At 67.1% G+C, this 108,335-nt stretch carries 115 protein-coding genes, 1 tRNA gene and 1 pseudogene (2 of these 117 running past the window's edge); 70 read left to right on the forward strand and 47 right to left on the reverse strand.

From position 1 onward, the window contains the following. From E5CHR_RS02630 to E5CHR_RS02640, 3 genes are all read right to left on the reverse strand, one after another. Positions 1-684, reverse strand: the 5' portion of a protein-coding gene (locus E5CHR_RS02630; protein ID WP_162578248.1) for an NAD(P)-dependent oxidoreductase. The gene continues 237 nt to the left of window position 1, outside the view; 684 of the gene's 921 nt are visible here — the first part of the coding sequence; the start codon lies at positions 682-684; its stop codon lies beyond the left edge, outside the window. A 36-nt stretch (positions 685-720) separates the two neighbouring features. After that, positions 721-1,857 (reverse strand): PilT/PilU family type 4a pilus ATPase, encoded by a 1,137-nt coding sequence (locus E5CHR_RS02635; protein WP_162578249.1) that lies wholly within the window; start codon positions 1,855-1,857, stop codon positions 721-723. A gap of 263 nt (positions 1,858-2,120) precedes the next feature. Beyond that, positions 2,121-3,164, reverse strand: a complete 1,044-nt coding sequence (locus tag E5CHR_RS02640; protein ID WP_162578250.1) for a type IV pilus twitching motility protein PilT — start codon at positions 3,162-3,164, stop codon at positions 2,121-2,123. Between the two features lie 38 nt (positions 3,165-3,202). Here E5CHR_RS02640 and E5CHR_RS02645 point away from each other — a divergent pair, with 38 nt between their 5' ends. Then, on the forward strand, positions 3,203-3,889 hold the full coding sequence (locus E5CHR_RS02645) for a YggS family pyridoxal phosphate-dependent enzyme (RefSeq protein WP_162578251.1): 687 nt from the start codon (positions 3,203-3,205) through the stop codon (positions 3,887-3,889). Between the two features lie 5 nt (positions 3,890-3,894). On the opposite strand, the gene E5CHR_RS02650 is transcribed toward E5CHR_RS02645, so the two are convergent. Continuing rightward, a complete protein-coding gene (locus tag E5CHR_RS02650) occupies positions 3,895-4,374 on the reverse strand; it encodes an Lrp/AsnC ligand binding domain-containing protein (protein ID WP_162578252.1) in 480 nt (159 codons plus the stop codon). Positions 4,375-4,598: 224 nt separating this feature from the next. Between E5CHR_RS02650 and E5CHR_RS02655 the strand changes: the two genes are divergently transcribed. Next, positions 4,599-5,873, forward strand: a complete 1,275-nt coding sequence (locus tag E5CHR_RS02655; RefSeq protein ID WP_162578253.1) for a Glu/Leu/Phe/Val family dehydrogenase — start codon at positions 4,599-4,601, stop codon at positions 5,871-5,873. A 110-nt stretch (positions 5,874-5,983) separates the two neighbouring features. After that, complete coding sequence (locus E5CHR_RS02660) at positions 5,984-6,607, forward strand: DUF2242 domain-containing protein (RefSeq protein ID WP_162578254.1); 624 nt, start codon at positions 5,984-5,986, stop codon at positions 6,605-6,607. 6 nt (positions 6,608-6,613) lie between these two features. On the opposite strand, the gene E5CHR_RS02665 is transcribed toward E5CHR_RS02660, so the two are convergent. Next, positions 6,614-6,841 carry a hypothetical protein gene (locus E5CHR_RS02665; protein ID WP_162578255.1) on the reverse strand — a complete coding sequence of 76 codons (228 nt, stop codon included), beginning with the start codon at positions 6,839-6,841 and terminating at the stop codon, positions 6,614-6,616. A 205-nt stretch (positions 6,842-7,046) separates the two neighbouring features. Here E5CHR_RS02665 and E5CHR_RS02670 point away from each other — a divergent pair, with 205 nt between their 5' ends. Beyond that, entirely contained in the window at positions 7,047-7,424 is a 378-nt protein-coding gene (locus tag E5CHR_RS02670; protein ID WP_162578256.1) for a VOC family protein, read from the forward strand. Between the two features lie 142 nt (positions 7,425-7,566). Then, complete coding sequence (locus E5CHR_RS02675; protein ID WP_162578257.1) at positions 7,567-7,764, forward strand: hypothetical protein; 198 nt, start codon at positions 7,567-7,569, stop codon at positions 7,762-7,764. A gap of 12 nt (positions 7,765-7,776) precedes the next feature. On the opposite strand, the gene rocF is transcribed toward E5CHR_RS02675, so the two are convergent. The 6 genes from rocF to senA form a co-directional block, all read right to left on the reverse strand. After that, positions 7,777-8,694 carry an arginase gene (rocF, locus tag E5CHR_RS02680; RefSeq protein WP_162578258.1) on the reverse strand — a complete coding sequence of 306 codons (918 nt, stop codon included), beginning with the start codon at positions 8,692-8,694 and terminating at the stop codon, positions 7,777-7,779. Positions 8,695-8,722: 28 nt separating this feature from the next. Continuing rightward, on the reverse strand, positions 8,723-9,532 hold the full coding sequence (gene phnE, locus E5CHR_RS02685; RefSeq protein WP_162583528.1) for a phosphonate ABC transporter, permease protein PhnE: 810 nt from the start codon (positions 9,530-9,532) through the stop codon (positions 8,723-8,725). A 65-nt stretch (positions 9,533-9,597) separates the two neighbouring features. Then, complete coding sequence (locus tag E5CHR_RS02690) at positions 9,598-10,434, reverse strand: PhnE/PtxC family ABC transporter permease (protein ID WP_162578259.1); 837 nt, start codon at positions 10,432-10,434, stop codon at positions 9,598-9,600. Further along, positions 10,431-11,261 carry a phosphonate ABC transporter ATP-binding protein gene (locus tag E5CHR_RS02695; RefSeq protein WP_443083056.1) on the reverse strand — a complete coding sequence of 277 codons (831 nt, stop codon included), beginning with the start codon at positions 11,259-11,261 and terminating at the stop codon, positions 10,431-10,433. The genes E5CHR_RS02690 and E5CHR_RS02695 overlap by 4 nt, the downstream gene beginning before the upstream one ends. A gap of 14 nt (positions 11,262-11,275) precedes the next feature. Next, the gene (locus tag E5CHR_RS02700; RefSeq protein WP_197893834.1) at positions 11,276-12,151 is read right to left on the reverse strand and encodes a putative selenate ABC transporter substrate-binding protein; all 876 of its coding nucleotides are present in this window, start codon (positions 12,149-12,151) and stop codon (positions 11,276-11,278) included. 24 nt (positions 12,152-12,175) lie between these two features. Further along, a complete protein-coding gene (senA, locus tag E5CHR_RS02705; protein WP_162578261.1) occupies positions 12,176-13,357 on the reverse strand; it encodes a selenoneine synthase SenA in 1,182 nt (393 codons plus the stop codon). Positions 13,358-13,386: 29 nt separating this feature from the next. Between senA and senB the strand changes: the two genes are divergently transcribed. The 8 genes from senB (at position 13,387) to E5CHR_RS02745 (ending at position 18,916) form a co-directional block, all read left to right on the forward strand. Then, complete coding sequence (senB, locus tag E5CHR_RS02710; RefSeq protein ID WP_162578262.1) at positions 13,387-14,349, forward strand: selenoneine biosynthesis selenosugar synthase SenB; 963 nt, start codon at positions 13,387-13,389, stop codon at positions 14,347-14,349. Positions 14,350-14,376: 27 nt separating this feature from the next. Continuing rightward, entirely contained in the window at positions 14,377-15,438 is a 1,062-nt protein-coding gene (selD, locus tag E5CHR_RS02715) for a selenide, water dikinase SelD (protein ID WP_162578263.1), read from the forward strand. Positions 15,439-15,600: 162 nt separating this feature from the next. Further along, positions 15,601-16,152, forward strand: a complete 552-nt coding sequence (locus E5CHR_RS02720; protein WP_174255684.1) for a hypothetical protein — start codon at positions 15,601-15,603, stop codon at positions 16,150-16,152. A 52-nt stretch (positions 16,153-16,204) separates the two neighbouring features. Further along, positions 16,205-16,684 carry a phasin family protein gene (locus tag E5CHR_RS02725; protein ID WP_162578264.1) on the forward strand — a complete coding sequence of 160 codons (480 nt, stop codon included), beginning with the start codon at positions 16,205-16,207 and terminating at the stop codon, positions 16,682-16,684. Positions 16,685-16,699: 15 nt separating this feature from the next. Next, positions 16,700-17,332: a TetR/AcrR family transcriptional regulator gene (locus E5CHR_RS02730; protein WP_162578265.1), complete on the forward strand. Its 633-nt coding sequence runs from the start codon at positions 16,700-16,702 to the stop codon at positions 17,330-17,332. A gap of 67 nt (positions 17,333-17,399) precedes the next feature. After that, on the forward strand, positions 17,400-18,173 hold the full coding sequence (locus E5CHR_RS02735) for an esterase/lipase family protein (RefSeq protein ID WP_197893835.1): 774 nt from the start codon (positions 17,400-17,402) through the stop codon (positions 18,171-18,173). 48 nt (positions 18,174-18,221) lie between these two features. Continuing rightward, the gene (locus tag E5CHR_RS02740; protein WP_162578266.1) at positions 18,222-18,497 is read left to right on the forward strand and encodes a DUF2164 domain-containing protein; all 276 of its coding nucleotides are present in this window, start codon (positions 18,222-18,224) and stop codon (positions 18,495-18,497) included. A gap of 35 nt (positions 18,498-18,532) precedes the next feature. After that, a complete protein-coding gene (locus E5CHR_RS02745) occupies positions 18,533-18,916 on the forward strand; it encodes a RidA family protein (RefSeq protein WP_162578267.1) in 384 nt (127 codons plus the stop codon). 15 nt (positions 18,917-18,931) lie between these two features. Here the strand turns inward: E5CHR_RS02745 and E5CHR_RS02750 are convergent, their stop codons facing one another. From E5CHR_RS02750 to E5CHR_RS02760, 3 genes are all read right to left on the reverse strand, one after another. Further along, entirely contained in the window at positions 18,932-22,153 is a 3,222-nt protein-coding gene (locus E5CHR_RS02750) for a bifunctional cytochrome P450/NADPH--P450 reductase (RefSeq protein ID WP_162578268.1), read from the reverse strand. 98 nt (positions 22,154-22,251) lie between these two features. Further along, positions 22,252-23,505 carry a branched-chain amino acid ABC transporter substrate-binding protein gene (locus E5CHR_RS02755; RefSeq protein WP_162578269.1) on the reverse strand — a complete coding sequence of 418 codons (1,254 nt, stop codon included), beginning with the start codon at positions 23,503-23,505 and terminating at the stop codon, positions 22,252-22,254. Positions 23,506-23,554: 49 nt separating this feature from the next. Further along, entirely contained in the window at positions 23,555-24,226 is a 672-nt protein-coding gene (locus E5CHR_RS02760) for a TetR/AcrR family transcriptional regulator (RefSeq protein ID WP_162578270.1), read from the reverse strand. Positions 24,227-24,309: 83 nt separating this feature from the next. Here E5CHR_RS02760 and E5CHR_RS02765 point away from each other — a divergent pair, with 83 nt between their 5' ends. From E5CHR_RS02765 to E5CHR_RS02780, 4 genes are all read left to right on the forward strand, one after another. Next, the gene (locus tag E5CHR_RS02765) at positions 24,310-25,923 is read left to right on the forward strand and encodes an AMP-binding protein (RefSeq protein ID WP_162578271.1); all 1,614 of its coding nucleotides are present in this window, start codon (positions 24,310-24,312) and stop codon (positions 25,921-25,923) included. Positions 25,924-25,934: 11 nt separating this feature from the next. Next, positions 25,935-29,234, forward strand: coding sequence for a carboxyl transferase domain-containing protein (locus E5CHR_RS02770; RefSeq protein ID WP_162578272.1), 3,300 nt, complete (start codon positions 25,935-25,937; stop codon positions 29,232-29,234). Positions 29,235-29,275: 41 nt separating this feature from the next. Further along, entirely contained in the window at positions 29,276-30,598 is a 1,323-nt protein-coding gene (locus E5CHR_RS02775; RefSeq protein ID WP_162578273.1) for an SGNH/GDSL hydrolase family protein, read from the forward strand. 120 nt (positions 30,599-30,718) lie between these two features. Further along, positions 30,719-31,135, forward strand: coding sequence for a YXWGXW repeat-containing protein (locus E5CHR_RS02780; protein WP_162578274.1), 417 nt, complete (start codon positions 30,719-30,721; stop codon positions 31,133-31,135). 46 nt (positions 31,136-31,181) lie between these two features. Here E5CHR_RS02780 and E5CHR_RS02785 read toward each other — a convergent pair whose 3' ends face one another. The 4 genes from E5CHR_RS02785 to purU all read right to left on the reverse strand — a co-directional run bounded on the left by E5CHR_RS02785 (position 31,182) and on the right by purU (position 34,927). After that, a complete protein-coding gene (locus E5CHR_RS02785) occupies positions 31,182-31,910 on the reverse strand; it encodes an LrgB family protein (protein ID WP_162578275.1) in 729 nt (242 codons plus the stop codon). Positions 31,911-32,179: 269 nt separating this feature from the next. Continuing rightward, positions 32,180-32,539 carry a CidA/LrgA family protein gene (locus E5CHR_RS02790; protein ID WP_162578276.1) on the reverse strand — a complete coding sequence of 120 codons (360 nt, stop codon included), beginning with the start codon at positions 32,537-32,539 and terminating at the stop codon, positions 32,180-32,182. 2 nt (positions 32,540-32,541) lie between these two features. Beyond that, the gene (locus E5CHR_RS02795; RefSeq protein WP_162578277.1) at positions 32,542-34,044 is read right to left on the reverse strand and encodes an FAD-linked oxidase C-terminal domain-containing protein; all 1,503 of its coding nucleotides are present in this window, start codon (positions 34,042-34,044) and stop codon (positions 32,542-32,544) included. A 34-nt stretch (positions 34,045-34,078) separates the two neighbouring features. Further along, positions 34,079-34,927 carry a formyltetrahydrofolate deformylase gene (gene purU / locus E5CHR_RS02800; protein WP_162578278.1) on the reverse strand — a complete coding sequence of 283 codons (849 nt, stop codon included), beginning with the start codon at positions 34,925-34,927 and terminating at the stop codon, positions 34,079-34,081. Between the two features lie 91 nt (positions 34,928-35,018). On the opposite strand from purU, the gene E5CHR_RS02805 reads away from it, so the two are divergent. Beyond that, positions 35,019-36,353: an aminotransferase class III-fold pyridoxal phosphate-dependent enzyme gene (locus E5CHR_RS02805; RefSeq protein ID WP_162578279.1), complete on the forward strand. Its 1,335-nt coding sequence runs from the start codon at positions 35,019-35,021 to the stop codon at positions 36,351-36,353. 27 nt (positions 36,354-36,380) lie between these two features. Here E5CHR_RS02805 and E5CHR_RS02810 read toward each other — a convergent pair whose 3' ends face one another. Further along, positions 36,381-37,217 (reverse strand): ChaN family lipoprotein, encoded by an 837-nt coding sequence (locus tag E5CHR_RS02810; protein ID WP_162578280.1) that lies wholly within the window; start codon positions 37,215-37,217, stop codon positions 36,381-36,383. A gap of 77 nt (positions 37,218-37,294) precedes the next feature. Between E5CHR_RS02810 and E5CHR_RS02815 the strand changes: the two genes are divergently transcribed. Then, the gene (locus E5CHR_RS02815; RefSeq protein WP_443083057.1) at positions 37,295-38,359 is read left to right on the forward strand and encodes an AbrB family transcriptional regulator; all 1,065 of its coding nucleotides are present in this window, start codon (positions 37,295-37,297) and stop codon (positions 38,357-38,359) included. Here E5CHR_RS02815 and E5CHR_RS02820 read toward each other — a convergent pair. Together E5CHR_RS02820 and E5CHR_RS02825 are read right to left on the reverse strand one after the other, a co-directional pair. Continuing rightward, positions 38,356-38,634 (reverse strand): BTH_I0359 family protein, encoded by a 279-nt coding sequence (locus E5CHR_RS02820; RefSeq protein WP_174255685.1) that lies wholly within the window; start codon positions 38,632-38,634, stop codon positions 38,356-38,358. The genes E5CHR_RS02815 and E5CHR_RS02820 overlap by 4 nt on opposite strands. A 121-nt stretch (positions 38,635-38,755) precedes the next feature. Then, positions 38,756-39,931, reverse strand: coding sequence for a DUF3108 domain-containing protein (locus E5CHR_RS02825; protein WP_232061931.1), 1,176 nt, complete (start codon positions 39,929-39,931; stop codon positions 38,756-38,758). A gap of 79 nt (positions 39,932-40,010) precedes the next feature. Between E5CHR_RS02825 and E5CHR_RS02830 the strand changes: the two genes are divergently transcribed. From E5CHR_RS02830 to E5CHR_RS32035, 3 genes are all read left to right on the forward strand, one after another. Next, complete coding sequence (locus E5CHR_RS02830; protein WP_162578282.1) at positions 40,011-41,027, forward strand: fumarylacetoacetate hydrolase family protein; 1,017 nt, start codon at positions 40,011-40,013, stop codon at positions 41,025-41,027. 124 nt (positions 41,028-41,151) lie between these two features. Next, complete coding sequence (locus E5CHR_RS02835) at positions 41,152-41,469, forward strand: hypothetical protein (RefSeq protein ID WP_162578283.1); 318 nt, start codon at positions 41,152-41,154, stop codon at positions 41,467-41,469. Between the two features lie 155 nt (positions 41,470-41,624). After that, on the forward strand, positions 41,625-41,897 hold the full coding sequence (locus tag E5CHR_RS32035; RefSeq protein ID WP_332061176.1) for a hypothetical protein: 273 nt from the start codon (positions 41,625-41,627) through the stop codon (positions 41,895-41,897). Here the strand turns inward: E5CHR_RS32035 and E5CHR_RS02845 are convergent. The 3 genes from E5CHR_RS02845 to E5CHR_RS02855 all read right to left on the reverse strand — a co-directional run bounded on the left by E5CHR_RS02845 (position 41,871) and on the right by E5CHR_RS02855 (position 44,128). Next, positions 41,871-42,650: a hypothetical protein gene (locus tag E5CHR_RS02845; protein WP_162578285.1), complete on the reverse strand. Its 780-nt coding sequence runs from the start codon at positions 42,648-42,650 to the stop codon at positions 41,871-41,873. The genes E5CHR_RS32035 and E5CHR_RS02845 overlap by 27 nt on opposite strands. A gap of 78 nt (positions 42,651-42,728) precedes the next feature. Next, the gene (locus E5CHR_RS02850) at positions 42,729-43,241 is read right to left on the reverse strand and encodes a hypothetical protein (protein WP_162578286.1); all 513 of its coding nucleotides are present in this window, start codon (positions 43,239-43,241) and stop codon (positions 42,729-42,731) included. Positions 43,242-43,348: 107 nt separating this feature from the next. Continuing rightward, positions 43,349-44,128 carry a LuxR C-terminal-related transcriptional regulator gene (locus tag E5CHR_RS02855; protein WP_162578287.1) on the reverse strand — a complete coding sequence of 260 codons (780 nt, stop codon included), beginning with the start codon at positions 44,126-44,128 and terminating at the stop codon, positions 43,349-43,351. Between the two features lie 74 nt (positions 44,129-44,202). On the opposite strand from E5CHR_RS02855, the gene E5CHR_RS02860 reads away from it, so the two are divergent. The 3 genes from E5CHR_RS02860 to E5CHR_RS02870 are packed head-to-tail and all read left to right on the forward strand — an operon-like array spanning position 44,203 to position 47,235. Then, entirely contained in the window at positions 44,203-45,948 is a 1,746-nt protein-coding gene (locus tag E5CHR_RS02860; protein WP_162578288.1) for an FAD-dependent monooxygenase, read from the forward strand. Beyond that, positions 45,945-46,232, forward strand: a complete 288-nt coding sequence (locus E5CHR_RS02865) for a hypothetical protein (RefSeq protein ID WP_232061932.1) — start codon at positions 45,945-45,947, stop codon at positions 46,230-46,232. The genes E5CHR_RS02860 and E5CHR_RS02865 overlap by 4 nt, the downstream gene beginning before the upstream one ends. Positions 46,233-46,260: 28 nt before the next feature. Then, entirely contained in the window at positions 46,261-47,235 is a 975-nt protein-coding gene (locus E5CHR_RS02870; protein WP_162578289.1) for a Bug family tripartite tricarboxylate transporter substrate binding protein, read from the forward strand. Positions 47,236-47,254: 19 nt separating this feature from the next. Here E5CHR_RS02870 and E5CHR_RS02875 read toward each other — a convergent pair whose 3' ends face one another. After that, a complete protein-coding gene (locus E5CHR_RS02875; protein WP_162578290.1) occupies positions 47,255-48,421 on the reverse strand; it encodes a toxin-antitoxin system YwqK family antitoxin in 1,167 nt (388 codons plus the stop codon). 6 nt (positions 48,422-48,427) lie between these two features. Continuing rightward, positions 48,428-48,841, reverse strand: coding sequence for a VOC family protein (locus E5CHR_RS02880; RefSeq protein ID WP_162583535.1), 414 nt, complete (start codon positions 48,839-48,841; stop codon positions 48,428-48,430). Positions 48,842-48,953: 112 nt separating this feature from the next. Here E5CHR_RS02880 and E5CHR_RS02885 point away from each other — a divergent pair, with 112 nt between their 5' ends. From E5CHR_RS02885 to E5CHR_RS02905, 5 genes are all read left to right on the forward strand, one after another. Then, positions 48,954-49,310 (forward strand): DUF2946 family protein, encoded by a 357-nt coding sequence (locus E5CHR_RS02885; protein WP_162578291.1) that lies wholly within the window; start codon positions 48,954-48,956, stop codon positions 49,308-49,310. 103 nt (positions 49,311-49,413) lie between these two features. Further along, positions 49,414-51,741, forward strand: coding sequence for a TonB-dependent receptor (locus tag E5CHR_RS02890; protein WP_162578292.1), 2,328 nt, complete (start codon positions 49,414-49,416; stop codon positions 51,739-51,741). Between the two features lie 26 nt (positions 51,742-51,767). Then, a complete protein-coding gene (locus E5CHR_RS02895) occupies positions 51,768-52,262 on the forward strand; it encodes a copper chaperone PCu(A)C (RefSeq protein ID WP_162578293.1) in 495 nt (164 codons plus the stop codon). Positions 52,263-52,330: 68 nt separating this feature from the next. After that, positions 52,331-53,083, forward strand: a complete 753-nt coding sequence (locus E5CHR_RS02900; protein ID WP_162578294.1) for a PhaM family polyhydroxyalkanoate granule multifunctional regulatory protein — start codon at positions 52,331-52,333, stop codon at positions 53,081-53,083. A 30-nt stretch (positions 53,084-53,113) separates the two neighbouring features. Further along, a complete protein-coding gene (locus E5CHR_RS02905; protein ID WP_162578295.1) occupies positions 53,114-54,382 on the forward strand; it encodes an FIST signal transduction protein in 1,269 nt (422 codons plus the stop codon). Here the strand turns inward: E5CHR_RS02905 and E5CHR_RS02910 are convergent. Both E5CHR_RS02910 and E5CHR_RS02915 read right to left on the reverse strand, forming a co-directional pair. Then, complete coding sequence (locus E5CHR_RS02910) at positions 54,379-55,551, reverse strand: M20 aminoacylase family protein (RefSeq protein ID WP_162578296.1); 1,173 nt, start codon at positions 55,549-55,551, stop codon at positions 54,379-54,381. The genes E5CHR_RS02905 and E5CHR_RS02910 overlap by 4 nt on opposite strands. Before the next feature lie 9 nt (positions 55,552-55,560). Then, positions 55,561-56,544: a tripartite tricarboxylate transporter substrate binding protein gene (locus E5CHR_RS02915; RefSeq protein ID WP_162578297.1), complete on the reverse strand. Its 984-nt coding sequence runs from the start codon at positions 56,542-56,544 to the stop codon at positions 55,561-55,563. A 128-nt stretch (positions 56,545-56,672) separates the two neighbouring features. On the opposite strand from E5CHR_RS02915, the gene E5CHR_RS02920 reads away from it, so the two are divergent. Continuing rightward, positions 56,673-57,557, forward strand: a complete 885-nt coding sequence (locus E5CHR_RS02920) for a LysR family transcriptional regulator (protein WP_162578298.1) — start codon at positions 56,673-56,675, stop codon at positions 57,555-57,557. A gap of 70 nt (positions 57,558-57,627) precedes the next feature. Here E5CHR_RS02920 and E5CHR_RS02925 read toward each other — a convergent pair whose 3' ends face one another. After that, positions 57,628-58,362, reverse strand: coding sequence for a helix-turn-helix domain-containing protein (locus tag E5CHR_RS02925; protein WP_162578299.1), 735 nt, complete (start codon positions 58,360-58,362; stop codon positions 57,628-57,630). A gap of 123 nt (positions 58,363-58,485) precedes the next feature. On the opposite strand from E5CHR_RS02925, the gene E5CHR_RS02930 reads away from it, so the two are divergent. From E5CHR_RS02930 to E5CHR_RS02960, 7 genes are all read left to right on the forward strand, one after another. Next, positions 58,486-59,328, forward strand: a complete 843-nt coding sequence (locus E5CHR_RS02930) for a hypothetical protein (RefSeq protein WP_162578300.1) — start codon at positions 58,486-58,488, stop codon at positions 59,326-59,328. A gap of 23 nt (positions 59,329-59,351) precedes the next feature. After that, positions 59,352-61,316: an MFS transporter gene (locus tag E5CHR_RS02935; RefSeq protein ID WP_162578301.1), complete on the forward strand. Its 1,965-nt coding sequence runs from the start codon at positions 59,352-59,354 to the stop codon at positions 61,314-61,316. Beyond that, a complete protein-coding gene (locus E5CHR_RS02940) occupies positions 61,316-61,969 on the forward strand; it encodes a phosphatase PAP2 family protein (RefSeq protein ID WP_162578302.1) in 654 nt (217 codons plus the stop codon). Before E5CHR_RS02935 ends, E5CHR_RS02940 begins: the two co-directional genes overlap by 1 nt. 103 nt (positions 61,970-62,072) lie before the next feature. Next, the gene (locus E5CHR_RS02945) at positions 62,073-62,558 is read left to right on the forward strand and encodes a YiaA/YiaB family inner membrane protein (RefSeq protein ID WP_162578303.1); all 486 of its coding nucleotides are present in this window, start codon (positions 62,073-62,075) and stop codon (positions 62,556-62,558) included. Positions 62,559-62,599: 41 nt separating this feature from the next. Further along, entirely contained in the window at positions 62,600-63,058 is a 459-nt protein-coding gene (locus tag E5CHR_RS02950; protein WP_162578304.1) for a hypothetical protein, read from the forward strand. 80 nt (positions 63,059-63,138) lie between these two features. Further along, the gene (locus tag E5CHR_RS02955) at positions 63,139-63,936 is read left to right on the forward strand and encodes a DUF2145 domain-containing protein (protein ID WP_162583536.1); all 798 of its coding nucleotides are present in this window, start codon (positions 63,139-63,141) and stop codon (positions 63,934-63,936) included. A 28-nt stretch (positions 63,937-63,964) separates the two neighbouring features. Next, the gene (locus E5CHR_RS02960; RefSeq protein ID WP_162578305.1) at positions 63,965-65,056 is read left to right on the forward strand and encodes a zinc ribbon domain-containing protein; all 1,092 of its coding nucleotides are present in this window, start codon (positions 63,965-63,967) and stop codon (positions 65,054-65,056) included. Here E5CHR_RS02960 and E5CHR_RS02965 read toward each other — a convergent pair. Further along, positions 65,029-65,805, reverse strand: coding sequence for an SDR family NAD(P)-dependent oxidoreductase (locus E5CHR_RS02965; RefSeq protein ID WP_162578306.1), 777 nt, complete (start codon positions 65,803-65,805; stop codon positions 65,029-65,031). The two genes, E5CHR_RS02960 and E5CHR_RS02965, sit on opposite strands and share 28 nt — an antisense overlap. Before the next feature lie 182 nt (positions 65,806-65,987). Here E5CHR_RS02965 and E5CHR_RS02970 point away from each other — a divergent pair, with 182 nt between their 5' ends. After that, the gene (locus E5CHR_RS02970; RefSeq protein ID WP_162578307.1) at positions 65,988-66,164 is read left to right on the forward strand and encodes a hypothetical protein; all 177 of its coding nucleotides are present in this window, start codon (positions 65,988-65,990) and stop codon (positions 66,162-66,164) included. 1 nt (position 66,165) lies between these two features. Here E5CHR_RS02970 and tgt read toward each other — a convergent pair whose 3' ends face one another. Beyond that, entirely contained in the window at positions 66,166-67,338 is a 1,173-nt protein-coding gene (tgt, locus tag E5CHR_RS02975; RefSeq protein WP_162578308.1) for a tRNA guanosine(34) transglycosylase Tgt, read from the reverse strand. Further along, entirely contained in the window at positions 67,332-68,393 is a 1,062-nt protein-coding gene (gene queA / locus E5CHR_RS02980) for a tRNA preQ1(34) S-adenosylmethionine ribosyltransferase-isomerase QueA (protein WP_162578309.1), read from the reverse strand. The genes tgt and queA overlap by 7 nt, the downstream gene beginning before the upstream one ends. Before the next feature lie 76 nt (positions 68,394-68,469). On the opposite strand from queA, the gene recG reads away from it, so the two are divergent. The 4 genes from recG to ubiA all read left to right on the forward strand — a co-directional run bounded on the left by recG (position 68,470) and on the right by ubiA (position 73,321). After that, a complete protein-coding gene (gene recG, locus E5CHR_RS02985) occupies positions 68,470-70,578 on the forward strand; it encodes an ATP-dependent DNA helicase RecG (RefSeq protein ID WP_162578310.1) in 2,109 nt (702 codons plus the stop codon). Positions 70,579-70,642: 64 nt separating this feature from the next. After that, positions 70,643-71,614, forward strand: a complete 972-nt coding sequence (locus E5CHR_RS02990) for a LysR substrate-binding domain-containing protein (protein ID WP_162578311.1) — start codon at positions 70,643-70,645, stop codon at positions 71,612-71,614. Positions 71,615-71,764: 150 nt separating this feature from the next. Beyond that, the gene (locus E5CHR_RS02995) at positions 71,765-72,358 is read left to right on the forward strand and encodes a Dps family protein (RefSeq protein ID WP_162578312.1); all 594 of its coding nucleotides are present in this window, start codon (positions 71,765-71,767) and stop codon (positions 72,356-72,358) included. A gap of 81 nt (positions 72,359-72,439) precedes the next feature. Then, positions 72,440-73,321: a 4-hydroxybenzoate octaprenyltransferase gene (gene ubiA / locus E5CHR_RS03000; protein ID WP_162583537.1), complete on the forward strand. Its 882-nt coding sequence runs from the start codon at positions 72,440-72,442 to the stop codon at positions 73,319-73,321. Positions 73,322-73,333: 12 nt separating this feature from the next. On the opposite strand, the gene proC is transcribed toward ubiA, so the two are convergent. Further along, the gene (gene proC / locus E5CHR_RS03005) at positions 73,334-74,191 is read right to left on the reverse strand and encodes a pyrroline-5-carboxylate reductase (protein WP_162578313.1); all 858 of its coding nucleotides are present in this window, start codon (positions 74,189-74,191) and stop codon (positions 73,334-73,336) included. Positions 74,192-74,624: 433 nt separating this feature from the next. Between proC and rplN the strand changes: the two genes are divergently transcribed. The 19 genes and pseudogenes from rplN (at position 74,625) to E5CHR_RS03100 (ending at position 83,609) form a co-directional block, all read left to right on the forward strand. After that, the gene (rplN, locus tag E5CHR_RS03010) at positions 74,625-74,993 is read left to right on the forward strand and encodes a 50S ribosomal protein L14 (RefSeq protein WP_068674584.1); all 369 of its coding nucleotides are present in this window, start codon (positions 74,625-74,627) and stop codon (positions 74,991-74,993) included. A gap of 10 nt (positions 74,994-75,003) precedes the next feature. Beyond that, positions 75,004-75,321 (forward strand): 50S ribosomal protein L24, encoded by a 318-nt coding sequence (gene rplX / locus E5CHR_RS03015; RefSeq protein WP_162578314.1) that lies wholly within the window; start codon positions 75,004-75,006, stop codon positions 75,319-75,321. An 11-nt stretch (positions 75,322-75,332) separates the two neighbouring features. Beyond that, complete coding sequence (gene rplE / locus E5CHR_RS03020) at positions 75,333-75,872, forward strand: 50S ribosomal protein L5 (RefSeq protein ID WP_162578315.1); 540 nt, start codon at positions 75,333-75,335, stop codon at positions 75,870-75,872. Between the two features lie 8 nt (positions 75,873-75,880). Beyond that, the gene (gene rpsN, locus E5CHR_RS03025; RefSeq protein WP_106556362.1) at positions 75,881-76,186 is read left to right on the forward strand and encodes a 30S ribosomal protein S14; all 306 of its coding nucleotides are present in this window, start codon (positions 75,881-75,883) and stop codon (positions 76,184-76,186) included. A 20-nt stretch (positions 76,187-76,206) separates the two neighbouring features. After that, positions 76,207-76,602 (forward strand): 30S ribosomal protein S8, encoded by a 396-nt coding sequence (gene rpsH / locus E5CHR_RS03030; RefSeq protein ID WP_068674576.1) that lies wholly within the window; start codon positions 76,207-76,209, stop codon positions 76,600-76,602. Positions 76,603-76,627: 25 nt separating this feature from the next. Beyond that, on the forward strand, positions 76,628-77,161 hold the full coding sequence (gene rplF, locus E5CHR_RS03035) for a 50S ribosomal protein L6 (protein WP_162578316.1): 534 nt from the start codon (positions 76,628-76,630) through the stop codon (positions 77,159-77,161). A 17-nt stretch (positions 77,162-77,178) separates the two neighbouring features. After that, positions 77,179-77,544, forward strand: a complete 366-nt coding sequence (gene rplR, locus E5CHR_RS03040; protein WP_162578317.1) for a 50S ribosomal protein L18 — start codon at positions 77,179-77,181, stop codon at positions 77,542-77,544. An 18-nt stretch (positions 77,545-77,562) separates the two neighbouring features. Next, on the forward strand, positions 77,563-78,081 hold the full coding sequence (gene rpsE, locus E5CHR_RS03045; protein ID WP_068674573.1) for a 30S ribosomal protein S5: 519 nt from the start codon (positions 77,563-77,565) through the stop codon (positions 78,079-78,081). 13 nt (positions 78,082-78,094) lie between these two features. Beyond that, entirely contained in the window at positions 78,095-78,277 is a 183-nt protein-coding gene (gene rpmD, locus E5CHR_RS03050) for a 50S ribosomal protein L30 (RefSeq protein WP_162578318.1), read from the forward strand. A gap of 24 nt (positions 78,278-78,301) precedes the next feature. Further along, positions 78,302-78,733, forward strand: coding sequence for a 50S ribosomal protein L15 (rplO, locus tag E5CHR_RS03055; protein ID WP_162578319.1), 432 nt, complete (start codon positions 78,302-78,304; stop codon positions 78,731-78,733). A gap of 22 nt (positions 78,734-78,755) precedes the next feature. After that, positions 78,756-80,066 (forward strand): preprotein translocase subunit SecY, encoded by a 1,311-nt coding sequence (gene secY / locus E5CHR_RS03060; RefSeq protein WP_162578320.1) that lies wholly within the window; start codon positions 78,756-78,758, stop codon positions 80,064-80,066. Between the two features lie 8 nt (positions 80,067-80,074). Then, positions 80,075-80,200: pseudogene (locus E5CHR_RS03065) on the forward strand (hypothetical protein); the annotation flags it as partial. Between the two features lie 9 nt (positions 80,201-80,209). Further along, entirely contained in the window at positions 80,210-80,323 is a 114-nt protein-coding gene (gene rpmJ / locus E5CHR_RS03070; protein WP_038201958.1) for a 50S ribosomal protein L36, read from the forward strand. Positions 80,324-80,348: 25 nt separating this feature from the next. Next, a complete protein-coding gene (gene rpsM / locus E5CHR_RS03075) occupies positions 80,349-80,714 on the forward strand; it encodes a 30S ribosomal protein S13 (RefSeq protein ID WP_019653977.1) in 366 nt (121 codons plus the stop codon). Between the two features lie 12 nt (positions 80,715-80,726). Beyond that, the gene (gene rpsK, locus E5CHR_RS03080) at positions 80,727-81,131 is read left to right on the forward strand and encodes a 30S ribosomal protein S11 (RefSeq protein ID WP_009124825.1); all 405 of its coding nucleotides are present in this window, start codon (positions 80,727-80,729) and stop codon (positions 81,129-81,131) included. Between the two features lie 134 nt (positions 81,132-81,265). Beyond that, a complete protein-coding gene (gene rpsD / locus E5CHR_RS03085; RefSeq protein WP_162578322.1) occupies positions 81,266-81,889 on the forward strand; it encodes a 30S ribosomal protein S4 in 624 nt (207 codons plus the stop codon). Between the two features lie 128 nt (positions 81,890-82,017). Beyond that, positions 82,018-83,007 (forward strand): DNA-directed RNA polymerase subunit alpha, encoded by a 990-nt coding sequence (locus tag E5CHR_RS03090; RefSeq protein WP_162572715.1) that lies wholly within the window; start codon positions 82,018-82,020, stop codon positions 83,005-83,007. 105 nt (positions 83,008-83,112) lie between these two features. Beyond that, complete coding sequence (rplQ, locus tag E5CHR_RS03095) at positions 83,113-83,514, forward strand: 50S ribosomal protein L17 (protein WP_162578323.1); 402 nt, start codon at positions 83,113-83,115, stop codon at positions 83,512-83,514. A gap of 18 nt (positions 83,515-83,532) precedes the next feature. After that, a tRNA-Met gene (locus tag E5CHR_RS03100) sits at positions 83,533-83,609 on the forward strand. A gap of 220 nt (positions 83,610-83,829) precedes the next feature. On the opposite strand, the gene E5CHR_RS03105 is transcribed toward E5CHR_RS03100, so the two are convergent. Genes E5CHR_RS03105 through E5CHR_RS03130 form a run of 6 tightly spaced genes read right to left on the reverse strand, consistent with a single transcriptional unit; the run spans position 83,830 to position 90,708 of the window. Further along, positions 83,830-84,225: a RidA family protein gene (locus tag E5CHR_RS03105; RefSeq protein ID WP_162578324.1), complete on the reverse strand. Its 396-nt coding sequence runs from the start codon at positions 84,223-84,225 to the stop codon at positions 83,830-83,832. Continuing rightward, positions 84,222-85,838: an AMP-binding protein gene (locus E5CHR_RS03110; RefSeq protein ID WP_162578325.1), complete on the reverse strand. Its 1,617-nt coding sequence runs from the start codon at positions 85,836-85,838 to the stop codon at positions 84,222-84,224. Before E5CHR_RS03110 ends, E5CHR_RS03105 begins: the two co-directional genes overlap by 4 nt. Continuing rightward, positions 85,835-87,031, reverse strand: a complete 1,197-nt coding sequence (locus E5CHR_RS03115; RefSeq protein WP_162578326.1) for an acyl-CoA dehydrogenase family protein — start codon at positions 87,029-87,031, stop codon at positions 85,835-85,837. Before E5CHR_RS03115 ends, E5CHR_RS03110 begins: the two co-directional genes overlap by 4 nt. Before the next feature lie 4 nt (positions 87,032-87,035). Then, entirely contained in the window at positions 87,036-87,890 is an 855-nt protein-coding gene (locus tag E5CHR_RS03120; protein ID WP_162578327.1) for an enoyl-CoA hydratase family protein, read from the reverse strand. Further along, positions 87,887-88,363: a MarR family winged helix-turn-helix transcriptional regulator gene (locus E5CHR_RS03125; protein ID WP_162578328.1), complete on the reverse strand. Its 477-nt coding sequence runs from the start codon at positions 88,361-88,363 to the stop codon at positions 87,887-87,889. Before E5CHR_RS03125 ends, E5CHR_RS03120 begins: the two co-directional genes overlap by 4 nt. Positions 88,364-88,365: 2 nt before the next feature. After that, positions 88,366-90,708, reverse strand: coding sequence for a bifunctional salicylyl-CoA 5-hydroxylase/oxidoreductase (locus tag E5CHR_RS03130; protein WP_232061933.1), 2,343 nt, complete (start codon positions 90,706-90,708; stop codon positions 88,366-88,368). A 145-nt stretch (positions 90,709-90,853) separates the two neighbouring features. Here E5CHR_RS03130 and E5CHR_RS03135 point away from each other — a divergent pair, with 145 nt between their 5' ends. Both E5CHR_RS03135 and E5CHR_RS03140 read left to right on the forward strand, forming a co-directional pair. After that, positions 90,854-92,116, forward strand: coding sequence for an SAM-dependent methyltransferase (locus E5CHR_RS03135; protein ID WP_162578330.1), 1,263 nt, complete (start codon positions 90,854-90,856; stop codon positions 92,114-92,116). A 12-nt stretch (positions 92,117-92,128) separates the two neighbouring features. Beyond that, positions 92,129-92,452 (forward strand): DUF1840 domain-containing protein, encoded by a 324-nt coding sequence (locus E5CHR_RS03140; protein WP_162578331.1) that lies wholly within the window; start codon positions 92,129-92,131, stop codon positions 92,450-92,452. A gap of 179 nt (positions 92,453-92,631) precedes the next feature. Here the strand turns inward: E5CHR_RS03140 and E5CHR_RS03145 are convergent, their stop codons facing one another. Continuing rightward, a complete protein-coding gene (locus tag E5CHR_RS03145) occupies positions 92,632-93,660 on the reverse strand; it encodes a Bug family tripartite tricarboxylate transporter substrate binding protein (protein ID WP_443083058.1) in 1,029 nt (342 codons plus the stop codon). 55 nt (positions 93,661-93,715) lie between these two features. Then, on the reverse strand, positions 93,716-94,651 hold the full coding sequence (locus E5CHR_RS03150) for a LysR family transcriptional regulator (RefSeq protein WP_162578333.1): 936 nt from the start codon (positions 94,649-94,651) through the stop codon (positions 93,716-93,718). A 115-nt stretch (positions 94,652-94,766) separates the two neighbouring features. Here E5CHR_RS03150 and E5CHR_RS03155 point away from each other — a divergent pair, with 115 nt between their 5' ends. After that, positions 94,767-95,528, forward strand: a complete 762-nt coding sequence (locus E5CHR_RS03155) for an SDR family oxidoreductase (RefSeq protein WP_162578334.1) — start codon at positions 94,767-94,769, stop codon at positions 95,526-95,528. Positions 95,529-95,623: 95 nt separating this feature from the next. Here the strand turns inward: E5CHR_RS03155 and E5CHR_RS03160 are convergent, their stop codons facing one another. From E5CHR_RS03160 to E5CHR_RS03175, 4 genes are all read right to left on the reverse strand, one after another. Then, positions 95,624-96,628, reverse strand: a complete 1,005-nt coding sequence (locus tag E5CHR_RS03160) for an alpha-ketoacid dehydrogenase subunit beta (protein WP_232061934.1) — start codon at positions 96,626-96,628, stop codon at positions 95,624-95,626. Next, the gene (locus E5CHR_RS03165; protein WP_162578335.1) at positions 96,619-97,638 is read right to left on the reverse strand and encodes a thiamine pyrophosphate-dependent dehydrogenase E1 component subunit alpha; all 1,020 of its coding nucleotides are present in this window, start codon (positions 97,636-97,638) and stop codon (positions 96,619-96,621) included. Before E5CHR_RS03165 ends, E5CHR_RS03160 begins: the two co-directional genes overlap by 10 nt. Before the next feature lie 165 nt (positions 97,639-97,803). Further along, positions 97,804-98,130, reverse strand: coding sequence for a hypothetical protein (locus E5CHR_RS03170; protein WP_162578336.1), 327 nt, complete (start codon positions 98,128-98,130; stop codon positions 97,804-97,806). Between the two features lie 25 nt (positions 98,131-98,155). Then, entirely contained in the window at positions 98,156-98,314 is a 159-nt protein-coding gene (locus E5CHR_RS03175) for a hypothetical protein (protein ID WP_162578337.1), read from the reverse strand. 298 nt (positions 98,315-98,612) lie between these two features. On the opposite strand from E5CHR_RS03175, the gene E5CHR_RS03180 reads away from it, so the two are divergent. From E5CHR_RS03180 to E5CHR_RS03200, 5 genes are all read left to right on the forward strand, one after another. Then, positions 98,613-98,816: a hypothetical protein gene (locus tag E5CHR_RS03180; protein ID WP_162578338.1), complete on the forward strand. Its 204-nt coding sequence runs from the start codon at positions 98,613-98,615 to the stop codon at positions 98,814-98,816. Positions 98,817-98,868: 52 nt separating this feature from the next. Beyond that, complete coding sequence (locus tag E5CHR_RS03185) at positions 98,869-99,711, forward strand: DUF6502 family protein (RefSeq protein ID WP_162583539.1); 843 nt, start codon at positions 98,869-98,871, stop codon at positions 99,709-99,711. Next, complete coding sequence (locus tag E5CHR_RS03190) at positions 99,708-101,102, forward strand: DUF5666 domain-containing protein (protein ID WP_162578339.1); 1,395 nt, start codon at positions 99,708-99,710, stop codon at positions 101,100-101,102. The genes E5CHR_RS03185 and E5CHR_RS03190 overlap by 4 nt, the downstream gene beginning before the upstream one ends. Before the next feature lie 92 nt (positions 101,103-101,194). Continuing rightward, positions 101,195-102,142, forward strand: a complete 948-nt coding sequence (locus E5CHR_RS03195; RefSeq protein ID WP_197893836.1) for a hypothetical protein — start codon at positions 101,195-101,197, stop codon at positions 102,140-102,142. Between the two features lie 190 nt (positions 102,143-102,332). Next, complete coding sequence (locus E5CHR_RS03200) at positions 102,333-106,427, forward strand: chemotaxis protein CheB (protein ID WP_232061935.1); 4,095 nt, start codon at positions 102,333-102,335, stop codon at positions 106,425-106,427. 13 nt (positions 106,428-106,440) lie between these two features. Here the strand turns inward: E5CHR_RS03200 and E5CHR_RS03205 are convergent, their stop codons facing one another. Beyond that, complete coding sequence (locus tag E5CHR_RS03205; RefSeq protein WP_162578341.1) at positions 106,441-107,418, reverse strand: tripartite tricarboxylate transporter substrate-binding protein; 978 nt, start codon at positions 107,416-107,418, stop codon at positions 106,441-106,443. 97 nt (positions 107,419-107,515) lie between these two features. Beyond that, on the reverse strand, positions 107,516-108,335 hold the 3' portion of the coding sequence (locus E5CHR_RS03210; protein ID WP_162578342.1) for a zinc ribbon domain-containing protein. The gene runs 227 nt beyond the window's last position; only the last 820 of its 1,047 coding nucleotides appear in the window; the start codon falls outside the window, past its right edge; it ends in the stop codon at positions 107,516-107,518.

Consider the following 108,335-nt stretch of genomic DNA (forward strand, 5'->3'; position numbering starts at 1 on the left):
CTTGCCGATCACGGCCAGCACCTCGTTCATGTCGAGCCCGGCGCGCTGCCCGAAGGCGATGGCCTCCGACAGGCCCTGCACCAGCCCCGCGATCGCGATCTGGTTGACCATCTTGGCGAGCTGGCCCGCGCCGCTGTCGCCGAGCCGAGTGACGGCACGCGCGAAAGCGGCGATCACCGGCGTCACGCGCGCGAAGGCCGCCGCGTCGCCACCGCACATCACCGTGAGCGCGCCGTTCTGCGCGCCGGCTTGCCCGCCCGATACGGGGGCGTCGATGAAGTGCACGCCGAGCGCCAGAGCCGCCTTCGACAGCTCGCGAGCCACGTCCGCCGAGGCGGTGGTGTGGTCGACGAAGACCGTGCCCTTGGCCATGCCGGGGAGGGCACCGTTCTCGCCCAGCACCACCGAGCGCAGGTCGTCGTCGTTGCCGACGCAGCAGAACACGATGTCGGCGCCGGCTGCGGCTTCACGCGGGGTGGGCGCCTGGCGCAGGCTGCCCTTGGCCTGGGCGCTGAATTCCTGCTGCCAGGCGGCCGACTTCGCGGCGGTGCGGTTGTAGACCGCGACATCATGGCCGGCCAGGGCGAGGTGGCCGGCCATGGGGTAGCCCATCACGCCGAGGCCGAGGAAGGCGACCTTGTGCGCCGGGATGGGATCGTAGGTTTTGGGGTTGAGGCTGCTCATGGGGGCGAGCTTATCGCCCTTGCCCGCCTCGCGCGCTCAGACGATCGCGAAGTGCTCGGTGCCGGCGGACAGGTCGGTGGTGCGCGCGCGCTGGCTGTTGAGCTTGATCTGCAGCCGAAGGTCGTTGGCGGAGTCCGCGTTGCGCAGCGCATCCTCGAAGGAAATCATGTGGGTCTCGAACAGGTCGAACAACGCCTGGTCGAAGGTCTGCATGCCCAGATTGCGGCTCTTCTTCATGACCTCCTTGATCTCGCCGACCTCGCCCTTGTAGATCAGGTCGGTGATGAGCGGCGTATTCAGCAGGATCTCCACCGCGGCGATCCGGCCGCGGCCATCCTCGGTGGGGATGAGGCGCTGCGAGATCAACGAGCGCAAGTTGAGCGACAGGTCCATCAACAGCTGCGCGCGGCGCTCCTCGGGGAAGAAGTTGATGATCCGGTCGAGCGCCTGGTTGGCGCTGTTGGCGTGCAGCGTGGCCATGCACAGGTGCCCGGTCTCGGCAAAGGCCACCGCATGCTCCATGGTCTCGCGGTCGCGGATCTCGCCCATCAGAATGACGTCGGGCGCCTGGCGCAGCGTGTTCTTGAGCGCGGCCTCCCAGCTGTCGGTATCGATCCCGACCTCGCGCTGGGTCACGACGCAATTCTTGTGCGGGTGCACGAACTCCACCGGGTCTTCAACCGTCACGATGTGGCCGTAGGAATTCTCGTTGCGCCAGTCGATCATCGCGGCCAGCGTGGTCGACTTGCCTGAGCCGGTGGCGCCCACCAGGATGCACAGGCCGCGCTTGGTCATCGTCACGTCCTTCAGCACCTGCGGCATGTTCAGCCCGTCGATCGTGGGAAGCTTGGCCGGGATGGTCCGCAGCACCATGCCGACCTTGCCCTGCTGCACGAAGGCGTTGACGCGGAAGCGGCCGATGCCGGTGGGCGAGATCGCGAAGTTGCACTCCTTGGTGCGCTCGAACTCGGCCGTCTGGCGGTCGTTCATGATCGACCGCGTGAGTGCCAGCGTGTGCTGCGCGCCCAAGGCTTGCTGCGACACCTTGGTGACCTTCCCGTCGACCTTGATGGCCGGCGGGAAGTCCGCCGTGATGAACAGGTCGCTGCCGTTGCGGCTCACCATGAGCTTGAGCAGTTCGTTGATGAACTGACTGGCTTGATCGCGTTCCATCTGACGACTCCTAGGTCAATTTGGCCGGCGTCCCTGGACGAGCGCGGCATTCAAGCTTATCCCCATGCGAGGAACACCGCGGAACCGGCTTCGCCGGGCCGCTGGTGTTGCCCCCGGTAGGGGGTGGGCGGCTACACGAAGTGAGCCAACCTGGGGGCGAGCAACATTCTCACCGCGGAACCGGCTTCGCCGGGCCGCTGGTGTTGCCCCCGGTAGGGGGTGGGCGGCTACACGAAGTGAGCCAACCTGGGGGCGAGCCATATTCAGCCGGGGAAGTTTTCAGGGATCTTGGCCTTGCCGCGTGCCTCGGCGGCGGAAATGACATTGCGCCGCACCAGGTCCGTCAGGCACTGGTCCAGCGTCTGCATGCCCTGGCCGCTGCCGGTCTGGATCGAGGAATACATCTGCGCCACCTTGCCCTCGCGGATCAGGTTGCGGATGGCCGAGGTGCCCAGCATGATCTCGTGCGCCGCCACCCGGCCCTGGCCGTCCTTGGTCTTGCACAAAGTCTGCGAGACCACGGCCTGCAGCGACTCCGAGAGCATGGCGCGGATCATTTCCTTTTCCTCGCCCGGGAACACGTCGATGATCCGGTCGATCGTCTTGGCGGCCGAGGAGGTGTGCAGAGTGCCGAACACCAGGTGGCCCGTCTCGGCGGCGGTCATCGCGAGGCGGATGGTTTCGAGGTCGCGCATTTCGCCGACCAGGATCGCGTCGGGGTCCTCGCGCAGCGCCGAGCGCAGGGCGTTGGCGAAGGACAGCGTCATCGGCCCGACCTCGCGCTGGTTGATCAGGCACTTCTTCGACTCGTGGACGAACTCGATCGGGTCTTCCACCGTCAGGATGTGGCCGTACTCGGTCTCGTTGAGGTAGTTGATCATCGCCGCCAGCGTGGTGGACTTGCCCGAGCCGGTCGGGCCGGTCACGAGCACCAGGCCCCGGGGCTTGAGCGCGAGGTCGCCGAAAATCTTGGGCGCGTTGAGCTGCTCCAGCGTGAGGATCTTCGAGGGGATGGTCCGGAACACCGCCGCCGCGCCGCGGGCCTGGTTGAAGGCGTTCACGCGGAAGCGCGCGAGGCCGTCGATCTCGAAGGAAAAGTCGACCTCGAGGAATTCTTCGTAGTGCTTGCGGTGCGTGTCGCTCATGATGTCGTACACCATGGCGTGCACGGCCTTGTGGTCGAGCGCGTCGACGTTGATGCGCCGCACGTCGCCGTGCACGCGGATCATGGGCGGCAGGCCGGATGACAGATGCAAGTCCGAGGCCTTGTTCTTTACGCTGAAGGCCAGCAGTTGGGTGATGTCCACGAAGCTCCTCGGTGACGTTTTGATACGTTTTGACGATTATGACGATGATTGGTGACAAGCTCCAGCAAGTTCGGGCTCGAATCGTGACCGCATGCACGGCAGCCGGCCGCGATCCGGCGAGCGTGCGCTTGCTTGCGGTGTCGAAGACCTTCTCCGCCGAGGCGGTCCGCGAGGCCCGCGCCGCCGGCCAGCTTGCCTTTGGCGAGAACTACGTGCAAGAGGGCGCCGCGAAGATCGAGGCCCTGTCCGAGCTGCGCGCCGAGCTCGAGTGGCACTGCATCGGCCCTCTGCAGAGCAACAAGACGCGGCAGGTGGCGGCGCATTTCGATTGGGTGCACAGCATCGACCGGCTGAAGATCGCCGAGCGCCTTGCCGAGCAGCGCCCGGCGGAGCTCCCGCCGCTTCAGGTCTGCCTGCAGGTCAATGTGGATGCCGGTCCCAACAAGTCCGGTGTGGTGCCGCAAGACGCGCTGGCCCTGGCGCGAGCTGTTGCTGCCTTGCCACGTCTGCGCCTGCGCGGGCTGATGGCGATTCCCGAGCCGGCGCCGGATTTCGAGGCGCAACGTGCGCTGTTCCTGCGTGCCGCAGCGGTCTTCGAGGAGATGCGCCGTGCGGGGCTCGAGGTCGACACGCTCTCGCTGGGCATGTCGGCGGATCTCGAAGCGGCGATTGCGGCGGGCAGCACGCTGGTACGTGTCGGCACCGCGATCTTCGGCGCGCGGTAGGGCTCTCAGGTGCCCAGCGGAATCCGCGCGCTGCTCTTGACCTCCTCCATCACCGCGTACGTCCGGGTCTCGCGCACGCCCGGCAACTGCCACAGCACCGTGCCCGCGAACTCGCGATAGGCCGCCATGTCGGCCATGCGGGTCTTGAGGAGGTAGTCGAAGCCGCCGGCCACCATATGGCATTCCATGATCTCGTCGCGAACCTGCACCGCGGCCTTGAACTGGTCGAAGACATTGGCCGCTGTGCGGTCCAGCAGCACCTCGACAAACACCGTGAAGCCGCGGCCCAGCTTGTGCGGATCGAGCCGCGCCTCGTAGCCCTGGATGAAGCCTTCGCGCGTGAGCCGCTGCACGCGCGCCAGCACCGCGGTAGGAGACAGCGACACCGCCTCGGCCAGCTTGAGGTTGGAAATCCGGCCGTCCTCCTGAAGAATCTTCAGCAGCTTGCGGTCGATCCGATCAAGGTTGATGCTTTCGGCGGTCATGCTTGGCGAATTATCCATGTCGACGTTCGACTTGTAGCGATTAACTCGGCAGGCAGAAGCGCTCCTGCGCGGAGCAGACGCTCACCATCAGCATGACCGGGGCCGGCGGCAACGCTGCCCTGCTTGCCGCAAGCGCATAAGGCGCAACGCATTGCGCATAGGACATGGCGCGGCCGCGCGGGCAGGGCTATCGTGCAACGCTTCGCAACAACGCCTGGAGCGCCATGTCCGCCGCCGATCTGTCCTACGTCCAACCGACCCCCAACAGCCCCTGGGGCACCTACCTCTCGCAGGTCGATCGCGTGGTGCCCTACCTCGGCGAACTGTCGCGCTGGGTCGAAACGCTCAAGCGCCCCAAGCGCGCTCTGATCGTCGACGTGCCGATCGAAATGGATGACGGCACCATCGCCCACTTCGAGGGCTACCGCGTGCAGCACAACATGTCGCGCGGTCCGGGCAAGGGCGGCGTGCGCTTCCACCCCGACGTGACCCTGGAAGAAGTGATGGCCCTGTCGGCCTGGATGACGGTCAAGACCGCCGCGGTGAACCTGCCCTACGGCGGCGCGAAGGGCGGCATCCGAGTCGATCCGAAGAAGCTCACGCACAAGGAACTCGAGCGGGTGACGCGCCGCTACACCAGCGAAATCGGCATCATCATCGGCCCGCAGCAGGACATTCCTGCACCCGACGTCAACACCAACGCCCAGATCATGGCCTGGATGATGGACACCTATTCGATGAACGTCGGCGGCACCGCCACCGGCGTGGTCACCGGCAAGCCGCTGCACCTCGGCGGCTCGCTGGGGCGGGTGAAGGCGACCGGCCGCGGCGTGTTCGTGACCGGCCGCGAGGCGGCGCGCCGGCTGGGCCTGGACCTGCGCGGCGCCCGGATCGCGGTGCAGGGCTTCGGCAACGTCGGCTCCGTGGCGGCGGAACTGTTCGCCGAGGCCGGCGCAAAAATCGTGGCGGTGCAGGACCACACCGGCACCATCGTCAACGCAGGCGGGCTCGACCTCAAGACGCTGCTGCCCCTGGCGCGCACCGAAGGCGTGGCCGGGTTCAAGGGGGGTGACGTGATTGCCAACGAGTCCTTCTGGGACGTGGCCTGCGACATCCTCATCCCTGCGGCCCTCGAGGGCCAGGTGACCGCCGAACGCGCGCAGAAGACCCAAGCCAGGCTCGTGCTCGAAGGCGCCAACGGCCCGACCGTGCCGGCGGCCGACGACATCCTGGCGGAGCGCGGCGTGCTGGTGGTGCCCGACGTGATCTGCAACGCTGGCGGTGTGACGGTGAGCTACTTCGAGTGGGTGCAGGATTTCTCGTCCTTCTTCTGGGACGAGGACGAGATCAACCAGCGGCTGGACCGCATCATGATGAACGCGCTCAACCAGATCTGGGACACCGCCGACAGGCACCGGATCACCCTGCGTACCGCGACCTTCGCGGTGGCCTGCGAGCGCATCCTGATGGCGCGCCAGGAGCGCGGGCTCTATCCCTGATCGCTGCGCCGGGGGACCCGGCACTCGAAGTCGCAGGACTCGGGGAACGCGACACGGACGCCCGCATGCCGCTAGCATTCCGCATGCCCCGACATCGGCTTCCGTTCTCCATGCGTCTCCCTTTTCTGCGCTCGGCCTTCCCGCTCCTGTTCACGCTTCTTCTCGCTGCCTGTGGCGTCACTCCGCCCAGGCAGGTCTCCTACGACCCCGAGGAATTCGATTCGACCACCACCCACACGCGCAGCTTTCGCGCCTCGCAGGCCGAGACCTGCGAGGCCGCGCGGCGCGCGCTCCTGAGCCAGGGCTACCTGGTCACGGCGGCCAATGGCGACCTGGTGGCCGGCCGCAAGAGTTTCCAGCCGGCCAACGAGGTCCATGTGGAGGTTGAACTGCGCGTGGTCTGCGCGCGCGACAGCGGCGGCGCGAGCACCATCGCCTTCGCCAGTGCGTTGCAGGACCGCTACAGCCTCAAGAAGGTCAACAACTCCGCCAGCGTGGGCGTCGGCGCCCTCGGATCACTGTCCTTGCCGTTTTCGTCGAGCGACGACGCGCTGGTCAAGGTCGCCAGCGAGACGCTGACCGAAGAGCGCTTCTACGATCGCTTCTTCGCGCTGATCGACCGCTTTCTGGTCCCCGAGGCAGTGCAGAGCACGCCGGTCGCGCCCCCCGCGCTGCCGGCACCCAGCACCGATACGCCGCTGCGTTCCGTGCCGCTGTCGCCTTCGCGGGGCTGAGCCGGCTCACATCGCGACCGCGCGTGCCGCGTACGCCGGCAGGCCGGTCAGGCCGCAGAGGCGCTGCAGCACGCCATAGCCCTGCGCGAGTGCGGCAGCATAGGTGGCGAAGGGACGCTCGGCGCGCTGCAGCGCCTCGAAGCGGCCGTCGTGGCGCACGTCCTCGTGGATCACCCAGTAGTAGGAACCGTCGAACGGTTGTTCCACCAGCAGCCCGATCTTTCGTACATCCATGTTTTGTTCCTCGCTCAGAATCTCAAAATGAGTACTTATGAATGTAAGACTATGTGACTAATATCCAGCGGTGAAAAGTTCACGGTTCGCTGCATTTTGGTTTGACGGTCCCGCTCGTCGCGTCCGCCGATTGATTTCACGCCGCTGCCGTGCGACGGTGCTCCTGCGGGGTTGGATCGTCAGCCCTCTCTGAAGGAGCAAGGCCATGCTGGGAAACAAGGAAGCCGTTGCGAACCTCGCGGTGAAGGATCTCGACCGGGCGAGGCGGTTCTACGAGGAGACATTGGGACTGACGCCGATCGAGGCCGACGGTGATGACCTGATCGTCTTTCAGAGCGGCATCTCGACGCTCAACGTCTATTGCTCGAAGTACGCCGGCACCAACCAGGCGACCTCGGTCACCTGGGCCGTCGGCGACGAGATCGAGGCGCTCGTCGGCGCGCTCAAGGCCAAGGGCGTGCGCTTCGAGCACTACGACATGCCCGACACGCGGCTCAAAGGCGACATTCACGTCACGGGCGAGATGAAGGTCGCATGGTTCAAGGACCCCGACGGCAACATCCTCAACCTCATCAATCAGTAAAGATAAACCAAAGGTTCTAAGCGCATTCAAGGTCGCGTTGTTGCGTTTGGCTTTTCGTTTTCTTCGGTGAACTATTCACTGCCTTTTGGCAAAGGTGGCCGGTACGCTTCGCCCATCCTGTTCGCCGATGGAGTTTCTCTTGATGTCCTCCTGCCATCAAAAACGCACTTTTGAAGAGTGGGCCCGTTCCCTGGAAGAAAGCAACGCCGGCACGCTGCCGGAGACTGGCCAGCCGCTGGTCTCGTCCACCGAGTGGGCGAGGCTGGAGGACGTGGCGGTGCGCCGCAGCCTGGGCCTGTCGGTGCGCGTGTTCCCCAGCGTGTTCGCGCGCCTGGTCTGACGGCGACGCGATTCAGCGCACCAGCGTCGACTTGCCGAACAGGCTCTCGATCAGTTCCACCGCCACTTCCGCCGTGCGGTTGCGCACGTCCAGCGCGGGATTGAGCTCGACGACATCGAGCGAGGCGAGCCGGCCGGTGTCGGCAATCATCTCCACGCACAGCTGCATCTCGCGCCAGGTCGGGCCGCCGCGCACGCCGGTGCCCACGCCCGGCGCGTAGTCGGGGTCCAGGCAGTCGAGGTCGAAGCTCACGTGCAGGTGGGTGTCCTCGTCGATGTCCTGCAGCGCCTCGGTCATGGTGGTGCGCATGCCGTGCTCGTCGATATGGCGCATGTCGAAGACGTTGAGCCCGAGCGCGCGGATCGCGGCCTTCTCCTCCGCGTCGACGCTGCGAATGCCGATGAATCGGATGGCATCGTGCTCCAGCGCCGCGGCCTCGCCGCTCCAGCCGCTCAGGGCCTGCGGGCCGTGGCCTAGCAGGCAGGCGACCGGCATGCCGTGGATGTTGCCGCTGGGACTGGTGCGTTCGGTGTTGACGTCGGAATGCGCGTCCAGCCACAGCACGCGCAGCTTCTTGCCGCGCTTTCGGGCGTGCCACGCGATGGCGCTGATGGAGCCGATGGCCAGGCAGTGGTCGCCGCCCATCAGGAGCGGCAGGTGGCCGGCGCCGAGCGCACGGTCCACGGCGTCGTAGACCGCGCGGTTCCAGCTCACCACTTCGTCCAGGTGCCTCAGCCCATTGGCCGGGGCGGCCCAGGGGGTCGCGGGCCCGGCCAGGTTGCCGCGGTCCACGATCTCGAAGCCCAGGCGCGAAAGGGTGCCGGCGATGTCCGCCACCCGCAGCGCGTCCGGCCCCATGCCGGCACCGCGCACACTGGCGCCGATGTCGGTAGGAGCGCCGATCAGTTCGACGGTGGTGAAGGTGTTCATGAGCGATCTCCGGAGGGGGTCATGTTCTTCAGGCGTGGACCGGCGCCAGGCTGCGCCTGGACAGCGCGCTCGCCGTGTCCACGATGAAGACCAGCACGAACATGGCGCCGATCACCGTCGCCGACTGCGGCTGCTGGAACAGCGAGAGATGAAAGTACAGCATCTGCCCCAATCCGCCGGCGCCGACGAAGCCGAGCACGGCCGCCATGCGGATGTTCATCTCCCAACGGTACAGCGCATAGGCGAGCCATTGAGGCCACGCGAGCGGCAAGCTGCCGTAGGCGAAGGCCGCGACCGCGCCGCTGCCGGCTTCGCGCAGCGCCCGCTCGGGCGTGGGCGGCACGTTCTCCAGCGTCTCGCCGAAGAGACGGCCGAACACGCCGCTGGTGTGCAGTGCCAGGGCCAGCACGCCGGCGAACGGGCCGAGCCCGGCCGCCAGCACCATCAGCGCCGCCCACACCAGCTCGGGCACGCTGCGCAGCAGGTTCAGCACGAAGCGGGAGGCCTGGCGCAACGCCGGACCGAAGCGGCCCGAGGCGGGCAGCGCCAGCGCTGCACCCGCCAGCATCGCGAGCAGCGTGCCCAGCGCCGAGACCGCCAGCGTCTGCAGCGCGCCCCAGGCGGTCTTGGCGAGGAAGCCGGGTGACAGGTCCGGGGGAAAGAACTCGGCCACGAACTTCGCCATCGCGGCCAGCGACTCGTGTGCCACGAGTTCGCGAAAGTCGATGCCGAGATAGAGGAAGCTGGCAATCACCGCGGCGAGGATCGTGGCCGTGGCCAGCACACACCCGAGGCAGGGGCCGGCGGCGCGGGCGCGTTCAGTGGCTGTCGGGCGCATGGAACTCACCGGAGTACCTGCGCCTTCGGCTGCGGTGCTGTTCGCCTTCGGAGCGGCCGTGCGGCTCATGCCAGCCACCTTCGCAGGCCCGCACTCAAGGCATCGGCCATCAGGACCAGCAGCAGGAACACGATCAAGATGCTGCAGGCCTCGCCACCGTTGAGCATCTTCATCGACTGGTCCATCAGCTGGCCCAGCCCGCCGGCGCCGACGAAGCCCATCACGACCGAGGCACGCACCGCGCACTCCCAGCGGTAGACGGTGTAGGAGGCCAGCTCCTGCGCCGCGCCCGGCAGGAGGCCGTAGCACAGCGCGGCGATGCGCCCGCTGCCGGCCTCGAGCAGCGCGCGGGCGGGCCGCGTGTCGCCCGATTCGAGGATCTCCGCGTAGACCTTGCCGAGCATGCCGCCGTAGGTGATCGCAAGCGCCAGCACGCCCGCCGCGGGGCCCAGGCCGAAGGCGCGCACCAGGAGCAGCGCCCATACCAGTTCCGGGATTGCGCGCAGCACGGTGAGCAGGCCGCGCGCCGCCGTCCGGATGCCCGCGCCGCGCCATCGGCCAGGGCCGGGCCCGATGCGCGAGATCGACAACGAGCGCGTCACCACGAAGGCCAGTGGCACTGCGACCACAAAAGCGAGTGCGACGCCCGCGGTCGCCATCGCGAGGGTTTCCAGCGTCGCGCGCGCCAGCAGGCCGAGAAATTCTGCATTGAGCGCCGGCGGCAGGAAGCCCGCCAGGAAGGCGCCCATCACCCGCAGGCTGCCGGGCGCCAGCAGCGCCTGGGGCTTGAATTCGGCAACGACGAGCATCGGCCACAGCACCACCAGCGCCAGCAACAGTGCGCCCAGCCGGCGGCGCGCGAGCGAATCGCGCAAGGGCGGCGGACGCTGCAACGCGCTCATCGGCAGACGACGGTCCGTGCAGGTGCGCGGCGCTCTTCGAGCACGAAGCCCGGCGCCTGCGTCGGCAGCGCGCTGCCCTCGGTCGCATAGAGCTCCTGCAGCATCGTGCGGCTGACGGCGACGGCCGGCGCATCGAAGACCACAACGCCCGCCCGCAGGCCGACGATGCGGTCGAACCACTTCAGGGCCAGGTCGACCGCGTGCAAGGAGGCGATCAGCGTCGCCCCGGTGGACCGGCTCTGCGCGATCAGCTCGCCCACCGCGAGGTCGGCCAGCGCCGGGTCGAGCGCCGACACCGGCTCGTCGGCCAGCAGCAGCTCGGGCGCCTGGTAGAGCACGCGCGCCATGCCGACGCGCTGCAACTGGCCGCCGGAGAGCCGGTCGCAGCGGTCGAACAGCCGGTCGGCCAGGTCCAGCCGCGCCAGCGCGGCCTGCGCGCCGGCGATGTCGCGCGGCACCAGCAGCGAAGCCAGGGCGTGCGGGCCCGACCACGCGCCCAGTCGCCCGGCCAGCACCGCCGTGATCACGCGCAGCCGCGGCGGAATTGGCGGCGCCTGGTGGATCAACCCGATGCGCGCGCGCAGCGCCTTCAGCGGCCGGGCGCGCAGCTGCCAGGGCCGCGCGCCCAGCAGCTCGACGCGCCCCTCGCCGGCGCGCAGTGCGCAGGCGGCGATGCGCAGCAGGCTGGTCTTGCCGGCCCCCGAGGGGCCGATGATGGCAACGCGCGCACCCGGCGGCACCCGCAGCGTGACCCCTTGCAGCGCGCGCTGGCCATTGGCATGGACCAGGCCGACATCCTCCAGCGCCAGCGCGGCTTCGGCAATCAACGGCGCGTCCCCGGCTATTTGATGAGACCCGCCGAGCGCGCCGCCGCCTCAATGCTGTCGTAGTTCGAGGCCTTGGTCGGAACGAACTTCGAGGCGCGCTGCAGCGACAGGATCTCCTGGTGCGCGGGGTTGGCCGCATCCAGCTTGAGGAAGGCGTCGGTGAGCTTCTTCTGGACGGCCGGGTCGAGCCCGGGCCGTGCCGTCCAGTTGTAGTCGTAGTAGGGCGCCGTGGTAGCCAGCACGCGCACCTTGGCTGCGTTGGGGTTCTTCGCCTCGACGAGTTTGTCCCAGACCGAGGCGTTGAGCACTCCGGCCTCGGCCCGGCCTGCCGCGACGAAGGCCACGGTGGCGTCGTGCGCGCCCGAATAGGCGACGGTCTTGAAATCCTTCTCCGGGTCGATGCCGGCCTGCAGCAGGAAATGGCGCGGCATCAGGCTGCCCGAGGTGGAAGAGGGCGCACCGAAAGTGAAGGTGGAGCCTTTGAGATCGGCGAGGGTCTTGGCCTTGCTGTCGACAGGCACGATGAACTTGCTGGTGAAGACCTCGTCCTCGGCGCGCTGCACCAGCGGCACCACGCCGCCCTGGGTGCGCAGCTTCGCCTGCACGAAGGTGAAGCCACCGAGCCACGCCAGGTCGATCTTGTTGTTCGCCAAACCTTCGACCACGGCCGCGTAGTCGGTCACGGGCGTGAACTGCACGTCGAGGCCGGTTTCCTTCTTCAGGTACTCGCCCAGCGGCTTGAACTTGCGCTGCAGCTCGGTCGGCGCCTCGTCGGGAATGGCCGAGACGCGCAGCGTGGTCTGGGTCTGCGCATGGGCCGACAGGCCGGCGGCCAGCCCAAGCAGGCAGAAGAGGGTGGTCTGGAGGAACTGTCGTTTCATGAAGGGCATCGCCAGTGGAAGGAGGTCCGAAGTTTAAGGAGCCGCAGTCCTGAAGCCGGCGAACACGTCGTTGCGGCCGGGCTGGAAGAAGTTGCGATAGCGCGGATCGTGCAGCCTCGCGTGCGTGGCAAAGGCGCCGCCGCGCAGTTCTCGATGGTCGCCGAACCAAGGGGCCGAGTAGTCGCGGTAAGGACCGGGCGCGAAGCCGGAGTAGGGCGCGAAGGTGGTGGCGGTCCATTCCCACACGCTGCTTCCCCAGGCAAAGCCGGGCTGCGTGGCGGCCGCATGCTCCCATTCGGCAGCCGTCGGCAGGCGGCGGCCGGCCCAGCGCGCATAGGCCTCGGCTTCCCAGGCGCTGACATGGATCACGGGCTGCCCGGGGTCGAGCGGCAGCCAGCGGTCGAACCAGCGCGTCTCCCATTGCTGCGACAGGCGCCGCCAGCGCGCCGGGTGGCTGCAGGGCTGCGTCGCGCGCCAGCGCCCGGCCTCGCCGGGCCAGAACGCCGGGTCGTCGTAGCCGCCGGCTTCCACGAAGCGCAGGTATCGGCCTGCCGTGACCGGCGAGGCGTCGATCTGGCAGGCGTCCAGGCGGACCGGATGCTCGACGAGCTCGTTGTCGAAAGCGAAGCCCACGCGCGCGGTTGGCCAGCCGATGCGAGCCTGCGCCGCGGGCATTTCGATGGGAGGCGCTTCGGTCATCCGTGGCAGCGCGGCCACGCCTGCAGGCGCGGGATAGCCGAGCGTGGCACGCAGCCAGGCGAAGGCCTCGCCGTGCATGTCTTCATGGAACAGCGTCAGCCGATGGAAGTACAGGGCCTCGTCACTGCCATCGCATTGCGCCAGCGCGGCCAGGCAGGCCTCGAGCTGCGCATCGAGCCGCGCGGCGATCTCCTCGCGCGTAGGCAGCGCGGCCGACCAGCGGGCGATGTGGGGAAGCCGAGACGAGTCGAACAGGGCGTCGGGGCCTGCGATCCGTGCCGGCGCGCCGGCCTGCACATGTCCGTGCGCGTCGACCGAATGCGGACCGCGCAGCACCCAGAACTCGCCGAACCAGGCGAGGTGCGACAGCTCCCAGGCGACGAGGTTCACGCCCGCGTGGCGAGGCACCTGCCATTGCGCGTCGCTCAGGTCGAAGGTCCAGGCCCGCGTGCGGGCTCGGCATTCCCGCAGCACGGTTGCGAGCGCTTCGCCGGCGAGGGTGCGCGCGCCGGTCATGGCGATGTTGCCCCTGACAGAATGCGCCGATGAAGGAAAAGCCGCACGTCCTGATCGTCACGCCCGCGCTGGCAGACGCGAACAACGGCAACTGGCGCACCGCGTCGCGCTGGAGCCGCTTCCTGGAGGCGGTGGCCGAGGTGAAGATCGCCCGTGGCTGGGACGGCGCGCCTTGCGACGCGATGATCGCGCTGCATGCCCGCCGCTCCGCCGAGGCGATCGCGCGACTGCGTGCGGCGCGCCCCAACTGCCCGATCGCGCTGGTCCTGACCGGCACCGACGTGTATCGCGACATTGAAGAGAACGAAGCTGCTCGGCATTCGCTGCAGTGTGCCAGCCAACTCGTGGTGCTGCAGCCCGATGCGCTCGATCGCCTCGGGCCGGCGGAGCGCACGAAGACCCGCGTCATCCTGCAATCGGCACCCCGGCTGCGCCGCGGCACGGCGGTCCGCAGCTTCAACCTGGTTGCGGTCGGGCATTTGCGTGATGAGAAGGACCCGCTCACGCTGATGGGGGCGGCGCGCCGCTTGCCCGCGCACACGCCGATCCGCATCGTGCACATTGGGGAGGCGCTGGCGCCCGAACTCGGCGAGGCCGCACGCCGCACCATGGCCGAATGCCCGCACTACCGCTGGCTCGGCGGGCTCCCGCCCGACGCCGCGCGGCGCTGGATCGCGCGCGCCCGTGCGCTGGTGCACATGAGCCGGATGGAAGGCGGTGCTCAGGTGGTCATCGAGGCCGTGCGTGCGGGGGTGCCGGTGCTGGCCAGCCGCATCGGCGGCAACCTGGGGCTGCTGGGCACGGACTATGAAGGCTACTTTCCCGCTGGCGACGACGCGGCGCTGGCGGCGCTGATGGAACGCTTCGCGGCCGAGGCCGCCTTCGCGGCGCGCCTGAAGGCGCAGTGCGCACCGCGCGAGTCGCTCTTCACCACTTCGGCCGAACGTGCAAGCGTGCGGCGTCTGCTGCGAGACCTGCTCGCACCACCATAATCGGCCAGACCTGGAAAGCGAGACACCATGAACGATCGAATCACCGCCCCGGCCATCCGTCTCACCAGCTTCTCCCACGGCGGCGGCTGCGGCTGCAAGATCGCCCCGGGCGTGCTGTCGGAGATCCTGCGAAGCAGCGGCAGCGGCATCATCCCGCCCGAGCTGCTGGTCGGCATCGAAACCGCCGACGACGCTGCGGTCTACCAGCTCAACGACGAGCAGGCGCTGATCGCCACCACCGACTTCTTCATGCCGATCGTCGACGACCCCTTCGACTTCGGCCGCATCGCTGCGACCAATGCCATCAGCGATGTCTACGCCATGGGCGGCACGCCGATCATGGCGCTCGCGCTGGTGGCGATGCCCGTCAACCAGCTGCCGCTGGAGGTCATCGGCGCGGTGGTGCGCGGAGGCCAGGCGGTGTGCCGCGAAGCCGGCATCCCGATCGCGGGTGGCCACACGATCGACTCGGTCGAGCCGATCTACGGGCTGGTGGTCATGGGGCTCGTGCATCCGAAACGTCTCAAGCGCAATGCCGATGCGAAGGCCGGCGACGTGCTGGTGCTCGGCAAGCCGCTCGGCGTCGGGGTGCTGTCGGCCGCGCTCAAGAAGGAGAAGCTCGACGCCGAGGGCTATGCGCAACTGGTGGCCAACACCACGCGGCTCAACAAGCCCGGCATCGCGTTGGCGGCGCTCGACGGTGTGCACGCACTGACCGACGTCACGGGCTTCGGCCTGGCGGGCCACACGCTGGAGATGGCGCGCGGCGCCGGGCTGCAGGCGGTCGTCGACTGGCCTCAGGTGCCCCTGCTGCCCGGTGTCGCCGAGATGGCGGCCCAAGGCTTCGTCACCGGCGCCTCGGGCCGCAACTGGGCCGGCTATGGCGCCGAGGTGCGGCTCGATGCCGCGCTGCCGCCGGTGGCGCAGGACCTGTTGAGCGACCCGCAGACCTCGGGCGGGCTGCTCGTGAGCTGTGCGCCGGACAGCGTGCCGCAGGTGCTGGCGCTGTTCCATGAACAGGGTTTCGAGGCCGCCTGCGTGATCGGCCGCATGGAGGCCGGGGCCCCTGGCTTGCGCGTCAACGCTTAGCGAAATCTGGGGCAGTTGGCCTAACTATCCGACGCTTCTAGTTTTTCAGGCCTAGGGCTTCGCGAAGAAGATGCGGGCATCGCGTCGGAAACATGCCGCGAACGATGGCGGGATCGGTTCCCGGCCTCATGTGTCCCATCCCACTTCAAGGAAATCATCACCATGTCCACGCAAAACTTCTCCAGCGCCGCCGTCCACGTGGTCGGGCAGTACAACGATGCCGGCAAGACGCTGGTCGGCGCCTACCGTGCCGGCGCCCATCGCCTGCTGAACGGCGCCGCTTCGCGCACCAGCGGTTTCCTCGACGCCCGCCAGCTGCCGCTGGTGAGCGAGACGATGAAGGCCCGCCTGATCGGTGCGCAGGAGAAGGTCAACGGCTTCCTGGCCAACCGTCTCGACATCGACACCGGTCGCGTCGTCTCAGTGATGGACCGCATCGCCGGCACCACCCAAAGCGGCATCGAATCGGCCGCCAACGCCGCCGCCCGCATCGAATCGCCGTTCGGCAGCGCTGTGCTGCAGGCCCTGGGCAACCTGCATCAGCCGATCGCCGCCGTCTCTGTGCAGATCGCCGAGCGCATCTCTGCCGGTGCCAGGCAGATCGAAAGCCGCGTGGCGGGCACGTCCGACGAGGCGATGCCGGTCAAGACTGTGAAGGCCAAGGCCCGCACGGCCGCGCGCCGCCCGGTGCGCACTGCACGCAAGGCCGCCTGAGCGCTGGCGCACGGCCGGCCACCTTTACGATCGACCTGTCCTGGAGCAACGCATGGCGACTCGCCGCGATGAAACCGTCAGCGTGAAGAAGAAGGCGGCTGCGGCCGGCAAGAAGATGCTCCCCGCGAAGAAGACGGGCAAGCCGGCAGCGCCGCGCAAGAAGGCACCGCCGGCGAAGAAGGTGGCGACCGTCAAGAAGGCATCGCAACAAGGCAAGCAGGCCGGCGCGCAAGGCCTGCTGCGTGCCGGCCTCAAGGCCTTGGGCAACGTGCGCGACGACGTCGTCAAGCGCCAGACCAATGTCATCGAGAGCCTGCTCGGCATCGGCCAGCCCAAGGGCGACGGCGCGCCCCGTGGCTTCGCGCTCGAGAGCTTCGGGATCCGCAAGTTCGAGGATGTGTTCGACCAGCGCGTCGCCACCGCGCTGCAGCGGCTCGGCATGCCGACGGCGCAGGAGGTCCAGGAACTGCGCGAGCAGATCAAGCGCCTGCTCGAACACCTGGACCGCATCGAATCCGGCCGCAAGCGCTGACAACCCGCCCAGACCGTGGCGAGCCCCACCACCCGCGAGCGCATCCTCGAGACCAGCCTGGCGCTGTTCAACGCGCAGGGGCTCGCCGCCGTCTCCACGCACCGCATCGCGGCGGAGCTGCAGATGAGCCCGGGCAACCTGCATTACCACTTCAAGGCCAAGCAGCTGATCGTCGATCGCCTGTTCCGGCGCTTCGAGGACCGGCTCGACCTGCTCAACGCTTCTTCGAATTCGGTGCGCGCGATCGACGACCTGTGGCTCGCGCTGCACCTGCGCTTCGAGGCCATCGACGCCTACCGCTTCGTCTACCGCGACATGGCCTTCCTGGCCGGCGAGTACCCGGCGCTGGGCCAGCGGGCCCAGGCCCTCACCACGCAGAACCTGCTGGCTGCGCAGTCGCTGTGCGAGACGCTCGTCGCCGCGGGCGTCATGGAGGCGACGGCTGAAGAGGCGCAGATGGTGGCCCTGCAGATGGTCTTCACCACCACTTGCTGGCTCTCCTTCGAACGGCTGGTGCCGGGGCGAGACGCACTGCAGCAGGCCGATCCGGGGCTGGCGGCGTTCTATACGCTGACGCTGGTTTCTCCGTATGTTTCACGCGAATCGAGGGCTTATCTTGATTACCTGCGTGGCAAATACCTCGGATAACCGGCAAAGCCCGCCCCTGAGGGAACCGCGCGCACGCGCGCGGTGACTGAGAACGAAGGAGAGATTCATGATGGCAACCGCCGGTGAACCGATCAAGCCCCCTTCGCGCCTGCTGCTGCTGGCCGAAGGACGCGCCCTGTGGGAGGCCGGCGCAGCCCTGGCCTTGTGGCCGCTCCTGCAACTCACGCCGCGCGGCGACGGCCATCCGGTGCTGGTGCTGCCAGGCCTGGTGGCCAGCGACATGTCGACCAAGCTGTTGCGGCGCTATCTCGAAGGCCGCGGCTACGACGCGCAGGGCTGGGGGCTCGGGCGCAACCTCGGCCCGCGCGAAGGCATCGAGGACGGCATGACCGCCAAGCTCGAAGCGCTGCACGCCGAGAGCGGCCGCAAGGTCAGCCTGGTGGGCTGGAGCCTCGGCGGCGTCTATGCGCGACTCCTCGCCGCGCGCCACCCGCAGTGGGTTCGCAGCGTGGTCACCCTGGGCAGCCCCTTCACGGGCAGCGCGCGCGCCACCAACGCCTGGCGGGTCTACGAAGGCGTGAGCGGCCAGAGCGCGGAGGACCCGCGCCGCATGAAGCACGTGCGGCCCACGCCGCCGGTGCCCACCACCTCCATCTTCAGCCGCAGCGATGGCGTGGTCGCCTGGCGCTGCAGCGTGGAAGAAGCGGGGCCGCAATCCGAGAACATCGAGGTGATCGCCAGCCACCTGGGCCTGGGTGCGCATCCGGCCGTGCTCTATGCGCTGGCCGACCGGCTGGCGCAGGCCGAAGGGCAATGGAAGCCGTTCGATCGCGGGCTGTGGGGGCCGCTGGTCTACCCGGATCCGGGGCGGCCGGAGTAGGCTCCGGCAGATCCATTCGTCGAGCACCGAGCCACACACGTCACGACCATGCCCATCGAACTGAACAAGGAAGCCCGAGCGGAAGCCATCAAGTCGATCGAGCGCTACTTCCAGGAAAACATGGAAGAACGCATCGGGAACATCGCCGCCGGCGCGCTCCTGGGCTTCTTTGTCGAAGAGATCGGACCGGCGATCTACAACCAGGCGGTCGCCGATGTTCAGGAGCGCCTGCAGGCGCGGATCTCGGAAATCGACATCGAGGTCCACGAGGACGAGTTCCAGTACTGGCGCAAATACGACGCGCAGCGCAGATCGAGGAAGTGAAGATTCCCTCTTTCCTCGACTTCGCAAGCAAGCCCATGACGCGCAGACTCATCAGTTCCGGCTCGACCTTCGAACAGGAAATCGGCTATTCCCGCGCCGTGGTGGACGGCGAATGGGTGTTCGTCTCCGGCACCACGGGCTTCGACTACGCGACCATGACCATTCGCGACGGCGTCGTGGAGCAGGCCGAGCAATGCCTGCTGAACATCGGCGCGGCGCTGGCCGAAGCGGGCGCCTCTTTCAAGGATGTGGTGCGCGTCAACTACGTGCTGCCCCGGGCGGAAGACTTTCCCGCTTGCTGGCCCGTGCTGCGCAGGTATTTCGGCGAATGCAGGCCGGCCGCGATGATGATCTCTGCGGGCCTGGCAGACCCGCGGATGAAGATCGAGATCGAGGTCACCGCGCGCAAACGCGTCTGATCCCTGGTTCAGGCCTCAGCTGCCGGCCCACACGTCCAGCACATAGCGTTTGTCGGCGATCATGCGGTCCAGCCAGGCCTCGCCCTCCTGCCCATGCTCGCGCGCGATGTCCGACAGCGCGCGCCGCACGTCGGGCTCCATGCGCGAGCCGTCACCGCACACATAGACGATCGCGCCTTGTTCCAGCAGCCGCCAGACTTCGGCGCCTTGCTCGCGAATGCGGTCCTGTACATAGACCTTGCGCTCGCCAGCCCGCGAGAAGGCAGTGAAAAGCCGCACCACCCCGCGCTCGGCCCAGCCGTTCAGCTCATCGGCGTAGATGAAATCCTGCCCCGGGTGGCGGCAGCCGAAGAAGAGCAGCGCTTCGCCGGGCGACGTGCCCTTGGCGATCTGCGCCTCGCGCTCCTGCAGGAAGCCGCGAAAGGGTGCGAGGCCCGTACCCGGTCCCACCATGATCAGCGGCTGCTGCGGGTCGTCGGGCAGGCGGAAGCCCTCCGCGGCGGTCTCGCGCACGACCCCGTACACCAGCTCGCCGGCCTCGGCACGTGCCAGGTAGCTCGAGCACACGCCCTCGAACTTTCCCAGCCCCGAGCGCGCAGGCCCCGCCACCACGCCGACCGTGATGCTGCAGCGTCCGCCATCGACCCGCGGCGACGAGGAGATCGAGTAGTAGCGCAACGAGAGCGGCGACAGCATCTCCAGGAAGAGCGCGAAGGGCGGCTCGCAGGCCGGGAATTCCTCCAGCAGGTCGAGCACCGACTTGCGCTTTTGCAGCACCTCGCTTCGGTAGAGCGCCGCCGAGCCTTCGTCGGCGCCGGACAGGGCTTCCAGCTTGGGCCGTGTAAACGGGCACTGGGTGTGCGCCGCGAGCTGGGCGATCTGCTTGCGGGTGGCCACGTCCTGCAGCTCGACGTAGTCCCCGAGCAGCCGGTCCACGGCGATCACCTCGTCCACCGGCAGGACGGCCTTGCGCCCCGGCGCGGCCTGCAGCCGTACATGCGCCTTGCGATCGAAGCCGAAGCGCGCCATGGCACGCTCCACCTGCACCGCGCCATTGCGCGGTACCACGCTCAGGTGGTCGCCGGCGCGGTAGGTCATGCCTTCGGGCAATTGCAGTCCGACGTGACGCGTGGAGCGGTCCTGCGAGGGATCGCCGCCGCTGCCTTGCAGTTCGCGGTTTTCGAGTACGCGCAGGCCCACTGCGCCCAGCGCATGGACCAGCGCGTTCTTCTGCGGCGGCGGCATTTCCTCCAGCGTGTACAGCGGCTCGCTCTGCAAGTGCGCGGCGTCGGCCTCCTTGAGATCGAAGGCCTTCGCGAGCTGCGGCCACAGTGCATCGCTCCAATCCTGGAAAGTTCCGTCCATGTCCTCGCGCGCGTCGCCTTCGCCGCGCGTATGCACACGCGTGGCGCCCAGCGCGGCCAGGCGCTCGTCGATGCGCCGCGGCACTGCCTGGTAGGTGGAGGCCCAGTCGGTGTTGCCGCAGCCGAAGACGCTGAAGCGCACGCCGTTGAGCGAATCGTCGGCGGTGTCGAGCCAGCGATGGAACTCGGCAGCGTTGTCCGGCGCCGTGCCGTTGTAGGAGGCGGAGACGATGGCTACCGCACCGCTCGCGGGTAGCCGTTCGGCATAGTCGTCCAGCGAGGCGAGCTGGGTCGAATAGCCGCGCATCTCGCCCGCCTCGGCAAGCTGGCGCGCCAGGTCTTCCGCGGTGCCGAGGTTCGACCCCTGCAGCACCAGCAGCGAAGTCCCGTGGCGCGTCGCCTGCGGCCTGGCCGCAGCAGGCCGCGGGGCCACCGCCTGCACGGGTTGCGATGCAGTGAAATCGCCGCGCGGACGTGTCGCCGGGTCGCGCGGCACTGCCCGGATCCTGAAGCCCTCCGGCTTGATGGTGAGCGCCTCGCGGATCTTGAGCTGGTAGCCGGTAGAGTCGACCAGGTCGAAGCGCTGCAGGATCATGCCCAGGGTGAGCACCGCCTCCTGCAACGCGAACTGCCGCCCGATGCATGCGCGCTGCCCATTGCCGAAGGGCTTGAAGGCGTTGACCGGGCGCTCCCGCTCGGCCTCGCGGCTGAAGTGGTCGGGATTGAAGCGGTCTGCGTCCTCTCCCCACACGGCCTTGTCGCGATGCAGGGCGAGCGCGTGCAGGATCACCATGTTGCGCCGCTTGATCGTGTACTGGCCGCCGATGGTCGTGTCCTCCTTCGCCGCCATCGCGACGGCAGGCGCGGTCGGGAACATGCGCAGCGATTCCTTGAGGACCTGCAGCACGTAGACCAGGCGGTTGACCTGCGCGTAGGTCGGCTTCACCGACGGATCGGGGCCGAGCACCTGGTCGACCTCGGCCCGCGCCCTGGCCATCGCCTCGGGGTTGTTGAGCAGGAAGTAGATCGCGAAGGACAGCAGCCCGCTGGTCGTCTCGTGGCCTGCGATCAGGAACTCGATGCACTCGTCGCGGATCTGCCGGTCGTCCAGCCGCTCGCCGGTCTTCTTGTCCACGCCGGCGATCATGTAGCTCAGGAGGTCGGGCTTGGTCGCGATGTCGGCGCCGCTCTGGCGGCGCTCCTGGATGATGTCTTCCACCATCTTGTGCATGAATCGGATGTCCTTGCGCTGCTGCGCCAGCTGCTTCTTCAGCATCAGCTCCTCGAGCGGGATGCCGCGCCGGTTCTGCACTGTCTCCAGCGTGCGCACCATTGCGTCGACGAAGGGATGGAAGCCCTCGCGGTAAAATGAGTTGAAGCGGTAACCGAAGCCGCACAGGCCGATCGTGTCGAGCGTGAGCGCGGTCATGTCGCGCACCACGTCCACCTCCTCGTCGAAGTTCAGGCGCTCCCACTTGGTCACCAGCTGCTCGGCAATGTCCAGCATCATCGGGTGATAGGCCTGCATCGCCCGCTGGCTGAAGTTGGCCAGCAGGATGTTGTGCGGCTTGGACCACGTCGACTCGTGCGTGTCGGACGTGAAGAGGCCGTGCGAAAGGGCACGCAGCCTGCGCAGCGTGCCCTTGGTGCTCTTGTCGAAACGCTTCTCGTCGCACAGCTCGTCGACCAGCGCGGCCGACGAGACCACGATGACCGGCATGCCCGGCATGTCCAGCCAATAGATCGGCCCCAGCTCCTGCGCGATCTTCCACATGTCGAGCACGGGCGACTCGGAGCCGATCGACAGGAGGTTGCCGACGAAGGGCTTCCTCGCAGGGTGCGGGATCGGATGGAGCGGGTTCTTGCCTGCCATGGTGTTCTTCGACCTCCTGGTCAGCCCCTTGCGAGCGACATCGCAGTATCTCGATGCCGCCGCGCACGGCAGGCAGGGCTATCCCTTAGCGCACGGAATCAGGAAGCGGGCCGCACCATCTTGCACTCCGTGCCTTGCGCCAGCTCGTTGCCCGTATAGACCGCATCGGTGCGGAAGCCGTAGCTGGTGCCTTCCCAGCCCATCTTGACCGCCTTGCCGTCCACGGGCGCGATGGTGTTGACCACTTGCGGCAGCAAGAGCTGGTGGTCCTCGGCGCGCATGCGCACGGGGCCGACCACCGAATCGAAGCTCATGTCTTCCATCGCGCGCGCCACCTTGGTGGTGTCGGTGCTGCCGGCCTTGTTGATGGCCGCAGCCAGCAGCCGCGGCGTCAGCTCGATGCGCGGCGCCAGGAAATCCTTGCCTGTCTTGGCCTTGTAGGCCTTGGCCAGCACATCGGCCTTCGGCCGGTCGGCCTGGCCCGGATGCCATTCGGCCACCCAGGTGAGCTGGCCCAGCCTGGCCTGCGACACCGCCAGCACCGTGCCGGGCACCGAGCCCGCGCTGTGGTTGAAATAGTGCAGGTCGTAGCCCGCGTCGCCGGCGGCCTTGAGCAGCAGTGTCATGTCCTGCCCCCAGTTGCCAGTGATCACCGAATCGGCGCCGGCCTGCCGCACGTTCGCGAGGTAGGGCGCGAAGTCCTTGACGCGCCCGATCGGGTGCAGCGCCTCGCCCACGAACTGGATGTCGGGCCGCGCCAGCCCCACCAACTGCCGGCCGTAGCTGGCCCATTGCTTGCCGTGTGCGTAGTCCTGGTTGAGCAGGTAGACCTTCTTGATCTCCGGCGTTTTCTTGATGTAGTTGGCCAGCGCCTTCATCTTCATCGCGGTGTTGGCCTCCGTCTGAAAATGCCAGAAGCTGCATGCCTTGCCCGTCATCTCCGGGTCGATCGAGGAGTGGTTGAGCACGAGCAGCTCCTTGCCGGGATTGCGCTGGTTCCAGCGGTTGACCGACTGCACCAGCGCCGTCACCACCGAGGAGCCCGAGCCGCCGGTCACGATGGCCTGCGCGCCCTGGTCGATCGCGGCCTGCAGCGCACTCTGGCTCTCCTGCGCGGAGAGCTTGCTGTCGAACTGCAGCAGTTGCAACCTGGTCCCGCCGAGAACGCCGCCCTTGGCGTTGATGTCCTCGATCGCGTACTGCGTGTGCGTGAGCATCAGCTCGCCGACATTCGCGAACGGGCCCGAAAGCGGGTCGATGTAGGCGATCTTGTAGGTCTGCTGGGCTTGTGCGGTGCCGGCGGCGAGCAGTGCAGCGGCCGCCAACGGCGCGAATGCAGGAAAGGACTTCATGGCTTGTCTTTGACAGTTGAGTGGACGGAAGAGGGCGCGCAACGGCCGGTCAGCCACCGCGCTGGCGCAGGCCCAGCACGCGCCACGAGAGCTGCACCAGCTCGGCCGCCACCTCGTCCGGCGAGAGGCGGCCCTCGGGCCGGTACCAGCTGTAGAGGAAGCCCGGGAGGCTGAGCGCGGCCAGCGCGGTGATCTTGGTCTCGCGGAAGTCCAGGTCACCGTCGCGCCGCGCCTCCTCGAGCAAGGGGCAGAGGCGATCGTAGAAATGGTGCGCCAGCTTCTTCTGCGCCGCGACGTACTCGGGGCGGTAGACCTGTGGCTCACGGTACGGGAAGAACGCGCAGGGATGATGGGCCACCGTCGCGCGGATCAGGCGCTCGATGCCTTCCTTCACTTTCTCGACCGCCGGCCGCGGATCGCCCTCGGCGAAATCCAGCGAGGTGAAGCAGTCGACCGTCGGCTGCCACGAGAGCGTCTCGAAGATCTCCTGCTTGTCGCGGAAGTAGTAGTAGACGAAGGGCTTGGTGACCTCCAGCGCGCGAACGATCTGCGCCATGGTGGTGTTGGCGTAGCCCTGCGCGGCGAAGAGCTGCGCCGCGGCCTGCAGGATCCGCTCGCGCTGGACGTCGGTCCCCGCGGTGGCCGTGCGCTGGCGGCCGGTGCCTTGCGGCAGCTCGGTGCGCCCAGAGGGTTTGTGCGGTGTCGCCGAGGTTATACCCATCGGTAGGATTGTTGGATCACCATGGGGGCTTGGCAAGCGGCCAGTCCTATCGATAACCCTGTGAGAGTGACGCCATGGAGACAATGACCCGGCTCCCCGATCGCCCCGAGCAGCCCCTGCACGAGTACCTGCGCGCACATGCGCGCGAACGCGGCGGCCATCCCGCCTGCATCTGGTACGGCCATGCGATGAGCTACGCCGAGCTCGATGCCGCGAGCGACGCCTTCGCTGCGCGGCTGCAGGCCATCGGCGTCAAGAAGGGCGATCCGGTCGTGCTTTTCCTCAACAACTGCCCGCAGTACCTGGCGGCGCACTTCGGCATCCAGAAGATCGGTGCGGTCGTGTGCCCCAGCGGCCCGCTCAACAAGGAGCATGAGCTGGCCTACCAGGTCAACGACCTGAATGCGCGCGTGATCGTCGCTGCCTCTTCGCTGCTGCCGGTCGTGGACAAGGTGCGTGCGCAGAGTGCGTTGGCGCACGTGTTCGTCGTGCACTATGCCGACCTCCTGCCGCCCGCACCCACGCTCGATCTCCCGGGCGACCTCGCCGCGGCGCAGCGTGAGCCGCGGGTCGTGCCCGAAGCTTGCGAGGACTTCCTCGCCGTCATGAAGAGCGGCGCCCGTCCGTCGCCCGTCGACCTGTCGATGGACGACGTGGCCCTGATGACCTACACCTCCGGCACCACCGGCCTGCCCAAGGGCGCGATGCTGAGCTACGGCAATGCGCTCTTCAAGACCCGCGCCGCCGCCGATTGCAATGGCGTGGCTGCGGGCGACGTGCTGCTGTCCATCGCGCCGCTCTATCACATCGCCGGCATGCTGATGGGCGTCAACGTGCCGGTACTCACCGGCGCCAGCTCGGTGCTGCTGCATCGCTTCGAGCCGCGTGCGGTGCTCCAGGCCATCGAGCGCTACCGCGTCAGCTGGTGGTACAGCATTGCGCCGATGAACGTGGCCTGCATGCAGGTGCAGGGCATCGAAAGCTTCGACTTGTCCAGCCTGCGGATGAACCCTGTCACCAGCTTCGGCATCACCTTCACCGAGCCCCTGGCCGCGCAATGGCGCGGCTTTGCGAAGAACTGCGTGTCCTTCGAGGCCGCCTATGGCTTGTCGGAGACCCACACCTGCGACACCTATACGCCGCACCATGCGCCGCGCTGGGGGACGCAGGGGATCGCGGTGCCGGGCGTCACTATTCGCATCGTCGACCCCGACACCGGCGCGGAGCGGCCGGTAGGCGAGATCGGAGAGATCGTGCTCACCAGCCCCGGCAGCTTCAAGGGCTACTGGAACAAGCCGGAGGCGACCACCGCGACGCTGCGCGGCGGCTGGGTGCACACCGGCGACATGGGCAAGCTCGATGCCGATGGCTATCTCACCTTCATCGGCCGCTTCAAGGAAATGATCAAGGTCTCGGGCTACAGCGTCTTCCCCGAAGAGGTCGAGACCATACTCATCAAGCACCCGGCGGTGGCACAGGCGGCGGTGATTGCCGAGCCCGATGCGGAGAAGGGGGAGGTGGTGAAGGCCTTCGTCGTGCGCAAGCCCGGTGCCGAGATCGAAGCCGACGCGCTGGTCGCCTGGGCGCGCGAGAACATGGCGCCCTACAAGGCGCCGCGCACAGTGCGCTTCATCGACGCGCTGCCCACCACGGGCGCCGGCAAGGTGCTGCGCCGGCTGCTGAAAGACCCTTCCTGAAAGGCTGTCCGTTGTTCAAGAAGATCCTTGTGGCCAACCGCGGCGAGATCGCGGTGCGGCTGGTGCGCGCGTTGCGCGACCTTGGCATCGCGAGCGTGGCGGTCCATGCGAAGGACGACGCGGCGGCGCTGCACGTTCGACTGGCCGACACGGCGGTTGCGCTGGGCATCGCCGGGCCGGCCGCCTACCTCGACAGTGCCGCGCTGATCGAGATCGCGCGTGCCGAGGGCTGCGATGCCGTGCATCCCGGCTACGGATTTCTGAGCGAGCGCGCCGATTTCGCGCAGGCCTGTGCGGACGCGGGGCTGTGCTTCATCGGCCCCACGCCGGACCAGCTGGCGCTCTTCGGCGACAAGGCGCGCGCCCGCGCACTGGCGCAGCAATGCGATGTGCCCGTCATGCCGGGCAGCGCCGGCGCCGTGACGCTCGCCGAGGCGCAGGCCTTCTTCGCCGCGCAGCAAGCGGACTCTGCGGGGATCATGGTCAAGGCCATCGGCGGGGGCGGAGGCCGAGGCATGCGCGCCGTCGTGAGCGCGTCGGACCTGCCGCAAGCGCATGCGCGCTGCATGTCCGAGGCCAAGGCTGCCTTCGGCGTCGAGGGCGTGTACGTCGAGCGGCTGATGCGCCATGCGCGCCACATCGAGATCCAGGTGCTGGGCGATGGCCACGGGGTCGCGAGCCTGGGCGAGCGTGAATGCACGCTGCAGCGGCGCTTTCAGAAGCTGATCGAGATCGCGCCCAGCCCGTCGCTGTCGCCGCCGCTGCGGGAGCGCCTGACGCACGCCGCGCTGAGGATGGCGAAGGCCGTCGGCTACCAGGGCCTGGGCACCTTCGAATTCCTGGTGGACGAGCAATCGACGCGCCTGCCCTTCGTCTTCATCGAAGCCAATCCGCGCCTGCAGGTCGAGCACACGGTCACCGAAGCCGTCACCGGGCTCGACCTGGTGCAGCTGCAGATCGGCATCGCGGCAGGGCGGCGCCTGGATGAACTCGGCTTCGAGGCCGATCGCAGCGCGCCGCAGCGCGGCTTCGCGGTGCAATGGCGCATCAACGCCGAAACGCTGGACGCCCAGGGCCAGGCGCGCCCGGCCGGCGGCGCGCTGTCGCGCTTCGACCTTCCGGCCGGCCCTGGCGTGCGCATCGACACCCACGGCTACGCCGGCCTCGCGCCCTCGCCGCACTACGACACGCTGCTTGCCAAGCTGATCGTGCATGCCGCCTCGCCGCGCTTCGAAGACGTGCTGCGGCGTTCCTTGCGCGCGCTCGAGGAATGCCGCATCGAGGGCATCGCAACCAATCTGGCGCTGCTGCGCGCCATCGGCGAGCGGCCGGAGTTCGCGGCGCAGAAGCTGCACACCCGGTTTGTCGAGGAACATCTGTCGGACCTGCTCGCGTCGGCCTCGCGCATCGATGCGGCGGCAGCGCATGCGGCGCATTCGCGGGCAGCCGACCCGGACGCGATGCCGCCGGAGGAAGCAGACAGTGGCCTGGTGGTCAAGGCCCCGATGCCGGCGCGCCTGGTGCAGTTCGAGGTCGAGGTCGGCGACGTGCTGCCGGCAGGCGCGCAGCTCGGGGTGCTCGAAGCGATGAAGATGGAGCACCTGCTGCATGCGCCCGCCGCAGGTCGCGTGGTGGCATTGCTGGCCGTGCCTGGCGACTACCTGGTCGAGGGCCAGTCGCTGCTGCGGCTCGAGCCGGTGGATGCGCAGGCTGCCGAGGCCGATGCGCACGCCGAGCAGGACCTCGATGCGATCCGGCCCGACCTGCAGAAGGTGATCGAGCGCCACGCCTTCACGCTCGACGCCCATCGCGGCGCCGCCGTCGCGAAGCGCCAGGCCCAGGGCGGCCGCACTGCGCGCGCCAACATCGCGGACCTCTGCGACCTGGCGGAGACGCCGGGCAACTTCAGCGAGTACGGCGCCCTCGCGATCGCGGCGCAAACGCGCCGCCGCCCCCTTGACGACCTGATCGCCAACACGCCGGCCGACGGCATGGTCACCGGCATCGGCAGCGTCAACGCGAAGCAGTTCGGCCCCGAGAAGTCGCGCTGCGTGGTCATGGCCTACGACTACACCGTGCTGGCCGGCACGCAGGGCATGCGCAACCACCAGAAGACCGATCGCATGCTGGGCATTGCGCACCAGCTGAAGCTGCCGGTGGTGCTGTTCGCCGAAGGCGGCGGCGGGCGGCCGGGTGATACCGACATGCCGATCGTCGCGGGTCTCAACAACCACACCTTTACCAAGTTCGCGGCGCTTTCGGGCCACGTGCCGGTGGTGGGCATCGTGCATGGGCGCTGCTTTGCAGGCAACGCCGCGCTGCTGGGCTGCGCCGACGTCATCATCGCGACCGAGGCGAGCAACATCGGCATGAGCGGCCCGGCCATGATCGAGGGTGGCGGCCTCGGCACCTACGCGCCCGAGCAGATCGGACCCAGCGGGGTGCAGTCGCGCAACGGCGTGATCGACATTCTCGTGAAGGACGAGGCTGCGGCCGTGGCGGCGGCGAAGCAGTACCTCTCGTACTTCCAGGGCCCGACGCCCGAATGGCAATGCGGCGATCCGCGTGCGCTGCGCCATGTGGTGCCCGAGAACCGGCTGCGCGTGTACGACGTGCGCGCCGCGATGCGCGGCGTGGCCGACACCGGCTCGCTGCTGGAACTGCGCACCGGCTTCGGCGCCGGCATCGTCATCGCGTTGGCTCGCATCGAGGGCAAGCCGGTGGGCCTGCTCGCCAACAACCCGCATCACCTCGGCGGCGCGATCGACGTGGAGGCGGCGGACAAGGCCGCGCGCTTCATGCAGCTGTGCAACGCGCACGGCCTGCCGATCATCTCGTTGTGCGACACGCCGGGCTTCATGGTCGGCCCCGAGATCGAGGCCCAGGCCCAGGTGCGCCACGTGTGCCGCATGTTCATGGTCGCTTCCCACCTGCGCGTGCCCTACTTCGCGGTGGTGCTGCGCAAAGGCTACGGCTTGGGCGCGCAGGCGATGACGGCGGGCGGCTTCGACGCGCCGGTGTTTACCGTGGCCTGGCCCACCGGCGAGTTCGGCGCGATGGGGCTCGAGGGCGCGGTGCGACTGGGCTTTCGCAAGGAGCTCGAAGCCGCGGCCGAGGGGCACGAGCGCAATGCCTTGTTCAAGAAGCTGGTGGCGCAGCAGTATGCGAACGGCGAGGCGATCCACATGGCGCAGACGCTGGAAATCGACGCAGTGATCGACCCGGCCGATACACGCGCGTGGCTGGTGCGCGGCCTTGCCTCGGCCACAGTGGCTCCGCGGCCGGCCACAACGTTCGTCGACACCTGGTAGCAGCCCACGCGCCTGCGTCCGACACGCTGGCGCGCGGGGGCATGCGTAAACTGCCCCGCTTGCGCACGAACCTGTTGACAAGACGACGATTCCCCCAGGCGGGACTTGCGCGCCGCGCAATCCTCGGGCTGCTGGCCATCCTGGCCTTGCCCTTGCCCTTGCCTGCGCGGCCGGAACCGGCGCAAGCGCCACGCTGGGCCGCGAGCTGGGCCGCCGCGCCGCTCGACTACGTGCCGGCGCCCTTGTTTCCCGGCCTGCCGGCCCTGCCTGCCAGGCCGCAGCGTTTCGAAGGTCAGAGCCTGCGCCAGCTGATGGTGTCGCCGCTGGGTGGCGAGCGTGTGCGGGTGCGCTTTTCGAACCTGTTCGGGCGCCGTCCCTTGCGGCTGCTCGAGGCCAGCGTCGGGCTGGCCGCCGACGCCGGCGCAGTGGCGCCGGCCACGCTTCAGCGCTTGCGCTTCGGCGGACGCAACGGCGTCACGATCGCGCCGGGGCGCGAGGCTTGGAGCGATGCTGCTGCGCTGGCCATCCCGCCGGGCCGGACGGTGGCCGTCAGCTACCAGGTGGAGGCCGGTACGCCCTTCGGCACCGTGCACCCCTTGGGCGCGACCGTGATGACGCCGGACGCTGCCGTCATGCGCGCGGCCTGGCCCGCGGCGACGCCGTCGCCGGTCGCGCACATCGTGACCGGTCTCGATGTCGCCGTGCAAGCCACGCCGCGCGTGGTGGTGGCCTTCGGCGATTCGATCACCCAGGGCACCGGCAACGGCGAGGTCGCGCCGGCGAGCTACCCGGACCGGCTGGCCCAGCGTCTGCGCGAGCAGACCCTTGTGCGCGGCGGCTTCGCGGTCATCAATGCCGGGATCGGCGGCAACCGCCTGCTCGTCGACGGCTCTGGCCCGCGCGGCCTCGATCGCTTCCGGCGCGACGCACTGGGGCAGAGCGGCGTGACGCATGTGCTCATCCTCATCGGCATCAACGATCTCGGTGTGAGCCTGCCGGCCGCCATGCAGGGTTTGTCGCCGGCCTTCCGGCCGGCGAGCAGCGAGCAGCTCGCGGCGGGGCTGCAGCAGCTGATCGCGCAGGCGCGCGAGCGGGGCGTGAAGGTGCTGCTGGGCACGATCACGCCTTTCAAGGGCGCGGGCTACTGGAGCGAAGAAAAGGAGCTGCGCCGGCAGGCCCTGAACCGCTGGATCCGTGGCCGCCAGGATGTCGACGCGGTGGTGGATTTCGACCGCGCGCTGCGCGACGCCGCTGATCCAGCCGCCCTGGACCCGCGGTACGACAGTGGCGACCACCTGCACCCGGGGCCTGCCGGCTACGCCGCGATGGGCGATGCCGTCGACTTGCGCGAATTGAGCGAATAGAAGGGCCCCGGGATGCAACAAAAAGAGACACACGTTTACAAACGGCTGCGGATCGGGCTTACATGCGCTTCACGCGGTCGGAAGAGGATGAAGGCTCCAACAACTCATGAGGGACTCCCCATGAAAAAACTCGCGATTTCTCTTGCCGTGGGCGCTGCGTCGCTCTTGTCGCTGGGCACCGCCGTGATGGCACCGACCACGGCGCAGGCGCAGCCCGCGATCGTCATCCAGACGGCACCGCCCCCGCCCCGGGCCGAGCGCGTGCCGCCGCCGCGCCGCGGCTATGTGTGGGCGCCGGGCCACTACGAGTGGCGCCATCGCCAGCATGTCTGGGTGCCCGGCACCTGGGTGCGTGCCCGGCGGGGCTATGCCTACCGTGCGCCGGAATGGCGTGAGCGCGATGGGCGCTGGGAATACAACCGCGGCCGCTGGGACCGCGATCGTGACGGCGTGCCGAACCGCATGGACCGCGACCGCGACAACGACGGGGTGCCCAATCGCTACGACAGCCGCCCCAACAACCCGAATCGCAATTGATGTGATCCGAGCCTGAACAAACGCCCGCCCAAGCGGGCGTTTTCGTTCAGCCGAACAGGCTGAAGGCCAGCGGCATCAGCAGCGCTGCCAACACCACCTGCATTCCCAGCGCGAGGCCTGCGTAGGCCCCCGCATCGGCATCCACGTGCAGGGCGCGCGCGGCGCCGATGCCATGGGCCGCAGTGCCGAGCGCGAAACCCCGCGCTGCGAAGCCGGCGGGCCCGGTGCCGATGCGCAGGGCGTCGAAGAGGTACTTGCCCGAGAGCGCGCCGATCATGCCGGTCAGCACTGCGAACACTGCCGACAGTGCCGGGATGCCGCCGATCTTCTCGGAAATGCCCATCGCCACCGGCGCGGTGACCGACTTGGGCGCCAGCGAAAGCACCACGTCCTGCGGCAGCCCCACGGCCCAGGCGAGGGCCACCGCCGAGGCGCTCGCCGCGATGCCACCCAGCAGTGCCGCCAGCAGCAGCCGGCCGAAGCGCGCCTTGAGCTCGGCGCGGCGCTGCCAAAGCGGCCAGGCCAGCGCGACCACGGCGGGGCCGAGCAGGAAGTGGATGAACTGGGCACCCGCGAAATAGCTGGGGTAGTCCACCCCGGTGGCAAGCAGCCCGCCGGCCAGGGCGATCACCGACCACAGCACCGGATTGGCCCACGGCACGCTGCCCAGCCGCGCGTAGGCGGCATTCGCGAGCAGGTAGGTCACCAGCGTGGCCGTGAGGCCGAAGAGCGGCGTGGCTGAAAGATAGATCCACAGGTCGACGAAGCGGGGCATGGGCTAGGGCCTGTGAACGCTATGCAAGGGGTCGCGTTGCCCCGCAAAGGGGCTGGATGCAAGGCGCCCGCGCGCAGCAAGCCTGGTCGCCTTGCAAGCGCGGGCAACGCCGCAGACGGCCCCTTTGCGGGGCAACCCGAAGGGAAGCTCACCACGGCCCGCCCCTCGGCGTTGCGCTCCTTGTGCGTGCGCATGCACGCACGGCGTTGCGCGCCTTGATGGGCGGGCTGTGGTGAGCTTCGCGACCCCTTGCATAGCGTTCACAGGCCCTAGCGCTCCCCCTCGCGGCTGCGCTTGCGGTCGGGCCCGTAGAGCACCATGGCCGTCACGGCCAGGCCGATCCAGGTCGACAGCACGATCACCAACAGCATGCGGCCGCCATACTGGGCGAGCAGCGCCAGGTGCGTCATCACGCCCACGCCGACCGGGATGAAGAGCAGCGAGAGGTGCGAGAGCAGGAAGTTCGCGCATTCGGCCACCGGCTCGCGCACGAGCTCGAACCTGAGCGCGCCGAGCAGCAGCACCAGGCCGAGCACCGGCCCGGGCAGCGGAAGAGAAAGTCCGCGTGACAGCAGCTCGCCGATCGACTGCAGGACCAGAAGCCAGGCGAGGCCGCGCAGTCCCTTCATGGTCAGAAGCGCGGCAGGCCAGGGTGCGGCAGCCGGCCGCCGCGCACCACCTGCCTGCCGTATTCGGCGCAGCGCTGCAGCGTCGGGATGGTCTTGCCCGGATTGAGCAGGCCCGCGGGGTCGAAGGCACGCTTGACGCCGAACATCTGCTCGTTCTCCTCGGGCGTGAACTGCACGCACATGCTGTTGAGCTTTTCCACGCCCACCCCGTGCTCGCCCGAGACCGTGCCGCCCATGGCAACGCTGGTCTCGAGGATATCGGCGCCGAAGAGCTCGCAGCGGTGCAGCTCGTCGGGATCGTTGGCATCGAACAGCACCAGCGGATGCAGGTTGCCGTCGCCGGCGTGGAACACGTTGCAGCAGCGCAGCCCGTACTTCTTCTCCATCTGCTGGATCGCAAGGAGGATGTCGGCCAGGCGTTTGCGCGGGATGGTGGAGTCCAGGCACATGTAGTCGGGGCTGATGCGGCCCGAGGCCGGAAAGGCGTTCTTGCGCCCGCTCCAGAACTTCAGGCGTTCCTCCTCGCTGCTGCTCACCGAGAGCGCGGTCGCGCCCGAGGCCCGCAGCACCTCGCTCATGCGGCCGATCTCTTCGGCCACCTCTTCGGGCGTGCCGTCGGATTCGCACAGAAGGATGGCCTGGGCTTCGAGGTCGTAGCCGGCGCGCACGAAGTCCTCGACCGCGGCCGTCATCGGCTTGTCCATCATTTCGAGGCCGGCCGGGATGATGCCGGCCGCAATCACCGCGGCCACCGCGTCGCCGGCTTTGCGCACGTCGTCGAAACTGGCCATGATGCAGCGCGCCAGTTGCGGCTTGGGCACCAGCTTGACCGTGACTTCGGTGGTGACGGCCAGCATGCCTTCGCTGCCCACCACCAGCGCCAGCAGGTCGAGCCCCGCGCAGTCCAGCGCCTCGCTGCCGAACTCGACGGCCTCGCCCTCGGCGGTAAAGCCGCGCACGCGCAGCACGTTGTGCAGGGTCAGGCCGTACTTGAGGCAGTGCACGCCGCCCGAGTTCTCGGCCACGTTGCCGCCGATGGTGCAGGCGATCTGGCTCGAGGGATCGGGCGCGTAGTAAAGATTGAAGGGCGCGGCCGCTTCGCTGATCGCGAGGTTGCGCACGCCGCACTGCACCACCGCGGTGCGGCTGACCGGATCGACGTTCAGGATGTTGTTGAACTTGGCGAGCGAGAGCGTGACGCCCATCGCATGCGGCATGGCGCCACCCGACAGCCCCGTGCCCGCGCCCCGCGCCACCACCGGCACGCCCAGCGCATGGCAGGCCTTCAGTACCGCCTGCACCTGCGCCTCGGTCTCGGGCAGGGCCACGGCCAGCGGGCGCTGGCGATAGGCGGTGAGGCCGTCGCATTCGTAGGGCGTGGTGTCCTCGGGCTGCCAGATCAGCGCATGGGCGGGCAGGCAGGCCTGCAGCGCGCGGACCACCTCGGCCTGGCGCTCGGAAGCCTGCAGCAGCGCGCGCTGGGGGGACGTCGTGGGCGCGTTCATCGGCTCGACTCTACGGCAAGGGCCGCGGCGCGCGCTACTTGAAGACGACCGTGCGGTGCCCGTTGAGCAGCACCCGGTGTTCGCTGTGCCACTTCACGGCGCGGGCCAGCACCTGGCTCTCGGTGTCGCGGCCGCGCGCCGTGAGGTCTTCGACCGTGTCGGTGTGGTCGGAGCGCTCCACGTCCTGCTCGATGATCGGGCCCTCGTCGAGGTCGGCCGTCACGTAGTGGGCGGTGGCGCCGATCAGCTTCACGCCGCGGTCGTGCGCCTGGTAGTAGGGCTTGGCGCCCTTGAAGCTGGGCAGGAACGAATGGTGGATGTTGATCGCGCGGCCGGCAAGCTGGGTGCACAGGTCATTGCTGAGGATCTGCATGTAGCGCGCCAGCACCACCAGCTCGGCGCCCTCGGTCTCGATGATTTCCAGCTGCTTCGCCTCGGCCTGCGCCTTGCCCGCGGCCGTCACCGGGATGTGGTGGAAAGGCACGTTGTAGCTGGCGGCCAACTGGTAGAAGTCGCGGTGGTTCGAGATGATGGCGCGCACGTCGATCGAGAGCAGCCCGCTCTTCCAGCGGAACAACAGGTCGTTGAGGCAGTGGCCTTCCTTGCTGACCAGGATCACCGTCTTCATCGGCTCGGTCGCCACGTGGAGCTTCCAGCGCATGCCGAAGCTCGCGGCCAAGCCTCCGATCTGCTCGCGCAGCGCCGCTTCGCCGTGGCCGGCGCAGGCAAAGCGCACGCGCATGAAGAACAGGCCCGTGCCGTGGTCGTTGTACTGCGCCGCTTCTTCGATGTTGCCGCCGTGCTCGAGCAGGAAGCCCGATACGGCATGGACGATGCCGGTACGGTCGGGACAGGAAAGGGTGAGGATGTACGCGGGGGTCATAAGGGGCAGGATTGTCGCAGGGCTGCCGAAGATGGCGGCCGGTGCCAGAATGCGCTTTGCCCAACCCGTCCAACCAGCAGGAGCGAAGAAGATGGCCTACAACGACTTCAGCATGGACAACCAGTGGTTGCCCTTCACGCCCAACCGCCACTTCAGGAAGGACCCGCGCGTCTTCGTGGCGGCCGACGGCATGGAATTCACCACGCACGATGGCCGCAAGGTAATCGACGGGATCTCCTCGCTCTGGTGCGTGGGCGCGGGCCATAACCGCAAGCCCATCAACGAGGCCATCAAGAAGCAGCTGGACACGCTCGACTACGCGACGGCCTTCCAGGTCAGCAACGACAAGGCCTTCAAGGCGGCCGAGATGATCTCGGCAATGGCGCCGGGCGACCTCAACAAGGTCCTGTTCTGCAATTCGGGCAGCGAGGCGGCGGACACCTCGCTGAAGGTGGCGCTGGCCTACCACCGGGCGCGCGGCGAAGGGCATCGCAACGTCTTCATCGGCCGCGAGAAGGGCTACCACGGGGTGGGCTTCGGCGGCATGTCGGTGGGCGGCATCCCGGGCAACCGCAAGGTGTTCGGCTCGGCCTTCCTGCCGCGGGTGGACCACATGCGCTTCATCCACGATCCGGTGAACCACGCCTACATCCACAACGAGGAGCCGGTCTGGGCCGAAGATGCGCTGGCCGACCTGGAGCAGCGCATCCTGCCGCTGCACGATCCGAGCAACGTGGCTGCGATCATCGTGGAGCCCGTGGCCGGGTCTGCCGGCTGGTACCTGCCGCCCAAAGGCTACCTGCAGAAGCTGCGCGAGATCTGCGACAGGCACGGCATCCTGCTGATCTTCGACGAGGTCATCACCGGCTTCGGCCGCATGGGCACGAACTTCGCGTCGGACTTCTACGGCGTGGTGCCCGACATGCTGAACTTCGCCAAGTGCGTGACCAACGGCGTGATCCCGCTGGGCGGCGTGATCTGCCGCGACAAGCTCTACGACGCGATGATGAACACCTCCGCGCCCGAGCACGTGGTGGAGTTCTTCCACGGCTACACCTACTCGGGCCATCCGGTGGCCTGCGCTGCGGCGATCGCGACGCTCGAGCTGCTGCAGCAGGAAAAGCTCTTCGCGCGTGCCGGCGAGATGGGCAAGGTGCTGGGCGATGCCTTCCATGCCACCTTCAAGGGCCTGCCCAACGTGATCAGCATCCGCAGCCTCGGGCTGGCCGCGGCGGTTGAATTCGCGCCCATCGCCGGCGCGCCGGGCAAGCGTGCCTACGACATCTTTCTGGACTGCTTCCACAAGGGTTCGCTGGTGCGCCCGGCCGGCGACGTGGTCGTGATCGCGCCGCCCTTCGTGGTGGAGAAGTCGCATATCGACACGCTGGTCAACACGCTGGCGGACTCGATCCGGAAGAACGCCTGAAGTCGATTCGAGGCGCCTGCGCGCGCCTCAGCTTCGGGGGGCGCTTTGCGCACGGAGCGCCGCGCAATAGTCCTTCTCGGGCAACGCGGGCGTTTGCCACACGGCATCGAAGGCGCCCGGCTCGCGCAGCAGCTCAGGCGTCGCGCCCGCCTGCAACTGCACCGTCTTGACCGACAGATCGCTCGGCAGGTGCTGCGGCACGCCGAGCGCCTTGGCGGTGTGGCCGGCGCCGCTCAGCAGCAGCACGGTCTTGCCCCGCACGCGTGCCTTGACGATCGTCTGCGCCATCGCGCGGTCGCGTGCGATCTGCACGCGCGTCATGGGCCCGATCTGCGACTCGGGCAGCAGGTTGCAGTGGCCGCTGCGGACGGCCTCTCGCTGGGCCTTGTGGGCCTCGGCCCCGAGCTGCACGTCGAGGGACACGTCGGCCATGGCGTCCTTCATGCGCGCGCGCGGCAGGTTGGCGCCGAGCACCGGCACGCCGGCGCGTACCGCTGCCATCACGGCGGGGCCGTAGGCACTCCAGGGCCAGGCCTTCTCGTCCCAGCCGAGGGCGCTCTGCACCTGGGCTTCGGTCGCGGCCCGGTCGAGGTGGGCCGTGCTGCTGCCTTCCTCGGCCATCTCGATCGCCAGTGCGGCCAGGCGCCCGCGCGCCGACAGCGCCTCCACCGTCTCGCGCTCGATCGCATGGTGTTCGGGCGCGTCGTGCTGCTCGCCCAGCAGCAACGCATCGGCCGGCAGCAGGGCCAGCGCGCGGCCGGCGACCGGCGCATCGGCCTGTCCCACGGCCGAGCAGCCGGCGAGCAGCGCGACAGCCAGCAGGGACGGCAGCCAGGCAGGCGGGAACGGAAGGCGACGCGGCATCGGGCCATACTACGCGAGGGCGGCCGCGCTGCGTCGCCATCCTCCGTCCCTTTCTCCTGTCCGTGCCCTCGCCTCGATTGACGCTGCGCATCCTCGCGACCCTGCTGCTTGCGCTCGCAGCCGCGGGTGCCTGCCTCGCGTTGCACGCCCCGCTGCCCTGGATGATCGGACCTCTGCTGGCGGTCTCGCTGGCGTCGATCGCCGGAGCGCCCACTGCCAGCCACACGTCGCTGCGCAATGCGGGGCAATGGGCGATCGGGATGGTGCTGGGGCTTTACTTCACGCCTCAGATGGTGGGGCTGGTGGCCGGGCTCTGGTGGGCCATCGTCCTGGCGATCGCCTGGGCGCTCGGCCTGGGGTGGCTCTTCGGCCGCTGGCTGCAGGCCATTCATGCGAAGCGCATGCCGCATGTGCCAGCGCGCTCCATGAGAGCAACGACTTACTTTTCAGGGGCGATTGGCGGCGCATCCGAGATGACCTTGCTGGCCGAGCGGGCGGGCGCGCGCACCGATCTGGTAGCGGCGGCTCACAGCCTCAGGCTGGTGCTGGTCACGGTGGCGGTGCCCTTCGCGATGCAGTGGAGCGGACTGCATGGCCTCGAGCTCCACGCGGCCGGGCCGCGCGAGGTGCGGTGGGGCGGACTGTTGCTGCTGGTGCTGGCAACGGGGGTAGGCGGGCTGGCGATGCAACTCGCCGGACGAACCAATCCCTGGTTCATCGGCCCGTTGCTGGTATCCATGGGGTTCGCGGTGGCGGGGGAGCCTCTCTCGGCCGTGCCCTCCTGGTGCTCGAACACGGCGCAGCTCGTGATCGCGGTCAGCCTGGGCGTGCGCTTCAGCCGGGAGTTCCTGCACACGGCGCCGCGCTGGCTGGCAACGGTGGCGCTTGGAACTTTGGGGATGATCGTCCTGTGCGTGGGCTGCGCGTGGATCCTGGCCTGGGGAACCGGGTTGCATCCGGCCACCTTGATTCTCGGCACCTCGCCGGGCGGCATCGCGGAGATGGCGATCACCGCCAAGGTGCTTCAACTGGGGGTGCCGGTCGTGACGGCGTTCCAGGTGTGCCGATTGGTGGCGGTGCTGCTGATCGTCGGGCCGATGTATGGCCGCTTGTACGGAGCGAAAGAAAAGCCCCGCGCCTAGTGAACCAGCACGGGCGTATGCGCGAGCTCGGCATATCCTTCGAGCGTGTCTTCGACCTCTTCCTGCGTCGGCGTGTTGAGCTGCCAGGCGGCAATCTGTTGCTGGAACAGTTCGGCCCACGAGCCGTCGAGGTAGACCTCCTTGCCCGAGCGCTTGTCCACGATCTCGAAGCCGTGGCGGGCGAGCACGGGAATGTTCGGCGCCGCCGGGGTGTCGCCTTCGGTCGGCTGCACGTGCACGACGACGAAGGAGTCGGAGTCGTAAAGCATTTGCATGGCGGGTCCAGTGAGGATGTCGATAGCGTTCATGATTGTTAGATAGCAATCAACGCGCCAGTTTCAATAAGGGCTGTTGTTTTGTAGGCACGGGCCGCCATTTTTTGTGCTTCATTCGGCTTCACCGGCGGGCTCCCTGGGCGTCGCGCAACTGGAAATCAGCGAAATCTCCGTTGGCCTGGGTCTGCCTGATGCGAACCGGCAGATAGCCGAGTTCCGGCGCGAGCCAGAGCTCCACCTTGTCGTCGTAGGGCTTCCGTGGGTTGCGCGTGAGCTTGCGGGCGTTGTATTGCCCGGCCGGGAGCACCAGATGATCGTCCTCGTCGACCTTGAAGATCCAGAGGTCGGCATCGCTCGGCCCGACGGTCTGGATCGCAAAGGCCGCGCCGGGCGGATAGCGTGCCGGGTCCCCCGCCATCAGGGCGCCGAGTTGCAGCATGACGCTGAGCCGGTCCTGCGCCCCGGGCAGGAGCGGCACCCCCGGCGCATTGTTGCTGAACACCACCTGGCCCTGCTCGCGCATGAAATGCGCGGCTACCTCGCTGCGGCGCGTGTCGGAGAAGCGAGCGGGCTCGATGCCGCCGGCACCGATCACGCCGTTGCTGTGCTGGCGACGGATGGTCTTGAAGAGGAAGCGAAGCGACAGCTGGGCATCGTACTGCTGGCCGTCCTGCTGCCAGACCAGCGTGCCGAACACGCCCTGCATCGGCGCGCTGCCCAATTGGCCCGTGACCGCGAAGGCGAGCTGGACCGAACCCGGGACCGCCGTCGGCGGCAGGGCTTCGGCTTGGCCTGCGGCTGCGCCCGCGCCGGCACCGGCACCGTTGGATGCCGCGCCGGCAGCGGTGCCTGCGGCCGGTTCGGAAGCCGCCTCCGTGGCGGCCGGCTCCGCCGGGGCCGTGGCCTGGGCCGCCTGTTCGGGCGCCGGGCTTTCGGAAGGTGGCGGACTGGGCCTCGCGGGCGCCTCGGGGCGGGGCGCGGGCCGCGGCCGGGCAGGCTTGGGCGCTGGCGGCTTGGCGGCGGTTGGCGGCGGCGGCGCCGCCACCGGCCCCGGCCCCGGCACCGGCTGCGACCGGGGCGGTGGGGCGACCACGATCGTTCGCGTGACGAACTTGCCCGCCAGCGGGGAGGGATGTGTTCCTCCCCCTAGCGGCGCCAGCCCCAGCAAGGCGAGGTGCGCAAGCAGCACGGCGGCGGCCAGCAGCGCCAGCGCGCGCCATGGCGGGCGCGGAGCGCCGGGCAGGACGGGAGCGGCGGGGCGCAGGTGCATCGGGTGTGGATCGGGGGGCGCTGCCAAGGTTCAGCTCGGTACACTGCCGCCCGTGCAACCAGTTTAGTAGCAGCGATGCCGCCCGGCATCCGCTCCCGCTTCATCCATGAAACTTGCCACTCTCAAAGACGGCTCACGCGACGGCCAGCTCGTCGTCGTTTCGCGCGACCTGGCCAGCGCCCACTACGCAACCGGCATCGCCAACCGCCTGCAACAGGCGCTGGACGACTGGGGCTTCATCAGCCCGCAGCTGCAGGATCTGTCGGATGCCCTCAATGGTGGCCGGGCCCGCCACGCCTTTCCCTTCGATCCCGCGCAATGCATGGCGCCGCTGCCGCGCGCCTACCAGTGGGCGGACGGCTCGGCCTACCTCAACCACGTCGAGCTGGTGCGCAAGGCGCGCAACGCCGAAGTGCCGCAGAGCTTCTACAACGACCCGCTGATGTACCAGGGCGGCAGCGACGACTTCATCGGCCCGTGCGATCGCATCGTGGTGCCCAGCGAGGCCTTCGGCATCGACTTCGAGGCCGAGGTCGCCGTCGTCACCGGCGACGTGAAGATGGGCGCCACGCCCGAACAGGCGCTCGACGGCATCCGCCTGCTGATGCTGGCCAACGACGTGAGCCTGCGCAACCTCATCCCGGCCGAGCTGGCCAAGGGCTTCGGCTTTTTCCAGAGCAAGCCCGCCACCGCGTTCAGCCCGGTGGCCGTCACGCCCGACGAACTGGGCGAGGCCTGGCAAGGCGGCCGCGTGCACCTCACGCTGCAGAGCAGCTGGAACGGCCGCAAGGTCGGCATGTGCGACGCCGGCGAGGAGATGACCTTTAATTTCGGCCAGCTGATCGCGCACATCGCCAAGACGCGCAACGTGCGCGCCGGCAGCATCGTGGGCAGCGGCACAGTCAGCAACAAGGGCGTCGAGAAGAACGGCCGGATGGAGTGGCCCAAGGGCTACAGCTGCATCGCCGAGAAGCGCTGCATCGAGACCATTCAGGACGGACAGCCCGCCACCGAGTTCATGAAGTACGGGGACACGATCCGCATCGAGATGAAGGGACGGGACGGGCAGTCGGTGTTCGGGGCGATCGACCAGGAAGTGGCGGCGCCGGGCACGGCCAACTAACGTCCTTTCATCAGCACGACAGTCTCATAGATAGACGCTCGCAGGCGAACTCAAGAACAAGGTCGACCAGGTCTGGAATGCCTTCTGGACCGAATCGCTGGGGCAGCGGCTCTTCAAGGCGCGTGTGGAACTGCTGGGTGAGCTCGACAAGCGGCTGGCCGTCGATGGCCGGCACGCGGGAGACATGGGGGACGGCAATGTCGCGTTGACCGACGAACGCATTCGGCAAGACACGGCGGCAATGCTTTGCGCGCTCGTTGCGGGCATGAGCCTCGACAACTTCGTGGTACGAGCTCGGCGGCGCTGGGTGGAAGCGTGGGCGCAACCCGAGGCTTGGCGGTGCCCCACCATCGACCAGCTGGGCGAGGTGGCCGAGCAGCTGTCAGGCCTGCCAAGCGCCGTGCGTGACGATGACGAGGAGAAACGGCGCACAGTGGTCTAAACCGACTTCGCCGACGAACTCGGCGAACTGGCGGAGGGTGCAATTGGCAACCGAGGCCAGCGCGGGCGACTTCGAGCGTTTCCGTCAGAAGGCGCGCGCCTTCCTGCGCACATGAGGACCGGCTAGCGCTGCACAATCTGCGCCGCAACCAGCCGTTGACACCGGCTGATCTGGGCGAACTTGAAAGAATGCTGCCCGAAGCCGGTGGCGCGGACGGTGAGATCGCTCGCGCGCGCGAGATGCACAAGAGCCTGACGGCATTCATCCGTTCGCTGGTGGGCCTCGATCGCGAGACAGCCAAGCACGCCCGACAGGTTGTACGCCTCGCCCTTACCGATATTCACGCCCAAGGTCCCGAGGGCGTGTTTGCTCTCAAGGTGGTGGAGCAGTCAGGACTCCAGTCAGAGGAAATTGCTTGCCATCCCTAGCAAAAGAGAGACAAACAGCACTATCTGCGAAGGCGGCAGAGCATTGCCCGCATTTTGCATGACATTGTTCACTGCGTCGGCGAAGATCCCCGCCAGAAGCTGATAGTCCGTAGGGCCACTATAGTCCCCGGGAGGGGGACAATTCACCTGGTTCTGCCAGGTCGGTTGGGCATATATCTTCGCGACATTGCGGTCTGACCACGTAGCTTTTAGTTGTTCCAGAATTTCGGAGGCGAGTTGGCTCGCCGAGAAGTTGGTCACGCCCGCTTTGTCCAAGCACCCGTGGACGAAATCCTGTATCCGCTGGTGGGCCTCAAGGTTGAAGAGCGGAGCGCCGATGGGGTCGTTCTTCCAGTTGTCATGGTAAAAAATTGTGCCAACCACGGCCACAGTCAGGGATACGGCGGCCGCACCTGCTAGCAGCTTGTGGTGGAGGGTCGTTATCTGCCGTGCCATCCGCGCCTCCTCCCCTGTCTTCAATGTGTGTAGCGCGCCTTGATCCGTCAAGGCTGTTGGCTCTGCTGATATTTGCGTGTCACTGGGCACTTCGTTAGTTCCCAAGACCGGGTCGGTGTCCGAAGACGACTCCGAATTCGTATTAATCACACTGACAATATCTTTTAGATCAAAGACGTCACTGCCGGGGTGAGAGTCGCCGGTCTCGGGCCTGCCATCGTTCCAACTGCCGGTGGGGCTGTCGTTGTCCGGATGGGATGGCGTCACCTGCTTCGGCCTGGTGATCACCGTCGGCATTTGCGTAGTGGTTGTCTTTTTAGAGGCGGCGCTAGTAAAGCACGACATGATTTTTTTGAGTGGGAGTGGGAGTGAGGATCAGCGGACGGCGCGAATCGCGTCCAGCTTGGCTTGAGCGAGCGACTGAATTGCAGCGTGCTGCGCATCCATGCGGGCGATTTCGATGGCGGTCTCGAGCATCTCGACAGCCTGTTGAGATCGCCCGATGGCCGCGCAGCACTCGCCTGCGCGGAACAGCGGCCCGGGCGTCGGGGCGTCGCTTTCGAGGAGCGTGCAGAAGCCGAACGCGCCGACAGCGAGCTCCGGCCGTCCCAGTCGCTGCAGGCAACTGGCGGCCAGAAAAGCATGCCGCGGTTCGACGTTCGGACGCGAGAGGAGGTGCAACGCAATGGGCAGTGCATTGCGGAAGTCACCGCTGTCGCACAGGGCTTCGCCCATGGCGAGGAGTTTCGCAGGATCGCGGTCGATCGGCGTGCCGCTGTTCGCCTCAAGTGGGTCGTCTTTGGTGATGATGCTGCGCAGTTCGCGAGTCAGCGTCGCGACGACGCTCGCGGATTCGGCATCCGGTGGCTCTGGATAGTGATGGTCCACAGTGGTCCTGAGATTGTTGAGATAGCTGAGTAACGATGCATCGAGGCGAGTTCCGGCCGGCGCGAAGCGACGGGTGTCCAGAGTCGCAAATGGGCGACCGAGACGTGTCAGCCCAGACCGCCCCGCAGCAAGTCCTTCAGGCCCCGTATCCCCAACCGCCTGAATGCCCGGTACTGGTGGGTGCGCACGGTCGTGAGCTCGACCCCGATTTCTCGCGCCGTTTCCTTGGCAGTCCTGCCGGCCAGCAGATGGCCGACAACCTCGCGTTCGCGCAGGCTGAGCGCGAGCAGCCGGGTGCCCAGTGTGGGCTCTGCCGCCTCGCGGGCTGCCATTGCGCTGCGGCCGTGCGCGAGAGTGGCATCGGCCAGCAGCGTGGCATGAAGCTCCAGCAGCGCGAAGTCCGCGTCGCTGAACTCAGGCTGCGCCAGACTGCGATAGAAACTCACCGCAGTGCGTTGGCCGGTCGGCAGCAGCAACAGCACCGACGCGCGCTCGCGGATGCCGACGTCGCCATAGCAGGCCGCGCGGTAGGCCGGGTCCGCGACCTCCTCGGCGACCTGGTGCCCCATCCAGAGCTGGGGCCGTCTAGGCAGCTTGCGGGCCGCGAGCCACACCATGTTCGGATCGAGCCGATCGAAGCGCTGGGCCACATAGCGCTCGGCCGTGCGCTCGGCGGTGCTGCCGTAGCTGCTCGCGGCCGACACGGTCTCGATGCGGCCAGCAGCGCTCACGGTGAAGACGGTGCAGAAGGTCACCGGCAGCATCCCGTTCATGGCGCCGAGGTAGCTGGCCGCCAGGTGCGGCGTGCCGATTCCGGCGAGCACGCCGCAAACGACGCGAGCCGCAAGCAGGCGTTCTTCCGCGTGGTTCAGTGGCCAGCGCCGCATTGAAGCCTCAGGGTAAACACTTCGTACGAAGTTAGGACATCGGCGGTCGGACCGCATCCGGACAATCCCTTCGCATGAACACCGCAGTCCAGTCCCCGCCGGCCGCGCGCCCCGGCGATGCCGCCACCGGCCCGGTGCCGCCCGCGGCCGGCGCCTTGCCGCCGCCGGTCGGCGACTTCCGCTACACCCGCTTCGCACCCGTGCTGCCCGCGCTCGAAGATGGCGTCGAGGCCGGCCGTCATCCCGTCGTGATCGCGGGCGGCGGCCCGGTCGGCATGGCGCTGGCACTGGGCCTGGCCAACCACGGCGTGCGCAGCGTGATCCTCGAGGCCGACGACACGGTCTGTGTTGGCAGCCGCGCCGCCTGCATCTCGCGCCGCAGCCTGGAGATCGTCGAGCGGCTCGGCACCGTCCGATCCTTCCTCGCCAAGGGCCTGCCCTGGACCGGCGGGCGCAGCTTCTACAAGACCGAGGAGGTGTTCCGCTTCGAGATGCCGCACGACGAGCGGCAGAAGCTGCCGCCGATGATCAACCTCGAGCAGTACTACATCGAGCAATACCTGCTGGACGAGATCGTGCGCCGCAACGCCGCCGAGCCGGGGCTGATCGACATCCGCTGGGGCACCGAGCTCACCCGCCTCGCGCAGGAGCCCGATGGCGTTTCGCTCCAGGCGCGCAATGCGCTGGGCAGCTATGCGCTGAAGGCCGCGTGGCTGGCCGGCTGCGACGGCGGCCAGAGCTTCGTGCGCAAGTCGCTGGGCCTCAACCTCGAAGGCACGGCCTACGAAGGCCGCTACGTGATCATCGACATCGAACTGCACAGCACGCACCCGACCGAGCGCCGCGCCTGGTTCGACCCCCCGTGGAATCCCGGCTCGACGGTGCTGATGCACCGCCAGCCCGACGACATCTGGCGCATCGACTACCAGCTGCGCGCCGGCCAGAGCACGGAGGAGGCGCTGAAGCCCGACGCGGTGGCCGAGTTCGTGCAGCGGCACCTGGACGCCATCGGCGAAGGCCACCTGCCCTGGAAGACGGTCTGGACCTCGGTCTACCGGGCCGGCGCGATGACGCTGGAAAGCTACCGCCATGGGCGCGTGCTCTTCGCCGGCAACGCCGCGCATGCGATGCCGATCTTCGGTGTGCGCGGCCTCAACTCGGGCTTCGACGATGCCGACAACCTGGCCTGGAAGCTGGCGCTGGTGGCGCGCGGCGTGTCGGGCGATGCGCTGCTCGACAGCTATTCGCAGGAACGCATCGCCGCCTTCCACATCAATGCCGAGAGCGCGATGCGCAGCACGGAGTTCATGTCGCCGCCCTCGCGCGGTTTCGACCTGCTGCGCGAGGCGGCGCTGTCGCTCGCGGGCGCGCACCGCGGGATCGCGAACCTGATCAACCCGCGGCAGACGCAGGCAGTGCATTACGAGGACTCCGCGCTGTCGAGCAAGAGCGAGGCGCTGCCGGCCGGGCCCCGGCCCGGCGAGACCCTGCCCGAGCAGCCGCTGGGCCCCGGGCTGCACCTCACCGATTGGCTGGGCCCGTACTTCACCGTCCTCGTGCTGAACATCGAAAGCCTGGACGCTGCCTTCGAGGCAGAGCTCGCCGCCGCGCAGGCCGGCCCGTTGAACGCCGTGCTGCGCACGCTGCCGCCTTCCGCCGCGCATGCTCCGGTGTTCGAAGCGCTGGGCGCGCAAGAGGGCGCGGTCTACCTGCTGCGCCCGGACGGCCATGTGGCCGCCCGCTGGCGTCGCGTGCCGCCGGGCGCGTTGGCGCAGGCGCTGGCACGCGCCTCGGCGCTGGTCGCGAAGGAGGCCGCATGAGTCGCACGGCCGCTCCGAAGGCGAATAGCACCGCAGCCGGAGGCGAAGGTACTCCAGTGACCACCTTGAGCCTCGAAGCACGCGACCGGCTCTACGCCGAATGCGCCCGCGCCATCAGCGAAGCCGGCGCCGAGCGAGAATCGCTTTTCCTCGCGCGACTCGCCCTGCTGCTGTTCGAGCAGCTTGGCGACGAGGCGCGTTGCCGGGCCGCACTGGCGGAGGCGCTGCGCGATCTGCCGCTGCCCTCGCTGTCCGCTGCGCCGGACGTTGCCGACACGCCCTGACTCATTCGAAACCCTGGAGACTTCATCGATGGACCGCAGAACCCTGCTCACCACCCTGGCCGCCACCGCGGCCGCCAGCGCCGCACCCTGGGCCCGCGCCCAGAACTACCCCGAGCAGATCATCAAGTGGGTGGTGCCGTACCCGGCTGGCGGCGGCACCGACGTGATCGCGCGCACGCTGGCCGAGGCCATGCGGCAGACGCTGGGCCAGCAGATCGTGATCGACAACCGCCCCGGCGCCTCGACCAACATCGGCGCCGACCTGGTCGCCAGGGCCAAGCCGGACGGCTACACGATCATGTCGGCAGACAACGCAGTGCTGGCCTTCAACGAATACCTGTTCAGCAAGCTGCCCTTCAACCCCGAGAAGGACTTTAGCTACATCGGCGCCATCGGCAAGTTTCCGCTGGCGCTCGTGGTGCACCCGGACTTCCCGGCCAAGGACTTCAAGGCCTTCCTCGCCTATGTCAAGGCCAATCCCGGCAAGGTCAACTACGCCTCGCCCGGCAACGGCTCGCCGCACCATCTGGCGATGGAAATGTTCAAGAACCGCACTGGCACCTTCATCACGCACATTCCGTACCGCGGCGCCGCGCCGGCGATGGCGGACGTGATGGGCGGCCAGGTGCCCTGCATGTTCCTCGACCTCGCCTCCGGCCTGCCGATCATGCAGGGCCAGAAGGTGCGGGTGCTGGCTATCGGCTCGGGCGCGCGCTCCAAGCTGCTGCCCGATGTGCCGACGCTCGCGGAAGTGGGCGTGCCCAACACCGAGGTGTTCGCCTTCCAGGGCATCCTCGGCCCGGCCGGCCTGCCCGCGCCGGTGGTGAACAAGCTCAACGCGGAACTCAACCGCGCCTTCAGCGTGCCGGCCGTGCAAAAGCGCTTCAACGACTTCGGCATGGAGGCCATGCCTGGCACGCCGCAGCAGTTCGCGGCGCTCTCGCGCGCCGAGTCGAAGCGCTGGGGGCCGATCATCAAGTCGGCCGGCATCAAGCTGGATTGAGGCCCCGAAGGGCGGCAGGCTACCTGGCGTAGGCCTTTCGGGACCCGTCCTCGAAGACCTCGTCGTCGCGTTCGAGCTTGCCGTCGCTGTCCCAGCTGCGCTCGCGCGTGACGCGGCCCTTGTCGTCGTAGCTCGATTCGGCGCGCAAAGTTCCGTTGTCGCCGAAGCGCTGGTGCAGACCGATCGGAACCTGGCGGAAGCGGCTGACCACGGCGAAGCGCCCCTGCGCGGCGCGCTGGCCGTTGTCGTGGAACTCCGTGATCTCGACCGTGCGCGCCTCGCTGCCTTCGCCGTAGACCGCCTTGCTGCGCGGCTGCCCATTGAGGTAGTAGCTCTCGTCGGACAGCGGCTCGCCGGCCGCGCTCCAGCGCTGCTCGCGCACCAGGGTGCCCTTTTCGGAGAACTCCTGCTCGCGCCGCTTGATCGCGCCGCGTTCCAGCAGCAAATAGACGATCTCCCGGCGCTTGATGCCCTCGGAAGACCAGCGCCGCTCGGTGCGCTGGTTGCCGCTGATCTCGTCCTGCATGGCCGGCTTGCCGTTGTCGTAGAGCTCCTCGCTGCGCAGCCGCTTGCCGGCCAGGTAGGCGAGGCGGGTGCGCACGATACCCTTGGCATCGAAGAGCTCGACCTGCGAGGGCGTGCTGCCCACGAAGCCGCAGAGCCGCGCATCGTCGACCGCGGGGGCGAGCAGGGGCTTGTCGCCGCAGCGCAGGGCGGACAGCTGGCCTCGTTCGGTGAATTGGGCGTACGCGCGCTCGCCCGGCTCCGCGTAGAAGGTGGCGCGACGCAACTGCCCGTTGGGGTGGAAACTGCGCGTGAGGCCGGTCTCGTGGCCGTCGTCGTACACGGCCTCCCGCAGCACCCGGCCTGTTGCCGGCGAGAACTCGCGCGCCGGGCCATCCATGTTGCCGCGCGCATTCACGCTGTGTTCCTTCACCAGTTTGCCGCGCTCGTAATAGCGCACCACGCCCACGAAGGCGCCGTTCTGGAGCTGCTGTTCGCGCACCAGTTCGCCGCTGGAGCGGTCCTTGCAGCGCATCAGGCCGGTCTTGCCGGCGGTGGTGTGGCCATTGGCCGGATTCACGTCCTGGCCGTTCAGCTCGCAGTCCTGCACCGCCTGCGCGGTCAAGGGCAACAGGACGAGCAGCACGGCCGCGAGTCCGGCCGGACGCAGGAACGCAGGCATGGTGGATCAGGTGGCGTAGACGGCATCCAGCGAGCGGAAGCCCTTGACCTCGATCGGATTGCCGAAGGGGTCGCAGAAGAACATGGTCCACTGCTCGCCCGGCTGCCCCTCGAAACGCACCTGCGGCTTCAGCACGAACTCGGTGCCGGCGGCTTCCAGGCGCTTGGCCAGCGCCTGCCAGTCGGGCAGTTCCAGGATCAGGCCCAGGTGCGGCATCGGCACCATCACATCGCCCACGTGCCCGGTGCGCGCAGTGGCGAAGGGCTCGCCCAGGTGCAGCGAGATCTGGTGGCCGAAGAAATCGAAGTCGACCCAGGTGTCGGTGCTGCGGCCTTCGGTGCAGCCAAGGCGTCCGCCGTAGAAGCGGCGGGCCTCGTCGAGGTCCCGGACGTTGAAGGCAAGGTGAAATATGCTGCGCATCCGAAGAGCATAGCGGCGCAGCGCTGTCTTGACACCCATGGATACATTCGAGCCGCGCTCGCCTTGCGACAGGCGCGAGCTTGCCGCGCGTCTCGCCGATAATCGCCACCCCATGTCCCGCCTGCGTTACGCTCATCGCCTTGGCCGCCTCGTGCTGCTGTGGTTCGCGCTGTCGTTGGGCGCGGCCATCGCCTCGCCGATCGTGCATCCGCAGGCAATGGAGCTGGTGTGTTCCAGCGTCGGCACCATCAAGGTGGTGGTCCAGGGCGAGGAGGGTGCGCAGGATCTCGGCGCCACGCACCTGGACTGCCCGATGTGCCTGCTGAGCGGGGCGCCGCCGCCGCCGGCGCCGATGGCGGCCCTCCCGCATCCCCTTCCGCTGGCGCACGCCGTCCAGCCCATTCCGGCCGCGCGCATCGCCGCGGCCACGGCCGCCCCGCTGCCCGCGCGCGGGCCGCCGGCGCTCTGAGCTTGCTGTCGATCTCGTAGCGCGCAGCGCGTCCATCGGACGCGGTGTGCGCTGATCTCCCTGCAATGCACCGGCGCCTCCAAGGCGCCGAGGAGCGCTTTCCATGAAGAAGAAAACAGTGCTGTCCCTCGCCCTGGGCGCAGCTTTCCCGTGGCTGCCCGGGCCGGCCTTCGCCCAAACCCCTGGGACTTCTAGCGAGGAACAGGCCCCCGAGCGCGTGAAGTCGCTTGGCGTGGTGACCGTCACCGGCGGCCAGCCGACCTCCCTGCCCACGCAGATTCCCACGACCATCGAAGGCATGACGCGCGAGGAGATCGAGACCCGCATCAACGCCACCGACAGCGAGGACGCGCTCAAGTACCTGCCCAGCCTGCTGGTGCGCAAGCGCTACATTGGCGACTACAACCATGCCATCCTGTCGACCCGCGCATCCGGCACCGGCAACAGCGCGCGTTCGGCGGTCTATGCCGACGGCATCCTGCTGTCGAACTACCTGGGCAACGGCATTGCCAACGGCACCAATTACGCGCCGCGCTGGGGCCTGGTCACGCCCGAGGAGATCGAGCGGGTCGACGTGATGTACGGGCCGTTCTCCGCGGCCTACCCCGGCAACTCGGCCGGCGCCGTGGTCGACTACGTGACGCGCATGCCGACCCGGCTCGAGGCGCATGTGAAGGCCGGCTACTTTTCGCAGCCCTTCGACCTCTACAACACGCACCGGACCTTCGATGGCTGGCAGACCAGCGCCTCGCTGGGCAGCAGGAGCGGCGACTGGTCCTGGTGGATCGACATCAACCGCACCGACAGCCGTGGCCAGCCGTTGACCTTCGCCACCGCGACCGTGGCATCGGGCGTGCCGGGACTCGCGGGCACGCCGGTGGCCGGCGCGGTCGTGGGGCTGAACACCACCAACACGCCCTGGTACATCCTGGGCACCGGCACGGCTTACCGCACCGTGCAGGATCATGCGAAGCTGAAGCTGGCCTACGACTTCTCGCCCACGGTTCGCGCCACCTACACGCTGGGCTGGTGGCAGAACAGCGCGGACGGGCGGCCCGACAGCTATCTGGCCAACGCGGCCGGCCAGCCCGTCTTCAACGGGTCCATCAGCATTGCCGGGCGCGGCTACACGCTGGCACCCACTGCCTTTCCCCTGACCAACGACACCCAGACGCACTACATGCATGGGCTCTCGGTCAAGAGCAACACACGCGGCGAATGGGACTGGGAAGTGGCAGCCAGCCTGTACGACTATGCGAAGGATCGACAGCGCGCCCCCACCGTCGCGCTGCCCCTGGCGGCCATCGGAGGCGCCGGCACGCTGCAGGACCAGGATGGCACCGGCTGGAACACGCTGGCGGCCAAGGGGTCCTGGCGGCCTCAGGGCGTGGGCGGCGCGCACGTCGTCGACTTCGGTATCGGACGCGACGCGTACAAGCTCGCCATCGCAAAGAACAACGTGCTGGGCAACTGGCTGGACGGACCGGTGCTGCCCGGGTCCACGGTCAGCAATGTCGGCGGCCGCACCACGACGCAGAGCGCGTGGGTGCAGGACAGCTGGGGCTTCGCGCCGCGCTGGAAGGCCGTGGTGGGCCTGCGCTACGAGCATTGGCAGGCGAAGGACGGCTTCACCGCCATGGGCACCGGTGCACAGGCCTATGCCGCGCGCAGCGAATCGGATCTGTCGCCAAAGGCCGCGCTCGCCTGGCAGCTGGCGAAGGACACGGTGCTGAAGGCCTCGGTGGGCCGCGCGGTGCGCTACCCGACGGTCGGCGAGCTGTATGGCGCAACCTCGGGCGGGGCACTGTCCTTCATCAACGACCCGAACCTGAAGCCCGAAAAATCGTGGACCGGCGAGCTTTCCGCCGAGAAGGACCTGGGCAGCGGCCTGGCCCGCGCCACGCTGTTCCACGAGACCACCAGGGACGCGCTCTACAGCCAGCTGATCGCGAATTCCACGGTCTCTCGCGTGCAGAACGTCGACAAGGTGCGCACCACCGGCCTGGAGCTGGCCTACTCCGCCCAGGACGTCGGGGTGCGCGGCCTCGACCTGGGAGCCAGCCTGACCTATGCACATTCGACGATCGTGGCCAACGCAGCGTTCCCGGCGAGTGTCGGCAAGTGGCAGCCTCGCGTACCCCGCTGGCGTTCCACGGTTTATGCCAGCTACAAGCCCGATGCGCGCTGGGCCTTCACCGTGGCGGCGCGCTACAGCGGCCGCCAGTATTCGAACCTGGACAACACCGATGTGAATGCCAATGCCTACTTCGGCGCCAGCCGCTACTTCACCGTCGACCTGCGCGTGCGCTACCAGATCGACAAGCGCTGGTCGGCGGCCTTCGGCGTCGACAACGCCAACAACGAGCACTACTGGAACTTTCATCCTTACCCGCAGCGCACCTACAGCGCCGAGCTTCGCTTCGACCTTTGATTCAGACTTCTCCAAGGACCCCTGCCATGAACACTCGATTTCTTCCCCGGCTTCCGCGCCGCATCGCCGCCTCTCTTCTCCTGCTGGCAGTCGCCGGCACTGCCCTGGCGCAGGCGCCGGTGGTCGAGGTCAGCGATGCCTGGATCCGTGCCTCGGTGCCCGGCCAGAGCGGTACCGGCGCCTTCATGAAACTCAACGCAGCCGCGGGCGCGCGCCTGGTCGGCGCTTCCACGCCGGTGGCGGGCGTGGCCGAAGTCCACGAGATGAAGATGGAAGGCGACACCATGCGCATGCGCGGCCTCGAGCACGGGCTCGAGCTGCCGGCGCGGCAGACGATCGAGCTCAAGCCCGGTGGCTACCACCTGATGCTCATGGACCTGAAGCAGCCGCTGGCCAAGAACAGCACGGTGCCGCTGACGCTGCGCTTCGAGGATGCGAAGGGGCAGAAGAGCTCGCTGGAGCTCAAGGTTCCGGTCCTTGCCGGTCCCGCTGCGCCCGCTGGCGGCGCGCACAAGCACTGAGCGCTTCCAGGCTCATGCGCATGGAGTAAGCTGGCCGGACACAAGACCCTCCACAGGAGACCCTCCCCATGAGCGACGCCAAGCCCTTCGCCTTCAGCCAGTTCGTTCCGGGTTTCGACTTCCTTCAGAACCTTGCGAAAGGGGCGTCGGGCGGCGCCAGCGCGGTGCCTGGCATGCCCAGCCTGTCGAGCTGGGTCGCGCCGACACTGAGCGTGGAGGAAGTCGACAAGCGCATCCAGGAACTCAAGACCGTCCAGTACTGGCTGGAGCAGAACGGTCACGCGCTCAAGGCCACCATCCAGGCGCTGGAAGTGCAGAAGATGACGCTGTCGACCCTGCGCGGCATGAACCTGCGCATGGAGGATCTGGCCAACGCCTTCACCCGGACGGCCGAGCCGCGGCCGGCTCCGGCGGCGCCCGCACCGCAGGCCCAGGCGCCCGAGGCGGAGTCCGAGTCCGAGTCCGAGTCCGAACCGGATACCGCCGAGCCGGAGGAGCCGGCCGAAGCGCCAGCCGCGAGGCGCGGCGCCAAGGCGGCGGCCTCCACCAAGCCCGCCGCCGCGGATGCCGGCGCAGGCGTGGTCGACCCACTTCAGTGGTGGGGCGCGCTCACGCAGCAGTTCCAGCAGATCGCGAGCACCGCCCTGCAGGATGCGTCGCAATTGAAGATGCCCGCCGTGGCCCAGCCGATCGCCGACGCGGTGGGCGAGGCGATGGGCGCGGCCGCGCGGCCCGCGGCGCGCAAGACGGGCGCCGCCGCGAAGAAGACACCGGCCGCGGCCAAGAAAACGCCGGCGCGCAAGCGAACGCGCGCGCGCTGATTTGCAATCTTTCTCTGGGAGTCCGAGGCCATGAAGCTGTTTCCCACGGGCCACGCCACCCATCCTCAATGGCGCATGGCCGTTGGGCTCGTGCTTGCGCAACTGCGCGCCCAGATGGCGCTGCCGGACTATGCGCGCACGCCCACGCTGGGCCTGCTCTACATCACGGACCACTATGCGGCCGAGGCGCAGGAGATCCTCGATCACCTGGGCGCCGAGCTGCCGGAGATCACCGACTGGTCCGGCACGGTCGGGATCGGTGTGGCGGCCAACAACGCCGAGTACTTCGACGAGCCTGCGTTGTCGGTCATGCTGTGCATGCTTCCGAGTGACCAGTACCGCGTGTTCTCGGGGGTGGCGCCGCTGGCCGGCTCCGAGATGAGCGGCTTCGCGGCGCACACGGCCCTGGTGCACGCCGATCCCGGCACGCCGGACCTGCCGGAGCTCGTGGCCGAAATGGCGGGTCGCACCGACACCGGCTACCTCTTCGGGGGCCTGTCCTCGGGCCGCAGCGGCGCCCTGCAGTTCGCCATCGGCGGCAACGGCAACATCCGCGGCCACGGGGCAGCGAGTGGTGTGTTCTCGGGCGGCCTCTCGGGCGTGGCCTTCGGTGAGGGAGTCCGCCTGGTCTCACGTGTCACCCAGGGCTGCCAGCCGATCTCGCGCGAACGGGAGATCACCGCGGCCGAAGGCAACCTGCTGCTCAGCCTCGACGGCGAGCCGGCGCTCGACGTGCTGCTGGCCGAACTCGGCGTCTCCCTGGAGGCGCCGCAGGACGCGATCGAAGCGGTGCGCGCCACGCTGGCGGGGCTGGTCGACGCCGGCAGCGACGGCATCCGCCGCACCGGCGACCTGGGCGCCGACGTGCTGGTGCGGCACATCATCGGCCTCGATCCCACGCGCCGCGGGATCGCCATCGCCGATGTCGCAGAAGCGGGCATGCGCATGAGTTTCGTGCGGCGCAGCGCACAGGCCGCCCGCGCCGACCTGATGCGCATCTGCGCGGAGGTCCGCGAGGAACTCGAGCCGCAGGAGCAGACCCTCGCCACCGCGCGCGCGGTCGCGGCCGGCGAGGCGGAGGCCGCTCCGCATCCGGCGCGCCGCATCGCGGGCGCGGTGTACGTGAGCTGCGCAGGGCGGGGCGGCCCGCATTTCGGCGCGCCCGGCGCCGAGCTGCAGATCGTGCGCCATGCGCTGGGCGATGTGCCGCTGGTCGGTTTCTTCGCTGCCGGAGAAATCGCGCGCCACCACCTGTATGGCTACACGGGCGTGCTGACGGTGTTCGCCGCGAGCGACTAGCGCAGGAAGCGCTCGGCCAGGAGCACCCAGTAGGCCGCGCCGATCGCGACGTTGCCGTCGTTGAAGTCGTAGCCGGGGTTGTGCACCATGCAGGCGCCGTGACTGTCACCGTCGCCGTTGCCGATCAGGAGGTAGCTGCCGGGTACTCGCTCCAGCATGAAGGCGAAATCCTCGCTGCCCGGTAGCGCCGGCGCCTGCAGCGTGACGCGTTCCGGCCCCAGCAGCTCCAGCGCCACCTCGCGCGCGAACGCAGTCTCCTGCGGCGTGTTGACCAGCACCGCGTACCCCGGGCGCCAGTCGATCTGCGCCTTGACGCCGAAGCTTTCGGCCTGCGCTGCGATCAGGGCCTTGATGCGTTCCTCCAGCCGGCTTCGCACGTCGCGGTCGAGCGCGCGCACGCTGAGCTCCAGCGTGGCATTCTGGGGAATTACGTTGTTGGCCTTGCCGGCATGCACGGCACCGACGGTCACCACGGCCATCTGCAGCGGATCGATGTTGCGTGAGACCACCGTCTGAAGCGCCATCACGATGCTCGCGGCCGCCACGATGGGATCCGCCGTGCGATGCGGCATCGCGCCGTGCCCGCCGATGCCCGCAAGCGTGACCGTGGCGTAGTCGGAAGAAGCCATGGCCGGCCCTTCGCGCAATGCCAGCCGGCCCTGCTCCAGGCCCGGCATGTTGTGCATCGCGAAGATGGCGTCGCAAGGGTACTTGTCGAACAGGCCCTGCTCCATCATCCGCAGCGCCCCGCCGCCGCCTTCTTCGGCGGGCTGGAAGATCAGGGTCAGCGTGCCGGAAAAGCGCCCGCGTTCGGCAAGGTGGTGCGCGGCGGCCAGCAGGATCGCGGTGTGGCCATCGTGGCCGCAGGCATGCATCACGCCGGCGTGGCTGCTGGCATAGGGCAGGCCGGTGGCTTCGTCGATGGGCAGGGCGTCCATGTCGGCGCGCAGGCCCAGGCGGCGTTCGCCATCGCCGCGCACCAGCCGCCCCACCACGCCGGTGCCGCCGAGACCGCGCTCGACCTCGTACCCCCAGGCCTCGAGCCGCTCGGCGACCAGCGCCGAGGTGCGGTGCTCGTCGAAGCCCAGCTCGGGGTGGCGGTGGATGTCGCGGCGAAGGTCGATGAAGGCATCGGCCTGGGCGTGCAGGTCTTCGAGAAGCGTGCTCATGGGCTCGGCTTACTGCGGCTGCAGGTGGATGGACTTGGCGATGTCCCGGTAGCGCGCGGTCTCGGCTTCGAAGAACTTCGCCGACTCGGCCAGCGACATCGGCGGCGATGCGACCTGCGTCTGGGCCGCGAGCTGCGTGCGAACGCCCGGCTCCTTCAGGGTCGCACCGATGGCCTTGTGCAGCTTTTGCACCACCTCTTCCGGCGTGTTCTTCGGCACCATGAAGCCGCTCCAGGTCTTGTAGGCAAAGTTCTTCAGCTCCTTGCCTTCGCCCGCCGTGGGCACGTTCTTGAGCAGCTCGGAGCGCTGCGCGCCGAGCTGGCCGATCACCTTGAGCCGGCCCTGCTCGGCCAGCGCTCCCATTGCCGCGCTGTACACCAGCACGGCGAAGTCCACCTGCCCGCCGCCGAGGTCCTGCAGCAGCGGCGCGTTGCCCTTGTACGGCGCATGCATCAGCTTGATGCCCGTGTCCTGTTGCACCTTCTCCAGGATCAGGTGGTAGAGCGAGCCGACGCCGACGCTCCCGTAGGAGAGCGGCTTGTCGGACGACTTGCGCGCCAGCGCGATCAGCTCGTCCACGCTGTCGGCCGGCAGATCCTTGCGGGCAACGAAGACCATCACGGCGTCGGCCACCGGATGCACCAGGCGGAAATCCTCGGCCTTGAGCTTGACGGCCGCATTGGCGAGCGGCGAGAGGATCACCTCGTTGGGCGAGCCCTGGAAGATGTAGTAGCCATCGGCCGGGGCCGCCAGCACCTTCTGTGCCGCCATCGCCCCGCTGACGCCACCCAGGTTCTCGACCAGCACCTGCTGGCCAAGCTCCTTCGCCAGAGGTGTCGTGAAGATGCGCGCCGTGGCGTCCGAAGGTCCGCCGGCCGGATAGGGAACCATCAGGTTGACGGGCTTGGCCGGGTAGCTCTGGGCCAGGGCCGTACCGGCAGCCAGCAACAGGGTGCAGGCGAGGAGGCGCGAACGCTGAAAGGACGATGTCATCGGAACTCCGTTTGAACGCCGGCGCGATTGCCGAGGCGAACGAATCCTAGGATTGGGCACCTTGAACGTCCAATGCATTGTTGGCTGCATTAGCATGAGTTTCTTGCATCCAACTTGCAGGCTTCTTCATGACGCTGGTTCAACTCAGGCACCTCATTTCTCTGGCGCACACGGGCTCGTTCAGCAAGTCCGCACAGGCCCTGCACCTGACGCAGCCGGCCCTGAGCCGCAGCATCCGCGCCCTGGAGGACGAGCTGGGCATGCCGCTGTTCGATCGCATCGGTCGGCGCAATGAACTCACCGCCTTCGGCCGCGAAGTCCTGGAGCGCTCGCGGCATCTGGTTTTCGAGGCCGACGAGCTGCGCGACAGCGGCCGCCGGTTGCGCGAGGGGGAGGGCGGCACCGTGCGCGTCGGCATGGGCTCGGGTCCGGGCGCGATGCTGATGACCCCTTACCTGATGTACATGGCCGAGCACCACCCGAGGATGCGCGTGGCGGTGGCGCGCGGCGGCACCGACCTGCTCGTGCAGTCGCTGCGGGCGCGCAGCCTCGATGCGCTGGTGGTCGATGCGTTGTCCCTGAAGCCCGCGCCCGATCTTGAGCTTGGGCTGGTACGCAGCATGCGCGGCACCTTCATGTGCCGTCGCGGCCATCCGCTCACGCGGCTGCGCACCGGCGTGCCCTTCGAGGCGGTGCAGCGCTATCCGATCGCCTCCACGCCGCTGAGCGACGAGGTGGCACGCACCTTGGTCGAGGCCTACGGCCCTGAAGCGCACCCGGCGCATTGCGTGACGCTGCAATGCGAGGAGGTGGCCAGCCTGGTGGAGGTGGTGCGTCGCAGCGATGCCGTGCTGCTGGCCATCCGAGCGGCTGCGCCCGACCTGGTCGAGCTGAAGATGACTCCATCGCTCCAAGGCGTGGCTCGCTTCGGCCTCGTCACCTTGCGCCGGCGCACCGAGGCGCCGACGCTCGCGGTGCTGCGCACGCTGATGCAGACGCTGATGCGGGACTGAAGCTCGGGCGCAGTCGGGGCTTTCCGCCGACGGTGAAACGGTGAAATCAGCTTAGTCGCCGCAAGGGGTGTCACGAGCGGCGCAGTCGGGTGAACAGCTCGAATTCCCAGTTGCGCATGCCCAGCAGCAGCGTATAGCCCTCGCGTTCCTTGGGGGAGAGCTTCTGGTCGGTCTGGTGCTGCTGCGCGAAATCCTGCGCCACCCGCTGCAGGCGATCGAGGAAGGCAGGTGCCAGCGACCTGCTGATCGATCCGTGCACCAGCAGCAGGCCCTCGGCCGGCCCGTCGAAACCGCCGCGGTAGTAGTCCAGCACCACGTTTTCGCGGAAGAAGTCCATCACGGGCCCGTGCGGGCGCCAGCGGAAGGTCTTGGCCAGCTTGAGCCGGTAGCGGTTGAGCGGCCTGAGCTCGATGATGCCGATGCGGTCCAGCTGCGCCAGATAACCGATGCATTCGGCATCGCTCAGGCGGTAGGCGGCCACGATCTGCTCCAGCGTCCACTGGCTCAGGACACAGATGGCCATGAGCAACAGCTTCTTGTCCCTGACCACGGCCTTCTCCTGCTCCAGCGTCAGCTCCTTGAGCAGCGGCTGTGCGTCGGCCACGCGCCGCGCCAGTTCGGCGAAATCGATCTTCAGGGCGCGGCAGATCGCGTCGACCCGCGTCAACGGCATGTCGCCCTTGGCCAGCATGCGCTTGACGCTCGATTCGGCCATGTCCAGCGACTTGGCGAGATCCGCATAGGTCATGCGGGCGGTCTTGAGCTCGTTCTTGAGAGCCTGGATGAGATCGACAGTGGTGCTCATGGGGCTGGTATAGCGTTTCGATACCAAAGGGCGTGGAAGAGTGTTCCGTATCGATTCTCGATGCTGCCGGAGCCCCTGGCAACCTACATTCCGCGGCACCGATATCCACCTCCAGGAGCCGCCATGTCGCAGTTGTCTCTTCTGTCCCGTCCCGAACGTGCTCTCCTGCTCTTCTTCGGCTTGCTCCTGCTGACTGGCCTGTTCGCGCCCGCGCTGCTCGCGCCGGGCGTCGGTGGCGGTCCCTTTGCGGACGAGCGCGGCTGGGCCGGACTGCCGCACGCCATGGACGTGCTGAGCAACCTGCCTTTCGCGGCGCTCGGCGTCTGGGGGCTGCGCTGGCTGCAATGGCACGACCGGACGCACGAGCACGTGCAGGACGCGGCGCCGCTGCACCCTGCGGCGCAGCCGCCTGTCAACCTGCTCGACTGCGCCTGGATGTTCTTTGCCGGCCTGGTCCTTACGGCCGCCGGCTCGGCCTTCTACCACCTGCAGCCCGACGCGGTGCGCCTCGCGGCCGACCGTGCCGGGATGACGGTCGCCTTCGCCGGGTTGATCGGTTGTGCCGTCTGCGAGCGGGTCAGCGCGCGTGCCGGCTGGCCCGCCGCCTGGTTCGTGCTTGCCGCCGGGCTGCTGGCTGTCGCGGTCTGCCACACGAACGACAACGTGCTTCCCTGGGCCCTCGTGCAGTTCGGCGGCATGTTGCTGGTGCTCGCGCTGGCACTGGTCAGGCCGGCGCAGGGCGCCATCGGCCTGCGGCTGGGGTGGGTGATCTTTTTCTATGCGCTGGCCAAGCTGTTCGAACTCGCGGACGCTCCCATCTACGAGGCAACCCATCACCTTCTGGCCGGCCATAGCCTCAAGCATTTCACGGCGGCGCTGGCGGCGTTGCCGGTGCTGCACGCGCTGCAGGCCATGGGACGCGAGACGCTGCGGCACAATTCGGGCGCGGCCGCCGTGACGGCCTGAGGAGCCCGCCAGGGAGATTTCGAATGACGACATCCACCGATACCTCCCCACTTGTCGGCGCGACGGCGCCGGCCCCGCACGCCAACCAGTTCTCGCTGCTCGGCCAGCGGCGCTTCGCGCCCTTCTTCTGGACCCAGTTCGCGGGGGCAGCGAACGACAACCTGTTCAAGTTCGCCTTTACCGTGATGGTGACCTACCAGCTGCAGCTCGGCTGGATGCCGCCGGCGCTGGCGGGGCTGGTGATCAGTGCGCTGTTCATCCTGCCATTCCTGCTGTTCTCGGCGACGGCGGGGCAGCTCACCGACAAATACGACAAGACGAAGATGATCCGCTTCGTCAAGAACCTCGAGATCGCGATCATGGTGCTGGCCGCGTGGGGCTTCATGCGTGCCGATGCGGTGCTGCTGCTGGCCTGCGTGTTCCTGATGGGCCTTCATTCCACGCTCTTCGGACCGGTGAAGTTCGCCTACCTGCCGCAGGTGCTCGATCCGCGCGAGCTCACCGGCGGCAACGGCATGGTCGAGATGGGCACTTTCGTCGCGATCCTGCTCGGGCAGGTGGCCGGCGGCCTGCTGGTCGCATTGCCCGGCATCGGGCATACCACCGTGGCGGTGGCCTGCCTGTTGCTGGCGCTGGTGGGGCGTGGCGTGGCACAGGCCATTCCGCCTGCGCCCGCGACCGATCCGGGCCTGGCGATCAACTGGAACCCGGTCGGCGAGACCTGGCGCAACCTGCGGCTCGCGCACGGCAACGTGGTGGTGTTTCGTTCGCTGCTGGGCATCTCGTGGATGTGGTTCTTCGGCGCCGTCTTCCTGAGCCAGTTCCCGAGCTTCGCCAAGGAGGTGCTGCACGGCAACGAGCAGGTCGCCTCGCTGCTGCTGGTCGTGTTCTCGGTGGGCATCGGCATCGGCTCGCTGCTGTGCGAGACGCTGAGCCGCCGCCAGGTGGAGATCGGCCTGGTGCCGCTGGGCGCGATCGGCATGAGCGCGTTCGCCATCGACCTCTACTTCGCCGCACGCGGCTTGCCGCCCGCCGCCGAGATGGGCTTGCAAAGCTTCGTGGCCCAGACGCCCCACTGGCGGGTGATGGCCGACCTGGGCCTGCTTTCGCTTTTTGCCGGCCTCTACAGCGTGCCGATGTACGCGCTGATCCAGCTGCGCAGCCAGGCGACGCACCGTGCACGCATCATTGCGGCCAACAACATCCTCAACGCGCTCTTCATGATCGCCAGCGCCGTGATCGCCGGGGCGCTGCTCAAGGCTGGCTTCACCATCCCGCAGATCTTCCTCTTCACCGGCATCGCCAATGCCGTGGTGGCGTTCTACATCTTCCTGCTGGTGCCGGAGTACCTGCTGCGCTTCGTCGCCTGGGTGCTGACGCACCTGGTGTACCGCTTCGAGGTGAAAGGCGAGGAGCACATTCCTGCCGAAGGCCCGGCCGTGCTGGTCTGCAACCATGTGAGCTTCATCGACGCGGTGCTGCTGATGGCCGCGAGCCCGCGGCCGATCCGCTTCATCATGGACCATCGGATCTTCCGCGTCCCGGTGCTCGGTTGGCTGTTCCGCCTGGCGAAAGCCATTCCGATCGCGCCGCAAAAGGAGAATCCGGCCGCCTACGATGCCGCCTTCGCCAGCGCGGTCCAGGTGCTGCGCGAGGGCGACCTGCTGGCCATCTTCCCCGAGGGAGCGATCACGCGCGATGGCACGCTGCAGACCTTCAAGGGCGGCGTGATGAAGATCCTTGAAGATGCCCGCGCCGAAGGCGTCGATGCGCCGGTCGTCCCGATGGCGCTGACCAACCTGTGGGGCTCCTACTTCAGCCGTATCGAGGTTCGGGACGGCGAGCGCGTGGCGATGGTGCGTCCCTTCCGGCGCGGCTTCTTCAGCCGGGTCGGGCTCCAGGTCGGCAACGCGATGTCGCGCGCCGAGGTGCAGCCCGACTCGTTGCAGCGGCGCGTCAGTGGCCTGCTGGGGAGCCAGCCGGCCTGATGCTCTCATTGCCCGACGACTTCTGGTATTCGATCACCTGGTTCGGTGACAGCGGCTTCCTGCTGCCGGTCGCGTGCTGGATCGCCGTGTGGCTGGGGGTGCGGACCACCACGCGCCCGATTGCCTGGCGCTGGCTTGCGCTCTTCGGCTCTGCCGGCGCATTGGTGGCAGCCTCGAAAATCGCCTTCATGGGCTGGGGCATCGGCAGTGCGGTGCTCAATTTCACGGGGATCAGCGGGCACACCATGCTCTCGGCCAGCATCTGGCCCGTCGCCTTCTGGCTGGTCACCGCGCATTGGCAGCCGCGCGTGCGCGCGGCCGCTGCTGCGCTCGGCTGGGCCTTTGCCGCGCTGATCGGGCTGTCCAGGCTGGCGATCTACGCCCATTCCAAGTCGGAGGTTGCGGCGGGGTTCCTGCTCGGCGCGGCTGTCAGCGCCTTCTTCCTCTGGCGTCAGCATCACCGGCCGCCGCGGCTGCATTGGGTCCTGCTGCTGATGAGCATGGTGTCGCCGCTGCTGTTCCTGCGCCCCGGCACGCCTGCGCCCACGCACGATGCGCTCGGGGTGATCGCGGTGCGGCTGGCGGGGACCGAGCGGCCCTTCACGCGCGACGACCTGCTGCGGCGCCGGCAGCAGCGCATCGGTACCGATTAAAGATACCGGCGGCGGCCAGATCTGCCACTGGTGCATGAATTTGCGCCCCGCGGTGAACGCGCGAACCATCATCCGCGCACCTTCACTACGCCGCGAGGCATTCATGCAACCCTCTAGCTCCATCGTCTCCCTCCCGCGCGACACCCGCGCCTGGCAAGTCCAGGTCTGGATCTCCTTCGGGCTCGCCGTGTTCCTGTGCGCGACCGGCCTCGGCTGGCTGCCGGGGCAGGCGCTGGACCGGGCATTCATGGTGATGGGCTATGTGTTCTGCCTGTCGGCTGCCTTCGTGCTTGCCAAATTCGTGCGCGACAACCAGCGCGGCACCATACCCGGCGCTGGCGACACGCCGATGTGGAAGCTGGTGGTCTGGGGCGGCTTCTTCACCGCCATGGGCCTGACTGGCTGGGGCCTGCTGCGCATGGAGATCAGCGAAACCTACAAGGCCTTTCTCGGCGTGAGCTGGCTCTTCCTGATCAGCAGTGCCTTCACCCTGGCCAAGACCCTGCGCGACCGCCATGAAGCCGACATCGCCGAAGCGCGCCTGCAGGGCCGCCGCGAGGCCCGCGCCGAAGCGGATCGCGGCGAATGAGCGTTCGGAACCTTGCCTCCCTCTTGTCCGGAGAACACATCATGAAGAAGTCCTTTGTTGCGGTGTTGATCGCTGCCTGTGCCGCGCTGGCCGGCGTCGCCGCCCCGCTCCAGGCTCATGCGCAGAGCGAGGCCTCGGCCGCGCTGTCGATGCTCCCGATCGCTTCGGTGATCGGGACCGCATCGCTGGCCGGCAGCGCCGCCAGTGCGGTGGTGGCCGTGCCGGCGGCGCTGTCGGTCGCCGGGGCAGCGCTCACGGTGGTGGCGGTCGAGGCGTCGGCGGACGGCACCGTCTATCTGCTGGAGCGTGCTTCCGACGGAGCCCGCACCAGCGTCAAGGTGCTCGGTCGCGCCATTCATGGCAGCGCAGTCGTGGCCGGTACCGTGGTAATGGTCAGCGTGATCGGCACCGGCGTCGTGCTGTCGGCGGCCGGCGAGGTGCTGGCCTTCGTGCCCAACGCCATCGGCCGCGCGCTGCTCTACAACGAGAGGCTGTCGTGAAGCGCATCACCCACTTCGGCAGCTACGAGTCCGAGTACCGCAGCCGGGTGTCGCGCACGCGGCGCGGGCTGCGCGCTGTGATGCACCTGCTCGCGGCCGCGGTGGCGGTGGTGCTGGCGGGCCTTTTCCTGTTCCCGCTCAACGCGCACGCGGGGCGGTCCTGCGAGACCCACGGGTTGAGCGCGGCTTCGATCACCAAGGGCATGGAGCTCGCGCAGCGCACCGCACAGCAACTCGATGCCAGCGGCGCGCAGGTGGTACTGCTGGCGCGGGCGGGTCAGGACCTGGGCAAGTACGGGCTGCACTACTCCCACATGGGCCTGGCCTACAAGACCGAGGCGGGAGCCTGGCGCGTGGTGCACAAGCTCAATCAGTGCAACACCGCGACCGCGGCGGTCTACCGTCAGGGACTTGGCGAGTTCTTCCTCGACGACTTGTGGCGCCACGAAGCCGCATGGGTGGTGCCGACACCCGCCGTACAGGCGCAGCTGCGGGCGGCGCTGGACGAGTCGCCCTCGCGCATCACGCGGCTGCACACGGTGCCCTACAGCATCGTGAGCTACGCCTGGGGCGACAAATACCAGCAGTCGAACCAGTGGGCCATCGAGACGCTCGCGGCGGCGATGGAGCCAGCGACGATCCGTACCCGCGGGCAGGCGCAGGCGTGGCTGAAGTTCAAGGGCTACGAGCCCACCACGCTCAAGCTGGGGCCGTTGACGCGCCTCGGGGGCCGCGTCAGCGCTGCCAATGTGGCCTTCGACGACCATCCCAACGACAAGCGCTTCTCCGACCGCATCGAGACCGTCACGGTCGACTCGGTCTTCGCCTGGCTGCCGCGCGCGGGCCTCGGTGCAGCGCCGGTGACGCTCAGGCTCTAATGCTGCAGCGTCAATAACGAGGAGTGCAATGAGCAGCAAATCCCTGCGCCTGTCTGAAAAGTGGTTCCGCCGCGGCCTGTGGGTGGTGGCGCTGGTGTTCGCAAGCTTCCTGGTCGGGCTGGGCAGTACCGTCGTGGGCGACCTGCCGCGGGTCGAGCGCACGTTGACGCTCGATGACTTCATCGACCGACCCGCGGCCGAGCCGCTGCGCCGGACCATCCAGGCCGGCCAGCGTACCGAGCAGGAGTCCACGCGCGAGCGGGAGCAGGCCGAGCTCGCGCTGGTCGCCGCACAGCAGGCCAGCCGGGCAGCGCGAGAGACCTTCGGCAACTGGCTGGCCACGCGGCGCGTGACCGCGCAGCCAGACCAGGACAGCGAGCTGATCGCTCGCACCAAGGCGCTCGACGCGCTGAAGGCCAAGGAAGATGAAGCGCAGCGTGCCGTCGGGACGCAGCGCCAGATTGCGCTCGACGCCCGCCAGGCACGCCAGGCCGCGCAGGAGAAGCTTGCGGGCCTTGAGGAGATGGCGCGCAGCGCGCTCGAGGCGGAGAACCGGCGCGTCGAATTGCGCGTGTTCGCCTACCGGCTGACGCTCACCCTGCCGCTGCTGGTCATCGCTGGCTGGCTGTTCGCGAAGAAACGCAAGAGCACCTGGTGGCCTTTCGTCTGGGGCTTCATCTTCTTCGCGCTGTTCGCCTTTTTCGTCGAGCTCGTCCCTTACCTGCCGAGTTACGGTGGCTATGTGCGCTACGCGGTGGGCATCGTGCTCACCGTGCTGGTGGGGCGCTACGCCATCATTGCGCTCAACCGCTACCTGGTACGCCAGAAACTGGCCGAGGCGCAGCCCGACATGGTGCGGCGCAACGAGCTGAGCTACGACACCGCGCTGGCGCGGCTGGCCAAAAGTGTCTGCCCCGGCTGCGAGCGGCCGGTGGATCTCAAGAGCACCGAGATCGACTTCTGCCCGCACTGCGGTATCGGCCTGTTCGACCATTGCCGCGTGTGCAAGGCCCGCAAGAGCGCGTTCTCCCGCTTCTGCCACGCCTGCGGGACGGTCGCGACAGCGCCCGTGGCTGGCAACGCGCCCCCGCTTCAGGTCCAGCCGGCATCCACCACGTAGTCCTGGGCGCTGCACATCCGCGAATCGTCTGCCGCGAGGAAGAGCGCCATGCTGGCGATGTCCTGAGCCATCACGCGGCCGGGCAGGCACTGCGCGGCGTCGATCTGGGCCTCCGACTCGGGCTTGACCCACAGCTTCAGCTGGCGCTCGGTCATCACCCAGCCGGGCACGATGGTGTTGACGCGGATGTTGGCCTTGCCGAGGTCGCGTGCAAGCGAACGCGTCAGGCCTTGCGCAGCCGCCTTGCAGGCCTGGTAGACCGGATAGCCGGCGCCCTTGATCATCCAGCTGACCGAGCCGAAGTTGATGATCGAGCCGCCCCCCGATGCACGCATGTCCTCGGCCACGGCCTGTGCGGCGAAGAACTGGTGCTTGAAGTTGACCGCCACCAGCGCATCGAACTCCTCGCTCGTGACATCGGCCATGTCGTGGCGGCGGTCGTTGGCGGCGTTGTTGAGCAGCACGCGTATGGGGCCGAAGCGCGCACGGGTTGCGGCAATGGCAGCCTGCAGCGCGGCGACATCGGTGACGTCGCACGCTTGAAAGAGCACCGCGTTGCTGCCCTGCAGCGTGCCTGCGAGTGCCTGGCCAGCCGCGACATCGATATCGCAGAAGCCGACATTCGCGCCCTGCGCATGGAAGGCCCGCACCAGCGCTTCGCCGATCCCGGTGGCGCCGCCGGAGATGAAGACGCTGCGCCCGGCGATCGATGGATAGCGCGCCGAATAGGTGGAGTCCGTTGCCGTCATGGTCAGGTGTCGTGCAAATTGAGGAGGGCTGCCACGATGTAGCCGACCCGGCAATTCTCTCCGCCGCGGCCCACGCGCGCCAGTGCGCGCGCGGGCCTTGCATGCGGCGTATGGCTTAGGTCGTGTTCCAGCGAGTGCTGCTTCTGGCTACGCTTGAGCCCTTCGATACCTCACGCGCAACCATGTTCAGCCAGCTCCTTCGCCGCCACGCCGCTGCCGGCCTTTACCTTGCATCGATGGCCGCCGCCTTGCTCTCTGCAGCGAGCCTGGTGACCAATGCAAAGGAGCCGATCGACGTCCTTCTGTTCGAGGCCCACAGCACGCCTCTGGCCTTCGAGACCGCAGGCGCCGCAGAGTAGCTCAGATGCCGCGTGCGCGGTCGGTCTTGAAGCGCGCGCGGAACTGCGAATAGGTGCCCGCATCGAGCGCCGCGCGGATCTCGCGCATCAGGTTCAGGTAGTAGTGCAGGTTGTGGATCGTCGTGAGCATGGGCCCGAGCATTTCGCCGCAGCGGTCCAGGTGATGCAGATAGGCGCGGCTGAAGCCGTCGCGCCCCCCCTCGTTCCACGACACGCCGGCGGAGCCCGCGCAGGCATGGCAGGTGCAGCTCGGGTCGATGGGCTGCGGGTCGCTCTTGTGGCGCGCATTGCGCATCTTCAGATCGCCAAAGCGCGTGAAGAGGGTGCCATTGCGCGCATTGCGCGTGGGCATCACGCAGTCGAACATGTCCACGCCCTCGGCCACGCCTTCCACCAGGTCCTCAGGCGTGCCGACGCCCATCAGGTAGCGCGGCTTGTGGGAGGGCAGCCGGTGTGGTGTGTGCGCCATGATGCGCAGCATTTCCTCCTTGGGCTCGCCCACGCTCACGCCACCGATTGCGTACCCCGGGAAGTCGAGCTCCACCAGCTGGGCCAGCGACTCTTCGCGCAGGTTCTCGTACATGCCGCCCTGCACGATGCCGAAGAGCGCGTTCGGGTTGGCGAGCCGCGCGAACTCGGCCTGGCAGCGCCGTGCCCAGCGCAGGCTCAACGCCATCGACGAGCGCGCCTCGTCCTCGGTCGTGATATGGCCGTTGGTGTCGTAGGGTGTGCACTCGTCGAACTGCATGACGATGTCGCTGTTGAGGATGGTCTGGATCTGCATCGAGACCTCGGGCGTGAGGAACAGCTTGTCGCCGTTGACCGGAGAGGCGAACTTCACGCCTTCCTCGCTGATCTTGCGCATCGCCCCCAGCGACCAGACCTGGAAGCCGCCGGAGTCGGTCAGGATGGGCTTGTTCCATTTCTCGAACTGATGCAGGCCGCCGAAGCCGGCCATCACGTCCAGCCCGGGTCGCATCCAGAGGTGGAAGGTGTTGCCCAGGATGATCTGCGCGCCCATCTCGTCGAGGCTGCGGGGCATCACGCCCTTGACGGTGCCATAGGTGCCCACGGGCATGAAGATCGGCGTCTGCACCACGCCGTGGTTCAGCGTCAGGGTGCCGCGGCGGGCGTGGCTGGCGGGGTCGACGGCGAGAAGTTCGAAATTCAGCATGCTTCGTGTGTTGATCGGTTCGTCCGGGCCAGCAGCATCGCGTCGCCGTAGCTGAAGAAGCGGTAGCGCGCGCGGATTGCATGGGCATAGAGCGCCATCACGCGTTCGTGGCCGGCAAAGGCGCTCACCAGCATCATGAGCGTGCTCTTCGGGAGGTGGAAGTTGGTGACGAGCAGGTCGACGTGGGCGAAGGCGAAGCCGGGTGTGATGAAGATGCGGGTGTCGCCGCTGGCTTGGCCGCTTTGGGCCCACGACTCGAGCGTGCGCACGGTGGTGGTGCCCACGGCGACGATGCGGCCGCCGCGAGCCTTGGCCTCGGCGATCGCGTGCTGCGTCGCTTGGGGCACCTCGTAGCGTTCGGAATGCATCTGGTGCTCGGCGATGTTCTCGGTCTTGACAGGCTGGAAGGTGCCAGCGCCCACATGCAGCGTGACGCTGGCGCGTTGAACACCCCTTGCCTCGAGCTCGTTCAGCAGCGCCTCGTCGAAATGCAGCGCCGCCGTGGGTGCCGCCACCGCGCCGGGCACGCGAGCGAACACCGTCTGGTAGCGGCGCTCGTCCTCCTGCGAATCGGCGTGCTCGATATAGGGTGGCAAGGGCACGTGACCGCAGCGCGCCATCAGCGCATAGGGGTCCTTGCCTGTGGGGCTGTCGAAGCGCAGGCGGAACAGCGCGCCTTGCTCGTCGGGCCAGCGGCCCAGCAGCGTCGCCCGGAAGCCGCCCCTCATGGCCAGGACGGTGCCGAGCGGTGGCTTCTTGCTGACCTTCATGTGGGCCACCACCTCATGGTCCTTCAGCACGCGTTCCACGAGCAACTCGAGCTTGCCGCCGGTGGGCTTTTCGCCGTAGAGGCGGGCCTTGACCACGCGAGTGTCATTGAAGACCAGCAGGTCGCCCGCGCGCAGCAGTGAGGGCAGATCCTTGAAGATGCGATCGGTGGGAGGATCGCCTGTGCCATCGAGCAGGCGCGAGGCGCTGCGTTCGGCTGCGGGATGCTGGGCCACCAGTTCGGGCGGCAAATCGAAATCGAAATCGGAAAGCGTGAAGGCGCGCATGAGTCTTGAGGGCCGGACAGGCCCGTGCCAAGGAGGCGAGGGGAAAGGGAGCCGGAGAGGCGGGCAGAATTGTCCCATGCCCGCCACCGCCAAGTCCTTGCCGCCTGAAAAGCCCGCACAGCCCGCGGCGCCCGGCGCCGGCCTCAGCGCGGTGCAGCGCGCACTCCGCAAGCTGGGCCTGGTGCGGGACATCGACTTCGCGCTCTATCTGCCGATGCGCTACGAAGACGAGACCCGCGTCGTTCGCCTGGCGGACACGCGCGATGGCGACATGGCGCAGATCGAGGCGGTAGTGACTGAAAGCGAAGTGGTCTTTCGCCCGCGCCGCCAGCTGATCGTGACGGTGGACGATGGCAGCGATACCTGCCAGTTGCGCTTCTTCAACTTCTATCCCTCTCAGCAGAAGCAGCTGGCGGTGGGCTCGCGGATACGCGTGCGGGGCGAAGTGCGTGGTGGTTTTGCCGGGCGGCAGATGATGCATCCGAACGTGAAGGCGGCGGGCACGGAATTGCCCGAGGCACTGACGCCGGTGTACTCGACGATTGCGGGACTGCCGCAGCCCGTGCTGCGCCGGGAGGTGCGCTCCGGGCTGGCGCGCGCGGTGCTCGACGAGACCATTCCTGCAGCAGACGTTCCGCATGGAGCCTGGGACCTGCGGCGTGCGCTCCATTTCCTGCACTACCCGGCGCCCGATGTCGCGATGGCCACGCTGGAGGATCACAGCCACCCGGCATGGCAGCGGCTGAAGGCCGACGAGCTGCTGGCGCAGCAGCTGTCGCAGCTGCAGGCGCGTCGAGCCCGCGCGGTGCAGCGGGCGCCCGTTCTGGCGGCGCTGGCCTCAGAACAATCGCTCAGCAACACGCTTCGGGCTGCATTGCCCTTCGTCCTCACCGGCGCCCAGCAGCGCGTGGTGGAGGAGATCGCCCGCGACCTGGCGCGCGAGGTGCCGATGCACCGGCTGCTGCAAGGCGACGTGGGGTCCGGCAAGACCGTCGTTGCGGCGCTTGCCGCCGCGCGCTGCATCGATGCGGGCCACCAGTGCGCGCTCATGGCGCCCACCGAGATCCTGGCCGCCCAGCATTTCGGCAAGCTGGTCGGGTGGCTCGATCCGCTGCTGGCTACGCGCGGCCTGCGCGTGGCCTGGCTCACCGGCAGCCAGAAGAAGAAGGAGCGCGACGCGATGTCGGCAGCGGCCGAGAACGGCGAGGCCGCCCTGGTGATCGGCACGCACGCGGTGATCTCGGAGAAGGTACGTTTTCGCCGACTGGCGCTCGCGATCATCGACGAGCAGCACCGCTTCGGCGTAGCGCAGCGCCTGGCCCTGCGAGGCAAGGCTGGCGGGCAGCTGGAACCTCATCTGCTGATGATGAGCGCCACCCCGATCCCGCGCACGCTGGCGATGAGCTACTACGCCGACCTCGATGTTTCCACCCTCGATGAGCTTCCGCCGGGGCGCACGCCCATCGTCACCAAGCTGGTCGCCGAGCACCGGCGAGACGAGGTCATCGATCGCATCCGCGTGCAGCTCGAGCAGGGCCGGCAGGTCTACTGGGTTTGCCCCCTCATCGAGGAAAGCGAGGCCGTCGACTTGCGCAACGCGACCGAGACCCGCGACGAGCTTGCTGCGGCGCTGGGGGATCAAGTTGGCGTCGGGCTCCTGCATTCGCGCATGCCGACGGCTGAAAAGCAGGCGGTGATGGAAAGCTTCACCGCCAATCGGCTGCAGGTGCTGGTCAGCACGACGGTGATCGAGGTGGGCGTCGACGTTCCCAATGCCTCGCTGATGGTGATCGAGCATGCAGAGCGTTTCGGTCTTTCGCAACTGCACCAGCTACGCGGCCGGGTGGGCCGCGGCGCCGCCGCCTCGGCGTGTGTGCTGCTCTACGCGCCGAACGAGGGCGGCCGGGTCGGAGAGGCAGCGCGACAGCGGCTCAAGGCCATGGCCGAGACCAGCGACGGTTTCGAGATCGCGCGGCGCGACCTCGACATCCGCGGTCCCGGCGAGTTCCTCGGCGCGCGGCAGTCGGGGGCCCCGCTGCTGCGCTTCGCGGACCTCAGCACCGACGTCCTGCTGCTCGACTGGGCGCGCGCCCTTGCGCCGCGCATGCTGGACCGGCAGTCAGAGCTGGCAGACAAGCACGTCGACCGCTGGCTCGGCAGCAAGGCCGAGTACCTCAAAGCTTGAATGCAGCCAATGCGCGGTGTTCCCGGCGCGCTCCGGGAACTCTTGCGCATAATTGACGGAAGCTATGACCCTCACCGAACTCAAATACATCGTTGCGGTCGCACGCGAGCGGCATTTCGGCAAGGCGGCCGAGGCCTGCTATGTCTCGCAGCCCACCCTTTCGGTCGCGATCAAGAAGCTGGAGGACGAGCTCGAGGTCAAGCTCTTCGAGCGCAGCGCGGGCGAGGTCACGGTCACGCCACTGGGGGAGCAGATCGTGCAGCAGGCGCAGAGCGTGCTCGACCAGGCTGCTAGCATCAAGGAGATCGCCAAGCGGGGAAAGGACCCGCTGTCGGGACCGCTCAACCTCGGCGTGATCTACACCATCGGCCCTTACCTGCTGCCGGACCTGGTGCGCCAGAACATCGCGCGCACCCCGCAGATGCCGCTGGTGCTGCAGGAGAACTTCACCGTCAAGCTGCTGGAGATGCTGCGGGCGGGCGAGATCGACTGCGCGATCATGGCCGAGCCTTTCCCGGACACCGGACTTGCAGTGGCGCAGCTCTACGACGAGCCTTTCATGGCAGCCGTTCCGGTCCACCATCCGCTTGCAGAGCGCGAGTCGGTGAGCTCCGACGAGCTCAAGAAGGAGACCATGCTGCTGCTCGGCACGGGCCACTGTTTTCGCGACCATGTGCTCGAGGTCTGCCCTGAGTTCGCGCGTTTCTCGAGCGATGCCGAGGGCATCCGCAAGAGCTTCGAGGGTTCCTCGCTGGAGACGATCAAGCACATGGTAGCGGCTGGCATGGGCGTAACGCTGGTGCCGCGCCTGTCGGTGCCGGCGGATGCACTCAAGCCCAGGGCCGCGAAGGGGCGCGGCAGGGAGCCTGAGCAGATCGTGCGCTACCTGCCGGTGCGCGACATCCAGGGCGGCGAACCCCCGACGCGCCGCGTGGTGCTGGCCTGGCGCCGCAGCTTTACGCGCTACGAGGCCATCGCCGCGCTGCGAAACGCGATTTACGCGTGCGAGCTGCCAGGCGTGAAGCGACTCTCATAGCTGCCCGCTCGGTTTCGAAAGTTGCGCCGTACCTGCGCTTTTTGAACCGCCTGCGACGCAATGGCTGCGATAGAGTGGGACTGTTGCGAAGCAGGCCCTTGGCTTCTAAAGTTTGCTTCAGTTCAACAACCTCCAGAAAGAACTTTTGCCATGGCCAAAGTCGACAAGAAGTCCAAGTCCGCTTTCGGCAACGCGCCGGCTGCTTCCGCCGGCAAGGTGCCCAACAAGGGTGGTGCGGTGGTGGCCCAGGAGTCCGGCGGCCGCAATGCGCCGATGATCAACATCGGCATCGACAGCGAAGACCGGGCCGCGATCGCCGAAGGTTTGAGCCGTGTGCTGGCGGACACCTACACGCTCTATCTCACGACCCACAACTTCCACTGGAACGTGACCGGGCCGCACTTCAACTCGCTGCATGCGATGTTCATGGAGCAGTACACCGAACTGTGGGGCTCGACCGACGTGATCGCCGAGCGCATTCGCGCGCTGGGACACTACGCCCCAGGCTCTTATGCCGAGTTCAGCAATATCGCGACGGTGCCCGATGTCCCCAAGGAACCGCCGAAGGCGATGGAAATGGTGCGCATCCTGATGAAAGGCCACGAGACGGTGTCCCGTATCGCGCGCGAGTTCATCCCGGTGGCCGAAGAGGCCGGCGACGACCCGACTGCCGACATGCTGACTGCGCGCTGCACCGTGCACGACCAGACGGCATGGATGCTGCGGTCGCTGCTCGAAGACTGAAACCTGCGGTTTGAACGGCGTCGCTTCCGCCGGGTGCGACGGGTGTGGCGCTCGTCCGGAGCCGTGCCGCAAAATCGCGGCATGTCCGCATCCCTCGTCACTGCCGGTCGCAGCCGTCTTTCGCTCTACCTGGACCTGATCCGCTGGAATAGGCCTGCAGGTTGGCTCCTGCTGCTGTGGCCTTCCCTCGCCGCCCTCTGGTTCGCGGCTGATGGATTTCCCGGCTGGCACCTGCTCGTCGTCTTTGTGCTCGGCACCATCTTGATGCGCAGCGCCGGCTGCTGCGTCAACGACGTTGCCGACCGCGATTTCGATCGGCACGTCAAGCGTACAGCGCAGCGGCCCGTCACCAGCGGTGCGTTGTCGGTCGTGGAGGCGCTGTCGCTGGGGGCCTTCCTCGCACTCGCCGCTTTCGCGCTGGTGCTCACGACCATCCGTGCGACGGTGCTGTGGTCCTTCGCGGCGCTGGGAGTCACGTTGGTTTATCCCTTCGCCAAGCGCTTCATGTCCATTCCGCAGGCGGTCCTGGGCATCGCCTTCAGTTTCGGCATTCCAATGGCTTTTGCGGCTGTGCAGTCCTCGGTGCCGGTTTTCGCCTGGTGGTTGCTGGTGGGTAATCTGTTTTGGGTCTTGGCCTACGACACCGAATACGCGATGGTCGACCGCGACGACGATCTCAAGATCGGGATGAAGACGTCAGCGATTACCTTCGGGCGCTTCGATGTGACCGCCGTCATGGCCAGCTACGCCATTTATCTCGGCATCTGGGCCGCCGCCGGCACGAGCCGTCAACTGGCTCCTGCTTTCCATGGCGCCATTGCCTTGGCGGCGGCGCAGGCGCTATGGCATTGGAAACTGATCCGCGGGCGTACGCGGGACGGTTGCTTCAAGGCTTTCCGGCTTAACCATTGGCTGGGCTTCACCGTGTTTGCCGGCGTCGTGAGCGGCTACCTGCTGCGCTGAAGCCGCGCGGGTCTAACCGCGGCCAAATTCCTCGGCCAATTCCGACGCGCGCTGGTGGGCAGCGCGAATTGCAGCCTTGAATTTCGCCTTGACGTCGGCGCTCTCGAGCGAGGTGATTGCGGCAAAGGTGGTTCCGCCCTTGGAGGTCACGCGCTCACGCAGCACGGCGGGCGGCTCGGTAGCGTCGTTCGCCAGGGTCGAGGCGCCAACGAAGGTGCCGACGGCCAGCCGGTGCGCTTGCTCGGGCGTGAGACCCAGTTCCACGCCTGCCTCCGTCATCGCCTCGATGAAATAGAACACGTAGGCGGGTCCCGAGCCGGATACCGCGGTGACCGCGTCCAGTGCGCTTTCGGCTTCCACCCACAGCAGCTCGCCGGTGGCTTCCAGCACTTGCTCGACCTGTTTGCGCCCGGCTGGCTCGACAGCCGTTCGCGCGAACAGGCCAGTCACGCCCTTTCCGACCAGCGCCGGCGTGTTCGGCATGGCGCGCACGACCTGCTCCGTGCCAAGCCAGCGCGCGATACTGTCGGAGGGGATGCCGGCGGCGACGCTGAGATGCAGCGCGTCCTTGGCCAGCCCTCTGACGGCAAGCGCGGCCTCTGCAAAACTCTGCGGCTTGACGGCCCAGACCAGCACCCCGCACCGCTCGAGCGCCGCGCCGGCCTGGGCGTGGGCTGCGATGCCGAAGTCGCGCCGCAGCCGCTCACGCGGCTCCAACGCCGGCTCGACCACTTCAAAGGTCGCCGCTGGCACCTGTCGTTTGATCAGCCCGCCAATGATGGCGCTAGCCATGTTGCCGCCGCCGATGAAGCCGATTGGAGGAAGAGGATTTCGCTCTTGACGGGGCAGGAAAGTGACGGCGATGTTCATGATCTATGGATTCGAAGGCGGTACGCAGCCAATCAGCAGCGGGTGGATTGCTCAGGACTGACCACCCTTGAGAGCAGTGGGCTGGTCGACTCGTGAGCGTCGGCTCGCGAGGAAAAGCGGCAGTCACGCCAAAGTCTAGACCTGATCGCGCACTGATCGAAGGCGGGTGCTCACGTTTTCGCCCGCAACCGGTCTGGCGACGCGCTTCTAACCGACGGGCGAGTTTGCCGCGCAACAGAGGCAATTGACACCCATGCACTCCCGTGCCACAATCGCGGGCTTCGCTTTTCAAAGGCGAAAAAACAGCGATAGAGCTTCTGCCCAGCGGAAGTGCACCGAAGTGGTTTCGATGCATGAACGACGGGCCCAAGACTGACTGCTAACCACTTCCGATGTTCGGGGTGGTGATCGGTACAAGTTGGGAATACACGAAATGATCCAAACTGAATCCCGGCTCGATGTGGCCGACAACACGGGCGCGAAATCCGTCCTGTGTATCAAGGTGCTCGGTGGCTCCAAGCGGCGTTATGCCAGCGTGGGCGACGTCATCAAGGTCAGCATCAAGGAAGCCGCTCCGCGTGGTCGCGTCAAAAAGGGCGAGATCTACAGCGCTGTGGTGGTTCGTACCGCCAAGGGCATCCGTCGCGCCGACGGTTCGCTCGTCAAGTTCGACGGCAATGCAGCCGTTCTGCTCAACGCCAAGCTGGAGCCCATCGGCACCCGCATCTTTGGACCGGTGACGCGCGAGCTGCGCACCGAGAAGTTCATGAAGATCGTGTCTTTGGCCCCCGAGGTTCTTTAAGGACAATGCCATGAACAAGATTCGCAAGGGCGACCAGGTCATCGTGCTGGCCGGGCGCGACAAGGGCAAGCGCGGCACGGTATCGCTGCGCAAGGATGACTCGCACCTGATCGTCGACGGTATCAATCTGGTCAAGAAGCACACCAAGCCGAACCCCCTCAAGGGTACGACCGGCGGCATCGTCGAAAAGGCCATGCCGATTCACCAATCCAACGTGGCGATCTTCAATGCCGCGACCGGCAAGGCCGATCGCGTGGGCATCAAGGTCACGGACGGCAAGCGCGTGCGCGTCTTCAAGTCCAGCGGCGAAGAAATCAAGGCCGCCTAAGGGGTACTCACATGGCACGTCTCCAACAACACTACCGCGAAAAAATCGCGAAGGACCTGGCTGAGAAGTTCGGCTACAAGTCGCCCATGCAGGTCCCGCGCCTGACCAAGATCACGCTCAATATGGGCGTGGGTGAGGCGGTTGCCGACAAGAAGGTGCTGGATAACGCGGTCGCCGACCTGACCAAGATCGCCGGCCAGAAGCCCGTGGTGACCAAGTCCAAGAAGGCCATCGCCGGTTTCAAGATCCGCGAGCAACAGCCCATTGGCTGCATGGTCACGCTGCGCGGCGTCCAGATGTATGAATTCCTGGATCGCTTCGTGACGGTGGCGCTGCCGCGGGTGCGCGACTTTCGTGGCATCTCCGGCCGTGCCTTCGACGGCCGCGGCAACTACAACATCGGCGTGAAAGAGCAGATCATTTTCCCCGAGATCGAGTACGACAAGGTCGACGCCCTGCGCGGTCTTAATATCAGCATCACGACCACGGCTAAGACCGACGAAGAAGCCAAGGCGCTGCTCGCGGGCTTCCGTTTTCCGTTCAAGAACTGAGGTGACTTGTGGCTAAAGTAGCTTTGATCGAGCGCGAGCTCAAGCGAGAAAAACTGGTCGCAAAGTACGCCGCCAAGCACGCGGAATTGAAGGCGATCGCCAACGATGCGAAGAAGAGCGACGAAGAGCGCGCAGCCGCCCGCTTGGCCCTGCAGAAGCTCCCGCGCAACGCCAACCCGACGCGCCAGCGCAACCGCTGCGAAATCACCGGCCGTCCCCGTGGCACCTTCCGTCAGTTCGGTCTGGCCCGCGCCAAGATCCGTGAACTGGCCTTCAACGGCGACATCCCTGGTGTCACCAAGGCCAGCTGGTAAGCCAGGCAGGAGCAAAGAACATGAGCATGAGTGATCCCATTGCCGACCTGCTGACGCGTATCCGCAACGCGCAGATGGTGGCGAAGCCCACCGTGTCGGTCCCGTCTTCGAAGGTGAAGGTCGCGATCGCACAGGTGCTGAAGGACGAGGGCTACATCGACGGTTTTCAGGTCAAGACCGAAGCCGGGAAGAGCGAACTCGAAATCGCGCTGAAGTACTACGCTGGCCGTCCGGTCATCGAACGCATCGAGCGAGTGAGCCGTCCCGGCCTGCGCGTCTACAAGGCCAGCGCTGCGATCCCGCAGGTGCAAAACGGCCTGGGTGTCGCCATCGTCACAACCCCCAAGGGCGTGATGACCGACCGCAAGGCCCGCGCCAGCGGCGTCGGTGGCGAAGTGCTGTGCTACGTCGCCTGACCGAGACATCGAGGAGAACACTGAAATGTCCCGAGTAGGAAAAATGCCGGTTGCCATCCCCGAAGGTGTGGATGTGGCGATCAAGGAAGACCAGATCAGCGTCAAGGGCAAGGGCGGCGCGCTCAGCCTGGCGCGCAATGCGCTGGTGAACATCGTCAACAAGGACGGCAAGCTGAGCTTCGAGCCCGCCAACGAATCGCGCGACGCGAATGCGATGAGCGGTACGGTGCGACAGCTGGTGAACAACATGGTGGTCGGTGTGACCAAGGGCTTTGAGAAGAAGCTGAATCTGGTCGGCGTGGGTTACAAGGCCCAGGCGCAAGGCGCCAAGCTGAACCTGCAGGTTGGCTATTCGCACCCCGTCGACAAGCTGATGCCCGAAGGCATCACCGTGGCAACGCCCACCCCGACCGAAGTCGTGATCAAGGGAGCCGACCGTCAGCGCGTCGGCCAAGTGGCCGCTGAGATCCGAGCTGTTCGTCCGCCCGAGCCGTACAAGGGCAAGGGCATTCGCTATTCGGACGAGAAGATCGTGATCAAAGAGACCAAGAAGAAATAAGGGGCAGCAAAAAAATGATGTTGACCAAAAAAGCACAGCGTCTTCGCCGCTCGCGCCAGACCCGCATCCGCATTGCAACCCAAGGCGTGGCGCGCCTGACGGTAAACCGCACCAATCTGCACATCTATGCTGCCGTCATCTCGGACGACGGTACCAAGGTGATCGCTTCCGCCTCGACGGCAGAAGCGGAAGTGCGCAGCTCGCTGGGTGCTTCCGGCAAGGGCGGCAACACCGCCGCAGCCACGATCATTGGCAAGCGCATTGCCGAAAAGGCAAAGGCCGCTGGTATCGAGAAGGTGGCCTTTGACCGCGCGGGGTTCGCCTACCACGGCCGCGTCAAGGCGCTGGCCGATGCGGCACGCGAAGCCGGCCTGCAGTTCTAATCGGACACGAGATTCAATATGGCAAAGATTCAGGCAAGAACGCAAAGCGAAGGCCCCGAAGACGGTTTGCGCGAGAAGATGATCGCGATCAATCGCGTCACCAAGGTGGTGAAGGGTGGTCGTATCCTCGGTTTTGCGGCACTGACTGTCGTCGGTGACGGAGACGGTCGCGTGGGCATGGGCAAGGGCAAGTCGAAGGAAGTGCCGGCCGCAGTTCAGAAGGCGATGGAAGAGGCTCGTCGCAATCTCGCGAAGATCTCGATCAAAAATGGCACGTTGCACCATCGTGTCACGGGCCATTGGGGTGCCGCCTCAGTGGTCATGATCCCGGCGCCGAAGGGAACTGGCATTATTGCCGGCGGTCCGATGCGTGCAGTGTTTGAAGTGATGGGTATTACGGACATCGTGGCCAAGAGCCATGGTTCGTCGAACCCCTACAACATGGTGCGTGCCACGTTGGACGGTTTGCGCAATTCGACGACGGCTTCGGAAGTTGCGGCCAAGCGTGGTCTGACCGTCGAGCAACTCTTCGCCTGAACGGAGCATCGACATGACAACGCAACAAACGCTCAAGGTGCAACTGGTCAAGAGTCCAATTGGCACCAAGCAATCACACCGCGACACCGTGCGCGGCCTCGGCCTGCGCAAGCTCAACAGCGTGAGTGAACTGCAGGACACGCCCGCGGTGCGCGGCATGATCAACAAGATCAGTTATCTGGTCAAAGTGCTCTAAACAGAGTCGCTGAGAGAGACGCATATGGAACTCAATGGCATCAAGCCCGCGGCGGGCGCCAAGCACGCCAAGCGCCGCGTCGGCCGAGGTATTGGCTCCGGCCTGGGTAAGACCGCTGGTCGTGGTCACAAGGGTCAGAAGTCCCGCGCGGGCGGATTCCACAAAGTGGGCTTCGAAGGCGGTCAGATGCCGCTGCAGCGCCGCCTGCCCAAGCGTGGATTCAAGTCGCAATCGCTTAAGTACAACGCTGAAGTTACGCTGACCGCGCTCGAGAAGTTGGGCCTAGCCGAAGTGGACCTGCTCGCGCTCAAACAAGCCGGCCTGGTGGGCCAGATTGCCAAGGTGGTGAAGGTCGTCAAGTCGGGCGTGCTGACCCAGGCCGTCAAGCTGACGGGTATCGGCGCAACCGCCGGTGCCAAGGCCGCGATTGAAGCGGTCGGCGGCAGCGTGGCCTGATCGCAAGCGAAAGAAGGTCATAGTGGCAACGAACGCGGCGACGCTCGCAAAGACAGGCAAGTTCGGCGACCTGCGTCGCCGGCTGGTTTTCTTGCTGCTCGCCCTCGTGGTCTACCGCGTCGGAGCGCACATTCCGGTGCCGGGGATCAATCCTGACCAACTGGCGCAGCTGTTCCAAGGCCAGCAAGGCGGCATCCTGAGCTTGTTTAACATGTTCTCGGGCGGCGCGCTATCGCGCTTCACCGTGTTCGCGCTGGGCATCATGCCGTATATCTCCGCGTCGATCATCATGCAGTTGATGACCTACGTGGTGCCGACGTTCGAGCAGCTGAAAAAGGAAGGCGAAAGCGGCCGACGCAAGATCACGCAGTACACCCGCTATGGGACGCTGGGTCTTGCGCTTTTCCAGTCTTTCAGCATCGCGGTAGCGCTGGAATCTTCGGCAGGTCTGGTGATATCGCCCGGCTTCGGCTTTCGCCTGACAGCGATGGTCAGCCTGACTGCAGGTTCGATGTTCCTGATGTGGCTTGGTGAGCAAATTACCGAACGAGGCTTGGGCAACGGGATTTCAATCCTGATCTTCGCGGGCATAGCCGCCGGCCTGCCGAGCGCGATCGGCGGCTTGCTTGAATTGGTTCGTACCGGCGCGATGAATGTGCTTGTCGCGTTGTTCATTGTTGCCGTGGTGATTCTGGTCACCTACTTCGTAGTGTTCGTCGAACGCGGCCAGCGCAAAATCCTGGTGAACTACGCGCGGCGGCAGGTGGGCAACAAGGTCTATGGCGGCCAGTCCTCGCATCTACCGTTGAAGCTAAACATGGCTGGTGTCATTCCGCCAATTTTCGCTTCCTCGATCATTTTGCTGCCCACAACGGTGGTGAGTTGGTTCAGCACCGGCGACAGCATGCGCTGGATCAAGGACATCGCTAGTGCGCTGACGCCGGGGCAACCGATCTACGTGCTGCTCTATGCGGCCGCAATCGTGTTCTTCTGCTTCTTCTACACGGCACTCGTATTCAACAGCCGAGAGACCGCCGACAACTTGAAGAAGAGCGGCGCATTCATACCGGGCATCCGGCCAGGTGATCAGACTGCGCGTTACATTGACAAGATCCTGGTTCGGCTGACACTCGCTGGTGCGGTGTACATCACCTTCGTCTGCCTGCTGCCGGAGTTCCTGATCCTTAAATACAACGTGCCGTTTTATTTTGGCGGCACCTCTCTGCTGATCATCGTGGTGGTCACCATGGATTTCATGGCCCAAGTCCAGAACTACATGATGTCGCAGCAGTATGAATCACTGTTAAAGAAGGCCAATTTCAAGACTTCGTAGCAGCGCTCGAGATGTGGATGCATTCCATCCGCATCCTTGCAGGTGACAAGGTCACCATTGAGTTGACGCCCTATGACTTGAGCCGGGCGCGCATTGTGTTTAGGGCGAAGTGTCGCTGGTTAACAGAGTTTTAGGAGAGTGAAATGAGAGTTTCGGCTTCGGTCAAGACCATTTGCCGCAATTGCAAGATCATCCGCCGCAAAGGTGTTGTGCGCGTGATCTGCACTGACCCGCGCCACAAGCAGCGCCAGGGTTGAGCTAGACAGATTTAAGAGGACGCACATGGCACGTATTGCTGGCATCAACATTCCGCCGCACAAGCACGCTGAAATCGGCCTGACCGCCATCTTCGGCATCGGTCGCACCCGCGCTCGCAAGATCTGCGAAGCGAGCGGCATCGAGTATTCGAAGAAGATCAAGGATCTGACTGACGCCGATCTCGAGAAGATCCGCGATCAGATCGCGCTCTTCACCATCGAAGGTGACCTGCGCCGCGAAACGACGATGAACATCAAGCGCTTGATGGACATCGGTTGCTACCGCGGCTTTCGTCACCGTCGCGGCTTGCCGATGCGCGGCCAGCGCACGCGCACCAATGCCCGCACCCGGAAGGGTCCGCGCAAGGCCGCGCAGTCCCTGAAGAAGTAAGGATAGACAAGCATGGCTAAAGCTCCTGCCAACAACGCCGCACAGCGCGTTCGCAAGAAGGTCCGCAAAAACGTAGCGGATGGCATCGCGCATGTGCACGCGTCGTTCAACAACACAATCATTACGATTACCGATCGCCAGGGCAACGCACTGTCGTGGGCGTCGTCGGGTGGTCAAGGCTTCAAAGGGTCGCGGAAATCGACGCCCTTTGCCGCGCAGGTTGCTTCGGAAGTCGCCGGGCGCGCTGCGGTGGAACAGGGCATCAAGAACCTCGACGTCGAGATCAAGGGTCCCGGCCCGGGTCGCGAGTCTTCGGTGCGCGCGCTTGCCGCACTGGGCATCCGTATCAACTCGATTGCTGATGTAACGCCGGTTCCTCACAACGGTTGCCGTCCGCAAAAGCGCCGTCGCATCTGACGCGAGGCGTTCGGCGCAGCCAGCTCCCGGGCCGGCTGCTCGTTTGTTTTTGTTTTACACCAAGCCCACCGCCATCGGCACGCCGCTGATGGCTCCCGCAAATTTATGCGGCAGATGACCCAAAGGAAGATCAAGTGGCACGCTACCTCGGCCCCAAGGCCAAACTCTCCCGCCGCGAAGGCACCGACCTGTTCCTGAAAAGCGCCCGTCGCTCCATCCAGGACAAGGCCAAGTTCGACTCCAAGCCCGGCCAGCATGGCCGCACATCAGGCCAGCGCACCTCCGACTTCGGTCTGCAGCTTCGGGAGAAGCAGAAGGTCAAGCGCATGTACGGCGTGCTTGAGAAGCAGTTTCGGCGTTACTTCGAAGAAGCCGATCGCCGCCGCGGCAACACTGGCGCCAACCTGCTGTTCCTGCTCGAGTCGCGACTGGACAACGTGGTCTATCGCATGGGCTTTGGCTCCACGCGCGCAGAGGCACGTCAGCTGGTCTCGCACAAGGCGATCACGGTGAACGGCCAGTCGGTCAACATCCCCTCGTACTTGGTCAAGACGGGGGACGTGATTGCGGTGCGCGACAAGTCGAAGAAGCAAAACCGCATCGTTGAGGCACTGCAGCTTGCCCAGCAGGTCGGCATTCCGGCCTGGGTCGAAGTGAACGTCGACAAGGCCGAAGGCACCTTCAAGAAGGTGCCCGATCGCGACGAATTCGGTGCCGACATCAACGAATCGCTGATCGTCGAGTTGTATTCGAGGTAGCAGGCGATAACGTGCCGCCTTTCAGCGGCCCGAATTTTTGATTCTTGTTCCCTGTCGCGGATAGCGCGGCCGGGCACTTCACCAGCCTTACCGGTGTAACGAGCCGGGGGTATTGAGAGGAAGTCTGCATGCAAACCACCCTGTTGAAACCCAAGACCATTCAGGTCGAGCAACTGGCCGCCAACAAGGCGAAGGTCACGCTCGAGCCCTTCGAGCGCGGCTACGGTCACACGCTCGGCAACGCGCTGCGCCGGGTACTGTTGTCTTCGATGGTGGGTTACTCCGCCACCGAGGTGACGATCGCCGGTGTGCTGCATGAGTACTCGTCGATCGATGGCGTGCAGGAAGACGTTGTCAACATCCTGCTGAACCTCAAGGGCGTGGTGTTCAAGCTCCACAACCGCGACGAGGTGACGTTGAGCCTGCGCAAGGACGGCGAAGGTGCTGTCACCGCCTCGGACATTCAGACGCCACATGACGTGGAGATCATCAACCCCGACCACGTGATCGCGCATCTGTCCCAGGGCGGCAAGCTCGACATGCAGATCAAGGTGGAGAAGGGCCGTGGCTATGTGCCCGGCACCATGCGCCGCTATGCGGACGAACCGACCAAGTCGATCGGCCGCATCGTGCTCGACGCCTCCTTTTCCCCGGTCAAGCGCGTGAGCTACACCGTCGAGAGCGCCCGCGTCGAGCAGCGCACCGACTTGGACAAGCTGCTGATCGAGATCGAGACCAATGGTGCGATCACTGCTGAAGACGCAGTTCGCGCCTCAGCGAAGATCTTGGTTGAGCAACTGGCAGTGTTCGCCCAACTGGAGGGTGGTGAACTCGCCGCATTCGATCAGCCCGCGCCGCGCAGTGCTCAGCAGTTCGATCCGATTCTGCTGCGCCCGGTCGACGAGCTTGAGTTGACGGTGCGATCGGCGAACTGTCTGAAGGCCGAAAACATCTACTACATCGGTGACCTGATCCAGCGTACCGAGAATGAGCTACTAAAAACCCCTAACCTGGGTCGCAAGTCGCTCAACGAAATCAAGGAAGTGCTCGCCTCCCGCGGGCTGACCTTGGGCATGAAGCTTGAGAGCTGGCCACCGGCCGGTCTGGACAAGCGATAAGCCACAAATGCGAGGTTGCCGCGCGCGGTGGACCTTGCTTTCTCCTCCGCGAAGCGCTTGCAGTACCTGATACGGCTGCGAGTCTTATAAAGAAAGGAACTCACCATGCGTCACGGACACGGACTCCGAAAACTCAACCGCACGAGCTCGCACCGCTTGGCGATGCTGCAGAACATGATGAACTCGCTGATCGAGCACGAGGTCATCAAAACCACGGTCCCGAAGGCCAAGGAACTGCGTCGCGTCATCGAGCCGATGATCACCTTGGCCAAGAAGCCGACAGTTGCCAACAAGCGCTTGGCATTCGATCGCCTGCGCGACCGCGACAGCGTGGTCAAGCTGTTCGGCGAGCTCGGGCCGCGCTATCAGGCTCGTCCCGGTGGCTACACACGCATCCTGAAGATGGGCTTCCGTGTAGGGGATAACGCCCCCATGGCCTTGGTTGAACTGGTCGACCGCCCTGAAATTGCCGATGCACCTGCTGACGAGCAAACCGGCGAAGAATAAGTTATAATTTTAGTCTGCCGCGCGATGGAGCAGCCTGGTAGCTCGTTGGGCTCATAACCCAAAGGTCGCAAGTTCAAATCTTGCTCGCGCAACCAAATTTTTACGGGAGTAGCTACTCGTAATTTGCAAAATGCCCACTTTTAAGTGGGCATTTTTGTTTTTGCAGAGGAGCCGACAGTATTCGCCGTCGGCAACCAGAACTGGACTACGCAGACGAGCGCGGCGGCTGAGCTAAGCGCCTAGGTCGCCAGAACTTCGTGGCGCACGCGCTGAGAACGACGCCGCTTGTTAGCTTGTTGATGCCGCAGTCCAGACTCAATCCGGAATAACGGCCGTGACTTCGATTTCTATCTTGGCCTTAGCTTCCACGAGCGCTGCGACTTGAACGCAGGTCATCGCCGGAAAGTTCCTCCCCATCGCGTCGCGATAGACCGGCCCCAATTCGGCCAAACGCCGGTTGTACTCGTCCCGATCGGTCACATACCAGGTCATCCGCACCATGTGCTCCGGGCCAGCGCCGCCAGCACGCAGGATCTCTGCGATGTTGCGCAACGCCTGGCCGGCCTGCTCGATGAAGTCGTCGGAGACGAATTGCTGCTGGGCATTCCAGCCTACCTGTCCGCCGACGAAGATCATCGTGCCACGCGCGGCGACGCCGTTCGCATAGCCCTTGGGAGGGGCCCAGCCGGGCGGTTGCAAAAGTTTGTTCATGGTGTCATCTGCCTCAGTTTGAATCGTTGGAGCTTTCCAGTTTCGGTGCGCGGCAATCCGCCAACGAACTCGATCTCCCGTGGGTATTTGAATGGCGCAATGGTCGCTTTGACGTGGTCCTGGAGCGCCTTGACCAGCGCCGCATCGCCGGCATGGCCGGGTTTGAGTACGCAGAAGGCCTTGACGATCATCCCGCGTTCCTCGTCGGGTTTGCCGATCACGCCGCATTCTGCGACGGCCGGGTGCTTGAGCAGCGCATCCTCGACCTCCGGCCCGCCCACGTTGTAGCCAGCCGTGATGATCATGTCGTCCGCGCGCGACTGGTAAAAAAAGTAGCCGTCCTCATCCTGCACGAAGGCGTCGCCCGGATAGTTCCAGCCCTTCTTTACGTAGTCGGTCTGACGCGGATCGTCGAGGTACCGGCAGCCGACGGGGCCGATCAGCGCCAGCTTGCCGACCATGCCGCGCGGCACCTCGTTTCCCTCATCATCGACCACCTTGGCAGTAAAGCCCGGCACCGCCTTGCCCACTGCACCGCGCCGGACCTGGTCCCCGGCTGCCGAGATGTAGATGTGGAACACCTCTGTGCCGCCGATGCCATCCAGCATCTCGATCCCCGTTGCCTCTTTCCACAGCTGGCGCGTCGCATCCGGAAGCGCCTCCCCGGCGCTCACGCTGATACGCAGCGACGGAATGCCCAAGGCTTTGGCAAAGGGTGCCATCTGCCGATAGAAGGTAGGCGCGGTGTAGCAGATCGTGGCGCCTGTGTCGCGGATGGTCTTGACCATGCCCTCCGGCGTGTACGGGCCGTCGTTGAAATAGACCGAGGCGCCTGCCCACATCGGGAAGACCAACAGCCCGCCGAGCCCGAAGGTGAAGGCCAGGGGCGGCGACCCCAGCACGATGTCTTCGCTGCACGCCCGCAGCACGTGACGCGGCCAGGTCTCACACATCGCGAGCACGTCGCGGTGCGTGGTCACAGGCGCCTTCGGCTTGCCTGTCGTCCCTGAAGTGAAAGCCAGCAACGCGATGTCGTCGGCGGCTGTGGGACAGGCCTCGAACACTCCGTTCTTGGCGGCTGCGCGCATCTCCAGCGAGCCCTGCATCTCGGGGTGATTGAAGGGGATCACCGTTTCGAGTACGGGATGGGCCTGCTGCGCGGCCTGGATCTCAGCCAGCAAGCGGCCGTCACACAGGGCTACGGTGGGCCGCGCTTTCTCGATGATGTCACCCAGTTCCTTGGCACGCAGCAACGGCATGGTGGCGACCGCGATCAAGCCCGCCTTCACGACAGCCAGCCAGCACAGTGCCATCGCAATCGAATTGCCGCCGCGCAGCAGCACGCGGTTGCCGGGCACCAGGCCGAGGTCTTCCACCAGCACCTGCGCAATGCGATTCACCTCCGTGGCGGCCCCTGCATAGCTCAGCGTGCAGCCCTGCGAGCGCAGCATCGGCCGGTGGGCCCATGGCTTTGAAGCGGCCTTGTCCAGCAGTTCCTCGACCAAATTCAATTGATCGGGCAGCTGCAACTCCGGCAGGTCGTAGCGAAACATGGGCAACTGCTCCGCCGGCGGCAGCCGGTCGTGAACGAAGCGATCGACTTGTGCGCTCACGACATGCTCCGCAACACGGCCTTGCCGATGATCAGCTGCTGGACCTCCGTCGCGCCTTCGTAGATCCGAAGGGAGCGTATGTCGCGGTACAGGCTCTCGACCTTGGTGCCCACCTTGACACCCAGCCCGCCGTGCATCTGAAGCGCCATGTCGATCACGCGGCTCGCGTTCTCGGTCGCGCACATCTTGGCCATCGCGGCAGCCGCCGTGATGTCGCCGGCCGGCGGTGCGCCGCGGCGCTCGCTGTCGTCGCGCATCCACGCCGCGCGGTAGGTCAGCAGCGCGGCGCCGTCGATCAGCGCGGCCATTTCCCCGAGCTTGGCCTGCGTGAGCTGGAAGTCCGCCAGCGTCTGTCCGAACATGCGGCGGCCGCTCGCATGCCGCACGGCTTCTGCCAGCGCGCGGCGCGCCATGCCGAGCGCCGCCCCGGCGACCGACGCACGGAAGATGTCGAGCGTGCGCATGGCGAGCTTGAAGCCGCCGTTCAGCTCGCCCAGCTGTGCCTCGCGCGGGACCGAACAGCCCTCGAAGCGCAGCGTGGCCAGCGGATGCGGCGCCATGACGTCGATATGCGCCGAGGTGTCGAGCCCCGGCGTGCTCGCGTCGACGACGAAAGCCGTGATGCCCCGCGAACCTGCCGATGGATCGGTCTTGGCGAACACGCAGTAAAAATCGGCGATGCCACCGTTACTGATCCATGTCTTCTGGCCATCGAGGCGCCAGCCCTGCGGTGTGGCAACCGCCTGCATCGCCATCGCACCTACATCCGAGCCGGCCTCGGGCTCGCTGAGGGCGAAGGCCGCGATCTTGTCGCCGCGCGCTACGGCGCCAAGGTAGTCGCGCTGCTGCGCGGCGCTGCCGGCCAGCGTGATCGCGCCGCTCCCCAGGCCTTGCATCGCGAAGGCGAAATCGGCCAGTGGGGAATGGAAGGCCAGCGTCTCGCGCAGCAGCACCAAGGCGCGCGAGTCCAGGCGCTCCAGCGCGCCGCCCGATGCGGCCGGCACGCAATAGCGCAGCCAGCCGCCCTCGCCGAGGCGTTTCACCCAGTCGCGGCAGGCGGCGCGGTCGTCGCGCTCGTCCACCGATTGCGCCGCCGCCCAAGGCAGCAGCTCGCGTGACAACGCGCGGTGCGCGTCGTCGAAAAAGGGCAGCGCCAGATGCGCTGTGGAGGGGGGCGTCGCGGATGCAGCCATCGCTTCAATCTCCGCCGAACGCCGGCTTGCGCTTGGCCGCGAAGGCCTCGAAGGCGCGCTTGAAGTCCTCGGTCTGCATGCAGATCGCCTGTGCCTGGGCTTCGGCCTCGATGGCTTGGTCGATGGTCATGGCCCATTCTTGGGACAGCATGGTCTTGGTCATCCCGTGCGCGAAACTCGGCCCTTCGGCCAGCTTGCGTGCCATGCCGGTAGCGGCGGACAGGAGCCCATCGCTTTCGTGCAATGCATTGAAAAAGCCCCAGGCCAAGCCCTCCTGCGCCGTCATTGCGCGGCCGGTGAACAGCAGCTCCGAGGCACGGCCCTGGCCGATCACCCGCGGCAGCAACGCGCAGGCGCCCATGTCGGCGCCGGCCAGCCCGACGCGTGTGAACAGGAAGGCTGTATTCGTGGATGGCGTGCCGTAGCGCAAGTCGCAGGCGAGCGCGATCATCGCGCCGGCGCCCGCACACACGCCATCGATGGCGCCCACGATCGGCTGCGGGCAGTGGCGCATCGCCTTCACCAGGTCGCCCGTCATGCGCGTGAACTCCAGCAGCTCCGGCATGCGCATCTTGGTCAGCGGACCGATGATTTCATGGACGTCTCCGCCCGAGCAGAAATTGCCGCCGGCGCCGGTCACCACGATCACTTTGACATCGGTGGCAAAGTTAAGGGCACGGAACAGGTCACGCAGCTCGGCATAGGAATCGAAGGTCAGCGGATTCTTGCGTTCCGGCCGGTTCAAGGTGATGGTGCCGACACCGGCCTCGAAAGCCCAGCTGAAGTGCTCCGCCCGATAGGCGGATTTGGGTTCGAATTGCGCATGCATGGGATTGCCTGCGCCGATGTAGTGCTTCATAGGGCCTCCGCCAGTTGCTGATGGGAATGCTGCTTGACCTTGCCGAGCAGCTTGTGCAGTTGCGCGATTTCCTTGGCATTGAGCGCCGCGAAAGCGTCCACGACCCACGCCTCGTGCTGCTGTGCCATGTCGTTGAAGAGCCGTCGGCCGCGCGCCGTGAGGCGCACGCGCCAGGCGCGGCGGTCCCCCTCCACATCCACGCGTTCGACCAGCCCCTCGGCCACCAGTTGGTCGGTGATGCCGGTGACGTTGCCGCCGGTGACCATCATCCGGCGCGACAGCTCGTTCATCTTGAGCCCGTCGGGTGCGCGTTCCAGCTGCGACATCAGGTCGAAGCGGGGGAGGGTGGTGCCGAACTGTTCGCGCAGCTCGTTGCGCACCTGTTTCTCGATCAGCTGCGTGCAGGTCAGGAGGCGGAGCCACAGCCGCAGCTCCTCGGGATGCTCGCTGTGGGCGCGTGCTTCGAGGTCCATGCCTAGTGCTCCTCCTCGGGATCGCGGGCCACCGCGCTCGCCGCCATTGCGGCCGCGAGCTGCTGCTGCTTGGCAATCTCGCGGTACATCTGGTCGCGGCCGCTCAGGTACTGCCGGGGCCACTCGATCTCACGGCTCTGCAGCCTGGCCGTCTCGTGCAGGGTCCAGGCCGGATCGGCCAGGTGCGGCCGTGCAATGGCGCAGAGGTCGGCCCGGCCCGCGGCGATGATGCTGTTGGCCTGGTCGGCATCGGTGATCGCGCCCACTGCGATGGTCGAGATGCCCACCTCGTTGCGGATGCGATCGGCAAAAGGCGTCTGGTACATGCGGCCGTACACCGGCTTGGCGGCGCGCGTCGTCTGGCCGGAGGAAACGTCGATGAAGTCGCAACCCGCTTCCTTGAACAGGCGTGCCACCACGACGGCATCCGCATCGGTATTGCCGCCCGGGGCCCAGTCATGCGCCGAGATGCGCACGCTCATCGGCTTGTCCTCGGGCCAGACTGCCCGGATGGCTCGAAACACTTCCAACGGATAGCGGCAGCGGTTCTCGAGGCTGCCGCCGTACTCGTCGGTGCGCAAATTGGTCAACGGACTGATGAAGGAGGCCAGCAGATAACCGTGCGCGCAGTGCAGCTCGAGCCAGTCGAAGCCGGCCGAGGCCGCGCGCCGCGCAGAGGCCACGAATTGCTCGCGCAGCTCATCCATCCGGGCCCGCGTCATCGCCGCCGGCAACTGGTTTTGCTCTCCATAAGCCACAGGGCTGGCGGCGATCAGCGGCCAATTGCCTTCCGGCAGCGGCTCGTCGATCGCTTCCCAGCCCAGCTGTGTGGAGCCTTTCGGTCCGCTGTGGCCCAGTTGCATCCCGATCTTCGCGCTGGTCTGTGAGTGGACGAAGTCGACGATGCGCTTGAAGGCGGCAGACTGCGCATCGTTGTAGAGCCCGGTACACCCGGGCGTGATGCGCCCTTCCGGCGTGGGGCTGGTCATCTCCACGAAAACGATGGCCGCGCCACCAAGCGCGCGTGCGCCGAGGTGCACGAGCAGAAAGTCCTGCGGCACACCATCGACCGCGCTGTAGGTCGCCATGGGCGAGACCATGATGCGGTTCTTGAGCGTCAGGCCGCGCGCCTTCAGTGGCATCAGCATGGGAGGCAGGGGCTTGCCCCCCGAGAGCCATTTCTCGTAGCCACCCAGCCATTGCGTGTCGCGCAGACGCAGGTTCTCATGGCTGATGCGCTGCGATCGCGTCAGCAACGAGTAGGCGAACTGCTCGATTTCCATGCCCGTGTAGCGCTTCACGTTCTCGAACCATTCGGTCGAGTTGCGCGCCGCGTTCTGGATCTTCAGCACCTCGACGCTGCGCCGCGCCTCGTAGGCCTCGAGCACCGCATCGACCTCGCCCCCGCGCTCGAATTCGTTGCACAAGTCGATCGCGTCCTCGAGCGCCAGCTTGGTGCCCGAGCCGATCGAGAAGTGGGCCGTGTGCGCCGCATCGCCCATCAGCACCACCGGCACGCTCTTGCCGTCGACGTCGATGCGGTGCGTCCAGTGCTTGCAGACGACGCGCGGAAAGCGAATCCAGTTGGCTGAGCCGCGCAGGTGGCTCGCGTTGCTGATCAGCGCGTGGCCACCCAGGTATTTGGCGAACATCTTCTCGCAGAACGCGATGGCCTCCGGCTGCTCCATCTGGTCCAGGCCGTGGGCCTTCCAGACCTCTTCGGGCGTTTCCACGATGAAGGTCGAGGTCTTGTCGTCGAACTGGTAGGCATGGGCCTGGAACCAGCCATGCTCCGTCTGTTCGAAGGCGAACGTGAAGGCGTCGAAGGTCTGGTGCGTCCCGAGCCAGACGAAGCGGCATTGGCGCAGGTCGACGTCGGGCTCGAAGACTTCGGCATAGCGCTGGCGGATGCGGCTGTTGAGGCCGTCGCTGGCAATCACCAGGTCGGCGTTGTATTGGGCGGCCAGCACCTGGTCGTCGGTCACGTCGGTCTCGAACACCAGCTTGACGCCCAAAGCCAGGCAACGCTCCTGCAGGATGTTGAGCAGCCGCTTGCGCCCGATGCCGCAGAAGCCGTGGCCGCCCGAGCGCACCTGGCGGCCCTTGAAGAAGACCTGGATGTCGTCCCAGTGGTGGAACTCGTTGCCGATGAGCGCGGCTGTCTGCGGATCGGCCGCGCGCAGGTTGTCCAGCGTCTGGTCGCTCAGCACCACGCCCCAGCCGAAGGTGTCGAAGGGGCGGTTGCGCTCGACGACCGTAACCTCCAGGTTCGGCTGCCTGGCCTTCATCAGGAGCGCGAAGTAGAGGCCCGCCGGCCCCCCGCCGATGCAAAGGATGCGCTGCATGTTGGGTGCTGAGCTATTCATGGATCAATAGTTTAGACCTAAACAATATGATGTCAACTCCAGGAAGGGCTTTCCCTGAGGGTCGGTTGACGAGTCAGCGCGCGCTGGCAAGAATCGCTCCATGCCCAGTCTGATGCCAAGCTCAATGCCAAGTTTGATGCCGAAGATCGAATCGCAGCTTTCCGACCTGCCGGTTCCACTGACTCTGCAGTTGCCCGATGGCCGCCAGGTGAGCCGGCCGGGATCACGCATCACGCTGGCGTTTTCGGACTGGTCGGCGCTCGCCAAGCTGGGCGCACGCCAGCTCGGCGGCATCGGGGAGGCCTACGTCGAAGGCAAGGTCCAGATCCAGGGCGCCATGCGCGACCTGGTCGACGTGACGGTCGGGCTGCTGCCGCGCAATCCGGTCGAGATGACGCATGGCTGGTGGAGCAAGTTGCAGCGGCATGCCCGCTCTCGCAGCGCGCATTCGCTGGGCAAGGACGCCCAGCAGATCGAATTCCACTACGACGTCTCCGACGACTTCTATGCGCTGTGGCTCGACGCGCGCCGGGTTTACTCATGCGCCTATTTCCGCGAGGCGGACATGACGCTGGCGCAGGCGCAGGAGGCCAAGCTCGACCATATCTGCCGCAAGCTCATGCTGCAGCCCGGCGACCGCTATCTCGACATCGGCTCGGGCTGGGGTGCGCTGCTGCTGTGGGCGGCCGAGCACTACGGCGTCGATGCGACCGGCATCACGTTGTCGAAGAACCAGCATGCCTATGTGACGCGCCTGATCGAGGAGAAGGGCCTGCAAGGCCGCGTGCGGGTCGAGCTGCGGGATTACCGCCTGCTGGAGGAGGGCAACCCCTTCGACAAGATTTCTTCGGTGGGGATGTTCGAGCATGTGGGCAGCGCCAACATGGCCACCTATTTCCGCAAGGTCCACGCCCTGCTCAAGCCCGGTGGGTTGGTGCTTAACCACGGCATCACTTCCGGCCAACTGGACTATGTGCAGCTGGGCGCCGGCCTGGGCGACTTCATCGAAAAGTACATCTTTCCGGGAGGCGAGTTGCTGCACGTCACCACCATCCTGCGCGAGACTGCCGCTGCAGGACTGGAGATGGTCGACACCGAGAACCTGCGGCCGCACTACGCGCGCACGCTATGGCATTGGTCCGACGCGCTCGAAGCGCGTTTCGACGAGGCGCGAGAGGTCCTGGTGCGCACCAGCGGCCCAGAAAAGGCAGAGCGCATCCTGCGCGCCTATCGCCTGTATCTTGCGGGCTCGGCGATGAGCTTCGAGCAGGGCTGGATTGCTCTGCACCAGATGCTGTCCACCCGGCCCGACGGCCATGTCAAGGCGGGGCCGCTGTTCGGCGCACAGTCGGCGTACCCTTTTGTTCGCAACTACATCTACAAGTAAAGCAAGGCACCCATGCTGTACCGATTCAAATCCCGCGCCAGCCCTCCCTTCGTGATGCTGGAGACGCATGCACGGCAGCTGTTCGACATCATCGGCAAGACGCCCGCGCCCAAGGGCGTCATCACGGGCGAGCAAATGCCCGCAGCCATTGCTGCGCTGGAATCCGCCATTGCGCGCGAAGGCCACAACACCCACAACCACGACGACTACGCCGTGGAAGGCCATGACAATGAGGCCGAGAAGCAGCACATCGGTCTGCACCAGCGCGCCGTGCCGCTGCTGCATATGTTGAAAGAGTCCCTGGCCGACGGCAAGGACGTGACCTGGGAGGTCTAGCTCGCCCCCAGGTTCACCAGCGGCCCGGCGAAGCCGGTTCCGCGGTGGGTTGTAGCTCGCCCCCAGGTTGGCTCACTTCGTGTAGCCGCCCACCCCCTACCGGGGGCGACACCAGCGGCCCGGCGAAGCCGGTTCCGCGGTGTCTCTCGAAGGGGCGGCGCTTCGCGCGCCGGGGGCGTTCAGTCGACTTTTGCGCCTGAGGCTTTCACGACCTTTGCCCACTTGGCGTGTTCGCTGTCGATCAGCTTGGCGAATTCGGCCGGGGTGTTGCCGCTCGGGATCGCGCCTTGGGCCGTCATCTTCTCCTTGATGGCCGCGGTGCCCAGCGACTTGGCGACCTCCTGCTGGATGCGATTCACGATCTCCGGAGGGGTGCCGGCCGGCGCCAGCAGGCCGAACCACGAGCTCGCCTCGTAGCCCTTGAGCGCCGGGCCGCCGGCTTCCTCGACCGTCGGTACGTCCGGCAGGGCCGGCGAGCGCTGCGCGCTGGTCACGGCGAGCGCCTTGAGCTTGCCGCCCTTGATCTGCTGCATCGAGGAGGGCAGGTTGTCGAACATCACGTCGGCATTGCCGCCCACGAGGTCCAGCAGCGCCGGGCCCGAGCCGCGATACGGGATGTGCGTCATGAAGCTGCCGGTCATCGTCTTGAAGAGCTCGCCGGCCAGGTGGATCGAGGTGCCGCTTCCGCTGGAAGCCATGTTGAGCTTGCCCGGGTTGGCCTTGGCGTACTTGATGAAATCCGCCACGTTGTTGATGTTGAGCGCCTTGGCCTTGTCGACATTCATTTCCATCACATTCGGCACCGCGGCCACCAACGTGATTGGCGCGAAGTCCTTGATCGGGTCGTACGGCAGCTTGGGGTAGAGCGCGCGGTTGATGCCGTGGGTGCCGACCGTGCCCATCAGCAGCGTGTAGCCGTCGTTGGGCGCCTTCGCAACGATGTCGGCACCGACGTTGCCGCCCGCGCCCGCGCGGTTGTCGACGATGAACTGCTGGCCGAATGCCTTGGACAATTCCGGCGCGACTGCGCGCGCCAGGATATCGGTGGTGCCGCCGGGCGCGAAGGGCACGACGATGCGAACCGGCTTGGTCGGCCAGGTACCTTGCGCCGCCGCAGGCCCCGAGGCGACTACTGCGGCAGCGGCGAGGGCCAGCGCGGCCCGGCGGGAAATGAATGCAGAGCTCATGCGGAATTCCTGTTGATGCATGACGCTGTGTTGTACAGGGGGCGCTTCACTTCCGCCGCAGGGAATTACCCCGTGTTCATGCGGCCGCTTGCGCCCCGTGCACACGCTGCGCAAAGCCCTGCGCCCGGAACTGCTCCACCACAAAGTCGACGAACACGCGCGTCTTCGCCGGAAGCAGCTTCTTGCTCGGGTAGTACAGGGACAAGGGCCCGGCGTCGTCATACCAGCCGGGCAGCAGGCGCAGCAGCGCGCCGCTCTGCAGCCCGGGCAGCGCAAAGGGCATCGGCACGAGCGCGACGCCCAACCCCCGCATCGCCGCGCTGCACATCGCCTCGGGGTCGCTGAAGATCAGCCGGGGTCGGACTTGCACCGCCACTTCGTCGCCCGCAATGTTGCGCAGCGTCCAGGGGCGGATGCGCCCCGTCGGCGATGAACGGCGCACGATGCTGTCTAAGGCGGCCAGCTCTGCCGGGTGCGACGGATGCGCCTTGCCGGCCAGGTAGTGCGGCGCCGCAACGGCGACCACATGGATGCGCGCCAGCTCGCGCGCGACCAGCCCTGGCGTGAGCTCGATACCGCCGCCGATCGCCGCGTCGAAGCCTTCGCCGATCAAGTCCACCTGCCGGTTGTCGAAGTGCCAGTCGGGCAGCACGGCCGGGTAGCGTGCCAGGAACTCCCCGAGCAGCGGCACCACGTACTCGCGCCCGAAGGCCTGTCCCATGCTGACCTTGAGGGTGCCGGTGGGCTGCCGGTCGGCCTCGGCTGCGCCGGCCACGGCGTCGGCCAGCGTCGCGAGCGCGCCGGCGACCTGGTGCAGCAGCCGCTCGCCGCCCTCGGTCAGGGTCAGCTTGCGGGTGCTGCGCTGGAACAGGCGCAGACCCAGGCTGGCTTCGAGCCTTGCGACGTTCTTGCTCACTGCCGCGGGCGTCAGGCCCAGCTGCCGGGCGGCGGCGGAGAAGCTGCCGGTCTCGGCGCTGCGGACGAAGGACTCGAGGTGGCTCAACGGTTGCACGCCCGAATTCTCAACCCAAAGTTGAAACTGATACGGCTTTCGAGGCGCTACCGAACCGGCAACCGGAGCCCGACACTGCAGTCATCGCAAACAACCACTCTTCCAGAGATCCACCATGTCCCAAGCCAATTCCCCCACGCCCATCCTCAGCGGCAAGGCCGCTTTCGTCACCGGCGGCTCGCGCGGCATCGGCGCCGCGATCGTGCGGCGTCTCGCCCAGGATGGCGCCGCCGTCGCCTTCAGCTACGCCAGCAACGATGCCGCGGCCAAGGATCTCGCCGCAAGCATCGAAGCCGCGGGCGGCCGCGCGATTGCGATGCGGGTCGACAGCGCCGATGCGGATGCGCTGCGCTCGGCGATCGATCAGGCCGCCCATGCATTCGGCCGGCTCGACATCCTGGTCAACAATGCGGGCGTTCTCAAGCTCGGTGCCGTCGATCAGGTCTCCCTGGAAGATTTCGACCTGACGTTGAACGTCAACGTCCGCGCCGTCTTCGTCGCCATTCAGGCGGCACTGCGCCACATGGGCGAAGGTGGCCGCATCATCAACATCGGCAGCACCAACGCCGAGCGCATGCCCTTTGCCGGCGGTGGTGTCTATGCCATGAGCAAATCTGCGCTGACAGGACTGGTGCAGGGTTTCGCGCGCGACCTGGGACCGCGCGGCATCACGATCAACAACGTGCAGCCCGGCCCCGTCGACACCGACATGAACCCGGCCGAAGGCCCGATGGCTTCCACCATGCACGGGTTCATGGCCATTCCCAGACATGGCCGCGGCACCGAGATCGCAGGCATGGTGGCTTACCTCGCCGGGCCCGAGGCCGGGTTCGTCACCGGCGCCGGCCTCAACATCGACGGCGGCTTTGCGGCCTGAGCGAAGCAGGCTGCTCCTGCGGCGGTGAGTTCTCTGGGCGCTGTCCGGTGCCGGCTGGCCCAGACATCGCGCTTTCCAAGCCGCCCGGCTGCTGTTCAGCGGCACAACGCGCGCGCTGCGTCGGCGATCCGCTCGACGCTCACCCGCGATTGCATTTCCAGAACCGGCGCATACCCCACCGGAATGCGCGGTGCACCCAGCCGCGCGATGCGGCAGCCGGTGCCCTCGGCAGCGCTGGCCGCGATCTCGGCGCCGAAGCCGCCCGCCTGCACCGCCTCGTGCACGACCAGCAGCCGGCCGGTGCGGGCACACGAGTCGAACACCGCGTCGCGGTCCCATGGCCACAGGGTGCGCAAGTCGATCAGGTCGACCGCGATTCCCTCGGCGGCCAGCATCTCGCACGCCGCGCTGCAGGCTTGCAACTGGCGGCTCCAGCTGACCAGCGTCAGCGCGTCGCCCGCGCGCAAGCGCGCTGCCTTGCCCAGCGGAGCGTCGACCGATTCGTCCACGCCGCCCCGCAGGGCCCACAGGTTCTTGTGCTCGATATAAACCACCGGGTCGCCGCATTGCAGCGCCGCACGCAGCAGCGAATGGTTGTCCTGCGGCGTCGACGGGCAGACCACGACCACGCCCGGCAGGTGCGCGAACCAGGCTTCCAGCGACTGCGAATGCTGCGCGGCCGACGCGTCCCAGATGCCGCCCGGCATGCGCGCCACCATCGGAACCCGGCCCTGGCCTCCGAACATGAAGCGGTTCTTGGCGGCCTGGTTCACCAGTTCGTCCATCCCGCACAGCGCGAAGTCCACCACCCGCATTTCGACCACCGGCTTGAGCCCCGCGAGCGCCATGCCGACGCCGGCGCCCATGATCGCAGCCTCGGAGATCGGCGTGTCGATGACGCGCTCCGCCCCGAAGCGCTGCTGCAGGCCCTTGTACTGGCCGAAGATGCCGCCTCGGCCGACGTCCTCGCCGAGCACCACCACGCGTGCATCGGCCTCCATCTCGCGCTGCACGGCGAGTGCTGCGGCCTCGGCGTAGCTCAGCTCGCGGACCGCGGCCGAGGGCCCGCTACCTTGCGTCGTGTCGCTGCTCATGTCCATTGGCCCGCTCCGGTGGTTTGCACGTCGGTGAAGGCGGCGGAGGCATCGGGCCAGGGCGCGGCGTCCGCCGCAGCCAGGGCGGCCTCGACCTCTGCCTGCGCCTCGTGCTCGATGGCATCGAGCACGGCGGCCTCGGCGCCGTCGGCCAGCAGGCGCGTGCGGGCGCGATCGATGGGGTCGGTTTGGAGCGCCGCAGCCAGCTCCGCCGGATCGCGGTAAGCCGCCGGGTCGACCGAGACATGGCCTTTGACGCGGTAGGTGAGGGCGTGCAGCAGCCGCGGCCCTCGCCCCTGGCGCACCTCGGCCACCAGCGCGCCCGCTGCCGCATGCACGGCGAAGACATCGTTGCCATCGACGCGCGTCGCCGCGATGTCCAGCGCCTCGGCGCGCGCCGAGGCGCCCTCGCCGGCCGTCATCGGCCCGCTGGCTGTCGTCGCGCTCCACTGGTTGTCCTCGCAGACGAAGAGCACGGGCAGCGTGTAGACGCGCGCCCAGTTGAGCGATTCGAGGAAGGGTCCGCGGTTGATCGCGCCGTCGCCGAAGAAGCACACGGTGATCGCGTCCTTGCGCTGCAGCTTCTGCGCGTGCGCCGCGCCCACCGCGATCGGCAGCCCTGCCGCGACAACACCGTTGGCCCCGAGCATGCCCACCGAGAAATCGGCGATGTGCATGGAGCCCCCCTTGCCGCCGTTGAAGCCGCTGGCCTTGCCGAAGAGCTCGCACATCATACGCGTCAGGTCGGCGCCCTTGGCCAGCGTGTGGCCGTGGCCGCGGTGCGTGGAAGTCAGGTAGTCGGACTTTGCGAGGTGGGCGCAGACGCCGGCGGCCACGGCCTCCTGCCCGGTCGAGAGGTGCAGGGGGCCGCGCACCCTGGCGGCGCCCGCGGCTTCCTGGCCATAGGCACTGACGCCGCCCTGGCTGGCTACCTCGGCAGCGTTCTCGAATGCACGGATGCGGCGCATCGTTCGGTAGAGCGCCAGGCGCTCGTTCTCGGGGGTCTGGGTGTTCATCTCGGCTCCAGCGCAGAGCACGGCTGCGCCTCGCCCGGCATGGTATCCATCGCGCCCTTAGCCGGTGAGCTGGCTAACCCGTGCGTCTGCGCGCCGCCTCGCTGGCGCTGGAGATCAACTGCGTGGCTCGGCGTTTCCCGCATGACCGCGGGCAGCTTGGGGCCGCTAGAGGACGGTGCTGAGCGCTGTGACGCCGGCCAGCGAGTTGATCACGAGCCAGAAGGCCGCCAGGTCCCAAGTCCATCCGCGCCCGCGTGTGGCACCCCATCCGCTCGGAGGCACCAGCGGCTCGTCGACGTGCGTCGCGCCATAAAACGCGGGCAGCTTGTGCGAGCACCCCTTGCACAATTTCGCCGCGCCGAGGTTGATGGTGTTGCAAGCCTCGCACACTTCCACGGACACGGCGCCCGTTCGAAGCATGGCCAGGTCGATCAAGTTCCCAAATGCGACGTCCGAAGGCAACGACGGACGGGCAGCGGCGGCTGAGGTCATGGTGCTCTCCTCGCAACAGGTGGATTCATGGCGACTGGCGCAGGCGGCGCACCAGCCGTTGTTCTGCGATCGCCAGTCTTGCGAAGGTCAGAAGCTCTTCGTCCGTGGGGCCCGGACCCGACCCGTTGACGTAGGTGCCGAAGGCCTCGACGATGCGCGCCTGCATGGCCTTCCTCACGCGCATCGCGGCCATCCATGCGTCGCGTGCTTTTTTCTCCCTAGGCTCTTTCCAGGTCCGCGATGACGTTCTCGCGTAGCGCGCCGCCCCGATCGATCGGCTGCTGCGCCACGCGGCGGAACTCTTCTTATGTGTGACAGGCTTTGACATTTCCACCTTTGGCTTATTGCCGTTGGATGTGAAAACTTCACATCAATAGTGCTCTTGTCCTATAGTCATGTACACCGTTTTGTAAGACGGTTACGCATGTCCTTGTCAACTTCGTAACGGAGCGTGAGTGCCACCATCTGACCCGAGGAGCATCGTGTCCCCCAAAGCGTTGCGCGCTCTGTTCGAGATCCGGCTGCGCTGGTCCGACAACCTCATTCAGGAAGAACCCCGTCCCCGCGGCGGCGGCTTGTGGGTTCCCGACACGCCGCGCAATCGGGAGCGCCTCGACAAGGCCGCGGCTTTGGGCAACACACTTTATGGCGACCAATCGCACTGGATTGAAAAGCGCCAGGCATGACCCCGGCGATGGCTCCCAACCCTCGGCCGGCGCCGCGGGTGGCGAGGGCGCGATGGGCTGGGCGCTCCAGGCTTGCGCGCGCGTCATGCGTCCCATCGTCCGGCTCGCATTGGCGCTGGGCCTGAAGCACGCCCATCTCGAGGTGATGCTGCGCGAACTTCTCATCGACGAAGCTCGGCGGGCCTGGCTCGACAAGGGGGTCGAGCCAAACCTCAGCCAGCTTTCGGTCACCACCGGGTTGAACCGCAAGGCCGTGACCGCCAAGGTGCGTGAAGCCGAGGAACCGCTGCCGCACACCGAGATGTCGGCGGCGGCCAAGACGCTCACCTTGTGGTTGCAGATGTCTACCGACGACCCGGCCCTTCTGGCCTTGCCCCTCGTGGCGGAGGCCGGGGCACCCTCCTTCGAGGCCGTGGCCCGGCACGCCAGCCGGGGGAACGTGCATCACCGCACCATCCTCGATGAACTGGTCCGCTTGAACATGGCGACCGAGCAAGCCGGCCGCGTCGTGCTCAACGCCGCGGGCTTCGTGCCGTCGAAAGATCTCCAGGGCATGCTCGCTTTCCTGGGCGACAACGCGCGCGACCACCTCCTGGCGAGCGTGGGCAACACATTGGGCACTGCGCCGCCCTTGCTCGAGCGCGCAGTGTTCGCCACCGGCATCACGGTCGAGGATTGCGAACGGATCCACCAGCTCGCGCGGCAACGCTGGAGCACACTGCACCACGAGCTGACCAGCGAGATGACCCGCGCGTTCGAGGCCGCGGAGGCTGCCGACGGTTCGGCCTCGGGTCGCATCCGAGTCGGGATCTACACCTACTACGAGGACGCTTCGGATGTGGCACAACATCGCGCGGTAACTCCCGCGAAACGATCGGACGGAAAAGAAGCATGAAGAAGGCCTTCCTGCGCGCTGCCCTGGTGGCGCTGTCGACCGCGTTGCTGCTCTCGTGCGGCGGCGGTGGCGGTGGCGGCGGCGGCGTCGCATTCGTCGGCGCTGGGGGCACGACTCAGCTTCCGGGGTCCAGCCTGAGCGACGGGAGCAGCAGCCCGGCGGGTGGCGCTGGCGATGGCCAGGGCGGCGGTGCGACCGGGGCCGGGGGCAGTTCGGCCGGCGTCGGCGGTACCTCGGCAGGCGTCGGCGGCGACTCGGCGGGAACAGGCGGCACCTCGACGGCCGCCTCGGGCAACGACGGATCGGGCGTGGGCTCCGGCGGCACCGGTGTCAGCACCGCCGATGCGTCTGGTGTCGGCGGGGTCGACGGAATCGGCAGCGTCATCGTCAACGGCGTGCGCTACAACACCGACACGGCCATCCTGAACGTCGAGGATGCACCCGCCCTGCAATTGGGCATGAGCGCGAAGGTCACGGGGCCTTTCACCGCCGACTTCACCAGCGGTGTGGCCCGCCGGGTCGATTCCGCTGCGGATCTGCGCGGGACCGTGTCCGCGATCGATCTTGCACAGCGCAGCTTCGCCATCCTGGGCACCACCGTCACCACGGACGATGCCACCGTGTGGGCCGATGCCACCGGCCTCGCTGCGATCCCGCCCGGCGTCACGCTGCAAGTGTGGGGCTTGCCGGGGGCGCCGGGCGTCCTGCGGGCCACGCGCGTGGAGCAACGCGGTCCCTCCGCCCCGGTCCTGACGGGCACGGTGCAGAACCTCGATCCTGCCCGCCGCACCTTCACCCTCGGCGGCCTCACGGTCGACTACGGCACCGCGGTGTTGTCCGGCAGCCTGGACGGCCGTCCGCTGGCCGATGGCACCCTGGTGCGCGTGCGCGCGAACACCGTGCTCCCGGGCCGGCTGCCCGCCACGCTGGTCCAGTGGTGGTATCCGGTGCCGAGGGTGAATGCCACACCGGTCCAGCTTGCGGGCATCGTCACCGACTATGCAGGCCTCGGTTCGCTGCGCGTGCTCAATGTCCCGGTGAACGCTGCGTCGGCGCAGATCACCGGTGGGCCTGCTGGCTCGGTCGGCAACGGCGTCAAGGTGGAGGTGGGCGGCACCATCGCCAACGGCGTCCTCCAGGCCACCAAGCTGAAGATCCGCCACGTGCCGGGCACCGGCGGACCCTCGTCGTTCACCCTCATCGGCACGGTCGGCAACTTCAGCTCGGCCGCGAGCTTCCGCGTGAAAGGTCAGCCCATCGATGCCAGTGGCCCGGGCGTGGTGTTCGTCAACGGCACGGTGGCCAATCTTGGCAATGGGGTCCGGGTCAACATCGAAGGCGCGCAGGTGGTGAACGGGGTGCTCATCGCGACACGCGTCAGCTTCGAGTGAGGCGGGCGGACCTGCCGGTCCAGGATTTTTTCCCGGCGGCTGCTTTGGCAATGCGTGGCCCGCATTGAAGGTAAACAGAAGGGAGCGTTGACATGGATGAGCCTTGCCTCGGCGCCTCAGCCGTGCTGCCGAACGAACGCCGCGTACTGTTGAATCGTCTCTGCGCGCTTGCGACAGTTGGCTTGGCATCCGGAAGCGCAACGCTTGCGGCCTGCGGCGGAGGCGGCGGAGGGGGAGGAGGCGCGGGAGGCATTGCGGCGCTGGTCGCCGCTCCCGCACCGGGGGCTTCGCCGCCTCCGGCACCAGCCCCGGCGCCGGCGCCTGCGCCTTCACCCGCGACGACTCCTGCGCCCGCACCCGCCCCGGAACCAGAACCGGCACCGGCCCCCGCTCCGGCGGCGCCGGCCCTCGGCGCCCATGACCTCGCCTTCAACCTTGACGGCGTTTCATCACCATCGCTCTCCATTTCCGCTATCGACACGCAGGCCAGCGGCAGCACCCTGCTGGTCTGCGTCGGGCGAGGCTTGCTTGCCGCGTCCCTGCCGACCGATAACGCCGGCAACAGCTTCGTCCCGCTGGGTATGCCGCACACCTACACGCTGTGGCCGAGCTCGGGCACCGCCTTGTACGGCTGCGTGCAGGCCCACGGCAGGGCCGGCCACGTGCTCACCGCGGAGAAGCCCAAGGTCACCGACGAAACCACCCTCAGCGTCGTCGAGATCATCAACGGCGGCGCTGTGCGCGACGTGCAATGGCGCGAAGTGTTGTCTGGCCAATCCTTGACCAGCGCCAGCGTCACCACCACAGGCCCGGCGCTGCTCGTCGCCTGGTGGTGGGGCGATGCAGGGGTCGACCTCGACAAGACGGCCGTCCCCGGCGACGGGTTCACGGTGATCGATTCGGTACTGGCTTCGGGCGCGTTGGTCCAATGCGCAGTCGCCTCGAGGCAGGTCGACGCGGCCGGAACCTACAACGTAACCTGGACCTCGACGCCACCGCAAGGAGCCCAGCTCTGGCTGGCCGCAGTGCAGGCGGCCTGAGCCGCTGCTGCTGCGAGCAATGGCCTCGTGGCGGACCAGCGCGCATTGCCGCACCAATTGCTCGTTGCACCGAGGCCCATTCGAGGGGGCGCAGAATGTGAGGTTGGCGGGCCGGCTTCGGCCCCATAGAGGTTGTAGTTGCATGCCCTCGACAGATCCTTCTTCCGCTCCCGCTTCCGCCTCAGAAGCGATGCAGTCGAATCTCACACCCAGTTCCCTGAATTTCCCAGTCATCGGAATCGGCGCTTCTGCGGGCGGGCTCGAGGCGCTGCTGCGTTTCTTCGAGCAAATGCCGGCGCAATCGGGCATGGCTTTCGTGGCGATCCTGCACCTGTCGCCCAATCACGAGAGCAGCGCAGCGGAGATCCTCCAGCGTGCCACCCGCATGCCGGTGACGCAGGTGATGGAGGACATGCCCGTCCAGGCCGACCACGTCTACGTGATTCCGCCTGGCGTCGACCTGACGATGGACGATGGCTACCTGCGCCCCACCCGGCGCGCACGCGCCAACGGGCCGCATGTGGCGATCGACGTCTTCTTCCGCACCCTGGCCCTGGTGCACAAGGAGCGCGCAATTTGCGTCGTGATGTCGGGAACGGGCAGCGACGGCGCCGTCGGCCTGACCAAGGTGAAGGAACAGGGCGGCGTGACCATGGCCCAGTCGCCCGACGATGCCGCGCACGACGGCATGCCGCGCGCAGCCATCGCCACCGGCATGGTCGACTTCGTGCTGCCGGCCGTCGACATGGGCCAGCGCCTGATGGAAATCTGGAGCAACGCCCAGCGCATCAGGCTGCCCGATGTCCACAAGATCTCGCCATTCGTCGAGGAACCTGATTCGATGGCCTCGTCGCAATTGGCTGAAAAGGCGTTGCAGGAAGTCATGAGCCTGCTGCGCTCCTACACGCGCCACGATTTCAGGCACTACAAGCGCGCCACGGTACTGCGCCGTATCGAGCGGCGGCTGCAGGTCAACCGCCTGGCCGATCTGCCAGCCTACCGCGATCACCTGCGCGCCCACGCCGAGGAGGCCGGGCCACTGCTTCAGGACATGCTGATCAGCGTGACCAACTTCTTCCGTGACCGCGAGGCCTTCGAGGCGCTGGAGCGGGAGGCGCTCCCCAAGCTGGTCGGGAGCAAGGAATCCGGCGAACAGGTGCGCGCGTGGGTGGCTGGCTGCGCAACCGGCGAGGAAGCGTATTCGCTGAGCATGCTGTTGCGCGAGCAGGCGGACGCGCAATCGAAGGCACTCGACATCCAGATCTTCGCAACCGACATCGACGAGCGTGCCATCACGACGGCACGCAAGGGCCTTTATGCAGCCGGAGTCGTCGAGGATGTCACGCCGTCGCGGCTGCGGCAGTTCTTCGCGCCGGAACAGGACCAGTTCCGGGTCTCGTCGTTCGTGCGGGAGCCGGTGCTCTTCGCGGTGCACAACCTGCTGCGCGATCCCCCTTTTTCGCGGCTCGACCTCATCTGCTGCCGCAACCTGCTGATCTACCTCGACCGCGCTGCGCAGGCGCACGTGCTCGAGATGTTCCGCATCGCGCTCAGGCCCGGCGGTCTTCTATTTCTAGGCACCTCGGAGTCGCCCGATGCGGTAGGCAGCCTCTTCACGCCGCTCGACAAGAAGCACCGCATCTACCGCGTGAACCCGGACCTGCCTGCCAGCCGGCACATGCCGCTGATCAGCGACATGCCCCTGGAGGCCCGCCTGGTGGGCGCGCTGCAGCCCCATGCGCCGGCAAGGCGCAGCGAGCGCCCCAGCTTCGCCGAGCTGCACCAGCGCGCCCTGGAACAGTTCTCGCCGCCGAGTGTGCTGGTCGACAGCGAGCACAACGTCCTCCACCTGTCGAATGGCGTCGGGCGTTTCCTCGAGCGCGCCAGCGGGACGCCGACCGACAACCTGCTGAGCAACGTACGCCCCGACCTGCGGCTGGAGCTGCGAACCGCGCTGTTCAAGGCCGCCCAGACAGCGCGGAGCGTCGAGACGCGGCTGCGGCAGCGCCAGCACGACGGCCGCCAGGTCTTCCTCAACATCACGGTGCGGCCGCTGCAGCAGGAGGAGGGAAGCCCGCCGCTGACGCTGGTGGTCTTCGACGAGGTCGAAGAGAGCATGCGCCCCAGCGACGGCGAAGCGCCCGATGCGGCGCGCGCCCAACTCATCGGGCAGCTGGAGAGCGAGATCCGTGAACTCAAGTTGCACCTGCAGGACACGATCGAGGGCTCGGAGGCTTCCACCGAAGAGCTCAAGGCGTCCAACGAGGAGCTGCAGGCCATCAACGAAGAGCTGCGGTCCGCCACCGAGGAACTGGAAACCAGCAAGGAAGAGCTGCAGTCGATGAACGAGGAACTCGTCACCGTCAACTTCGAACTGAAGACCAAGGTCGAGGAACGGGGGCACATCAACGACGACCTGCAGAACCTGATCGCTTCCTCGGAGATCGCGACGGTGTTCGTGGACCGCGGCATGCGAATCAAGCGCTATACGCCGCATGCGAGCAATCTGTTCAACCTGATTCCTTCGGACCTCGGGCGCTCGCTGTTCGACATCACCAGTCGGCTGAGCTACCCCGAGCTGGCCGACGACACGGCCTCTGCCTTCCAGAACCTGCGCGCCAGCGAGCGGCATGTCAGCAGCGCCGACGGCCGGCATTACCTGGCCCGGATCCTTCCGTACCGCACGGCCGATGACAAGATCGAGGGCGCGATCCTGAATTTCTTCGACATCACCGCCCTGCGCGCCGCCGAGGCGCAAGTTCGCGCGGGGGAAGAGCGCCTCAAGGTGGTGGCCGCCACCACACGCGACTTCGCGATCATCACGATCAATGAAGAAGGGTCGATCACGACCTGGAACGTCGGCGCCCAGCGGATCTTCGGCTATGGCGAAGACGAAATACTGGGACGCCCGATAGCCGCGATCTTCACGCCGGAAGACCAGGCCAACGGCATTCCCGAGCGGGAGATGCGCATCGCCGCCGAGTCCGGACGCGCCGAGGACGAGCGCTGGCATCTGCGCAAGGACGGCAGCCGTTTCTATTGCAGCGGCGTCATGACCTCCCTCGAGCCCAGCGCAGGGGGCGGCTTCGCCAAGATCGCGCGCGACATGACCGGCACCAAGCAGCTGGAACTCGCGCAGGAACACCGGCTGTTCAAGGAGAAGCGGGCCAGCCTCAGCGCACAGACGGCGAACGAGCTCAAGGACAAGTTCCTGGCCGTGATGTCACACGAACTCAAGCAGCCGCTCAACCTGATCCAGATGAATGCGGAGTTGCTGACGCGCCTGCCCGTGGCCGCCGAGCATTCGGTGGTCCACCGCATCGGCGACACCATCAAGCGGGCCGTGGGCAGCCAGACGCGCATCATCAACGACCTGCTCGATCTGTCGCGCGTGCGCACAGGCAAGCTGCGGCTCAACCGTGTGGTGGTTGAACTCGGCGAACTCGTGCAATCGCTGACCGGCGTCGCGACGAGAGAGATCCCCGGCAAGCAGATCGCGGTCGACATCCGTTGCGAGCCCGGCGTCCGCTGCCATGGCGATCGCGTGCGCATCGAGCAGATCATCTGGAACCTGCTGAGCAACGCCGTCAAGTTCACGCCCGATGGCGGGCGGATCACGGTCCATGTCTCGCAGGATGCCGACTTTGCCAAAATCACGGTCGCCGACACCGGGTGCGGCATCGCGCCCGAATTCCTGCCGCATGCATTCACCATGTTCAGCCAGGCCGTCGGAGAGACCACGCCGGCCAACGGCGGCCTGGGCATCGGACTGGCGCTGGTGCAGGAACTGGCCCACGCGCACGGCGGCCGCGCGGAGGTGGCCTCGGCGGGCCTGAACCAGGGCTCCGAGTTCAGCGTGTGGCTACCCCTGCATGACTCCGCTGCCGAGGCCGAGCAGGACAGGGCGCCGGCCGAGGTGAACTTCAAGGACTGGCGCGTGCTGGCAGTCGACGACTACGCCGAGGGCCTCATTCCCTTTGCCGAAGTGCTGCGCCTGGAGGGCGCGATCGTCGACATTGCGGACAGCGCCAGGAAGGCGCTGGACATGCTTGAAACCAAGGCCTACGACCTGCTCGTGTCCGATCTCGGCATGCCCGAGATGGACGGCTATCAGTTCATCGCCGAGGTGCGGCGCCGGCCCGCGATGCGCGAGCTGCCCGCGATCGCGGTGTCGGGCTTCGGGCGGCGCGCCGATGCGAGGCGCGCGCTCGAGGCGGGTTTCAACGCCCACGTCCCGAAGCCGGCCGCGGTCGATGACCTGAAGGCGGCCGTCAGCAGGCTCTGATCGTGCTGGCGGATCAATCCGCGTAGACGCCCGCCGCCTTGATGATCGGGCTCCACTTGGCGATCTCGGCGGCGACGAACTTCTTGTGCTCGGCCGGTTCGACGCGGCTGTCGCTGGCCACCACGGCGCCAAGGCCTTCCTGCTTCTTGATGAAGTCGGGGTCCTTCAGCGCCACCTTGAGCGCATCGTTGAGCTTCTTGGTGACCGCCGCCGGCGTGCCCTTGGGAGCGTAGAGGCCGTGCCAGATGGTGATCTGGAAGTCCTTCAGCCCCGCTTCCTGCAGCGTGGGCAGGTCCTTGAGCAGCGGCGTGGTCAGGCGCTTCGAGGTCGTCACGGCGTAGGCCTTGACCTTCTTGGCCTCGATCTGCGGCGAGGTGTTGGTGGTCTGGTCGCACAGCAGGTCGATCTGGCCGCCGATCAGGTCGGTGATGGCGGGTGCGGTGCCCTTGTAGGGCACCGGCGTCATCTCGGTCTTGGTCGCGCTCTGGAACAGCAGGCCGCACAGGTGCGAGGCCGAGCCCACGCCCGCGTTGCCGAGGTTGATCTTGCCCTTGTTCTCCGCCAGCCAGGCTGTCAATTCCTTGTAGTTGTTGGCCTTCATCGAGGGCTTGGCAATGAGCGTCATCGGCACGTCGTTCACGATGCCCAGGTATTCGAAGTCGCTCTCGACCTTGAAGGGCACGTTGCGCACCAGCGTCGGAACCGTCGCCATGCCGATGTGGTTCAGCAGCAGCGTGTAGCCATCCGGCGTGGCACGTGCGACCTTGGCTGCGCCGATCGAACTGCCGGCGCCGGGCACGTTGTCGATCACGATGCTGCCGCCGCCCAGCGGCTTGCGCAGGGCTTCGGCCAAGTCGCGCGCGACCCGGTCGGTTGGGCCGCCGGCGGAGAAAGGCACCACGATGGTGACGGGCTTGCTGCCCGGAAAATCCTGGGCGTGGACGCCTGCGGCGGCGAGGGCGATCGCCGTGAGGGCGAACAGTTTCTTCATGGTCTCTTCTCCGTGATCAATCCAAGTTCAAGGGCCGCGATCTTATCGCCGCCCTGCCGGGCGCCTTACCCCGGAATGCCCTTAGCGACCCCCGGTGCTACGGCTCTCTTGTGCGGTTGTAGACAGGTCCGGGACCGATCGCAATCGGAGGCCCCGGATCGTTGGCCGCCCAGGTCGGGGTGCGCACCGGACTGAAGACCGGGCCTGGCCCCGGCACGATCGGGGGACCCCCGTCACCGGCCACGACAGGCGACGGACTTCTGGGGGGCGCGACGACCGGCCCCGGGCCCGGGACGACCGGCGGGCCTCCGTCGCCGCGGTTCCACGACGGAGAGCGCGTCGCACTGAACACCGGCGCCGGTCCCGCAGCGCCCGGGGAGGCGGAATCGTCACGCGACCAGGCGGGCGCGCGCGCGGGGCCGGGCGAAACGGTCGCGGGCACGATGGCGAGCGGCACCGTCGGCGACTCCTCGGCCCAGGCTGGCGTGCGGCTGCGCCGCGTCGAGGGCGGCGCGCTGTCGCGATAGCGATCGGCCGGCGCAGCCGACAGGTTGCGAGATGCACCGGCGCCCGCCGCGGGCGGTTCTGCCTTGGCGACCGGGGGTTCTGCCTTCGAGGCAGCCGGGGTGGCGGCTTCGGGGGCCGCTGCGCGTCCCGCCGCTGGAGCCGGCCTTTGCGCGGCGGGCTTGGCCGGCGTAGTGGATGTCGCGGCCCCTGTCGGCGCCGGGGCGGCGGCCGGCGCTGTAGAAGTGCTCGGCGCGGCGAGCGCGACTGGTGTTTCCGCGGGCGGCTCGCGGTTTTCCACCGCCATCGCTGCCGTGCTCGGTTTCAGGAAAGACGGCTGTGTCAATTGACGAGTGACGTAGAGGTACCAGCCGATGAAGCCGATTCCCATTGCCACGCCGAGCAAGGCCAGG

The sequence above is a fragment of the Variovorax sp. PBS-H4 genome, from assembly GCF_901827205.1.
Taxonomy (GTDB): domain Bacteria; phylum Pseudomonadota; class Gammaproteobacteria; order Burkholderiales; family Burkholderiaceae_C; genus Variovorax.

Bases quoted from the DNA above. Each gene is read 5' to 3' on its own strand.
- E5CHR_RS02635 (WP_162578249.1), bottom strand. From the start codon at position 1,857: ATGGAACGCGATCAAGCCAGTCAGTTCATCAACGAACTGCTCAAGCTC.
- E5CHR_RS02645 (WP_162578251.1), top strand. From the start codon at position 3,203: ATGACGATGATTGGTGACAAGCTCCAGCAAGTTCGGGCTCGAATCGTG.
- E5CHR_RS02650 (WP_162578252.1), bottom strand. From the start codon at position 4,374: ATGACCGCCGAAAGCATCAACCTTGATCGGATCGACCGCAAGCTGCTG.
- E5CHR_RS02655 (WP_162578253.1), top strand. From the start codon at position 4,599: ATGTCCGCCGCCGATCTGTCCTACGTCCAACCGACCCCCAACAGCCCC.
- E5CHR_RS02660 (WP_162578254.1), top strand. From the start codon at position 5,984: ATGCGTCTCCCTTTTCTGCGCTCGGCCTTCCCGCTCCTGTTCACGCTT.
- E5CHR_RS02665 (WP_162578255.1), bottom strand. From the start codon at position 6,841: ATGGATGTACGAAAGATCGGGCTGCTGGTGGAACAACCGTTCGACGGT.
- E5CHR_RS02670 (WP_162578256.1), top strand. From the start codon at position 7,047: ATGCTGGGAAACAAGGAAGCCGTTGCGAACCTCGCGGTGAAGGATCTC.
- E5CHR_RS02675 (WP_162578257.1), top strand. From the start codon at position 7,567: ATGTCCTCCTGCCATCAAAAACGCACTTTTGAAGAGTGGGCCCGTTCC.
- rocF (WP_162578258.1), bottom strand. From the start codon at position 8,694: ATGAACACCTTCACCACCGTCGAACTGATCGGCGCTCCTACCGACATC.
- phnE (WP_162583528.1), bottom strand. From the start codon at position 9,532: ATGCGCCCGACAGCCACTGAACGCGCCCGCGCCGCCGGCCCCTGCCTC.
- E5CHR_RS02690 (WP_162578259.1), bottom strand. From the start codon at position 10,434: ATGAGCGCGTTGCAGCGTCCGCCGCCCTTGCGCGATTCGCTCGCGCGC.
- E5CHR_RS02700 (WP_197893834.1), bottom strand. From the start codon at position 12,151: ATGCCCTTCATGAAACGACAGTTCCTCCAGACCACCCTCTTCTGCCTG.
- senA (WP_162578261.1), bottom strand. From the start codon at position 13,357: ATGACCGGCGCGCGCACCCTCGCCGGCGAAGCGCTCGCAACCGTGCTG.
- senB (WP_162578262.1), top strand. From the start codon at position 13,387: ATGAAGGAAAAGCCGCACGTCCTGATCGTCACGCCCGCGCTGGCAGAC.
- selD (WP_162578263.1), top strand. From the start codon at position 14,377: ATGAACGATCGAATCACCGCCCCGGCCATCCGTCTCACCAGCTTCTCC.
- E5CHR_RS02720 (WP_174255684.1), top strand. From the start codon at position 15,601: ATGTCCACGCAAAACTTCTCCAGCGCCGCCGTCCACGTGGTCGGGCAG.
- E5CHR_RS02725 (WP_162578264.1), top strand. From the start codon at position 16,205: ATGGCGACTCGCCGCGATGAAACCGTCAGCGTGAAGAAGAAGGCGGCT.
- E5CHR_RS02735 (WP_197893835.1), top strand. From the start codon at position 17,400: ATGATGGCAACCGCCGGTGAACCGATCAAGCCCCCTTCGCGCCTGCTG.
- E5CHR_RS02740 (WP_162578266.1), top strand. From the start codon at position 18,222: ATGCCCATCGAACTGAACAAGGAAGCCCGAGCGGAAGCCATCAAGTCG.
- E5CHR_RS02745 (WP_162578267.1), top strand. From the start codon at position 18,533: ATGACGCGCAGACTCATCAGTTCCGGCTCGACCTTCGAACAGGAAATC.
- E5CHR_RS02750 (WP_162578268.1), bottom strand. From the start codon at position 22,153: ATGGCAGGCAAGAACCCGCTCCATCCGATCCCGCACCCTGCGAGGAAG.
- E5CHR_RS02755 (WP_162578269.1), bottom strand. From the start codon at position 23,505: ATGAAGTCCTTTCCTGCATTCGCGCCGTTGGCGGCCGCTGCACTGCTC.
- E5CHR_RS02760 (WP_162578270.1), bottom strand. From the start codon at position 24,226: ATGGGTATAACCTCGGCGACACCGCACAAACCCTCTGGGCGCACCGAG.
- E5CHR_RS02765 (WP_162578271.1), top strand. From the start codon at position 24,310: ATGACCCGGCTCCCCGATCGCCCCGAGCAGCCCCTGCACGAGTACCTG.
- E5CHR_RS02775 (WP_162578273.1), top strand. From the start codon at position 29,276: ATGCGTAAACTGCCCCGCTTGCGCACGAACCTGTTGACAAGACGACGA.
- E5CHR_RS02780 (WP_162578274.1), top strand. From the start codon at position 30,719: ATGAAAAAACTCGCGATTTCTCTTGCCGTGGGCGCTGCGTCGCTCTTG.
- E5CHR_RS02785 (WP_162578275.1), bottom strand. From the start codon at position 31,910: ATGCCCCGCTTCGTCGACCTGTGGATCTATCTTTCAGCCACGCCGCTC.
- E5CHR_RS02790 (WP_162578276.1), bottom strand. From the start codon at position 32,539: ATGAAGGGACTGCGCGGCCTCGCCTGGCTTCTGGTCCTGCAGTCGATC.
- E5CHR_RS02795 (WP_162578277.1), bottom strand. From the start codon at position 34,044: ATGAACGCGCCCACGACGTCCCCCCAGCGCGCGCTGCTGCAGGCTTCC.
- purU (WP_162578278.1), bottom strand. From the start codon at position 34,927: ATGACCCCCGCGTACATCCTCACCCTTTCCTGTCCCGACCGTACCGGC.
- E5CHR_RS02805 (WP_162578279.1), top strand. From the start codon at position 35,019: ATGGCCTACAACGACTTCAGCATGGACAACCAGTGGTTGCCCTTCACG.
- E5CHR_RS02810 (WP_162578280.1), bottom strand. From the start codon at position 37,217: ATGCCGCGTCGCCTTCCGTTCCCGCCTGCCTGGCTGCCGTCCCTGCTG.
- E5CHR_RS02820 (WP_174255685.1), bottom strand. From the start codon at position 38,634: ATGCAAATGCTTTACGACTCCGACTCCTTCGTCGTCGTGCACGTGCAG.
- E5CHR_RS02830 (WP_162578282.1), top strand. From the start codon at position 40,011: ATGAAACTTGCCACTCTCAAAGACGGCTCACGCGACGGCCAGCTCGTC.
- E5CHR_RS02845 (WP_162578285.1), bottom strand. From the start codon at position 42,650: ATGCCGACGGTGATCACCAGGCCGAAGCAGGTGACGCCATCCCATCCG.
- E5CHR_RS02855 (WP_162578287.1), bottom strand. From the start codon at position 44,128: ATGCGGCGCTGGCCACTGAACCACGCGGAAGAACGCCTGCTTGCGGCT.
- E5CHR_RS02860 (WP_162578288.1), top strand. From the start codon at position 44,203: ATGAACACCGCAGTCCAGTCCCCGCCGGCCGCGCGCCCCGGCGATGCC.
- E5CHR_RS02865 (WP_232061932.1), top strand. From the start codon at position 45,945: ATGAGTCGCACGGCCGCTCCGAAGGCGAATAGCACCGCAGCCGGAGGC.
- E5CHR_RS02870 (WP_162578289.1), top strand. From the start codon at position 46,261: ATGGACCGCAGAACCCTGCTCACCACCCTGGCCGCCACCGCGGCCGCC.
- E5CHR_RS02875 (WP_162578290.1), bottom strand. From the start codon at position 48,421: ATGCCTGCGTTCCTGCGTCCGGCCGGACTCGCGGCCGTGCTGCTCGTC.
- E5CHR_RS02880 (WP_162583535.1), bottom strand. From the start codon at position 48,841: ATGCGCAGCATATTTCACCTTGCCTTCAACGTCCGGGACCTCGACGAG.
- E5CHR_RS02885 (WP_162578291.1), top strand. From the start codon at position 48,954: ATGTCCCGCCTGCGTTACGCTCATCGCCTTGGCCGCCTCGTGCTGCTG.
- E5CHR_RS02890 (WP_162578292.1), top strand. From the start codon at position 49,414: ATGAAGAAGAAAACAGTGCTGTCCCTCGCCCTGGGCGCAGCTTTCCCG.
- E5CHR_RS02895 (WP_162578293.1), top strand. From the start codon at position 51,768: ATGAACACTCGATTTCTTCCCCGGCTTCCGCGCCGCATCGCCGCCTCT.
- E5CHR_RS02900 (WP_162578294.1), top strand. From the start codon at position 52,331: ATGAGCGACGCCAAGCCCTTCGCCTTCAGCCAGTTCGTTCCGGGTTTC.
- E5CHR_RS02905 (WP_162578295.1), top strand. From the start codon at position 53,114: ATGAAGCTGTTTCCCACGGGCCACGCCACCCATCCTCAATGGCGCATG.
- E5CHR_RS02910 (WP_162578296.1), bottom strand. From the start codon at position 55,551: ATGAGCACGCTTCTCGAAGACCTGCACGCCCAGGCCGATGCCTTCATC.
- E5CHR_RS02915 (WP_162578297.1), bottom strand. From the start codon at position 56,544: ATGACATCGTCCTTTCAGCGTTCGCGCCTCCTCGCCTGCACCCTGTTG.
- E5CHR_RS02920 (WP_162578298.1), top strand. From the start codon at position 56,673: ATGACGCTGGTTCAACTCAGGCACCTCATTTCTCTGGCGCACACGGGC.
- E5CHR_RS02925 (WP_162578299.1), bottom strand. From the start codon at position 58,362: ATGAGCACCACTGTCGATCTCATCCAGGCTCTCAAGAACGAGCTCAAG.
- E5CHR_RS02930 (WP_162578300.1), top strand. From the start codon at position 58,486: ATGTCGCAGTTGTCTCTTCTGTCCCGTCCCGAACGTGCTCTCCTGCTC.
- E5CHR_RS02935 (WP_162578301.1), top strand. From the start codon at position 59,352: ATGACGACATCCACCGATACCTCCCCACTTGTCGGCGCGACGGCGCCG.
- E5CHR_RS02940 (WP_162578302.1), top strand. From the start codon at position 61,316: ATGCTCTCATTGCCCGACGACTTCTGGTATTCGATCACCTGGTTCGGT.
- E5CHR_RS02945 (WP_162578303.1), top strand. From the start codon at position 62,073: ATGCAACCCTCTAGCTCCATCGTCTCCCTCCCGCGCGACACCCGCGCC.
- E5CHR_RS02950 (WP_162578304.1), top strand. From the start codon at position 62,600: ATGAAGAAGTCCTTTGTTGCGGTGTTGATCGCTGCCTGTGCCGCGCTG.
- E5CHR_RS02955 (WP_162583536.1), top strand. From the start codon at position 63,139: ATGCACCTGCTCGCGGCCGCGGTGGCGGTGGTGCTGGCGGGCCTTTTC.
- E5CHR_RS02960 (WP_162578305.1), top strand. From the start codon at position 63,965: ATGAGCAGCAAATCCCTGCGCCTGTCTGAAAAGTGGTTCCGCCGCGGC.
- E5CHR_RS02965 (WP_162578306.1), bottom strand. From the start codon at position 65,805: ATGACGGCAACGGACTCCACCTATTCGGCGCGCTATCCATCGATCGCC.
- E5CHR_RS02970 (WP_162578307.1), top strand. From the start codon at position 65,988: ATGTTCAGCCAGCTCCTTCGCCGCCACGCCGCTGCCGGCCTTTACCTT.
- tgt (WP_162578308.1), bottom strand. From the start codon at position 67,338: ATGCTGAATTTCGAACTTCTCGCCGTCGACCCCGCCAGCCACGCCCGC.
- queA (WP_162578309.1), bottom strand. From the start codon at position 68,393: ATGCGCGCCTTCACGCTTTCCGATTTCGATTTCGATTTGCCGCCCGAA.
- recG (WP_162578310.1), top strand. From the start codon at position 68,470: ATGCCCGCCACCGCCAAGTCCTTGCCGCCTGAAAAGCCCGCACAGCCC.
- E5CHR_RS02990 (WP_162578311.1), top strand. From the start codon at position 70,643: ATGACCCTCACCGAACTCAAATACATCGTTGCGGTCGCACGCGAGCGG.
- E5CHR_RS02995 (WP_162578312.1), top strand. From the start codon at position 71,765: ATGGCCAAAGTCGACAAGAAGTCCAAGTCCGCTTTCGGCAACGCGCCG.
- ubiA (WP_162583537.1), top strand. From the start codon at position 72,440: ATGTCCGCATCCCTCGTCACTGCCGGTCGCAGCCGTCTTTCGCTCTAC.
- proC (WP_162578313.1), bottom strand. From the start codon at position 74,191: ATGAACATCGCCGTCACTTTCCTGCCCCGTCAAGAGCGAAATCCTCTT.
- rplN (WP_068674584.1), top strand. From the start codon at position 74,625: ATGATCCAAACTGAATCCCGGCTCGATGTGGCCGACAACACGGGCGCG.
- rplX (WP_162578314.1), top strand. From the start codon at position 75,004: ATGAACAAGATTCGCAAGGGCGACCAGGTCATCGTGCTGGCCGGGCGC.
- rplE (WP_162578315.1), top strand. From the start codon at position 75,333: ATGGCACGTCTCCAACAACACTACCGCGAAAAAATCGCGAAGGACCTG.
- rpsH (WP_068674576.1), top strand. From the start codon at position 76,207: ATGAGCATGAGTGATCCCATTGCCGACCTGCTGACGCGTATCCGCAAC.
- rplF (WP_162578316.1), top strand. From the start codon at position 76,628: ATGTCCCGAGTAGGAAAAATGCCGGTTGCCATCCCCGAAGGTGTGGAT.
- rplR (WP_162578317.1), top strand. From the start codon at position 77,179: ATGTTGACCAAAAAAGCACAGCGTCTTCGCCGCTCGCGCCAGACCCGC.
- rpsE (WP_068674573.1), top strand. From the start codon at position 77,563: ATGGCAAAGATTCAGGCAAGAACGCAAAGCGAAGGCCCCGAAGACGGT.
- rpmD (WP_162578318.1), top strand. From the start codon at position 78,095: ATGACAACGCAACAAACGCTCAAGGTGCAACTGGTCAAGAGTCCAATT.
- rplO (WP_162578319.1), top strand. From the start codon at position 78,302: ATGGAACTCAATGGCATCAAGCCCGCGGCGGGCGCCAAGCACGCCAAG.
- rpmJ (WP_038201958.1), top strand. From the start codon at position 80,210: ATGAGAGTTTCGGCTTCGGTCAAGACCATTTGCCGCAATTGCAAGATC.
- rpsM (WP_019653977.1), top strand. From the start codon at position 80,349: ATGGCACGTATTGCTGGCATCAACATTCCGCCGCACAAGCACGCTGAA.
- rpsK (WP_009124825.1), top strand. From the start codon at position 80,727: ATGGCTAAAGCTCCTGCCAACAACGCCGCACAGCGCGTTCGCAAGAAG.
- E5CHR_RS03090 (WP_162572715.1), top strand. From the start codon at position 82,018: ATGCAAACCACCCTGTTGAAACCCAAGACCATTCAGGTCGAGCAACTG.
- rplQ (WP_162578323.1), top strand. From the start codon at position 83,113: ATGCGTCACGGACACGGACTCCGAAAACTCAACCGCACGAGCTCGCAC.
- E5CHR_RS03105 (WP_162578324.1), bottom strand. From the start codon at position 84,225: ATGAACAAACTTTTGCAACCGCCCGGCTGGGCCCCTCCCAAGGGCTAT.
- E5CHR_RS03115 (WP_162578326.1), bottom strand. From the start codon at position 87,031: ATGGCTGCATCCGCGACGCCCCCCTCCACAGCGCATCTGGCGCTGCCC.
- E5CHR_RS03120 (WP_162578327.1), bottom strand. From the start codon at position 87,890: ATGAAGCACTACATCGGCGCAGGCAATCCCATGCATGCGCAATTCGAA.
- E5CHR_RS03125 (WP_162578328.1), bottom strand. From the start codon at position 88,363: ATGGACCTCGAAGCACGCGCCCACAGCGAGCATCCCGAGGAGCTGCGG.
- E5CHR_RS03130 (WP_232061933.1), bottom strand. From the start codon at position 90,708: ATGCAGCGCATCCTTTGCATCGGCGGGGGGCCGGCGGGCCTCTACTTC.
- E5CHR_RS03135 (WP_162578330.1), top strand. From the start codon at position 90,854: ATGCCAAGTTTGATGCCGAAGATCGAATCGCAGCTTTCCGACCTGCCG.
- E5CHR_RS03140 (WP_162578331.1), top strand. From the start codon at position 92,129: ATGCTGTACCGATTCAAATCCCGCGCCAGCCCTCCCTTCGTGATGCTG.
- E5CHR_RS03145 (WP_443083058.1), bottom strand. From the start codon at position 93,660: ATGCATCAACAGGAATTCCGCATGAGCTCTGCATTCATTTCCCGCCGG.
- E5CHR_RS03155 (WP_162578334.1), top strand. From the start codon at position 94,767: ATGTCCCAAGCCAATTCCCCCACGCCCATCCTCAGCGGCAAGGCCGCT.
- E5CHR_RS03160 (WP_232061934.1), bottom strand. From the start codon at position 96,628: ATGGACATGAGCAGCGACACGACGCAAGGTAGCGGGCCCTCGGCCGCG.
- E5CHR_RS03165 (WP_162578335.1), bottom strand. From the start codon at position 97,638: ATGAACACCCAGACCCCCGAGAACGAGCGCCTGGCGCTCTACCGAACG.
- E5CHR_RS03170 (WP_162578336.1), bottom strand. From the start codon at position 98,130: ATGACCTCAGCCGCCGCTGCCCGTCCGTCGTTGCCTTCGGACGTCGCA.
- E5CHR_RS03175 (WP_162578337.1), bottom strand. From the start codon at position 98,314: ATGCGCGTGAGGAAGGCCATGCAGGCGCGCATCGTCGAGGCCTTCGGC.
- E5CHR_RS03185 (WP_162583539.1), top strand. From the start codon at position 98,869: ATGGGCTGGGCGCTCCAGGCTTGCGCGCGCGTCATGCGTCCCATCGTC.
- E5CHR_RS03190 (WP_162578339.1), top strand. From the start codon at position 99,708: ATGAAGAAGGCCTTCCTGCGCGCTGCCCTGGTGGCGCTGTCGACCGCG.
- E5CHR_RS03195 (WP_197893836.1), top strand. From the start codon at position 101,195: ATGGATGAGCCTTGCCTCGGCGCCTCAGCCGTGCTGCCGAACGAACGC.
- E5CHR_RS03200 (WP_232061935.1), top strand. From the start codon at position 102,333: ATGCAGTCGAATCTCACACCCAGTTCCCTGAATTTCCCAGTCATCGGA.
- E5CHR_RS03205 (WP_162578341.1), bottom strand. From the start codon at position 107,418: ATGAAGAAACTGTTCGCCCTCACGGCGATCGCCCTCGCCGCCGCAGGC.